Annotated in this window: 119 protein-coding genes and 9 pseudogenes (2 of these 128 cut by a window edge); 40 read left to right on the top strand and 88 right to left on the bottom strand. The window is 50.2% G+C overall.

The window, feature by feature from the left end; genetic code table 11:
* The 9 genes from N0B36_RS05215 to N0B36_RS05175 form a co-directional block, all read right to left on the bottom strand.
* On the bottom strand, positions 1-268 hold the 5' portion of the coding sequence (locus N0B36_RS05215; protein ID WP_101699975.1) for a hypothetical protein. The gene continues 260 nt to the left of window position 1, outside the view; only the first 268 of its 528 coding nucleotides appear in the window; its start codon is at positions 266-268; the stop codon falls past the left edge of the window.
* Positions 265-750, bottom strand: coding sequence for a DUF2878 domain-containing protein (locus N0B36_RS05210; protein WP_101699974.1), 486 nt, complete (start codon positions 748-750; stop codon positions 265-267). Before N0B36_RS05210 ends, N0B36_RS05215 begins: the two co-directional genes overlap by 4 nt.
* Positions 747-1,967 (bottom strand): cyclopropane-fatty-acyl-phospholipid synthase family protein, encoded by a 1,221-nt coding sequence (locus N0B36_RS05205; RefSeq protein ID WP_101699973.1) that lies wholly within the window; start codon positions 1,965-1,967, stop codon positions 747-749. Before N0B36_RS05205 ends, N0B36_RS05210 begins: the two co-directional genes overlap by 4 nt.
* Positions 1,964-2,686, bottom strand: coding sequence for a DUF1365 domain-containing protein (locus tag N0B36_RS05200; RefSeq protein WP_137351956.1), 723 nt, complete (start codon positions 2,684-2,686; stop codon positions 1,964-1,966). The genes N0B36_RS05205 and N0B36_RS05200 overlap by 4 nt, the downstream gene beginning before the upstream one ends.
* Before the next feature lies 1 nt (position 2,687).
* Positions 2,688-3,944, bottom strand: coding sequence for an NAD(P)/FAD-dependent oxidoreductase (locus N0B36_RS05195; protein WP_137351955.1), 1,257 nt, complete (start codon positions 3,942-3,944; stop codon positions 2,688-2,690).
* Positions 3,941-4,660, bottom strand: a complete 720-nt coding sequence (locus N0B36_RS05190; protein ID WP_080860103.1) for an SDR family NAD(P)-dependent oxidoreductase — start codon at positions 4,658-4,660, stop codon at positions 3,941-3,943. Before N0B36_RS05190 ends, N0B36_RS05195 begins: the two co-directional genes overlap by 4 nt.
* The gene (locus N0B36_RS05185) at positions 4,657-5,091 is read right to left on the bottom strand and encodes a nuclear transport factor 2 family protein (RefSeq protein WP_047417983.1); all 435 of its coding nucleotides are present in this window, start codon (positions 5,089-5,091) and stop codon (positions 4,657-4,659) included. Before N0B36_RS05185 ends, N0B36_RS05190 begins: the two co-directional genes overlap by 4 nt.
* Positions 5,092-5,296: 205 nt before the next feature.
* Positions 5,297-6,025 carry a MerR family transcriptional regulator gene (locus N0B36_RS05180; protein WP_047417986.1) on the bottom strand — a complete coding sequence of 243 codons (729 nt, stop codon included), beginning with the start codon at positions 6,023-6,025 and terminating at the stop codon, positions 5,297-5,299.
* Positions 6,026-6,256: 231 nt separating this feature from the next.
* Positions 6,257-6,718 carry a hypothetical protein gene (locus tag N0B36_RS05175; protein WP_047417989.1) on the bottom strand — a complete coding sequence of 154 codons (462 nt, stop codon included), beginning with the start codon at positions 6,716-6,718 and terminating at the stop codon, positions 6,257-6,259.
* A gap of 256 nt (positions 6,719-6,974) precedes the next feature.
* Here N0B36_RS05175 and N0B36_RS05170 point away from each other — a divergent pair, with 256 nt between their 5' ends.
* Both N0B36_RS05170 and N0B36_RS05165 read left to right on the top strand, forming a co-directional pair.
* Complete coding sequence (locus N0B36_RS05170; RefSeq protein ID WP_228522529.1) at positions 6,975-8,453, top strand: sensor domain-containing diguanylate cyclase; 1,479 nt, start codon at positions 6,975-6,977, stop codon at positions 8,451-8,453.
* An 81-nt stretch (positions 8,454-8,534) separates the two neighbouring features.
* Positions 8,535-8,801, top strand: coding sequence for a hypothetical protein (locus N0B36_RS05165; RefSeq protein ID WP_047417991.1), 267 nt, complete (start codon positions 8,535-8,537; stop codon positions 8,799-8,801).
* Between the two features lie 305 nt (positions 8,802-9,106).
* Here N0B36_RS05165 and N0B36_RS05160 read toward each other — a convergent pair whose 3' ends face one another.
* Together N0B36_RS05160 and N0B36_RS05155 are read right to left on the bottom strand one after the other, a co-directional pair.
* Complete coding sequence (locus N0B36_RS05160) at positions 9,107-11,104, bottom strand: choline BCCT transporter BetT (protein ID WP_259686155.1); 1,998 nt, start codon at positions 11,102-11,104, stop codon at positions 9,107-9,109.
* A 716-nt stretch (positions 11,105-11,820) separates the two neighbouring features.
* Positions 11,821-12,353: pseudogene (locus N0B36_RS05155) on the bottom strand (S24 family peptidase).
* On the opposite strand from N0B36_RS05155, the pseudogene N0B36_RS05150 reads away from it, so the two are divergent.
* From N0B36_RS05150 to N0B36_RS05135, 4 genes and pseudogenes are all read left to right on the top strand, one after another.
* Positions 12,333-12,434: pseudogene (locus N0B36_RS05150) on the top strand (hypothetical protein); the annotation flags it as partial. The pseudogenes N0B36_RS05155 and N0B36_RS05150 overlap by 21 nt on opposite strands.
* 95 nt (positions 12,435-12,529) lie before the next feature.
* Positions 12,530-12,772, top strand: a complete 243-nt coding sequence (locus tag N0B36_RS05145) for a DinI family protein (RefSeq protein WP_003840850.1) — start codon at positions 12,530-12,532, stop codon at positions 12,770-12,772.
* 283 nt (positions 12,773-13,055) lie between these two features.
* Positions 13,056-13,706: a hypothetical protein gene (locus tag N0B36_RS05140; protein ID WP_101699969.1), complete on the top strand. Its 651-nt coding sequence runs from the start codon at positions 13,056-13,058 to the stop codon at positions 13,704-13,706.
* Positions 13,707-13,902: 196 nt separating this feature from the next.
* Positions 13,903-14,412: an HNH endonuclease gene (locus N0B36_RS05135; protein ID WP_052134161.1), complete on the top strand. Its 510-nt coding sequence runs from the start codon at positions 13,903-13,905 to the stop codon at positions 14,410-14,412.
* 188 nt (positions 14,413-14,600) lie between these two features.
* Here the strand turns inward: N0B36_RS05135 and N0B36_RS05130 are convergent, their stop codons facing one another.
* The 27 genes and pseudogenes from N0B36_RS05130 to N0B36_RS05000 form a co-directional block, all read right to left on the bottom strand.
* Positions 14,601-14,903 (bottom strand): hypothetical protein, encoded by a 303-nt coding sequence (locus N0B36_RS05130; protein ID WP_052134162.1) that lies wholly within the window; start codon positions 14,901-14,903, stop codon positions 14,601-14,603.
* Between the two features lie 289 nt (positions 14,904-15,192).
* Positions 15,193-15,452: pseudogene (locus N0B36_RS05125) on the bottom strand (helix-turn-helix domain-containing protein); the annotation flags it as partial.
* A gap of 97 nt (positions 15,453-15,549) precedes the next feature.
* Positions 15,550-15,873 carry an antibiotic biosynthesis monooxygenase gene (locus tag N0B36_RS05120; protein ID WP_047418003.1) on the bottom strand — a complete coding sequence of 108 codons (324 nt, stop codon included), beginning with the start codon at positions 15,871-15,873 and terminating at the stop codon, positions 15,550-15,552.
* 270 nt (positions 15,874-16,143) lie between these two features.
* Positions 16,144-18,549, bottom strand: a complete 2,406-nt coding sequence (locus N0B36_RS05115; protein ID WP_072034388.1) for a sialate O-acetylesterase — start codon at positions 18,547-18,549, stop codon at positions 16,144-16,146.
* 56 nt (positions 18,550-18,605) lie between these two features.
* On the bottom strand, positions 18,606-21,329 hold the full coding sequence (locus N0B36_RS05110) for a host specificity factor TipJ family phage tail protein (protein ID WP_047418004.1): 2,724 nt from the start codon (positions 21,327-21,329) through the stop codon (positions 18,606-18,608).
* Positions 21,326-21,706 carry a hypothetical protein gene (locus N0B36_RS05105; RefSeq protein ID WP_047418006.1) on the bottom strand — a complete coding sequence of 127 codons (381 nt, stop codon included), beginning with the start codon at positions 21,704-21,706 and terminating at the stop codon, positions 21,326-21,328. The genes N0B36_RS05110 and N0B36_RS05105 overlap by 4 nt, the downstream gene beginning before the upstream one ends.
* Before the next feature lie 9 nt (positions 21,707-21,715).
* Positions 21,716-22,204 (bottom strand): DUF1833 family protein, encoded by a 489-nt coding sequence (locus tag N0B36_RS05100; RefSeq protein ID WP_047418008.1) that lies wholly within the window; start codon positions 22,202-22,204, stop codon positions 21,716-21,718.
* Entirely contained in the window at positions 22,201-22,665 is a 465-nt protein-coding gene (locus N0B36_RS05095) for a hypothetical protein (RefSeq protein WP_047418010.1), read from the bottom strand. The genes N0B36_RS05100 and N0B36_RS05095 overlap by 4 nt, the downstream gene beginning before the upstream one ends.
* Before the next feature lie 61 nt (positions 22,666-22,726).
* Positions 22,727-22,975, bottom strand: a pseudogene (locus tag N0B36_RS05090) (phage repressor protein); the annotation flags it as partial.
* Positions 22,976-23,097: 122 nt separating this feature from the next.
* Positions 23,098-23,619 (bottom strand): hypothetical protein, encoded by a 522-nt coding sequence (locus N0B36_RS05085; RefSeq protein WP_131382546.1) that lies wholly within the window; start codon positions 23,617-23,619, stop codon positions 23,098-23,100.
* Between the two features lie 80 nt (positions 23,620-23,699).
* Positions 23,700-26,867: a phage tail length tape measure family protein gene (locus N0B36_RS05080; protein WP_047418019.1), complete on the bottom strand. Its 3,168-nt coding sequence runs from the start codon at positions 26,865-26,867 to the stop codon at positions 23,700-23,702.
* 54 nt (positions 26,868-26,921) lie between these two features.
* Positions 26,922-27,173 (bottom strand): hypothetical protein, encoded by a 252-nt coding sequence (locus tag N0B36_RS05075; RefSeq protein WP_047418022.1) that lies wholly within the window; start codon positions 27,171-27,173, stop codon positions 26,922-26,924.
* 194 nt (positions 27,174-27,367) lie between these two features.
* Positions 27,368-27,535 carry a hypothetical protein gene (locus N0B36_RS05070; RefSeq protein WP_103766491.1) on the bottom strand — a complete coding sequence of 56 codons (168 nt, stop codon included), beginning with the start codon at positions 27,533-27,535 and terminating at the stop codon, positions 27,368-27,370.
* Positions 27,536-27,684: 149 nt separating this feature from the next.
* Positions 27,685-28,152 (bottom strand): hypothetical protein, encoded by a 468-nt coding sequence (locus N0B36_RS05065; protein WP_047418027.1) that lies wholly within the window; start codon positions 28,150-28,152, stop codon positions 27,685-27,687.
* 62 nt (positions 28,153-28,214) lie between these two features.
* A complete protein-coding gene (locus N0B36_RS05060) occupies positions 28,215-29,387 on the bottom strand; it encodes a phage tail tube protein (RefSeq protein WP_169330083.1) in 1,173 nt (390 codons plus the stop codon).
* 26 nt (positions 29,388-29,413) lie between these two features.
* On the bottom strand, positions 29,414-29,806 hold the full coding sequence (locus N0B36_RS05055; protein ID WP_103766172.1) for a phage tail terminator-like protein: 393 nt from the start codon (positions 29,804-29,806) through the stop codon (positions 29,414-29,416).
* Positions 29,803-30,354, bottom strand: a complete 552-nt coding sequence (locus tag N0B36_RS05050) for a hypothetical protein (protein WP_047418035.1) — start codon at positions 30,352-30,354, stop codon at positions 29,803-29,805. The genes N0B36_RS05055 and N0B36_RS05050 overlap by 4 nt, the downstream gene beginning before the upstream one ends.
* 1 nt (position 30,355) lies before the next feature.
* Complete coding sequence (locus tag N0B36_RS05045; RefSeq protein WP_149382826.1) at positions 30,356-30,739, bottom strand: glutamate 5-kinase; 384 nt, start codon at positions 30,737-30,739, stop codon at positions 30,356-30,358.
* A gap of 5 nt (positions 30,740-30,744) precedes the next feature.
* Positions 30,745-31,155, bottom strand: coding sequence for a DnaT-like ssDNA-binding protein (locus N0B36_RS05040; RefSeq protein ID WP_047418040.1), 411 nt, complete (start codon positions 31,153-31,155; stop codon positions 30,745-30,747).
* A 3-nt stretch (positions 31,156-31,158) separates the two neighbouring features.
* Entirely contained in the window at positions 31,159-31,422 is a 264-nt protein-coding gene (locus N0B36_RS05035; protein WP_181634817.1) for a hypothetical protein, read from the bottom strand.
* Between the two features lie 38 nt (positions 31,423-31,460).
* Complete coding sequence (locus N0B36_RS05030; RefSeq protein ID WP_259686154.1) at positions 31,461-32,597, bottom strand: P22 phage major capsid protein family protein; 1,137 nt, start codon at positions 32,595-32,597, stop codon at positions 31,461-31,463.
* 87 nt (positions 32,598-32,684) lie between these two features.
* Positions 32,685-33,449: a DUF6651 domain-containing protein gene (locus tag N0B36_RS05025; RefSeq protein WP_047418049.1), complete on the bottom strand. Its 765-nt coding sequence runs from the start codon at positions 33,447-33,449 to the stop codon at positions 32,685-32,687.
* Between the two features lie 106 nt (positions 33,450-33,555).
* Positions 33,556-33,744, bottom strand: a complete 189-nt coding sequence (locus N0B36_RS05020; RefSeq protein WP_047418052.1) for a hypothetical protein — start codon at positions 33,742-33,744, stop codon at positions 33,556-33,558.
* A gap of 656 nt (positions 33,745-34,400) precedes the next feature.
* Positions 34,401-35,477 (bottom strand): annotated as a pseudogene (locus N0B36_RS05015) (phage minor head protein); the annotation flags it as partial.
* A complete protein-coding gene (locus N0B36_RS05010) occupies positions 35,461-36,885 on the bottom strand; it encodes a DUF4055 domain-containing protein (RefSeq protein ID WP_259686153.1) in 1,425 nt (474 codons plus the stop codon). The gene N0B36_RS05010 and the pseudogene N0B36_RS05015, both read right to left, overlap by 17 nt.
* 4 nt (positions 36,886-36,889) lie before the next feature.
* Complete coding sequence (locus N0B36_RS05005) at positions 36,890-38,194, bottom strand: terminase large subunit domain-containing protein (protein WP_149382818.1); 1,305 nt, start codon at positions 38,192-38,194, stop codon at positions 36,890-36,892.
* A complete protein-coding gene (locus N0B36_RS05000) occupies positions 38,172-39,164 on the bottom strand; it encodes a terminase small subunit (protein ID WP_259686152.1) in 993 nt (330 codons plus the stop codon). Before N0B36_RS05000 ends, N0B36_RS05005 begins: the two co-directional genes overlap by 23 nt.
* 87 nt (positions 39,165-39,251) lie before the next feature.
* Here N0B36_RS05000 and N0B36_RS04995 point away from each other — a divergent pair, with 87 nt between their 5' ends.
* The gene (locus tag N0B36_RS04995) at positions 39,252-39,812 is read left to right on the top strand and encodes a YfbU family protein (RefSeq protein WP_001767237.1); all 561 of its coding nucleotides are present in this window, start codon (positions 39,252-39,254) and stop codon (positions 39,810-39,812) included.
* A gap of 25 nt (positions 39,813-39,837) precedes the next feature.
* On the opposite strand, the gene N0B36_RS04990 is transcribed toward N0B36_RS04995, so the two are convergent.
* From N0B36_RS04990 to N0B36_RS04925, 14 genes and pseudogenes are all read right to left on the bottom strand, one after another.
* Positions 39,838-40,365 (bottom strand): DUF2514 family protein, encoded by a 528-nt coding sequence (locus tag N0B36_RS04990; RefSeq protein ID WP_001767236.1) that lies wholly within the window; start codon positions 40,363-40,365, stop codon positions 39,838-39,840.
* Complete coding sequence (locus N0B36_RS04985) at positions 40,362-40,910, bottom strand: lysozyme (RefSeq protein WP_259686151.1); 549 nt, start codon at positions 40,908-40,910, stop codon at positions 40,362-40,364. Before N0B36_RS04985 ends, N0B36_RS04990 begins: the two co-directional genes overlap by 4 nt.
* The gene (locus tag N0B36_RS04980) at positions 40,882-41,160 is read right to left on the bottom strand and encodes a phage holin family protein (RefSeq protein WP_259686150.1); all 279 of its coding nucleotides are present in this window, start codon (positions 41,158-41,160) and stop codon (positions 40,882-40,884) included. The genes N0B36_RS04985 and N0B36_RS04980 overlap by 29 nt, the downstream gene beginning before the upstream one ends.
* Positions 41,161-41,315: 155 nt before the next feature.
* Positions 41,316-41,504, bottom strand: a complete 189-nt coding sequence (locus tag N0B36_RS04975) for a hypothetical protein (RefSeq protein WP_174588377.1) — start codon at positions 41,502-41,504, stop codon at positions 41,316-41,318.
* Positions 41,505-41,682: 178 nt separating this feature from the next.
* Positions 41,683-42,372, bottom strand: coding sequence for a bacteriophage antitermination protein Q (locus N0B36_RS04970; protein WP_259686149.1), 690 nt, complete (start codon positions 42,370-42,372; stop codon positions 41,683-41,685).
* Positions 42,369-42,506, bottom strand: a complete 138-nt coding sequence (locus tag N0B36_RS04965) for a YlcG family protein (protein ID WP_159137325.1) — start codon at positions 42,504-42,506, stop codon at positions 42,369-42,371. The genes N0B36_RS04970 and N0B36_RS04965 overlap by 4 nt, the downstream gene beginning before the upstream one ends.
* On the bottom strand, positions 42,503-43,090 hold the full coding sequence (locus N0B36_RS04960) for a recombination protein NinG (RefSeq protein ID WP_200012884.1): 588 nt from the start codon (positions 43,088-43,090) through the stop codon (positions 42,503-42,505). The genes N0B36_RS04965 and N0B36_RS04960 overlap by 4 nt, the downstream gene beginning before the upstream one ends.
* On the bottom strand, positions 43,087-43,506 hold the full coding sequence (locus tag N0B36_RS04955) for a hypothetical protein (protein ID WP_200012845.1): 420 nt from the start codon (positions 43,504-43,506) through the stop codon (positions 43,087-43,089). The genes N0B36_RS04960 and N0B36_RS04955 overlap by 4 nt, the downstream gene beginning before the upstream one ends.
* 2 nt (positions 43,507-43,508) lie before the next feature.
* Positions 43,509-43,715, bottom strand: a complete 207-nt coding sequence (locus tag N0B36_RS04950) for a hypothetical protein (protein ID WP_192468574.1) — start codon at positions 43,713-43,715, stop codon at positions 43,509-43,511.
* Positions 43,715-44,314, bottom strand: a complete 600-nt coding sequence (locus tag N0B36_RS04945) for a DUF1367 family protein (protein WP_259686148.1) — start codon at positions 44,312-44,314, stop codon at positions 43,715-43,717. The genes N0B36_RS04950 and N0B36_RS04945 overlap by 1 nt, the downstream gene beginning before the upstream one ends.
* Positions 44,315-44,394: 80 nt before the next feature.
* Positions 44,395-44,679, bottom strand: coding sequence for a hypothetical protein (locus N0B36_RS04940; protein WP_259686147.1), 285 nt, complete (start codon positions 44,677-44,679; stop codon positions 44,395-44,397).
* 30 nt (positions 44,680-44,709) lie between these two features.
* Positions 44,710-44,924, bottom strand: a pseudogene (locus N0B36_RS04935) (DNA polymerase III subunit theta).
* A 190-nt stretch (positions 44,925-45,114) separates the two neighbouring features.
* Positions 45,115-45,393, bottom strand: a complete 279-nt coding sequence (locus N0B36_RS04930; RefSeq protein WP_001240829.1) for a hypothetical protein — start codon at positions 45,391-45,393, stop codon at positions 45,115-45,117.
* An 814-nt stretch (positions 45,394-46,207) separates the two neighbouring features.
* A pseudogene (locus tag N0B36_RS04925) lies at positions 46,208-46,357 on the bottom strand (DNA methyltransferase); the annotation flags it as partial.
* A gap of 168 nt (positions 46,358-46,525) precedes the next feature.
* Here N0B36_RS04925 and N0B36_RS04920 point away from each other — a divergent pair.
* From N0B36_RS04920 to N0B36_RS04910, 3 genes are read left to right on the top strand one after another with little or no spacing between them, the layout of a single operon-like run.
* On the top strand, positions 46,526-46,891 hold the full coding sequence (locus tag N0B36_RS04920) for a hypothetical protein (protein ID WP_102190979.1): 366 nt from the start codon (positions 46,526-46,528) through the stop codon (positions 46,889-46,891).
* Positions 46,879-47,154 carry a hypothetical protein gene (locus tag N0B36_RS04915; protein ID WP_000089143.1) on the top strand — a complete coding sequence of 92 codons (276 nt, stop codon included), beginning with the start codon at positions 46,879-46,881 and terminating at the stop codon, positions 47,152-47,154. Before N0B36_RS04920 ends, N0B36_RS04915 begins: the two co-directional genes overlap by 13 nt.
* 8 nt (positions 47,155-47,162) lie before the next feature.
* Positions 47,163-47,564, top strand: coding sequence for a hypothetical protein (locus N0B36_RS04910; protein ID WP_102190980.1), 402 nt, complete (start codon positions 47,163-47,165; stop codon positions 47,562-47,564).
* Between the two features lie 142 nt (positions 47,565-47,706).
* On the opposite strand, the pseudogene N0B36_RS04905 reads toward N0B36_RS04910, so the two are convergent.
* The 6 genes and pseudogenes from N0B36_RS04905 to N0B36_RS04880 all read right to left on the bottom strand — a co-directional run bounded on the left by N0B36_RS04905 (position 47,707) and on the right by N0B36_RS04880 (position 51,163).
* Positions 47,707-48,192: pseudogene (locus N0B36_RS04905) on the bottom strand (class I SAM-dependent methyltransferase).
* Positions 48,189-48,500: a hypothetical protein gene (locus N0B36_RS04900; RefSeq protein ID WP_102191013.1), complete on the bottom strand. Its 312-nt coding sequence runs from the start codon at positions 48,498-48,500 to the stop codon at positions 48,189-48,191. Before N0B36_RS04900 ends, N0B36_RS04905 begins: the two are co-directional and overlap by 4 nt.
* A 14-nt stretch (positions 48,501-48,514) precedes the next feature.
* Positions 48,515-49,210 carry a replication protein P gene (locus N0B36_RS04895; protein ID WP_259686146.1) on the bottom strand — a complete coding sequence of 232 codons (696 nt, stop codon included), beginning with the start codon at positions 49,208-49,210 and terminating at the stop codon, positions 48,515-48,517.
* Positions 49,207-50,208 (bottom strand): replication protein, encoded by a 1,002-nt coding sequence (locus N0B36_RS04890; protein WP_259686145.1) that lies wholly within the window; start codon positions 50,206-50,208, stop codon positions 49,207-49,209. The genes N0B36_RS04895 and N0B36_RS04890 overlap by 4 nt, the downstream gene beginning before the upstream one ends.
* Before the next feature lie 129 nt (positions 50,209-50,337).
* A complete protein-coding gene (locus N0B36_RS04885) occupies positions 50,338-50,880 on the bottom strand; it encodes a toxin YdaT domain-containing protein (RefSeq protein ID WP_259686144.1) in 543 nt (180 codons plus the stop codon).
* Between the two features lie 31 nt (positions 50,881-50,911).
* Entirely contained in the window at positions 50,912-51,163 is a 252-nt protein-coding gene (locus N0B36_RS04880) for a helix-turn-helix domain-containing protein (protein WP_049281706.1), read from the bottom strand.
* 127 nt (positions 51,164-51,290) lie between these two features.
* Here N0B36_RS04880 and N0B36_RS04875 point away from each other — a divergent pair, with 127 nt between their 5' ends.
* The 9 genes from N0B36_RS04875 to N0B36_RS04835 all read left to right on the top strand — a co-directional run bounded on the left by N0B36_RS04875 (position 51,291) and on the right by N0B36_RS04835 (position 59,211).
* Positions 51,291-51,983, top strand: coding sequence for a helix-turn-helix transcriptional regulator (locus N0B36_RS04875; protein ID WP_049281707.1), 693 nt, complete (start codon positions 51,291-51,293; stop codon positions 51,981-51,983).
* A gap of 117 nt (positions 51,984-52,100) precedes the next feature.
* Positions 52,101-52,625: a hypothetical protein gene (locus tag N0B36_RS04870; protein ID WP_049281708.1), complete on the top strand. Its 525-nt coding sequence runs from the start codon at positions 52,101-52,103 to the stop codon at positions 52,623-52,625.
* 360 nt (positions 52,626-52,985) lie between these two features.
* Positions 52,986-53,192 (top strand): hypothetical protein, encoded by a 207-nt coding sequence (locus tag N0B36_RS04865; protein WP_001568763.1) that lies wholly within the window; start codon positions 52,986-52,988, stop codon positions 53,190-53,192.
* An 11-nt stretch (positions 53,193-53,203) separates the two neighbouring features.
* On the top strand, positions 53,204-53,365 hold the full coding sequence (locus tag N0B36_RS04860; protein ID WP_181012488.1) for a YdaE family protein: 162 nt from the start codon (positions 53,204-53,206) through the stop codon (positions 53,363-53,365).
* 141 nt (positions 53,366-53,506) lie between these two features.
* Positions 53,507-56,434, top strand: a complete 2,928-nt coding sequence (locus N0B36_RS04855) for a RecE family exodeoxyribonuclease (RefSeq protein WP_259686143.1) — start codon at positions 53,507-53,509, stop codon at positions 56,432-56,434.
* A 12-nt stretch (positions 56,435-56,446) separates the two neighbouring features.
* Positions 56,447-57,538: a RecT family recombinase gene (locus tag N0B36_RS04850; protein WP_103766156.1), complete on the top strand. Its 1,092-nt coding sequence runs from the start codon at positions 56,447-56,449 to the stop codon at positions 57,536-57,538.
* 39 nt (positions 57,539-57,577) lie between these two features.
* The gene (locus tag N0B36_RS04845; protein ID WP_047415379.1) at positions 57,578-57,820 is read left to right on the top strand and encodes a DUF4060 family protein; all 243 of its coding nucleotides are present in this window, start codon (positions 57,578-57,580) and stop codon (positions 57,818-57,820) included.
* A gap of 64 nt (positions 57,821-57,884) precedes the next feature.
* Positions 57,885-58,157, top strand: a complete 273-nt coding sequence (locus N0B36_RS04840) for an excisionase (protein WP_072034353.1) — start codon at positions 57,885-57,887, stop codon at positions 58,155-58,157.
* On the top strand, positions 58,126-59,211 hold the full coding sequence (locus N0B36_RS04835) for a tyrosine-type recombinase/integrase (RefSeq protein ID WP_259686142.1): 1,086 nt from the start codon (positions 58,126-58,128) through the stop codon (positions 59,209-59,211). Before N0B36_RS04840 ends, N0B36_RS04835 begins: the two co-directional genes overlap by 32 nt.
* A gap of 336 nt (positions 59,212-59,547) precedes the next feature.
* On the opposite strand, the gene N0B36_RS04830 is transcribed toward N0B36_RS04835, so the two are convergent.
* Genes N0B36_RS04830 through yobA form a run of 3 tightly spaced genes read right to left on the bottom strand, consistent with a single transcriptional unit; the run spans position 59,548 to position 61,157 of the window.
* Complete coding sequence (locus N0B36_RS04830) at positions 59,548-59,886, bottom strand: YebY family protein (protein ID WP_003833793.1); 339 nt, start codon at positions 59,884-59,886, stop codon at positions 59,548-59,550.
* 20 nt (positions 59,887-59,906) lie between these two features.
* On the bottom strand, positions 59,907-60,779 hold the full coding sequence (gene copD, locus N0B36_RS04825; RefSeq protein WP_191220116.1) for a copper homeostasis membrane protein CopD: 873 nt from the start codon (positions 60,777-60,779) through the stop codon (positions 59,907-59,909).
* A gap of 3 nt (positions 60,780-60,782) precedes the next feature.
* Positions 60,783-61,157 (bottom strand): CopC domain-containing protein YobA, encoded by a 375-nt coding sequence (gene yobA, locus N0B36_RS04820; RefSeq protein ID WP_047415373.1) that lies wholly within the window; start codon positions 61,155-61,157, stop codon positions 60,783-60,785.
* 143 nt (positions 61,158-61,300) lie between these two features.
* On the opposite strand from yobA, the gene N0B36_RS04815 reads away from it, so the two are divergent.
* The 3 genes from N0B36_RS04815 (at position 61,301) to exoX (ending at position 62,980) form a co-directional block, all read left to right on the top strand.
* Positions 61,301-61,531 (top strand): DNA polymerase III subunit theta, encoded by a 231-nt coding sequence (locus tag N0B36_RS04815; protein ID WP_003034925.1) that lies wholly within the window; start codon positions 61,301-61,303, stop codon positions 61,529-61,531.
* Positions 61,532-61,637: 106 nt separating this feature from the next.
* Complete coding sequence (locus N0B36_RS04810; protein ID WP_047415371.1) at positions 61,638-62,294, top strand: carbon-nitrogen hydrolase family protein; 657 nt, start codon at positions 61,638-61,640, stop codon at positions 62,292-62,294.
* Positions 62,295-62,317: 23 nt separating this feature from the next.
* Positions 62,318-62,980: an exodeoxyribonuclease X gene (exoX, locus tag N0B36_RS04805; protein ID WP_016152773.1), complete on the top strand. Its 663-nt coding sequence runs from the start codon at positions 62,318-62,320 to the stop codon at positions 62,978-62,980.
* Here exoX and ptrB read toward each other — a convergent pair.
* The 4 genes from ptrB to yebG form a co-directional block, all read right to left on the bottom strand.
* Positions 62,962-65,037, bottom strand: coding sequence for an oligopeptidase B (gene ptrB, locus N0B36_RS04800; protein WP_259686141.1), 2,076 nt, complete (start codon positions 65,035-65,037; stop codon positions 62,962-62,964). The two genes, exoX and ptrB, sit on opposite strands and share 19 nt — an antisense overlap.
* Before the next feature lie 86 nt (positions 65,038-65,123).
* Positions 65,124-65,783 (bottom strand): tellurite resistance TerB family protein, encoded by a 660-nt coding sequence (locus N0B36_RS04795; protein ID WP_016156220.1) that lies wholly within the window; start codon positions 65,781-65,783, stop codon positions 65,124-65,126.
* A 101-nt stretch (positions 65,784-65,884) separates the two neighbouring features.
* Entirely contained in the window at positions 65,885-66,238 is a 354-nt protein-coding gene (gene yebF, locus N0B36_RS04790; RefSeq protein ID WP_103766151.1) for a protein YebF, read from the bottom strand.
* A gap of 121 nt (positions 66,239-66,359) precedes the next feature.
* The gene (gene yebG / locus N0B36_RS04785) at positions 66,360-66,650 is read right to left on the bottom strand and encodes a DNA damage-inducible protein YebG (RefSeq protein ID WP_003833810.1); all 291 of its coding nucleotides are present in this window, start codon (positions 66,648-66,650) and stop codon (positions 66,360-66,362) included.
* 132 nt (positions 66,651-66,782) lie between these two features.
* Here yebG and purT point away from each other — a divergent pair, with 132 nt between their 5' ends.
* Positions 66,783-67,961 carry a formate-dependent phosphoribosylglycinamide formyltransferase gene (gene purT, locus N0B36_RS04780; RefSeq protein WP_047501996.1) on the top strand — a complete coding sequence of 393 codons (1,179 nt, stop codon included), beginning with the start codon at positions 66,783-66,785 and terminating at the stop codon, positions 67,959-67,961.
* A gap of 66 nt (positions 67,962-68,027) precedes the next feature.
* On the opposite strand, the gene kdgA is transcribed toward purT, so the two are convergent.
* From kdgA to zwf, 3 genes are all read right to left on the bottom strand, one after another.
* Positions 68,028-68,669 (bottom strand): bifunctional 4-hydroxy-2-oxoglutarate aldolase/2-dehydro-3-deoxy-phosphogluconate aldolase, encoded by a 642-nt coding sequence (gene kdgA / locus N0B36_RS04775; protein ID WP_016152768.1) that lies wholly within the window; start codon positions 68,667-68,669, stop codon positions 68,028-68,030.
* 34 nt (positions 68,670-68,703) lie between these two features.
* On the bottom strand, positions 68,704-70,515 hold the full coding sequence (gene edd / locus N0B36_RS04770; RefSeq protein WP_049271196.1) for a phosphogluconate dehydratase: 1,812 nt from the start codon (positions 70,513-70,515) through the stop codon (positions 68,704-68,706).
* A 232-nt stretch (positions 70,516-70,747) separates the two neighbouring features.
* Positions 70,748-72,223 (bottom strand): glucose-6-phosphate dehydrogenase, encoded by a 1,476-nt coding sequence (zwf, locus tag N0B36_RS04765; RefSeq protein WP_003034896.1) that lies wholly within the window; start codon positions 72,221-72,223, stop codon positions 70,748-70,750.
* 368 nt (positions 72,224-72,591) lie between these two features.
* On the opposite strand from zwf, the gene N0B36_RS04760 reads away from it, so the two are divergent.
* Together N0B36_RS04760 and pyk are read left to right on the top strand one after the other, a co-directional pair.
* A complete protein-coding gene (locus tag N0B36_RS04760) occupies positions 72,592-73,461 on the top strand; it encodes a MurR/RpiR family transcriptional regulator (RefSeq protein ID WP_019076523.1) in 870 nt (289 codons plus the stop codon).
* A gap of 118 nt (positions 73,462-73,579) precedes the next feature.
* The gene (gene pyk / locus N0B36_RS04755; RefSeq protein ID WP_046276423.1) at positions 73,580-75,022 is read left to right on the top strand and encodes a pyruvate kinase; all 1,443 of its coding nucleotides are present in this window, start codon (positions 73,580-73,582) and stop codon (positions 75,020-75,022) included.
* 45 nt (positions 75,023-75,067) lie between these two features.
* Here pyk and lpxM read toward each other — a convergent pair whose 3' ends face one another.
* The 3 genes from lpxM to znuA all read right to left on the bottom strand — a co-directional run bounded on the left by lpxM (position 75,068) and on the right by znuA (position 78,438).
* On the bottom strand, positions 75,068-76,039 hold the full coding sequence (gene lpxM, locus N0B36_RS04750; RefSeq protein ID WP_047501988.1) for a lauroyl-Kdo(2)-lipid IV(A) myristoyltransferase: 972 nt from the start codon (positions 76,037-76,039) through the stop codon (positions 75,068-75,070).
* Positions 76,040-76,158: 119 nt separating this feature from the next.
* Positions 76,159-77,478, bottom strand: a complete 1,320-nt coding sequence (gene mepM, locus N0B36_RS04745; RefSeq protein ID WP_016152763.1) for a murein DD-endopeptidase MepM — start codon at positions 77,476-77,478, stop codon at positions 76,159-76,161.
* 15 nt (positions 77,479-77,493) lie between these two features.
* Complete coding sequence (gene znuA, locus N0B36_RS04740; RefSeq protein ID WP_019076521.1) at positions 77,494-78,438, bottom strand: zinc ABC transporter substrate-binding protein ZnuA; 945 nt, start codon at positions 78,436-78,438, stop codon at positions 77,494-77,496.
* Positions 78,439-78,516: 78 nt separating this feature from the next.
* Between znuA and znuC the strand changes: the two genes are divergently transcribed.
* From znuC to roxA, 5 genes are all read left to right on the top strand, one after another.
* A complete protein-coding gene (gene znuC / locus N0B36_RS04735) occupies positions 78,517-79,272 on the top strand; it encodes a zinc ABC transporter ATP-binding protein ZnuC (RefSeq protein ID WP_016152761.1) in 756 nt (251 codons plus the stop codon).
* Entirely contained in the window at positions 79,269-80,054 is a 786-nt protein-coding gene (gene znuB, locus N0B36_RS04730) for a zinc ABC transporter permease subunit ZnuB (RefSeq protein WP_259686139.1), read from the top strand. The genes znuC and znuB overlap by 4 nt, the downstream gene beginning before the upstream one ends.
* Positions 80,055-80,207: 153 nt before the next feature.
* Positions 80,208-80,879, top strand: a complete 672-nt coding sequence (gene phoP, locus N0B36_RS04725) for a two-component system response regulator PhoP (RefSeq protein WP_046274776.1) — start codon at positions 80,208-80,210, stop codon at positions 80,877-80,879.
* A complete protein-coding gene (gene phoQ, locus N0B36_RS04720; RefSeq protein WP_153690508.1) occupies positions 80,879-82,342 on the top strand; it encodes a two-component system sensor histidine kinase PhoQ in 1,464 nt (487 codons plus the stop codon). The genes phoP and phoQ overlap by 1 nt, the downstream gene beginning before the upstream one ends.
* Before the next feature lie 92 nt (positions 82,343-82,434).
* Positions 82,435-83,556 (top strand): [50S ribosomal protein L16]-arginine 3-hydroxylase, encoded by a 1,122-nt coding sequence (gene roxA, locus N0B36_RS04715; RefSeq protein ID WP_016152697.1) that lies wholly within the window; start codon positions 82,435-82,437, stop codon positions 83,554-83,556.
* 104 nt (positions 83,557-83,660) lie between these two features.
* Here roxA and pepT read toward each other — a convergent pair whose 3' ends face one another.
* A complete protein-coding gene (gene pepT, locus N0B36_RS04710; RefSeq protein ID WP_016152696.1) occupies positions 83,661-84,887 on the bottom strand; it encodes a peptidase T in 1,227 nt (408 codons plus the stop codon).
* Between the two features lie 250 nt (positions 84,888-85,137).
* Here pepT and potA point away from each other — a divergent pair, with 250 nt between their 5' ends.
* Positions 85,138-86,274, top strand: coding sequence for a spermidine/putrescine ABC transporter ATP-binding protein PotA (gene potA, locus N0B36_RS04705; protein WP_016152695.1), 1,137 nt, complete (start codon positions 85,138-85,140; stop codon positions 86,272-86,274).
* Positions 86,258-87,121 carry a spermidine/putrescine ABC transporter permease PotB gene (gene potB, locus N0B36_RS04700; RefSeq protein ID WP_016150058.1) on the top strand — a complete coding sequence of 288 codons (864 nt, stop codon included), beginning with the start codon at positions 86,258-86,260 and terminating at the stop codon, positions 87,119-87,121. Before potA ends, potB begins: the two co-directional genes overlap by 17 nt.
* Before the next feature lie 502 nt (positions 87,122-87,623).
* Here the strand turns inward: potB and N0B36_RS24425 are convergent.
* Positions 87,624-87,800: a YnfU family zinc-binding protein gene (locus N0B36_RS24425; protein ID WP_213083733.1), complete on the bottom strand. Its 177-nt coding sequence runs from the start codon at positions 87,798-87,800 to the stop codon at positions 87,624-87,626.
* A 153-nt stretch (positions 87,801-87,953) separates the two neighbouring features.
* Between N0B36_RS24425 and N0B36_RS04690 the strand changes: the two genes are divergently transcribed.
* On the top strand, positions 87,954-88,187 hold the full coding sequence (locus N0B36_RS04690) for a hypothetical protein (RefSeq protein WP_029139493.1): 234 nt from the start codon (positions 87,954-87,956) through the stop codon (positions 88,185-88,187).
* A 19-nt stretch (positions 88,188-88,206) separates the two neighbouring features.
* Here N0B36_RS04690 and N0B36_RS04685 read toward each other — a convergent pair whose 3' ends face one another.
* Together N0B36_RS04685 and N0B36_RS04680 are read right to left on the bottom strand one after the other, a co-directional pair.
* A complete protein-coding gene (locus N0B36_RS04685; protein WP_259686138.1) occupies positions 88,207-96,789 on the bottom strand; it encodes a GH36-type glycosyl hydrolase domain-containing protein in 8,583 nt (2,860 codons plus the stop codon).
* 156 nt (positions 96,790-96,945) lie between these two features.
* Positions 96,946-97,110 (bottom strand): YnfU family zinc-binding protein, encoded by a 165-nt coding sequence (locus N0B36_RS04680; RefSeq protein ID WP_175299807.1) that lies wholly within the window; start codon positions 97,108-97,110, stop codon positions 96,946-96,948.
* A 317-nt stretch (positions 97,111-97,427) separates the two neighbouring features.
* On the opposite strand from N0B36_RS04680, the gene N0B36_RS24420 reads away from it, so the two are divergent.
* Complete coding sequence (locus tag N0B36_RS24420) at positions 97,428-97,544, top strand: YnaM/YnfT family protein (protein ID WP_350185928.1); 117 nt, start codon at positions 97,428-97,430, stop codon at positions 97,542-97,544.
* A 261-nt stretch (positions 97,545-97,805) separates the two neighbouring features.
* On the opposite strand, the gene N0B36_RS04675 is transcribed toward N0B36_RS24420, so the two are convergent.
* The 5 genes from N0B36_RS04675 to N0B36_RS04655 all read right to left on the bottom strand — a co-directional run bounded on the left by N0B36_RS04675 (position 97,806) and on the right by N0B36_RS04655 (position 99,392).
* Positions 97,806-97,979, bottom strand: coding sequence for a GnsA/GnsB family addiction module toxin (locus tag N0B36_RS04675; RefSeq protein ID WP_016152691.1), 174 nt, complete (start codon positions 97,977-97,979; stop codon positions 97,806-97,808).
* Between the two features lie 206 nt (positions 97,980-98,185).
* Positions 98,186-98,416 carry a hypothetical protein gene (locus N0B36_RS04670; protein WP_019076503.1) on the bottom strand — a complete coding sequence of 77 codons (231 nt, stop codon included), beginning with the start codon at positions 98,414-98,416 and terminating at the stop codon, positions 98,186-98,188.
* 73 nt (positions 98,417-98,489) lie between these two features.
* Positions 98,490-98,678 carry a cold-shock protein gene (locus N0B36_RS04665; RefSeq protein ID WP_094169075.1) on the bottom strand — a complete coding sequence of 63 codons (189 nt, stop codon included), beginning with the start codon at positions 98,676-98,678 and terminating at the stop codon, positions 98,490-98,492.
* Positions 98,679-98,688: 10 nt separating this feature from the next.
* The gene (gene cspG / locus N0B36_RS04660; protein WP_259686137.1) at positions 98,689-98,901 is read right to left on the bottom strand and encodes a cold shock protein CspG; all 213 of its coding nucleotides are present in this window, start codon (positions 98,899-98,901) and stop codon (positions 98,689-98,691) included.
* 284 nt (positions 98,902-99,185) lie between these two features.
* Entirely contained in the window at positions 99,186-99,392 is a 207-nt protein-coding gene (locus N0B36_RS04655) for a DUF2514 family protein (protein ID WP_258040541.1), read from the bottom strand.
* A gap of 849 nt (positions 99,393-100,241) precedes the next feature.
* Here N0B36_RS04655 and N0B36_RS04650 point away from each other — a divergent pair.
* Positions 100,242-101,333 carry an FUSC family protein gene (locus N0B36_RS04650; RefSeq protein WP_259686136.1) on the top strand — a complete coding sequence of 364 codons (1,092 nt, stop codon included), beginning with the start codon at positions 100,242-100,244 and terminating at the stop codon, positions 101,331-101,333.
* A 487-nt stretch (positions 101,334-101,820) separates the two neighbouring features.
* Here N0B36_RS04650 and N0B36_RS04645 read toward each other — a convergent pair whose 3' ends face one another.
* Together N0B36_RS04645 and cspA are read right to left on the bottom strand one after the other, a co-directional pair.
* A complete protein-coding gene (locus N0B36_RS04645) occupies positions 101,821-102,009 on the bottom strand; it encodes a cold-shock protein (RefSeq protein WP_071600303.1) in 189 nt (62 codons plus the stop codon).
* A 428-nt stretch (positions 102,010-102,437) separates the two neighbouring features.
* The gene (cspA, locus tag N0B36_RS04640) at positions 102,438-102,650 is read right to left on the bottom strand and encodes an RNA chaperone/antiterminator CspA (RefSeq protein WP_005127641.1); all 213 of its coding nucleotides are present in this window, start codon (positions 102,648-102,650) and stop codon (positions 102,438-102,440) included.
* 552 nt (positions 102,651-103,202) lie between these two features.
* Between cspA and N0B36_RS04635 the strand changes: the two genes are divergently transcribed.
* Positions 103,203-103,415 (top strand): KTSC domain-containing protein, encoded by a 213-nt coding sequence (locus N0B36_RS04635; protein ID WP_016152687.1) that lies wholly within the window; start codon positions 103,203-103,205, stop codon positions 103,413-103,415.
* 139 nt (positions 103,416-103,554) lie between these two features.
* Here N0B36_RS04635 and N0B36_RS04630 read toward each other — a convergent pair.
* Positions 103,555-103,662 (bottom strand): annotated as a pseudogene (locus N0B36_RS04630) (antitermination protein); the annotation flags it as partial.
* A 239-nt stretch (positions 103,663-103,901) separates the two neighbouring features.
* Here N0B36_RS04630 and potC point away from each other — a divergent pair.
* Together potC and potD are read left to right on the top strand one after the other, a co-directional pair.
* Positions 103,902-104,681, top strand: coding sequence for a spermidine/putrescine ABC transporter permease PotC (gene potC / locus N0B36_RS04625; protein WP_003030794.1), 780 nt, complete (start codon positions 103,902-103,904; stop codon positions 104,679-104,681).
* Positions 104,682-104,708: 27 nt separating this feature from the next.
* Complete coding sequence (gene potD / locus N0B36_RS04620; RefSeq protein ID WP_029139492.1) at positions 104,709-105,755, top strand: spermidine/putrescine ABC transporter substrate-binding protein PotD; 1,047 nt, start codon at positions 104,709-104,711, stop codon at positions 105,753-105,755.
* 51 nt (positions 105,756-105,806) lie between these two features.
* On the opposite strand, the gene cobB is transcribed toward potD, so the two are convergent.
* The 5 genes from cobB to lolC form a co-directional block, all read right to left on the bottom strand.
* The gene (gene cobB / locus N0B36_RS04615) at positions 105,807-106,628 is read right to left on the bottom strand and encodes a Sir2 family NAD+-dependent deacetylase (protein WP_016152685.1); all 822 of its coding nucleotides are present in this window, start codon (positions 106,626-106,628) and stop codon (positions 105,807-105,809) included.
* A 15-nt stretch (positions 106,629-106,643) separates the two neighbouring features.
* Complete coding sequence (gene nagK / locus N0B36_RS04610; RefSeq protein WP_016152684.1) at positions 106,644-107,555, bottom strand: N-acetylglucosamine kinase; 912 nt, start codon at positions 107,553-107,555, stop codon at positions 106,644-106,646.
* Between the two features lie 141 nt (positions 107,556-107,696).
* Entirely contained in the window at positions 107,697-108,941 is a 1,245-nt protein-coding gene (gene lolE / locus N0B36_RS04605; RefSeq protein ID WP_016152683.1) for a lipoprotein-releasing ABC transporter permease subunit LolE, read from the bottom strand.
* Entirely contained in the window at positions 108,941-109,642 is a 702-nt protein-coding gene (gene lolD, locus N0B36_RS04600; RefSeq protein ID WP_003832278.1) for a lipoprotein-releasing ABC transporter ATP-binding protein LolD, read from the bottom strand. The genes lolE and lolD overlap by 1 nt, the downstream gene beginning before the upstream one ends.
* Positions 109,635-110,834, bottom strand: coding sequence for a lipoprotein-releasing ABC transporter permease subunit LolC (lolC, locus tag N0B36_RS04595; RefSeq protein WP_003030806.1), 1,200 nt, complete (start codon positions 110,832-110,834; stop codon positions 109,635-109,637). The genes lolD and lolC overlap by 8 nt, the downstream gene beginning before the upstream one ends.
* Before the next feature lie 261 nt (positions 110,835-111,095).
* Here lolC and N0B36_RS04590 point away from each other — a divergent pair, with 261 nt between their 5' ends.
* The gene (locus N0B36_RS04590; protein WP_259686135.1) at positions 111,096-112,160 is read left to right on the top strand and encodes an acyltransferase family protein; all 1,065 of its coding nucleotides are present in this window, start codon (positions 111,096-111,098) and stop codon (positions 112,158-112,160) included.
* A gap of 118 nt (positions 112,161-112,278) precedes the next feature.
* A protein-coding gene (gene mfd / locus N0B36_RS04585) for a transcription-repair coupling factor (RefSeq protein ID WP_259686134.1) crosses the window boundary here: on the top strand, positions 112,279-114,111 show its 5' portion. 1,614 nt of this gene lie beyond the right edge of the window; 1,833 of the gene's 3,447 nt are visible here — the first part of the coding sequence; its start codon is at positions 112,279-112,281; the stop codon falls past the right edge of the window.

Raw genomic sequence — 114,111 nt, 5'->3', positions numbered from 1 at the left:
CCAGAATCCCCTGCGCTCGCCACTGATCGCGGGTGGCATCCACCAGTTCTTGCCGTTCAATTTTGCGCTGATAGGTGATAATCAGCGCCTGCTCCTCTTTCAGCCCGCGATAACGCCCATCCGGCGTGCGCAGTTGTGAGGTATAGATCGTGAATGGCCCCCAGGTGAGCGTTGCATCGCCGACTTTATGCCAGCTTAACCAGTCTGTAGCCCCTGCAAACGGCGCAATCGCCATGACGCCCAGCAGTATCAGTAAGGCAGGTTTCATTGGCGTTTCCCCATGAAAATATGAAAAAACAGCATCAACACCAGCCAGCCCGCCGCCATTAAACCGACAACGATAAATGCCGGTTCCAGAAAAGTAATAGACCCCAAACGCTCTCCTATCACATAGGCGACCGGGCCACCACCGGTGGCCATGATTGCCAGCAGCCATCCCGGCAAAGTGGTCGAGCAGGTAAGGTGCGTCCACAGGGCGGCGAACATGAGCCAGAGCGCGACCATCCATAACGGTAACAATGCTTCACCGTGAAAATCGATCAACCCCGTCAACGCCCACAGCGCATCCAGACTACTGCCCGCTGCTGCCAGCATTAACGCGTACAGACGTTGTGCAGGCGGCAGCAAGAAGCAGGCCAGAATAGCCAGCCCAAGCCATAACACCAGGCCGCGCTCACGTAATAACACCACCATGAGCCAGTACAAATCGAACCCGACAGCCAGGATAAAGACCTGTAAATGGCGGTTCATAGACGTTCCACCGTCAGTTGCACCACACTGATAGTGCGCGCATTAAAACCGGCTTCGCAGTAGCCGAAGTAATACAGCCACATGCGACGAAAACGCTCATCAAAGCCCAGCTTTTCAATATCATGCCAGGCGTGAACAAATCGTTGTCGCCAGTGCGCAAGCGTCCGGGCGTAGTCAGGCCCCATATCGAACAGATTGCGAACCACAAAGTCGGTGTGCTTTGTCATCAGACCGCTCATCGCGGTGATACTGGGTAAAAAGCCTCCCGGAAAGATATAACGCTGAATAAAATCCACGCCTTTGCTGTAATCGCGATAGCGCTGATCCTGAATGGTAATGGCCTGAATCGCCATTTTCCCTCCAGGGCGCAGGCGCGCCTGACAGGTGCGGAAAAACGTCGGCAGATAACGCTGACCCACCGCCTCGATCATTTCAACCGACACCAGTTTGTCGAATTCCCCGGTCAGGTCGCGGTAGTCGCACAGCAGTACATTGACTCTGTCCTGTAAACCTGCGCGGGCAATGCGCGCGTTCGCCCAGGCGAACTGTTCCTGCGACAGGGTCGTGGTGGTCACCCGGCAGCCGTAATGACGCGCGGCGTATTCCGCCATCGCTCCCCAGCCGGTACCGATTTCCAGCAGATGATCATTCGCGGTGAGCGCCAGCTGTTCGCAAAGCCGCGCCATTTTGGCCTGCTGAGCCTGCGCTAACGACTGCTCGGGGCAGGTGAACAAGGCACTGGAATAGAGTAAATCCTCATCAAGAAAGTGCGCGTAAAACGCATTGCCGAGGTCGTAATGCGCGGCGATGTTTTCTCTCGCCTGTTGCCGATGGTTGCGACGTGTCCAGTGACGCAAACGCTCGACGGGTCGTCCAAGCAGGCGAAATCCGCTTTCCAGCCGTCCCAGCAGGGTGGTGTTAAGCGCAAATATTTGCAATAACGGCGTGAGCTGTTGCGTTTCCCACTCTCCGTCCATCCAGGCTTCAGCCGCCGCAAGACTTCCGCCTTTCAGCACCCGCCAGTACACCGTGGGTGAGAGAATATGTACGTCGGCGCGTAACTCAGCTGAAACATCACCAAAATGAAAAGTCTGCTCCCCTTCCCGCACCGTGATTGCCCCCTGGCGAAGACCGCTCAGCACGCGGAAAAGAAGCCAACGCGCCACACGCAGGTTGCGCGGAATATCAGGTTCAAGCGCAAAGACGGGATCGGTCATGATCGTTCACTCCTGCTCACGGGATGGTTGTAGAGAGGGACTCGCTTGAGCCACAGTCGTAACGCCTGCCAGTAAATCGCTGACACCGTTTTCAGCGTCATCAACGGCAGTCGTCGCAGCAACGTACGTAAATTCGCCTGCGTCAACGGCTCGCGTTTGAGCATCAGGGTGGCATCAAAAATCTTCTCTTCCTGGTGGTTTTCGATATGCATATGCAGCGTTTTAACCGGCGAGTTAAATCGCCAGTGATAGACCATATCCATCGGGTTAAATGGCGATACATGGAACGCTTTTTCCAGCGGACGCTTTTCCTGTGCATCTACGGCGTAGTAATGTCGCTCATTCCATGGCGTATTGCGGACCTCCGCCAGTACCCAGCGCAGGATTTGCGCGTGGTCATAGCAGTAGTAAAAATTGACCGGGTTAAAATGAAAGCCGAAATAGCGCAATTGCGTCAGGAGCATCACGCGACCTTCGGGACGTTCGCCAGTCAGGAGGGCAAGCTGATTCAACACGTTCTCTTTTAACGGTGTCCCCAGCGGGTAATCCGCATCATGAAAAGCCGCCGCGGCAAAGCGATTACGTTTCACGCCGACGCCCGGAAGCTGCGCCAGTTCATCCAGATCGAGCCACGCCATAAACACCTGATAAGTAAACTGGTGCGTTGTAGGCTGAAGGCGGCGGTGACGCAATACGCCCTGATACAGGCAACTGTTCATCTTAGCGCCCCTCTCCTGCAGCAATGCCGTACACCACGTCCAGTGCACTGCGTACGCCATCTTCGTGAAAACCGTTGTACCAATAGGCACCGCAGAACCAGCTCCGATGCAGGCCGTTGATCTCAGCGCGGCGAGCCTGCGCCCGCCAGCTTTCAGGGTTAAACAATGGATGCTCGTAAACAAAGCGTCGCCAGACGAATCGATCGTCAATTGGAGTGTCTGGATTGAGGGTCACGCAAAATAGCGGGCTTCCTTCAGGTAAGCCCTGGAGTATATTCATGTTATAGGTGACGCAGGCGCTGGCACGATCTTGTCCACTCAGACGGTAATTCCAGCTTGCCCACGCGCGTTCGCGTACCGGTAACCAGCGGCGATCGCTATGCAACACCACCTTGTTACGCTGCCAGCCAATTGCGCCCAGCACGTCGCGTTCTGCGGGGGTCGCATCTTCAAGCAAAGCCAATGCCTGCGAGGAATGACAGGCGAAGATCACCTGATCAAACGTCTGTACCGATCCTGCCAACTGGATTTTGACGCCGCTGTCGTAGCGAATAACCTGCTGAACAGGGGCATTAAGGTGCAATGTCAGACGATCGCCCAGCTTCGCCAATATGACGCGGATGTATTCCCGCGATCCGCCCGGCACCACGTACCACTGCGGGCGATCCCGGATATCCAGCAGGCCATGGTGCTCAAAGAAGCGTAAGAACAGCGGCAGCGGAAAACGGCGCATCTCCTGAAGCGAAGATGACCAGATGGCTGCGCCCATCGGCAGAATGTAATGACGCGCAAAGAACGCGCTGAAGTGGTGCTGGTCGAGGAAGGTCTGTAGCGTCGCGTTCGCATCGACCTCATTTAATGCCTGTTTCGCCACACGATTAAAACGGACAATCTCTTGCAACATACCCCAAAATGCAGGGTTGAGTAGGTTCCGACGCTGGGCGAACAAAGAAGTCAGCGTATGACCGCTGTACTCCAGACCGCTTTGCGGATTATGCACCGAAAAACTCATCTGCGTTTTTTGCCCCTGGATACCGAGTTCGCTCAGCAAGCCCATAAAACGCGGATAGGTTCGGTCGTTATAGACAATAAAGCCGCTATCAATCGCGAAATTCCCCTGCGGGGTCGCCACATCCACCGTCGCAGTATGGCCGCCAGGGGTCGACGCCGCTTCAAACAGCGTCACCTGATGGTGTCCGGCCAGACGCCAGGCGCAGGTTAATCCGGCAATACCACTGCCAATGATAGCAATTTTCATGAACGCACCATCCTGCGCAGCAACGCGCGCTGGAGACTCTCAGGCAGCCCGGCCAACAGACGTAGCAGCACGCCAAAGCCTGTCGGGAAGGCAATATGATTTTTTCCTTTCGCCAGGCCACGGCGAATCGCCTTCACCGCAGAATCAACACTCACCTGACCCGGCATGGCAAAATCGTTTTTACGGGTAAGCGGGGTATCGACAAATCCTGGCGACACGACGGTCACGGAGACACCTTTCGGCTCCCAGTCCAGACGCAAGCTATTGGCAAACCAGGTTAGCGCCGCTTTAGACGCACCATAGGCTTCTGCCCGTGGGAACGGCAGCCAGTGCGCCATCGAACTGACCAGCACCACGCGGCTACCGGAGGTTAACTGCGATTGAAGCGCTTCCAGGCAGTTGATGGGACCCAGATAATTCGTCGCCATCACCCGTTCAACCTTCTCGGCGTCTATCCAGCCCTGGTCGAGATATTCGCAGGTCCCGGCACAGAGAATAACCAGTTCGGGGTTGCAGTCCGCCAACGCCTGACGACAGGCGTCCCTGTCTGTCATATCGAATAGGCGTACTGTGATGTTGGCGTTGGATTGGCGCAGCTGTTCCAGCCTTTCTGGATTGCGACCGCAGGCAATCACCTGACAGCCGTCATCGGCCCATGACTTTGCAAGCCCGGCACCAATCCCGGAGCTTGCACCGGTAATGAGGACAGTCATCATCCGCGCACCCTCCTTTTAACGCCGCGAACGGCCCAGCCCAACAGCGGCAGATGCTCATAAAGCATCTCACCCGCGTCGTAGTAATCTCGCTGGCGAAAAATCTTATCGCCATGCGTCTCTACCATTGAACATCCCGGCAAAGATCGTATTTCTCCGCCAGCAATGCGCGGATGCGACCAGTACATGGTCCACGTCACGGCAAACCGCCCGCTCTCACATAGCGGAGGATCTATGGCAAAACGGCAAGCGTTTACATTTGCCAGGAGGTGCGAAAAATAGCGCTGGATGGCAAACAGCCCGTTATGTTCCCCGAAGGGATCGACAAGTACTGCATGCACGTCGTACAACCCAGCAAGCGCGGGGACGGGCTGGCGATCCAAACTGGCGTAGTAATCCATAAACCTGTCGATAACGGATGGCTGTGCGCGCATAACTCTTACCCTTAAGTGAACCACATGACGTCGCGGCATAATTAAAACTTACACAAACACTTTAATTTGTCCAAGTTTTTGCTGGAGATTTTTTATAAACTCATTTAATTCAATAAATTAAAAATTTAATTTTTTGAGTTAAATTATCCAACAGCCACTAATACAGTGGCCAATCGACACACACAGGAAAGGTAATCACAGGGGATTAAAGCGGGATCACATCGAGGAAATTAACCTGCTGTTGCCAGAGGTCTATCTGTTTTTTACGCGCTGCGGTGAGCTTACCAGAGGTCACTAACAACCATTTGCGCTCGGGGAAAATCTCAGGAGCAAGCGTCGCGGGCGGTACGGGAAGCACATCAATGCGATGCCCCTGTCCCGTGCGGCAAAGCGCTTCAAGCCAGATCTCGCAGGGGTCCGTAAGATGCCAGCCGGTAATCAGGTAGTTATCGCCCGGCGCACGCTTATCCCCTTCCAGGCAAAACGAGGTGTAAGAAATAATAATACCATCGAGGATTTCACGCAGCGTCATTATAGCCGGCACATTAGCTGAGACTTGGCTTCGCAGAGGGCGCAAAACCTCACTCACCAATTCAGGGCGAGGATACTCGCGGCCTGCGTCATAAATAAGCTGGCGCAGGGTTTCAATTTTCCCTTCGTTCAGCCGCTGCAGCATACTCTCCTGCAGGGCGAGCCAGTTATTTGTTCGCTTGGCTCCAGGGCGGGCCAGCAGCGGTTTTACCTGGCTTATCGGTACGCCTTTTTTCACCCAATCGAGAATTTTAAGCGCCTGCTGAATATCGTCATCGTTATACAACCGGTGCCCACCATCCGTACGCTGTGGTTTGAGAAGTCCATAACGACGTTGCCAGGCGCGCAACGTCGTGGCGGTTATTCCACAAAGCCGCGCAAATTCACCGATGGAATAGGACATACAGAACACCTGATAACAAAGAATACCCTTAATATACTACGAACTACGTTGGATTAGATAAGTGAAAACTACTTACCTTACGATTGCTAAATACCATACAACCACCTTCAGGGAGACGTTAAGAAAAAATATCTGAGAATAGTAGGCAATTTGTTGATCAATTCTAACTAATTGATATGTTTTAACTATTAACCTTACGGTTTCTTGCAAGCTATTGTTCCGAACATATTTTTACTTTTTGAAGATTTTCCCCTGCGTTCCGGCATCCGTATCCCGCCAGACATCCTCACCTTTCACCCGACGATCTCCCTGGATAGTATAAATCACCATCCCCTGCTTGAACTGCAGCACACCGTCTGATTTTGTGGCATGTACGCTCTTTCCATTGACGATGACTTTGTCATTTTTATCAATACTGATGTTTGCAACCGTAACACCGCTATCACTCAAAGCTAACCACTTACCTGCATAAGGACTGGTTGCTGATGTTGTGGTATCGCTGCTTTCATTAACAAAACCAGCTTTTGCATTTTCATCTTTAGATTTGTTGATATCACAACCCTGCGCTTCAGAAACCTGAGTACAACCAGACTGCTCAAGTTTGTGCCGATAATCTTTATTGATAGCCCATGTAGTGGATGTGAACAGTACAGAAGCTACTGACAGGCAAATAATTACCCTTTTTGTACACATAGTGCGACCTTACGATGATAAGCCCAGATGAGAAGCAGCGCATAGCTGCCCTTCTAAAATCTTAGTCAAGATCGTAGATACCTGTTATAAAAAGAGTGTCACCATTCGATTTTTTGATAAATTTTTAAGCAGTAAGGGGCGATGAGCAAGATAGTTATTCAAATACCGGCTGCTGTCGCTACGGTACAATGTAGAAAACTAATCAAGGCCGAATAGCAACCCTCTTTTATGCGTAAAAAGACGAAAAGATAATGCGATGTTAAAAATGAAAGAAAACAACGTTAATATCAACCGAATTCACTTCCTTTATGAGGCGTTGGCCAAGAGACATGCTTCTCCTGAAGATAAATACCTGGCTATTCTGAATGAAGGATTAAAAGCCTTTGACCTGTCTCTTGGTATTATTAGTCAGATAGAGGGTGAGCGTTACTCTCTACTTGCGGTTTCACCAACAAGTGGAGACATTTCAGCTGGTATGGTGTTTGAACTGAAAAACACTTATTGTCAACAAGTGGTCAGAGAAAGAAGAATAATAAGCGTTGAACATGCAGGAACACATCCTGACTTTAATTCCCATCCGGTCTACATTGGTATGAGGCTGGAGAGTTATATCTCAGCGCCAATATGGGTGAGGGAAAAATTGTGGGGTACAATTAATTTCTCATCCACTCAGATAAGATCCATATCATTCTCTGAGGATGACTATGAATTCATTAGTTTAATGGCTGAGGGTATTGGTTCGTTAATCGAGATCAATTTATTAATCAGTGAAAATGAAATTGTTATTTCAGCACTACAAAAAAACAATGACATACTCGAATCTATTTTTAAAAATTCAACTATCGGGATGGCGTTGGTAGCCTCTTCTGGCCAATGGAAAAAAGTCAACAATTCACTGACCCGTATGCTGGGATATACTGAAGACCATCTGCTTTCTATCAATTTTCAAAATATAACCCACCCCGATGATTTAAGCACTGATTTAAAACAATTAGATGCTCTTTCTCGAGGAGAAATTCCCTTCTACCAACTAGAAAAGAGATATCTGACAGCAACAGGGAATTATATCTGGATACTTCTGAGTGTTTCTTTGGTACGCGAAGATAATGGTGAAGTCAAATATTATATTGCTCAGATACAAAGTATTAATGAGCGTAAAACGATGGAAATTGAGCTCAAAAAGCAAAAGGAAGAATTACACAAAATTAATACTATGCTTGAGCGAATGGCTACTGAAGACAGCCTGACAGAGATTGCGAATCGCCGAAAGTTTATGCGTTGGTTTGAGAATGAAATGACCAGAATTGCGCGAGATCCCGCACCTGTGTCAATTGCCATTGCCGATATCGATTTTTTTAAATCATATAATGATTCCTATGGCCACCAGGAAGGTGACTATGCACTTAAGAATATCGCCAAAGAACTTAGCCATAACCTACGAAGCCAAGATAAGGTCGCACGATTTGGCGGTGAGGAATTTATCATGCTTTTCCCTGAAACGGATGAAAAAGACTGTTTTTTGGCTTGTGAAAGATTAAGGAAAAGCATTGAGAAACTGAGTTCGCTCAGAAGATCGGTCACGATCAGTATTGGTGCAGTGACATACCATCCGAGAGAAGGGAAGCTTATTACCTTTGATGATTTATTGAAAGTGGCAGACACCAAACTCTATGATGCTAAAAGGTCTGGGCGAAATAAGGTAAAATTAGTCAATTTAGCAGACCATCAGGACTAATCTAGTGGTCTTTCTTGCTATCAGTAAGTGTGCTTACTAGGCATGGAGCAGCATTCACAAACTCGCTACAGGAGTATTTTGATGAAGGTAGAACTTAAGAACGTTAATGGAGAAAACCAGCCTATGGAAGTGGCATCTCTAATTATCACACTGAGTAATGGTGAAACAATAGAAATCAGTGAAGAGAAACAAGGCCGCCCCGCGCACCTGTCGGAAGGCATAACCATCTGGGGCGGCCGTATGCCCCAGGAGAACGCTAGCCTTGAAGAACTGAAGGAGTCAACCCGAATGCTGGGGATATACCCGTTGGCAGCTAATACCCTGCATCTTTTTCCATTGAAAAAATAATCTGGTGATGGCGTAAGAACCTGTGCTGCTGTTTCCAAAAGTATAATTAGCACTCAAGGTCCGCTTGGCACAAAGCAGACGCCCATCCTCACGCGAATGCTTTGCCCTTTCCTTATCAACAACCCAATAGCTTGCCCCACAACCATGGTTTTTTTATTAGAATTGTTGCCATATTATAAATCAAAATAAATTGACTTTATTAAATATCTATCAGATATCTATATGGTCACCGTGAATTCTTTCTGCATTTCCTCGGGTTGCGGTCGGAATAAATAAATGCTGCCTTCCATGACAGCATGTGGATATTAACGAACTAGGTGCAGGAAGTGCAGATGTTTTTCATACTGGTCGAGTATGTCATTAATAAGCTGTTCCTGATTCCAGCCCATCACATCATAATTTTGACCACCTTCTTTGAGATAGACCTCAGCGCGATAATATCGATGTTGTTCAGCATGATGCTCATCATTATCCATCGCAGCTAGGGCGAATGTCGGTGAGTTATACCCGCGAAGCCTCACTTCATAAATATAATTCAGCTCGTTGCCCAAATCGACTTCAAGTCGAATACGATCATCGGCAGCGTCACTGATATGGCTTATCGTCCCCTGCTTGTTCAGTTCTTCCTGAACGAGCGTCATGGCGGGTTGGATAACGTCGTCCATAAAGCGTTTCACAAGAGAACGCTTCGGCAGATAAGCTATATTGCGCAACCTTCTCTGCCACGGAATTGGGTTACGTGCAGCCGTCGGAGCAATAGTCGCCATGCTCAGGCTTTCACGCTTAGTCAAATCCCGACGCAGGGCTTTTAACAGTCCGTATATGGATATCAATAAGATAGCTGAGAAGGGTAATGCACTTGCTATTGTCACCGTTTGCAGCGCGCTTAGCCCTCCTGCAAGGAGAAGCGCAATAGCAACAATTCCCATGAGCGAGGCCCAGAAGATTCTCTGCCAGACGGGTGTGTTTGCCACCCCACCTGATGCCAGAGTATCTACAACCATTGCCCCCGAATCAGCAGATGTGACAAAGAAGACAATGACCATCGCCATTGCAATGAATGACAGTACGGAGGAGAACGGGAAATGCTCCAGGAAATTGAACAGGGCCAGAGCAACATCCTGCTGAACGGTATTGGCGAGGTCAGTCGCCCCCTGGTTCATAATAAGATAGATCGCGCTGTTACCAAATACCGTCATCCACATGAGCGTAAAGCCGGCAGGAACAAACAGCACACCGGTGACAAACTCGCGAATGGTTCGGCCGCGGGATACCCGTGCGATGAACATCCCCACAAACGGCGACCATGAAAGCCACCATCCCCAATACAATAATGTCCAGCCTCCCAGCCAGTTGCTCGACTTAGGTTCATACGCGTAAAGGTTGAACGTTTTACTCACCAGTTCTGAAAGATAACCGCCCGTATTTTCCACAAATGACTTCAGCAGAAGCACGGTTGGTCCCAGACACAGGACCAGCGCCAGCAACAACAACGCCAGGCCCAGATTGAGCTCAGACAGGATGCGTATTCCCTTGTCCAGGCCCGACACCACTGAAATCGTCGCTAACCCCGTGATGACCACGATCAGAATGACCTGCACAGTTTCATTAATGGGTATCCCGAAAAGATGGTTCAAACCGGCATTCACCTGCAAAACACCGTAACCCAACGATGTAGCAACGCCAAAGACCGTGCCTATAACAGCGAAAATATCAACCGCATGGCCTACAGGCCCGTATATGCGATCGCCAATAATGGGATAGAGTGCGGAGCGCAGCGTTAAAGGCAAACCGTGACGGTAACTGAAGAACGCCAGAATCAGCGCCACAATGGCATAGATTGCCCATGCGTGCAGGCCCCAGTGGAAGAAGGTCAGACGCATTGCTTCCTTCGCTGCCGCAACGGTCTCTGGAGTGCCGACGGGGGGCGAAAGATAATGCATCACAGGTTCGGCAACGCCAAAGAACATCAGGCCGATCCCCATCCCTGCCGAAAAAAGCATCGCAAACCAGGAGTGGTAGCTGAAATCAGGCTGCGCATGGTCCGGGCCCAGCTTGATATCGCCGTAGCGTGAGAGTCCCAGGAACGTGACACTCAGTAAAATCAGGGCCACAGTCAGGATGTAGAACCAGCTGGCATTCGTGAAGATTTGTTGTTGAAGTAGTTTAAAATTTTTGTCGGCAACATCCGGGAATACGGCGGCAAAGGCGACAAGAAGGAAAATTAACAAAGCAGATGTAAAGAATACTGCTTTGTTAATCTGGCTTTTAGACTTCTTTGGGATTATATCATTTTCACTCATAATCATTTATTCCATTAATTTAAATCCGCATTGGATAAAGGGTACTACCACTCATAGAGTAGCAAAGTTCAACTGACAATGCGGCATTAATCGGAACGCATGGTGCAACGAGGTTCGATACAAATCATCTTATATATTCATATTTTTAAAGGGCTCCTTAGCTAGTCAGCCTTCCACTTCTTGGGGCATTAAATTTGCATAATCTGCATCAGACTTGGGATATACGTTAATTGAAGCAATATTGATTACGAATGACCAGCGTCTGCTTCTGGGCACATAGCAGCCCTTAAGACGGCGGCTCGTCGTCATGGGGAGATCGGAGATTCAAATCCTCTCGTGCCGACCAAAAATCATCTAAGAACCAGCCTGTTACGGCTTTTTTATGTCTGTTTTCTGAGCGGGGGATACTCCGGGGAATAACTGGGGAGAAACACAACCATAACTTTTAAATTTGCCTGGCAGTACAGTGACTGTGTAGTTGATGATGAAAAACCGGGTGTCTGCTGACATCAACAGACCCCGTAATTACACAGCAGTGCATATTGGATACGCTATATCCTTAGCGAGTGGGTAAATTTATAGTCATTACAAAGATGGTTGTCATTAAATCTTTGTGATTGATATCTAATATTTTTAACTAAAATCTTACCAAGATCATAAATGGTCAAATAACCACCAATTGAGCATAATTATTCTTTCCCATGATGTGTTTCTATCTACATCACCGGGCAGTCATCAAACTCCGCATTGCTGGCATCATTAATGATGTAAGTAATCACCCCGAATATAGCGGGTGCAGAACCGTAACCGTCATCATCTACTGGTAGCGCCTCCCTTCTCCCGCTCTCCAGATTAATCAGATGGGGTTGAGGATGAGTCCGATATCGCTTGATCCTGAACTCCCCGTCGATTGCACATATCAGCAGTGAACCATCGCAGGCAGTAAGTGACGCATCTACCACAAGCAGCGCTCCCTGGAGTATCCCTTCCCTGAAATGTGAACGCGATGCCCGCATGAAGTAAGTCGCTGCTGGCTGGCTGATAAGCTGCTGATCGAGTGAGATCCTCGTTTCAACGTAATCGCTGGCCGGTGAAGGGAACCCCATGGCTATAGTCCTCCGTTTGGATTGAACAGCTGAAAGGTTCGGTTCTCGCCTTCCTGCGTGGAGACATCGCGGAATGTTGTCACATAACATTCTATCCAATCGTTGGCCTGCTTCGGCGTCCAGTGCCAGTTAACCTTACCCAGTTCCTGGACAAACCGCTGTGTGGTGACAGTCTTCCGACCATTCGGTTCTCGCTGTATCGAAGCATGCCAGGCTATTTCAATATCGCTACGTCGTGGCATCATTAACCCCTTCTTGAATACTGGATAAAAAAACAGTATAAATACTGTGTATCCATCCAGTAAAGAGGCAATAAGCAATGTTCGTGGAACTCGTTTATGACAAAAGGAATTTTGATGGTCTGCCCGGTGCAAAAGATATCATTCTGGGCGAGTTGACCAAGAGGGTTCACCGGATTTTCCCCGATGCTGATGTCCGGGTTAAACCGATGATGACGCTGCCGGCGATCAACACTGACGCCAGCAAGCATGAGAAGGAACAGATAAGCCGTACTGTTCAGGAAATGTTTGAAGAGGCTGATATGTGGCTGGTTTCAGATTAAACGCCTTGAACCATCATATCGCTTGAGTTGTATTAGCTCAGACCTGAGCTGGCAGTCTTATGGCACAGAGCCAAACCTAACCTGACAGTCCACTCTGTGCCAAAAGCGGAAGTTGCTCACACTTAGTTGCTTTAATAAGCGACGGGCAGGTCATTGCTGTCAACCTACCTATTATCAGTGACATTAACAAATTTTCATAGCATTTATCTGTGGTTAAGAGTTATATTATTGGGCGTCTCTTGTCGAATTTCATAACTTTCTAATTGAAAATTTAGGATTTCTGATGAAAATATCTCTTATTTTTGCCTTTCTCCCTATAGCTATCTCATTTTTTTCATTATGGGTGAGTTTTATTCATGGTAATAATAGGAATAAAACTGGCATTGTTGATACTCTTTCTAAAGAACTAAGTAATAAGAGAACAACTCCTTATATAATCCAAGTGTGTGTATCTAGAATACATAACAGCAGACCTATCCCATTCAATATTTTAAAAAAACTACTCCATTATAATAATGCATTGGAAATCATCCAGCTTTTTTCATTTGGTAGAAAATTACTTGATATTCTTAAATTCTCAGAGAGTAACAATCGTATTGTAGTGGGGTATTCAGACACATATAACACATTAACTAGTAGGTTAATTAGCATGCTCATTTGTTTTTCGTCTTTATCTATATGCTACTTTACATCTGTTTATCTTATGCTTGAAATGATGAAATCAATTGATAGGGCAAGTTCGATGGGAGGCGTAGGATTTATTGAATTCGGTGAGATAATTTTTAAAACAATAGGATTGATCTTTTTTATGTTTATGACATTTATATTTTCTTGGCAATTTATGATCATTTTTAGATCTGGAAAAAGAATAAGTAAAATCCAAAAATTAATTAATGACAACTATTCCATGCGCAATCATTGTAGAAACGGGTAGGCCGTAAATTATAAAATAGGCCAATATAGCTGTTAAGACCATTAAGTCCGCTTCCGCTCTACAGCTGACCTTTGGCCTAGTTAGCACGTCAGCTCTGTGCCAGGAGCGGACGTTGCTAACAGCGTAGTGTGTTAATCTATAGGGCGCAGGTCAGCTGATCTCTAATCAACTGTTTGAATTCTTGAGGAGCAGTAATATGGCAGTAGTTCCTAGACAAAACGCACCAAGTAAAAAAAAGATCTGGCAGTACTGGATTGACAATGGAATTCAAAGAGGTTTGGATGATACGCGCTATGATAATGCGTGTGATTTCAATGTATGTGTCTGCTGTGGCCGCGAATCCTCAAAATTGGAGAGGGCGCATATTATCCCTCACTCACTAGGCGGAAGTAATGATGTCTCAAATTATATTCTGCTATGCAATAAATGCCATAGAGAAAGCCCAGATATTGCTAATGAATCTGCGCTTATTGAATGGATGAATGAGCAACCTACTGAAATGGAAAGCATGTTAAGACTAATCCAACAGGAAATGGATAAATATAATAAAGAAACTCAAATGGCAGTTAATGAAATTCTTATCAAAGAAATTTTCAGTGAGTTGTTCAAAAAGGCAGGAGCACATGGTGGTAGAATTTCTGATGCAACCAAGGTGTATATTGTTAGGGAAGCTTTGAAAAAAATATTTAGTCAGGCCACTTTATAAATTAAAATAATTATAGTCATTCAGTTTGACCGGTCTATTTAATGTTAAGTTTTACTTTACATTAGATTTAAATTTTCTTTTAAGGAAATGCCCGATCTTCGCTCAAAACTGCCTTTCAGGAAAGCTTAATGCGAGATTTTACCTGGCCCTAAGAGCGCTACTTTACAAAATGAAGTAAAACAAAGCCTTCATCTTTTGTTAACATCTGTTTTCCTGCGGGTATCAATCATCCTGACATACATCTCCCTAAATTCCTTATTCTGCTTGATTACCATTTCCTTGGGCAAGGATGCACGCTCATTATTCCATTCATTAACGATATCCTCGCACTCCTTATAAGCATCATTAACAATATTCTCAGCAGGAATCGTCGTGTTGATATAGGGAATAGTATGTTTGTTCAAGCATCTAGAGATGGGAGGACCATAATCATGGTCTTCGGCATGGAGGGGAAGAGCGAAAAGTAATGTAAACAGTGTTATAAATCTCATTTTCAGTTTTTCCTTGTAGAGACAATGTGGCCAGAAACGCCTGTCCTCTACAGTAATATCGATTTTATGATGAATAGTTAGTCGCTGAAGAAAGTTATTATGCATATTCTATGACGGCATTACACAATGCCAGCCAAGTGAAAGCCATCCTATCTCAAAATCAGCTTGCGAAAGTTACAATGTCTGCTCCTCGCTCAAAGCGGACTGGCAATCATTCAATACTCGCACTATCGAACGTTCGCCAGTTCGCCGCCGCCCGTTCTTGCATACGACGACGCGTGGCGTCTTCTCAACACCGCGCAGGAAATTTTTTGTATAGCGTGGACACCCCGACATCATAAATTATAGCCACACGTTTTCTTGACTCACCTGCAGCAATCAACCTTCCAGCCTGAGCCTACTCTTCTGCGCTTAACTTTGGCCGTCTGCCGCCGATCCGACCATCTTCGCGCGCAGCAGCTAAGCCAACCCGTGTTCGCTCAACAATAAGCTCTCTCTCCATCTCCGCCAACGCCCCATGACATGAAAGAAGAATCTCCCCATGACTGTCCACGCGCGCCTATCCATCAGGGCGCACACCGTTTTTGCCCAGCACACTGCCAAGTGAGGCAGCGAACCCGGAGTATTGCTTAGAATGACGTGAATGTCATACATGCTGATGTGCCTCCTTATCAGAAGAGTAATCACGGAACACTCTGGCAACACGTATTCTGTAGAATAAAAAAATTGACTGTTTACCTTCTTTCTGTGCTGCCAAGTGCATAACATTTTGCTTCCATCCTGCTACAGATTCCTCATCTTCCCACCATGACAAAGAAAGAATTTTTCCGGGCGCGCTCAGGCTCTGGTAGCGCTCAATAGAAATAAAACCCGGCGTGTCTGACAGTAAAGGCTTCAGTTCGGCAGCAAGCTGAAGATATCTTTCCTGTGCCTCTGGCAGGGCGTCAGCTTCAAAAAGTACCGCAATCATGATTTAGCTCCGTCGTTAATTTCCGATCAGTTTATTACCGACGAAAGTATGACGCTTCGGCCAGCACCGAAGTATGTATGCTGCGTAAGAAGTGGAGGAAACGGATAAAAGCTAACTGAACGATGAACAGGAGATGAATCGCCACGGATTTAACAGACACCTCAGAGTCATTTTTGGACTGACCCCGCCCCGGTAGTGTCATAGACATCCAGCAGATTGGCCCTGATATGTTCGTCGGAAAAGTGGAATAGATACTGATCGGGTTGGATTTTAGCTATTACTGTTCCCGCACCTGGCTGCGTAACGTGCCGGAACAGTAAGCTCATCAAGGCGCGCCGCCAGTTTAGTGCTGACAGAGCGCTGATAAGCAGCTTCAAAAATAAGGCATTCTGTATAACGCAGCCCGAGGCGTATCCCTGCTGACTTTCGAACCGGAATCATCACTGTCTCTTCCACTTCTTCAATCTCTGGCACGAACTCATCATTAACAAGCTTGTACTGAAGCGCGTCTTCTACTCTACGCTCGACCGTAACTTCTACGCCGTCAACAATACCGGACTCCCTGATAACTCCCGGCCCACGCTTCTGACGTGAAACAGTCCTGATTTGAGGTTCGAATACTTCTTCGAATATTTCGTCTTCACAGAACAACGCGTAACGGCGCGGATCCAGCCCCTCAGATTCAAACGCCGTAGCAACATCCTGTGCAATCAGCCCTGCATGTAGCCGCGCGTCCTCACCTTTTTCATTCAGTGACTCCAGTATCTGATAAATTGTCGGCGGCACTTTAGCCCATGCCCGTAATTCAGCATCGGTTAACGCTCCACGTGATTTTTTCGTCGTTATATCAGAGGTGTTGATTGCAGCAGTACCCGCATAGATAACTGACGCGCGTGCGCTCGGCGTCCCTACAGAGGAATTATTATCCGTTTTAAAATCAATGTTACCCGCGAACAGTGACCTGCCTGACTCAAATACGGCAAAACCGGTTTTTGGCGAAGCCTCAGCCTTACCGATGCCAACCTGGAACCTTACAGGATCTGCCAGCGAGGTTTTGTATTCAGAGAATCCGCCAAGTGCCGCGCAGTAAGGATCTGCGATTGTATGTCCTCTCCCACCGGCAAAAGCGTAGGGAGTATTAATGGTATTGCCGTAACCGAAAGCTGCTGAGTTTTGCGCCTGAGCAGCAAACATATTCAGGCGGCCCCATGCTATAGAATAACTCGCACCGGACTCCATCGTTACCTGATACCCTCCAGCAAGCGCATTATTTGCAGCTGTACATTGATAACCCCAGTGAATCGCGTGCGACGCAGCAGGGCCGTTCGCCGGAAAATCACCCGTTGTGGAGCCTGCACTTACCAGGCTCGAAAATTTTGCCAGCGCGATGGCCTCGCCACTCCACGGACCCGCCCCCCGGGCAGAGAACGCTGCAAGAGTATGGCGGTGTGTGACCCCGCGTTCATGCAGTGCTTGCCAGATTCGATAATAGCCATGTTCCCAAAGGGATGTACCCAGCCAGTGCGTGTAATCTCCCGCACCATCAACGTCGTATTGTGTCTTTAGTCCTGCAGAGTTCACATAAATGCAGTTGCGGTTGTGGTTTTCACAATAATCCAGTTGCGCCTGCCAGACCTGGTAACGCATGTGTAATCCGCTCATACCCATGATAAACATCGGTGTGGTATCAGACATCCAGCTTTCAGCACGAAACTGCCTGTCCAGCGTGGCAAGCTTGCTGCGGTAATCCGTAATGGTATCTGTCAGTCCGTTAGCTTCCCCTTGCGCAAAGACAACCATATCGACTCTCGTCTTCCCTGTGGCGACAATTTCCGGTGAGGCCAGCGCCGCTTCAACCTTGCCTTTTATCGCTGCGTAGCGGACTGAGTTAACCCCCTCCCCTGTCCAGTCCTCAATGGAACGCCCACCTGCCGCATCATAGATGATGAACACCTTTTCTGCCTTAAACTCATCCACAAGGCGATGTGCAAATGCCAGCGCTATATTGTTGTTGCCGCCGTTCCCGTTCGGACTGGAGCGTGACAGCGGTGGACGGGTATAATCACTGCTTCCCCAGTCGCCCGTTGCACCATCCCAGATAACGATTTTATCGCTTGCCGGATTAGGCCCTCCACTATTTGCACCGACTGCATTCGACTGTCCGGTAATGACAATAATGAAGATTTTCTGAGCCAGTATCTCACCCAGCGTCAAATCACCCAGTCCTACCAGCCAGGCTCCATCCGGTAGTGCCAGTTCCTGACGCAGCATGTCAGCGTCCATCAGGACCAGATGATTAACATCCTCTGCCCAGCTTATGGCATCCGTTCCGCGTGTCGTGAATGGAACATCCGTTGCTGTATTCAGTCTCCAGAACTGCCCCTGATACCGGATTGTCTGATTTCGTGCAGTGAAAGTAAGAGGACCGTCCTCGTAATCGCCGAGAAAGTCATATCCGGACTTAACAAGAAATTCCTGAAAGGCAGCAGAAAAGCGGGCAAGTTGTTTCTCATGAGCTGACTCCATACCGTGCCAGGTTTTACGGGAATGTCCAAGACGATCATTGCGTCGATCATTCACCTGGTCATTCATCAGATAATCCATGTTTTGCGCGTTATCGTTAAGGTCTTTTGCAGCAGCAGATCCCAGCGAGTTGCCGGTGTTATAAGTCGTCATATGAGCCTCATAAACGAAAAAACCCGCCGAAGCGGGTGATAGTTAAGTAGGTGAAATCAGGCTGTATCGCCGGGATATGTTGCATTGTCGTGATCGTAGAAGCTGGGTTTATACTGTTTCGCCGTTATCTGACATGTGCCGTCAGATTGCGGGGCTATCTCTGAGACAAGAGCGTTATAGCCCACTCGTGAAGAGTCGCAGAAAATCAGGCGTGGCGGTTCAATGCCGGGATCATCAAGAATCATGTCATCGAACGTCGCCAGGTAAGGTACGGAAACCCGGTAATCACCTGCACTGGTCGCCACCATTAGTGAGGAAGCCGAACCATCCTGATAACGAATCAGCACGCGAGGATTTGGAAACGACCAGTCAAGCCGCTCTGTCACCGTGAATGTCGTTGTGCCATCCACAGACGCCATCGACTCAATCAGTGTGCTGACCGTCTGGCTACCGGGTATATCGTCAGTCAGCACGATACGGTCGCCGATGTTATAGCAAAGTGCGTCCAGCTCAGTAGATGTCGTATGGGTCAGCCGCTGCTGCTGATACTTCATCAACCGGCGCATGCCGATTTGGTACGCGCGATCACGATCAAGCACACCATCAAGAGTGTAGTCTTCGATTTTGACAGGGGTTGGATTATCCGGGGTCCGGCACTGTACCGTCTCCTCAGCCCAGGTCGTTCCGTTGATATACGTTACATCAACGCCGTCATAATCGTCACCGGAGGGAGCAACGAATGCAGTTTGCAGGTCTTCAGTCATCTCATGCGGACTGATAACCCCGGACCATGGCTTTACGCCTTCACGCGCAACCGAAGCAAGCCCGTCCGTCAGCAGAAAATAACTTTTCCCGGCGTTGGCTATCTTCTGCAAAACCTCCAGCGCAGATGTGCTGTCAGTCGTCTCGAAATCGAAAAACTCATTGCCAGGCGTCCAGTACGCACTTTCCAGCGCATCAATGGCGTCGGTGTCCATATCCAGCCCCAACGAGTTACCAACGTGGTACAGGGCGCCAGAGATGCTTCTTGGTGCGCCAGTGTCGTAAATCCTTGTCGCTACCACGTTCACCCGGCGATCGGACTGAGCGGCCAGCTTGCCGCCTGTTTCCACCGTGACACCCATCGTCGTTACGCCAGCGTACGATGACGGCGAGGTCAGAAGGCGGCCACGCAACGATTGCCAGTACATATTATCGCGGCTGTTATCCTGTCCCTGCTCGTTAGTGCGTCGACATCGCACTTCAACAAGGCCAGGAGAACTCAGCGTGATGCGCTCAGTAAAACCAAGACCATTTATATTTTTTGTATTATACGAGCCGGTTTTGCTCAACCATCCAGAACCAGAGCCATAGACGCGGTACTGAACTTCCCAGCGAACCGTTCTGTTTTGTTTTCTCCCTTTTTTGTCGTACCAGCAAATGCCATTCGGGAAGAAGAAATTCACTTCAAACATGTCGATGGTTTCATTATCCGGGCATGCCAGAAACGGCCCCATCCAGGAATCATTCTGGTTAACGCCAGATGCGTCAAAATCAAGCACGGTGCGCGCAACGAAACCCGGCCATGTGTTATTGACAACGCCGTCAATCAAGCGCTGAAGAGTCACACTTGTGCCGTCAACGTCGAAAATTTTGTACTGATATCCAGCGTGAGAAACGGAAAGCCTGATATCCCCCTCTGGAATACCCGTAAAAGGCGTACCGGTGTCACTCTCATAAGCCAGCGTTACCGAGGCGGTGACTTCCTCTTCTTCCTCTGTCGCGTCTGCATGCGGCGTATACGAAGCGATAAACAGGCTATAGTCGACGCTGTTGTACCAGAGCGTTACCGGCATGCCGACATAAGGGGCGAGTTCCGCCAGATTGTCACTGGTAATTCGGCTGTATGCGCCATCGTTGGTTACAACAAACTGATCGGGTACGATTAGCTCAACCGTTGCGCCAGCAATCCACGAATCAGGCAGCTCGTTTGTTGCAGTATCGTCGTCAGCGCTTAATCCGTTAAACGTGATTGTGTTTCCAGACACCGTCAGTGACTGCGCAACAACATCATCCTTGTCCGGCGCCGTCTGGGCCATATCCAGCCCGGCGCCAGAGCTGGTGCCTCCAACTTCAGTGGAGTTAAACCAGTTTTCGCTACGGCGGTCACCAGCCACATTCTGGCCGGGCTGAAAAACGGTGTACGCGAAACTATCACCCAGCGATGAAACAGGCGTGGCACCAACACGCATATCCCCTTTGCCGAATGAAAATTGTCCGAATCCCAGCGCGACGAACATTTCAACGGTCATCACTGTCGGATCATCCTGGCTGAAGCGGGTTACCGGCTGTACTACGTAATCGGGGTAAATTCGGCGGCGTCCGAACAGCTCACGAATCGGCTCCCCAAGCTTAGCCTGGTTGGCTTTAGCCGGGTTTACATCGAGTGAATTGCCTGTTCCTGATGAATATCCTCCCGGATCGACCGCGCCTGGTGCAAAAAATAGCGCATATGCAACGGATGCGGCAGAAATAGCAACAGCTATCCACGCAATTGTCCCGGCCTCCAGCCCGTAAGGGATCGGATAGATACGTACTTCACTGGATGGGGCTATGACATAATCGAACCATTCCGTTGCGGGAATATTTTCGCCATCAACTTCAACCGCAATCGGGTGTTTAATATCTGAACGATAATTATCAACGTTGCTCGACAACCACTGATGAAGAGTCAGTGCGCCATGTTCATGTATTTCCAGCGGCTCGCCGGGTAACCGGGATGGATAAATTCTGATAGTCACTGCCAGAACTCCACTTTAACAAACCGACGCATAAAGCGCGGCAATGGAAGGATGGTCACGTTGGTCTTTGGGTTGCATTCCACAACATAAAGTTGCTCGTTGATATCCACCACGACTGCAACATGCGTCACCGTTGAACCGGAATAGCAATAAACCCCTGCACCAGCGCATGGCTCGCATTGGGAAAGAGTCAGTGAGAAACTTTTTGCTTCTCGGTCAAGGCCACCATCGTCTTTAGTCACTCCGGCAAAATCAGGCCATTCATGAAGCCCCAGATCGCGACGCACTTCATTCACGATGCCGAAACAGTCAAGTTCAGGGTAAGCGCGTCCGCCCTTCAGCCATGTGACTGAAAGGTATTTATCTTGATTGAACATTGAAACTCCTTAGCTCATGTAACGAAGGCCAGGATAGAACGGGAGTGTGTAGCGATAGCGGGGCCAGCCTGTATCCAACACGTTCATGTACCCTGCGATAATCTGCGCCTGCGTCGCGGTCCAGTACCCGTTTTTAACCGTCAGGGTATAAGGACGTTCGGCGGGAGCGGTTAAATCGTCAGAGGTAAACTGGCGGTAAGTTACTGTGGCGCCACGCAAGTTTTCCAGCGCGCTACGCACGGATGTCGATGCCTCGCCATTAATGTTAGAGACTGCAAACTGCAGATCCTGTGTACCGTCGCTGTTTCGCGCAGGTAACGCAACGTCGATGGTGCTTGCGATAAATGTCACTTCTTCGCCGGTTTCCGTTGTCGCGGTTATGTCGTCATAGCCATCACAGAGATACAGAGCATCATCACCGATGTTGATTTGTAGGGTTTTGATAATGACCTCTTCACCGGAAGAGGCGTACAGTCGTTTTAAAGTCGGGCTGGTCATGCTTCGGGCCACTCCCTGTTAAGCGCAATATCAATGATGCTGCTGTTGATGATGTAATCCGGGAACTCAGCCCAGCCATCGCCAAGAACAGGACGTGTCCATAGCTCCAGCGTCGCGGAGAACTGCCAGTAAATCGGGGCGACCAGCGTCGGCCCCTGATAGATATCGGTGAACCGGCATTTATAGAACTCAACGCCCAGCGGGGTCTGTAGTCGCATAAAAAACCAGTCAGCACCGTCAGTGATCGTTTCGCGGTACCAGGCCTCAAATAGCTGGGCCTGAATGTCCGTTTCAAAAAGCCACTGCACATTTGCCTGTGTTGGCGTGGAAATGAATGCCCGGCGCTGGCGGGCACGGCCGGTTGTCATTTCGGTACGCATTAACGGACTGACTGGCTGAAATGCATAGCCATCCTGAAGCGGCATAGGGAGATAGTCGTGGGGGTAGTATTTTTCTGCCACTTTTCCTCCGGGCATAAAAAACCCACCGTTAAGCGGGTTCTTGACCTAAATTTGTTATCCGTCAGGCAACATCAGCACCATGGTTCAGATGGCGAAGAGATTCAATGCCGTTGGTGTTATTGCGGAATGCTTCAACCTGCTTAGTGGAGTGAGCCGACTTATCCAGAAAGAATTTGCCCTACTGCTCAGTTTTGAGGTTGTTCGCGTTAGCTATGCGCCCGATTTTATTGGCGCTGACGCCGATTTTCTGTCCAGCCTCTGCTGCCGTGTAATAATGCTCTTCAATCACCGGCAGCGGGATAGCGTCATGGACTCTTACCCGCAATTAGATACGATGAAGTATGAGTAGATATGGTGAGTTAGAGATATCTTGAGGGCATCAAGTAAATGGCACTAATTGTTAAAAAGCCCACCTGAGTGGGCTATGCGTCTTTAATATGGAATTTGCTTAAGAAATCTTTGCATGGCGTAAAACGCCTTGCTGTCACCTTGTGAATCAATGATTGCATCCGACATCACGCCACTACCAGTTTCAACAAAAATCCAAGCCTTTTTAGCTGTTGATAATTTCTTGATTAAGTCTAAGGGCACAAGGTAATCCTTGCGGGACTGTGCATATGCTGAGTAGTTAGCTAAAGGACGCTCATAACGAGTAAGATCGCCACCATCACGCAGTTGATACTTTTTGCCATCTATCTCGAAGTAGGCACTTCTAACAAAATCAGTAGTGTTCATCAGGGAAATATTGAGAAGGGCGGTATCTTTCTCACTTTCAGCCCAGAAAGCTCCAATTGCTATACACTGCATACTTTTGCAATCAGTTCCATGTGGCTGCATTAACACCGTCTTACTTCCGCTATGACGATCAACTCCGGTTATAGCTTCCTGCCCTTGATTATTAGCGCATCCAGTCAAAAATGAAGCGACAAAAGCCGCTAACAATAATTTTTTCATATCCCTATCCCCAACAGTAAACATAACCTGATGTTATCACAGGCCGGGTACATGGCAATGTGGGGCGTCCTTGCCTGCAATCAACCTATCTTCCTTCCCGCATTGTACTTGCCGGAGAGAGCCTTAAATACGTCACCTCTCCCATTAGCAAGATCATGAGCCACCTGCTGATATCCCTGCTTTGCCCCTTTCGCAGCTGCCTGCTGGACAAGCATAACGGTAGAATCAGATGGGTTGCCGTTAATAGTAATCGGAGGCACTATGACTGTAGGGCTGATGATGGTGGTATTGCTGTTGTTGTTGCTGACACTCTGAACGCCCGTTCCGTATCCCGGCCTACTGAGCGTTGCATCAAGCGGTTTACCATTCCGAAGCGCATCAAGCTGAGTCACCCCGATCCGGTTCGTTGATGCTTTATCGAAAACATACTCGCCCTTGTGAACAATGCCTGCCGGGTCGTATTTACCTCCGGGGCCGGTATAGCCGCCAGTTGCGAAGCCAACGCCAGAAATTGTCGATATATTGGAAACAATACTAGCTGTAGCTGCTGCAACAGACGCCATTGCCGCAATGTTGTAAGGAAATGGATTGGCTGCTGCCATAGCAATACCCTGCTGGATAGAAATCAGGGACTGAGCAATCGCAAATGCCTTGCTTGCAGCAAATGCAGCCTTATAAATCCCTGACTGCTTACCAAATCCTGTTTGCGCTATTGAAACCACACTATCAAACATAGACTGAGTGGCTGCGGTCTGAATCTGGAAGTTCTGATTGCTCAACGCCGCCGTCTGATCGGCATACAATCTCCGCGTCTCATACATCTTTTGCTCATATTCTTTCGTGGTCAGATCCATTTGCTGATATGCAGCGAGCTGATCAGCTTGCCACATATCTAAATCCATTTGCGCTCGCTGTATTTCCTGCAATTGTTGCTGAATGCCTCCCCACGAACCAGATAGCTCGCCCCCCACAGGCGAAAGACTGCCAGTCACTTTCTTTACCGAACTTGGTAGCTGTGCAGTTGTACTACCGAGAATATTTGAACGGGTTTGTTCATACTCTCCCAGCATCAATTGCCCGGTCGCTTTTGCCTTTTCCAGAAGCTCGAGGCGGTCTCTAAGAAGGTTATTTGTCTGCTCATCCTTTGTTAGAACCTGCTCCTGCATCTTCCGGTAGTCATCCAGCGTCTTAACCGAATTTTGCAACGCTTCCTGATTTTTGTACGCCTGAAGGATTTCCTCAGAACGCGCCAGAATTGACTTCTGATCGGCGGTGAGTTGCGTTTTAGACTTGAGGTCAGCAATCTGTTGTTCAAACTTTACTCGCGCCTGTGTAGCGCTGTTCAGCTTGTCGCCGGCGTTCAGTTGAGACTGCATCGCGGCTGTTTGCTGGTTTATCTGGTCGAGTAGCCGGGTTGCTGCGTCTTCGGAGTAAGATTTGCCTTTTCTGCCGCGATTTCCCTTCTGTAGCGACTTCTCATAACGAGCATTTTCACGCTGGATAGCCTGATCAATTGCCGCCTGACTTGCCCCTGAATTTCTGATTTCATTCAGTGTGCGCTGGTGACGCTCTTCCTCGTTTTCATATTGCTGGTTGAGTTTCTTTGTCGCATTAAATTCGCGCTTTTTCCTTTCCTCTTCGTTTTTATCTGCCTGCTCTCTGGCGTTGTCCAGGCTTTCGCGAAAATCAATTTCTTTCAGCTTCTTCAGTTCATTTCTCAGGTCATCAGCGGTAAGTCCGGTCTCATTAAAATACAGCCCCTTACTTACAGGATTCGTCTGGAACTCAACAAGTTTTCGCTCAATTTCATCTATTTGCTGCTTGGTCGTCTTCACGCGACCGATATCCAGCATTTTGTCCCATGCGCTTTTTGCTGCGTCACCAAGCCAGTTCCAGGCTGTTTCCAGTGAGCCTAAGCTAGCCTTAATTTCTTCTGAGCGGGTTCGCATTGCAGATGAATAGCTTTCCATGGCTATTCTCGCCGCTTCCTGGCTTCTGCCCTGCTCGGCAAGAGTGGTGATCTGCTCTAACTGCGTAGCGGTGAGGAAGTGGATCGATTTATCAAGCTCTTTTACAGCATTTACTGGGTCGTCTTGAATGCGCTGGAACTGTTTTATTGTGTCATCGACTGACACTCCTACCGAGTCCCGCATTTTTTCAGCAGTATCGGCTATCATCATAATGCTGGAGCCTGAAAAGCTGCCTGTACCAACGACCTTTGCAATACTTTCAGCAAATTGACTCTGGGATATTGAAAATGTCGAAAGCGACTTCGCCATTATCTGCAACTCACCGGCAGTTTTACCAGCATAGCCACCTGTAAGAATAATGGATTTATTATACGCATCCTGATCCTTAGAGCCTTTGTAATAGGCCAGACCAAGAACACCGACCGCCGCAGCCGCCAGAGTAAACGGGTTAATCAGCCCCGCCACATATCCGCCAACTCCTTTAATCGCTGGCCCGATACCGCCGAACATATCTTTAAGCTGACCGCCCTGCTGCAATAAGACCGTCATCGGAGCCTGACCGGAAGCGAGGCTCACGACAATATCGGTCATTTGCGCTGGGATCATGCGCATCTGGTACGCCATCGCGCGGGACGTGACCCCGGTCTTCTTCATTGCATCCTGGGTGATTTCCAGTTGCTTACGGGTAGTCGCAAGGCTGGAAGAAAGCACATCGTATCTTTCCGGCGACAACATACCAGAAGCCTTCGCGCTGTCGAGTTGCTTCTGCTGGTCTGCCAGCCTTTTAAATGCCGTACCTATCGGGTCAAGCTGAGCGGAAAGACGCTGAAGTGACGCGCTTTGCTTATCTCTGGCTTTTGCAGCAGCTCTTTCAGCCAGCGCCTCACCATTGATTGCTTTTTCTGTCTCGCGGAGCTTAGATGCCAGATAATCGAAATCGTCATCCGGCAGAATCCCAGCCTTCTGGTATTTCTTGAGTTCCTGATATCTGTCATCCAGCTTATCCAAGGCCGCACTAACCGGGTCAATCTGGTCCCTTAGCTTTGCAAGAGCTTTCTGTTGCTCACTCAGTTCTTGGCGATGGTTCCGCGTCTCTTTGGAAACAGATTTTTGCACTATGTTGTAATCAATGAACTCATGCTTCAGGCTGTCTGTTGACCTTTCCGCCTGCTCGCCAGCCTGGGTGATTCTAGCCAGCGCCGTCGCCAGATTATCGGCATTATTCTTTGCCCCGGAACTATCCAGAACAATAGCAAGGCGTGATGTTTGTTCGGTCATTTACCTTTCTCCGGGCGTAAAAAAACCCCGCCAGAGCGAGGTTGTGTTCAGTCTTCATTTTTCTGTCGCTCGTTTGCGTCGGCGATCTTCACGCTTTTCCTCACGCTGTACATCGTCGAACACCTTCATTATCGCCTTCAGCATCATGAACTTGATAAAGTGGTGATTAACGCAGCCGTAAATGCGTAACTGCTCTGTGAATTCTTCAGCAAACCGTAGCGCCTCCACCATGTTCTTCTCGCCTTTCATGAACTCCGAGAAGTCTCGCCCAGCTCTGGAGGCGCATTCAACAATTCGGTTATTCATGCTCATGCCGCCGCATACAGTAACTTCATTTGCCCTTTGACGGGGAACGCGGCCAGACATGGGCAGCCAAGAGCGGTACGATGAAATCCACCACCCTGTCTCAGACTCACACTACGGAAAGCTCTTGCTGGAAGATGCGCACGCGAATGCACGATTTGTTGCGGGTATAAAAAAGCCCCGGACTGTACCGAGGCTCATTTCTTCTTGCTGCTTCCTTTCTGTTCCTTCGCCCACTCATCCCGCCAGGCATCGTCGAGGGCAAGTATCGAAGCATCAAACTCTGTGCGGTCAATCAGGATAGAACGTGAGGCCAGATAGCGCTCGATATCGTGCAGGGACAACGGGAGCGGTACGCCAGCCATTCCGGTATACTGTCTGCCGCGAGAAATCATTGCGTAAGCGTTGAGTATCTCCCCCGTTACAGCATCAATCTCAGGCTCAGGAATTGGCGGGAGTTTTAATTTCTCCCTTCGCCACTTTGCCTTTTCACCCCGCTCCCCGCCGAATTCACTCAGCCACTTCTGCGCTTCGATGGCTTTTTTACGGTTTCCTGCTTTTGCTGCTCTTTGCCCTGGGCGATGCTGGCTGCCTCCGCCAGAATTTGCCAGTAAATCGCTGGCTCCTGTTTCAGAAGTGCAGCTCCGCGTTCCGGCGTGTATTCAATCGGAACTTCTTCGCCATCAACAAACTCACCAACGCCCTTCCAGTCTTTGAGCAGGTAATGCGCACAGTTGTCGATAAGCAGATCATCAGCAGAGTCTATTTCCCCGACCGCTGACAGGCTAAATTCGCTGGTTCCAACCTGGTAACTGGCGTCCATTTTTTCAATATGACGACGGATAAGAGCATTACGCGAGCGATACTGGTCGTTATCAATGCTGTTGACGAGCAGTTTCAGGCCTTCAATGGGTTTCAGACCTTTCAGTGGTGTGAACCAGCGCTCGCCACCAACATCAATTCGTGGGGCTAGGATAATCATTAAAAACTCCTGCATGAAAAAAGCCCGCGCCACCATGGAGAGCGGAACGGGCAAGGGAAATTTTATGGTTCAGTTACGATAATCTCGGCGGTGGCGGTGAAGCCTCGCACTTTACCGGTTATCGTTGCGGTGCCGGCGCCGGCTCTGACTACCTGGCAGGTTTTTGGGCCTGTCGATACCACCGTTGCGACAGTCGGATCTGATGACTCCCACTGCACAGCATCAGTCGCACCAGCCGGGGCAAGGTTCGCTGTCAGCGTGACGGAAGTACCGACATCACCTGATGAAGTTTCTGGCGTTACGCTGATTGCCGTGGCAGGGGCGGTAACAGCGCGGGTAATCGTCGGCGACTCGTCAGCTGCAGTGATATCCAGTTGAACCTGAATAATGTCGGTATTGCCGCCATCCGGCCAGTCGCCAGAGACCTGCACTTTCGGGAAGTTAAACGTGTATTGCCCTTCGTCGTTCGCCAGCGTGAAACTGAATGGCACGGTTGCGCCAGTAAGCGTTTTACTCCAGACCTCCCACGCTGCTTTTGACCACGACAAAGTGATCGAACCTGACGGCGTGAACGTAGTCGGGATATTGGCCCCGGCATACGGTGAGCCGGTACCGATACAACGCTGAGTCTGAACGTTGTTATCAAACTTGATGTTAAAGGTATCAATACAGAAACCATCACCACCATCGACGCCATTCAGGTTAATTGCAGTGACCTCTTTGAACGAATAACGCAACTCGCCAGCATTATCAGCAGGTGTGCCTGTGATGTAACTCATATCGTCTGCTTTTGAGTCCCAACCCAGCCCGGCGAATGTGACTGTCGCGGTAACGTCGCCATCATTCGGAACTTCCAACTGGAACACGCTCACCTGCGCGCCACGAACAATAGAGGCAATGCCAACGTCCGAAGCGTATGTCGCAAGAGAGAAGGAAATACGGTCATTCCCCATCGTCAGCACATTGCTTGCCCACTCTGCGCCAAAACACGAAGCAAGAAAGTCATCATGCTGGCCATAGCGGAATTTTGCCCCGACATCGCCGCCAACATCGACCGTCCCCAGCGTAGCGCCCTGCGCCATTCGGGTTCCACCAATCTCATCGTTATCGTTGGTGTTCTGGGACGGGCCAACGCCCCAATTGGTACGTTTGAGAAGATTCCAGACGCCAGCAGGCGTAATTCCTGGTGTCGTCTCCCGGATAAAGGCCGAGAGTACCTTAGCGCCGCTCGACATGCGGTCACCTCCATCGAAGTTAAGCGCTACAGAGCGCGGTAAGGAATATGTAGATTGAGCTGAGACCAGCCGTCGGCCTCGCCCGCCGGGATTGCCGATACAGCGAAGTAACTCAGTCGTCCGTCATTCTGGAATTCGAAATGCTCCGTTAGCTGGTCTGCTGTTCGAGTAAGCAGAATCGTGCCGGTGTAGACCGGTACAAATAGCTGAATGATAAGTACACCGGTTCGATGAACTACCGGCCCGTTCCCGGTTTCGTTGGCTCCCGCCTGCCCTGAAATATTGGTGAAGCGTGCCCAGATATCGCGGCCACTCGGATCAAATAGCGGTCCGTTGGGATAGTCCACCCCATCAGAAGCAATAGCGGTCTGCGCCGTCATTCGGGAAATGACAGCGTTTCTGATTTCTGTAAGGGTCATTTGTAGGCCTGAACGACACCGTTAAATGAAACTGCATAGACGCCCGCTGGAGCCTGCGTTGAATGCCCGTTCTCCAGAGGTACGGAGTAAGGAAGGTTTGACTGGATATAAATCACTGAGTAGGCCGGAGCCTGATCGATGATGTTTTTACCGTTGAGAAATGTCGTCGTTCCGCGCGGGTCCTCCTCTGTTGGAACCGAGTAATCCGGTGATCCGATACTTACGAAATGCGAAGCCCTGAACGTACCCGCACGATAATCTGCCGGGCGTTTGATATCCATGCTGTCGTTAACACGTACTTTCTTCCTGAGTCGCCCGGTTTTGGTCAGATTATCCGGGTTGTCGTAGAGCGATTCGTTCCATTCTCCAACCGCTTTGGAGTACTCGACGGCGGTAGCGTTAATCGCCCATAACTCTGGATTGCCGACAGGAGACCGTTTCACGATTTCATTCAGCAGCTGTGTAGCGATGGCTCGCTGCCGCAACCTCACGTCATCGGCCACCAGCCCGGCGAATGCTGCCGGGTCAATACTCCAGCCCTTAGCCATATCACGCCCTCCGTAACTGGATGGAATACGCAGCACCAGCGGAATCAACAGCAGCGGTTATGACCTCATAACGCTGAGGTACACCAGTTATCGGTTCCGGCGCCGTGACAAAGTGCCCGACTGCTGGCCTATCGGTCACCTCGTTAACCAGGGCGGTTAATTTCAGGTCACCGTGCAGGATATTAACGCCATCGATACGACGGAGTTTGTACCGCGCCAGAACACCGCGCCCTGAATACGTCACCTGCGTTTCACTGCCGGTTTCCGTTACCGGATCCCAGTCACCTCGAACGGTGTATGTTCCAGTGAAATCCTTAACAGCATCCTGCAGGTCGGTATCGAATGCTGCGGCGACTTCAGTTTGTAGCTCGTCACGTATGCCCATGCTACCTACCCCCTGACCAACCGCACCTGCGACTTACTAACGCCATATGGCATAAGCATGGCCAGCGCAAGCTGCAGGTCGGAATCGAGTAATGCCGTGCTATTGGTGGCGATCTCGGCATAGGACTTTGAAACAGAAACATCGTCAGCATCAACCGTCTTACTCAGCAGCACCCCAGAATCGGTTTTCTGCTGATACAGCCCGCCATTTGATGCAGCCAGTGCCGCATAGGCGCCAGCCTGCTTCACATCGTCAGGAATAATGGTTTCGTGAGTAGCCTTATTGCACGGAAGCTTCAGATTGAGACCATTCATCCAGGTGTTAGCCATCAATACAGACCTGACTTTTTTGCTTTCATCAGTCCAGGAATCTCCCAGAATGGAATTGACGTCTTCAACAGTTATGAAGGTGAGCATCTATTACTCCGTTTCTTTCCAGCCGAGCGCCTTCCAGTTTTCAACCTCATCAGGATGTACGTCAGCATTTGTTGGAGCGCCGGGAAATGCCGGAAAGTCAGTGACCATAGCAACCAGATAATCCTGCTCCTGCTGCTCCTGCTGCTGCTCCTGCTGCTCCTGCTGCTCCTGCTGCTCCTGCTGCTCAGAATTGCTTTTTGCAGCAAGTTCGGCAGCAAGTTTTTCCGCCGCTCGTTGAGCGCGCTGTTCTTTAGTTAATCCGGCCATTGGCCCTCCACTAAAAAAGGGGCCGAAGCCCCTGATTGTTAACCCAACAGCAGAACCGAATGTTCCGTTTTCACTGCCGCCACACCCCATGACAGGCCAACTTCGTAGCGCACCTGGCGGTACTGACGGTATAGCGCCACCTGGTAAGTGATGCCCGAGACCGGGTCGGTAACGTTCATTACATCATCCGCGGTATCGCCACCCTGCGGCATTGCTGGGGTTCGGGACGCCAGCAGGAATGCGTTGCGGTCAAACGCCATATTGGCAGTAAAGGGGCCGGTCGCAGTAATAGCGGTGTTGTCGGCCAGCGCCTGGCGTAAGCCCGGAGCTGCCAGGGTGATAGTTGCAGCAGTAGCCGCGGCCACCAGATACTGATTGCTGTCACCGTCGAACATCACGATATCACCGGCAGCAAAGGCCCCCGCGCCGCTATCAATGGGAATCAGAATGTCGCCTTCATCTTTCGCGCCATTGACCAGGTATCCGGCAGCAGCAGATGCTGCACGTTTCTTAACGTGTGCGGATTCGTGGATGTTAAAGCCCTCCAGGCGACCCACGATACCTTCACGCAGTAAGGCATCAGTACCCGATTCGTTCACTTTAAACAGCACCGACTGCTTACCGCGAAGGTTCGCAATCGCAGAGGAGCCCAGAACCATCTGCAAATCAGTCGTCGGTGAGCCGTTGTCTGAAAGAACCTGTCGCGCGTTTGCTGCATCGGATAAATCACCGGCAATACCAAACGGTGCTGTACCCGCAGTACCAATAGCACGGGATGAGGCGTAATACAGCGCCGCCAAATCGGCATCCATCTCGTTAGACAGCGCGCGAAACGCCTGCTTAAACTGATCCGCAAGAATAGTGTTGTAGGTACCTGCTGGACCCAGCGCCAGTTGCTCTTCACCGTTCCATTTGACCGGGGCCATTTTGGATTTGGTGATCTTAACTTCAACGTTTCCGATGTTCTGATTGCCATCATCTGGCGCCGTAGCCCCCGGTTCAATGTCAACGGTCGTTGCAGGCGGTGCGACTGGTGCAGTAACTGACTGCCCTTTCGCTGCTGCATCCGCTTTCGCATTACGTGAAACGGAAGGGATAAACCCAACCTGCTCACGTGACACAGTATCCAGAGCGGTATAGATAGTCGGGATCAACCCGGTAAGCGTGTTAGCCATGTGTATGGATTCCTTCGAAATTAAAATTTAGGGTTGTTTGAGCTATCCAGCTCTGGCACCAGCCGCTATCCGACGGCTGGCAATGAATTAATCGACGATGGTGATGCCGTCTTTGAGGGTCGATTGCTGATCTGTCGGGCTCAAACTGCTGAACGCATCGCGCTTCATCGTTTTCTGCCCGATTGAGTGTTGAGACTGACGAGAGCCTCCTCCCTGATTACCACTCGCCTTCAGAATGTGATCTTTCTGAGGGTACTGCTCCACCAGAAATTCCAGCGCCTCATCAAAGACCGCCAGTTCGCCCGGCTTGGAGCGGGAGTATATTTTGTTGCCGGAGCCGTCATAAGCAACGACTTTGCCATCCTCAACTTTGAAAGACTGACCAAAGCGGGCCTGTAGCATGTCCGCCGGGATCGCAACTTTATCAGCAATGAATTTCGAGCCTGAGAAGCGCCCGCCAATCATTTCCTGATAGAGCTGTCCTTCGAGCGTTGTCGCCCGCTGGGTGGCTTCATCAAGCTGAGCCTGGAATGATTTGGTGATATCCGCTTTCACCTGGTCAACTGCGCCTGCGTCGATCAGCTTTTTCTGGTCGATTTTTGTCATCATCTCCAACGCTTCGAGCGCCTTCGCCGGATCGCTAATTTTGGCGAATTTAGCCAGGCTAGCTTCGGCAGCTTCTTTCGCTTCACGATGAGATTTTGCCTCGCCATTCAGGGAGGAAATTTTTCCTACTGCCTGCACGGCATCAAAGCCGATCTCCTGGCCGTCATCGTGGACGTACACGGGCAAACCGTTAGCATCAACTTCCGCATAGTGCTTGCCATTTACTTCAACTGTCTTCAGTTTCATGTTGGTACCTTTTCGAGGTCATCCGACCGTTGCACCGCTCACCATCCGGTATTGCGGCAATAAAAAAGGCCGCCCGGAGGCAGCCTTGTGTTAGTCAAAATTATTGTCAGGAATGGCCGTTGGCCTCGTCCATCATAGCGGCACTAATCAGGCCGCCGATCATCCTTGCTTCAGGTGTCGTACTTCCTGCTTTCTCAGCCAATGCTTCCAACTGGTCCAGAAGATCCACAGGCCTGGGCGTGGAGTGGTACAACTCATTGGCCCGTTTTAGACACGGGAATTTTTCTTCAGCCATTCGAGTAGCTCCGGGTTAATACGCTGGTAATCATCCTTACTGCCCAGCATGAATATCGTAAGAATTTCTGCAAAGAGTTCACGTTCGTTTTCGGAAGCATAATAACTGACAGGTCGCCACCAGCCTTCATTATATGCTTTTGTAGTAAGTTGACTTAAATCGTCAATGTGCTGGTAATAGAGATGATGCCCCATTTCATGCGTAACCGTGCCGGCAACGCTTGAAATCGCTGCATAATTCAGTTGATTGTTCCCGGCTGCGAGTAAAGCGGCATCCGAAACCGTCAACATTCTTTCCAGCGACAATGAAGAAACGAAATCATAAGTAGCGCTATTTTCACAAATAGCATCCCACTCAGTGGACTGCATCGCCCAACGAGAAACATGGACAGCAGCATTTTCCTCAAAATACGCACCTGCTGCACTTTTCCTCGTACCACTTACCTCTCCAAAATACTTAACTGGCGGTAAGCGAAACCGCTCAATAACATTCTGCATGGCTCCGGCGGCAATACGTGCTGACTCCAGCGTAGTTTCTTCAGGGAAGCGAATTTCATCGGCAATAATTCCTCGCATACCCTGTTCAATCTCCGCTACTGACTGTGCATCACCCAAAGAAAAGCCGGGAGATTTCCCGGCTTGTCTCAACTCTGAGAGTTTATTTAGTTGGGCCAACGTCAACCATTCGCCCTTGTCACTATAGAAGTCGTCATATTTCATGACGCCATCACGCATCATCCTTGCTCGAGTCTCGCCTAAGATTTCTTTTTGCCGGGAAAATGGCTGACGCTGCAACCATTCGGAATATGTAGTATCGCCGGGGGCCTGTCCATCCATACTGGCGCGGGAACTGTTCTGAACCTCACCAATTTGAATACCCAACTCATTAGAGGATTTCAGGATGTAGGTTTCCACGCTGCGACAGCAAAAGTGGATTTTGCCTGGTCCCTGAAGATACGGTACTTTATGGCCGATTGGTTTATTATCCAGCGTGTATTTAAGGCAATCGCGAACCCGGCAATCTTTCGATGTCCGGTTATCCAAAGTGGATAACCACTGCTTACCCTTCAGAATGTCGTCATTCGCATCCGCAAAGCTTTTACGCGCCGTCGCCGCAAGATGCCCTACAGCTGTTTTAGCAATACTCCCCGCGTTCGTCCTGCTCATCTGTAGCGCGCCATCCTGATAGCCCCGGTTAGCGTGTCCGCGAACCTTTTTGGCTATCTGTTCATGCGTATCGCCCAACAGAAAGCCCTGCCGTACGGTATTGGATATCCGCGTCATCCTGTCGGCTTCAAGGTTGTCTGCCCACTCAGAAAGCAGGCGACCCTGAAACGGCCTGGCCATTGCAGCAGCATAGACGGCATCTGGCGATATACCCACCAGCGGATGAAGCGCAAGCACATCATCCGGGATAGCAAACTGGAACAGACTGAGCTGAAAACCAGCCTCATGCTGGGCCAGACCTTGCAGCTCGGTTGATAACCCGGCATACATAGTCTGAACTGCTTCCCGATTAGTCTCCCTGACGCTTGCAAGCAGCGATTCCAGGCGGGTTACAGTGAAGCTATCAGCGTCAAGGGTATCCATCGCCACCAGCAGCCTGGCGGTAAGATCTGCGTCGCTCTCATTGAGGATTTTTATCATCCTGTTTGCTACGCCGGTACTATATCGACTCACCCAGATTGCATGCGCCAGACTTTCATCTCGAAGTTTTTCATTTGACGTTGCCATTCACACCACCAGGAGTATTCAGGCTGCTTAGCAGAGTTACCTGCTGATTCCTGAGCTCATCGATAACCTCTTCTGAATTAGCGTCCGGGTCGATGAATTTCAGCGCCTGGAGTACGCGAATAGCGTCCACCTGACGAATATCGCCCCCCTGCCTCAGCGACTGAACAGCCGTTGCCGCGGTTGCGTCATAGGTCTGCACTGAAATATCAAGTTCTGTGCGCACATCAACGTTACCGCCTTCAGTTTCACCAAGCCATTCCGCCATGATTTGCAGGATGTTATCGAGGGCATCCTCCAGAGAACTCGCCATCGTATATAGCGGCGAATTCTCCTGCATGCGCTCTTCATTTGTCTGGTCAACAGATTTGGTCGAGGTGTTCTCGGCACGCAGCAGTTTGGCGCCCGCCTGCCGCATCTGATCTTCCAGTTTTTCCAGCGATGTTTCACCAGATTCAATGGCTGCTCCGGTATGTTCGACGTATTCAAGCCCCTGCCGTTCGCGGTTTTCGAAACGTGTTGCTGAAGACGCGCCGATCGTTAACGTTTCACCTTCTGCCAGCCCATAAGCCACCAGCAACGGTACGCGGGCAACATGCAGGATGTTGTCCTGCTCGCTCTGGCTCTGCCAGTGCTTGATATTCAGTAAAGCCAGGTTCAAGAGTGGCGGCGAACCGCGCATAAATCCGGTTCGCTTGGTGTACAGCGTTACCAGAGTGATATCGCTGCGGCTGGTTTTCCACTCTTCGTAGAGTGTCCATTGCGCTTCGCCATTTTCTCCCTTGTTGCGCCGATGGATTTCGACTTTACCAGGCATGATATGCCGGATCTGTTCGAGCTTTGTCTGCCCGTAATCATCCCCGTCCAAGATGATAGTTTCGCGAATGCGCAAATCAGTGAGGATGACCTTTCCGCCCTCAACTTTCGACTTCCAGCCGATTACCTGTCGAGGGTTTAGCATCGTGACGTATGGCCTGCTCCCGGCTGCTTTTTCATCTGCTTTTGTTTTTACAGATTCCGGATCTACACGCGGGTAATCCACCAGCGCATGAACCAGGCCGTACTGGAAACCGATACTGAAGAACTGTTGCGCCCAGACATCCAGGCGGTTTCCTTCCATATCAATATCAGTCGAAAGCTTTCTGATACTTTCCGGCGCGTTTTCGCTTAATACCGTGGGTTCAGCAAATACGCGCCCGATATTCTGTTTTATCGACTCTTCATAGGCCGGGAGTAACGTGGCTTTAGATAAACGCTCTTTATAACTTTCGGGATCTTCGTTAGGCCATTTGGGGAGATATGCCTTCCCCTGCCGACGCATTTCCAGCGTCCCGCCCATCAGAGCATCGTTAATATCCCATGCCTCAACCATGTCGTTATAGTCGAGATTGGGTGTTGAAATATCTGGCATGGTTTTACATCCGAAGTGGTGTGGATTTACCTGTCGGTTTGATGATTGGGAACTGCTTCACGATGAAGTAGCCGCCGGCATCGTTAGGGTGATCATTATCTGCCTTTTTATCTGGCTCTCCGTTCTCTCCCCAGATCTGCTGCTCAAGCGATTCGGTGTAAACCGGGCATCGTTTTACATTCACTTTATAGCGACGTTCACCATTGCCGTTGCAGAACATGGCGTTCATGGAGTTAATGCGGTCTTTTACTGGCGGGTTTGAATCGTTCACTATCACGTTAAAACCAGCTTGTTTAAGCTGTGCTATATCCGTAGTGCTGGCGTGGGCCGATTTACGCGAATCACCGGAAGCATCCGGGTAGATATAGATTTCCCTGACCTTCCGATAATCTTTACCGTCGAACAACCAGAATCGCTCTTTGATGATGCGTATCATGTCAGGGGTGTCGTAGGCTTTTACTATCTCGTTAACCGCGAACGGAAGTCCAAGACGCAACACATGAACGATCCCGGCCATCTTCCCGACGTTAAAATCCATACCGATGTAAAGTGGCTCGCCAGGCTGTTCTTCTTCAGTGCAACAATTCAGCTTACGATCGAACTGATGGTAAATAGTCCCGCTGGTCAGGTTGGTGAACTGGCCCCGCAAATACGCCTTAATCAGCTCAGGCGGATAAGACTCCATCAGGGACGGGATGTAATCCGCCGGCAGGTTCTTTTCGTTGTCGAATGTCGAGGCCTGCACCAGACCATACAACGTAGAGAGCGAGGGTTTATCGCGCACAGCCTTTGCGAACTGTTGATAAACAAATTTAAATCCTTCTGGCGTCGTGGTGACATCTATTCCGTTGCGAAGTCCTGGCACGTTGTAACGCATACGGGCAATGATTTTTCGCCAGGCTAACTGCGCCTTTTTGGCGGGCATTACGTCCAGTTCATCAATCAGCGCGTTACCGATTTTAAAACCCACGATGGTTTGTGGTTTCTCCATCGAGCGGCAAATCGTCGTTCCGCGGTACTGGCGCCCGGCGTAGAAGTGAACCTCTTTGTTTCCCTCGTTAATTTTGACATTCAGCCCCCAGTCAAAGGCCACCTCTTCGACCGTGGGGTAAAAGATGTCGCGGATCTGGGGGTAAGTAGGTGCAAAATAGCCCTGGTTGATTTTCGGATGCTCCCACATCCCTTTGCAGATACCACCGCAACCGACCCACGTCTTGCCAGAACCAAAGCCGGCCACGTAGGCTTTAAATTTGTGCTCCATTGCGAGGAATCGGGCCTGAGGGATGTTAAGCGTTGGTGCTATTGCCATCCTCTTCCCTCACTCGCGCATCAACTACGTTGATATTGATTGCAACTGGCGTTGGTTCGTCATCCTCCGGATCTGCGGCCTGTTCTTTACGGAGTTTTTCCACTTCCAGTTGCCGACGCTCGATTTCAATCTGTTGCAGACGCTGCGCAAACTCGCTATCAGCCAGGCCAAGCCGCTTCATCACGGCTTCATACATCCGTTCACGGCTTATCGCGGTAATTTCCACACCATGTTTGCCGAGCTTCACGCCGCAATAAGCCAAGGCCGCATCAGGGGGAAGTTTTCGGGTATCAGCGAAGTATGGCTGTCCGATCCCGTCACCATTGCAGCGCGGACAGGCAGGGTTTGGCTCCCGGTTGTGGTCGTAGCCATAACCTCCGACGTCTACCGGCTCTTTGCCCTTCCGCTCAAGGGCTTTAAGCCGTTGCTCCTCGAACTCCACCATGTCACGCCACTGATAGTGATGACCGAAACCCCAGCAATAGCGGCAGGCACCGCGGCGATACTGTGAGAGCTGGTTGGCATCGAAAGTGGCGAGTTGCCACATCTGCGAGAGGACTTCATCGGCGCTGCCAAGCGTGCGCGCAATAGAGGCCTTCTGCTGCTGCGCAATGGCCTGCGCAACGTTAGGATTTGTTATGAGCTGACGACCATAGTTTGGGTCACTATAGCCAGCTCGCTCAGCTGCTGCCGTGGCGTTCTGGTCCTTCAGGTATTCAGCAATGAAGCGCTTTACCTTCGGGCTGAGTTTGCTGTTAACCAGTTCCTCTACACTTTTTTCTTTCTGCGCAGTGCGCAATTTCTTCTGCGCAGGTTTTTGCGCAGTCTGGGCGGTTGGCTTTTTAATGTAGCGCCGCGCAGATGTATAATTCAGTCCCCGCGCTTCACACCAGTCTTTGGGGGAAATACCGGATTTAGCATGCTCGGCGAGGAACTGGTGTTGCAGTGATCCCCAGTCCGGTTTTGCCATTTTAACCCTCAGTTTCTTGAAAACTATTTAATCAGATGTATCTTTGATAACGCTGTATCAACGCTCTATTAATTCAAGGAATTTAGAATGAAATACTCACAGCAAGAAAAACTACAGATCATGATGCTCAGTGATATTCACCGAGCATTAGAAATTGAAAACTCATTTGATCCTGACCTCATTGACGAAGCAGTGAGCACGGATAACTACTGGGCTTTATCCTGGGAATACCCAGGCCTTCAAGATGAAGAAGAGGAGACCCCCTGGGAAGTCCAGCTTTTCGTTGATACCTATGATATGTATGACATTCTCCAATACACATACGAACGATTCAGTGCGGAAGACAAAGCAGAGGTTGCCAAATCTATTCGTAATTTCGATGAGAAATTATCACTCACATTCCCCGGATTTGACGGTAACAACGAATCAAAGTTTCTTTTGATTGGTAGTTTATTGAAACGAATGGGACGGTTTAGCGGCAAAGACGATCTCACCCGGAACTCTCACATGCCCTCTGTTGCAATTTACCAACGTATGCTTGAAGTTTTCCTTCCTGCCAGAGCTAAGAATTGGGTTCACAATGTGGGCATTACTAAACATGATTTTATCGATACACTCAACGCGAGAGTGCATCCAGAAAATCGTTAAACGTTAATGCCCGCAAATGCGGGCATTATTCATCATGGCGCCTTATTACTTTGTCGTAGGTGCGCTCACAGGTATTTCCGGCGACATAACGCTCATCAGCCTCTTTTGCGAATTTTCCCGCCAGATCGTCAGCTTCGCTGAGCAACTGGGCGAGCAATATTCCGGCCTCGGCTTTTGCCTGGCTTGTTGCTGCAATTGCGGAAATTCTGCCTGTTTCACTTGTTGCGAGCTGCCGTTGTATTTCGGCGAGCTGCTGTTGCAACCCACTGCGAGCACGCTTAGCAGCGTTAGCATCAGCCTGTACTTTTGCCAGTTCTTCATCGGCTTTCTCTCGTTCTTCATCTACGGCCCGCTGGCGGCGCTGCTCTTCTGCTCTTTCGGTTACTTCACGCTGCAATGTAGTGGTCGCATCAGTAAGGTCACGTTGTGCCCACTGCAATTTCCAGGATGAGTCCGCCTCCTGATACCCGCGTGAATAACACCAGTACGCGACCGCGCATAACAAAAAAGCCACCAGCAGTATTTCTGCCAGCGGCTTCCAGTAAGCCCTCACTGGTCTATCCCCCAGCACGTCAGCGCGCTTTCCTGGTCTCGTCGCTCTACCTGTCCATAGCAGCCGTTTTTCTGGCCTTTAGTCAGGCGACAATCACGGCCCCCATCTTTAATCCACCAGCGAATAGCTTCACAGGCTCCTTTACGGTCGCCAGCATTAATTCGCTTATAGAACGTAGACGGGAAACATTTACCGGGGCCGATGTTATATGGGCAGAAAGAAGCAATACCCGCTTTCTGTGGTTCGGTCAGTGGAACTTTTATATTTCGCTCAACCCACGCCAGCGCTTTATCGCGTTCAATGGCGTTTACCTGGGCGCATTTCTCAGCTGACAGCTTCATGCCCTGTACTACTGGCTTACCATCAACCATCGTGGCGCCACGGCAAATAGTCCAAAGCCCACCGCCGTCACGATACGCCTGATCGCTATTCCCCTCTTTCTCATCCAGAAACTGATCGAGAATCACGGGCGCGGAAGCCCCCGCAAGAATTAAACCAACGACCGCTGCACTCAGTTTATTCTTCAGCTTTGGTGGCACAGCCATTGCGCCGATCCTCCCGTTCTTTCCAGCGGAAATACCAGTTCACTGCACAGGTAATAACGGTGCATGCGATACCGACAATAATTGCCCAGTCGCTCAGGCTTAACCCTGCAATTCTGTCGGCCAACATCCAGGACACCTCTTTTGCTGTTTTAGCTGTTTCGGCATATGCCTTCGCTGATACACCGCAGCCGGTCAGCGTGGTTCCTGTTCCATATGAAAGTCTGCTGTAAATGGTGCTCATTCTGGTCATAGCCTCACCTCCGATTTTTCGGATGGCGCTGTGTGTGATGTAAGGGTCAGGCTGCACGGGCTGGATTTATCAACAAAGCACGTAGCGGATGATTCCCGTGAGCCTGAAATGAAAAATCCCCGGCGGGAAGCCAGGGATTGGATGTTTAGTGTTTTTTATTGCGGTGGCTGCAACGGCCCTTCTAGTACCTCAGCTTCACCGTTATGGCAGATGTCGTCACCTCTGGTTAGATGCCAGACTCCAGTGATCGTTTTACCTGTCTCCAGGTCTTCAAAAATCTCATTGGTAAAATATGCCACCTGAGTGGCCCCATTAAACTGGATCCAGTAAAACCCGTTATCCATATCCCCTCCTGTATGTATGGGGGAATTATACGGAACTAGTCTCAGAGTGGATTTAGAAATTCTTAAATCGCTATAAAGCAAAAAGCCCCACGGTGTTATCCGCAGGGCTTGAAAACTCACTTACTGCCAGTGCATACAACAATGGCACAATATCAGATTTACACGAAATATATGCTAATTAGTTCATTTCTGCAATACCTTTCTGATAATTTGCTGCCTTTTGTTGTGAACGTGATCGCGAAACATGAAGTAGCGCCTGGGAATCGAGTCCCTTATACAGGCTGATCATCGCATCGTAATGTTCCACGTAATTCTGAGACCAGTTTGTTTTATTAACGCCCACCAGCGCAGCCAGATCTCCATACTGATACGGATCCTTCCCGGATAATTCGCCTTTCACATCCTGCGCCGCCAGCCAGATGAGCTGCCGTAAACGGTCGGTGGTCTTCTTCGCCACCTTCTTTCCGGCCAGATATTCGCAGAATTTCGACCACGCCCACTGAGTAATCAGCACCTGATTATCCCAGCGCACATTCTCGCTATAGTTCCATAGCAGCCAGGCCTTTTGGTGTTCTTCGAGTGACATCAGCGCGCGGCGCCACGATGCGGTGGAGTATTCAACCGGCTGTACCAGGGGAATATGTGATCCCTTGGCATGCGACTGTTTGCCCGGTATCGGTGGGTTATCCAGCGTAATCATTTTCCCGGTCACTTCATCCAACACTCGAGGCTTTTTACGTTTAAACGTTCCAGTATCGAACTGTGCGTTCTCAAGCCACGCCATCAACTGCCCTTTCGTCGCACCACTTAAATCGGCGGTGGCCACCATCAACTGCTGGCGCACGTATTCAAGAAATTGAGTGTTCATACAGCACCGCCTATGGTTTTGATGTAGTTCTTCAGTATTCGGTAGTCCGTCAATACAGAGCCGGGAAAATGGTATAAGCGCAATCGCTGCCAGCGAACACGGAGGTGATCGGCAAGGTAGGTTTCGAATGTCACGCTGCCTCCTGCTTTTTCAGTTCTTTGAGTTTTGCGCGGTACTCGTCGCGGATCCGGATGTAATCGTCGCGTTTCCATTTTGGTAATTCATGTGGGCCCATCAGGGCATCAAAGCGGACCTGGCCGATTTTGCCGATTAGTGCTGGGCGATAAGAGAGCAGGTTTCCAGACAGATGGTTATTACAGGGGGCACACTGGCGGTGACAATTATCCTCATCAAAGCGCAGTTCTGGATTGGCACCAGTCGTGCGGAAGTGTCCTGCGTGATATTGTCCGTCGTGGTGGCGACCGCAGCTGATGCATGGCAAATGGCGATCCCGGTACCGGATAAACTCATTGAATGCCTGCTGTGCCTGTCGGATAAAATAACTAAGGGGCTTAACCGCCTGCCGACGCTCAGCCTGACGCTTACGTTCAACCTTCTTTACCCTCTTCTTTTCCCGCTGGGCTTCGGCCTTCGCGGTATCATTCGCTACTTTTCCGTAACGGCAGGCACAGTCAAACGAACATACGAACTGACCATCGCGAGTTGGATGGAACCATTTTTTACATACTGAACACTTGCGGCGAGGTAACTTTTTCAGAATGGCAGGCATTGTTGTCCACCTCCCTGAATGGCGTTTAACTCTCTACGATGCGCGTTTAGATAGCTATTCCAGTGTGCTTGCCGAATGATGGCGGCCTGCTCTTTCTGAAGGGCTAGCTCACGAATGGCTTTTCCTTTTCGGTTGTGATCCTCCCGGATAACTTCCCCCTTAACATGAAGGGCCTCGCATAAAGGGCAATAATCACGGGTCTCCATACCACCCGCTCTGCCTGAGAAAAAGATATTGCCGTGCCATGTTCCGCAGTCAGCGCACATCGGCGCGTCGCACGTGAAAATTCCCCGAGCATTGCTGAGGTGGTGGTTTTTGTCCTCATCAGCATCCCAGCCAATGATCCCATCGCATAGCAGGGTTGCAGGTTTACCGCAGAACAGGCATTTCGCTGATTTAGCCATGCTCACCCCCAGACCTTTTGCCGAAAGGTTCTTGGTGTACGCGCCGGATGCTCGCATTCAGGTAATTTTGCGCTGACAGTCCAGGTGATGTTGTCGCGATTCAGGCTGCGTTCTACCGTGGCGCCGCGGCGTCGGTAACAGGCAATTAGTTCGTCGGCCTGCTCGGTGGTGCATTCGTGATGGTGGAACCAGGAAAATTTCATCGCCATCACCCCGCAAAGCTCATAAGCTGCGCAGCAGCGTTTTCCGCTTCTCGCTGAGTCTTGAATGCCCGGGACAATACCCAGCGCCACAGAACATCGAGCGCGGCTTTGTAAAGTTGCTGGAACTCGGTTTCGTCCATGTTGGCGAAAGCTATGCTGCGGGGGTGTTTACGAAGAGTTCCGTCAGGTAGTTGAATTGCGTCGTAGTGGCCGGCCTCGACAATTACCCATGCACGGTACGCGTCAAAGGATTTACACAGGCTGATCCCATTGGTAATTCGGCGACTAGCTACCTGCTCCAGATACTGCTCGGCAGCATCGAAAAGAGCTGTTTCGCTTCCTCCGAATGAGGCAAGGTATTTGGCGTACCCGGTCACCAATTTACGCTCGTTGGAAGATATTGCCCCGCCGGTAGGTTCCCAGTATTCGAAACCGAGATTGAGTAATGCGAAGAAACGACGGTGAAAGGCAGGGTTGCGTACCTGCCGGAACTCGGCCACCAGCACAGCGCCGAGTTTGATTTTTGATTGCAGTAAATCGCTGGTCTCGGGCGTGGCCGGGATCAGGATTCCTGAGGACTGCTTGATTAGCTGTAACTGCGCCATGGTACTCTCCGTGGCGCATAAGGTTGTCAGTTGCTCATGCTGACACTGACATTATGTACAGTTGATATTGGAAAATCAATTTAAGGCATGCTGTATCTCATTAATTCCTGGTATTCTTGATTATCTTTTTTACATCGTTGCTTATCTTTAATAATTTTCGCTGTACATGCCGCTTCTGAATAACCAACAGAAACCGCATTTAGGAGCATGGATTTGACTATTTTTTCACACAAATCTTGTTTTGCTCTATCCGACGGTTCAAAACATACTGATTCTGTTGTTTTTTTATAATCAATTGAATCAATGTTTTCTGCTAATGAAGTTGAAATAGGCATAACTAATACCATGGTTAAAATCCATTTCATCTACTTGTTCTCCTCATTTAGATAGCGCGGTTAGGACGCTCTTGGTAGTTTCAGGCTCTGCTCGCGATAGTAGCGTACACGCTCCATGAAATACTTCGCAGTTACTCTGGCTGTTCCCTTGATACCTGCTCAGCGATAACAGGCATGTTCATGCGCTCTTTGTACGCTACGCCACTGGCAGCCAGGTCGACGTTAACCTTGTCCTGCTCTTCTTTCGATTTTGCTGTGAGGTTATGACCCGACATGACGAATCCCCCTCGATGCTTTGAGAGGGATTATAGGTCAGGCTGCTATTTGTTTCGACTGACAAAATTCCGGCAAATTAGCACGTACCAGTGCTTCAGCGAACGGCTGAGGAACTTCATTAGCTCAAGGTGGTGAAGAAGGAAACCGCCAAAGTGGAACTTCTGCTTAGGATAATTTATTGATAGAAGATCAGTGAATAAAATCAGTTGGGACAGGTGTGACGCCGGATGAAATAATTAACTCAGGAAGCTCGCTACCATTCAAAGTTCTACCCACGCCTACAGCGTATGTTTCACCGTTAACCTGTATTAGATGCACATCGTAAGAACGGTGGGACCCAGCTGAAGGTGGAGAGTTGTTACTACCAATCGACGCTTCGAAAAAATTCAACCGCTGCTTGAGTTCAGTATCCTCATAAATTTCACCATCACGTCCAAAGCCAACAAGTAAATATTTGATCATAGCCATGCTAACCTCAGTTCCAAGTCGTTTTTGACCTTCAATCGCTACCTAGTGGGTAACTCCCAATAACTCAGGAATAGATCAGTAGCTTTTGCCCTTAATCTCAAGAAATTTCCTTGCCTTAGATGAAGAAATCAGCACTCGATCAAAATTTCTATTTTTTTTCTCAATTATTGACATCCCTGCCAGGCCTTATAAGACGCGCACTTAGCGATTCTTACCCTTTTGCAAGCTCAATTTAACCTCAAAATCAACTATTGTGCTGAAAAGAATCCCTACTACAATGGGCATCAGGAAGCAAGATATAGCTAATGGAAGACTAAAAAACGCAATATGTTGCGTTTGGTTGGAAGGCTAAATGCGGATATGAAAAACCCGGCTGATTAGACCGGGTCTTCAATCGGTAACAGAGTTACAGCTCCGTTGCCGTGCCGTAAAACACTGGCGACTTGGAGTAGCTTAATCAAATGCAGCGCATTCTTCAAGTAACCAGGAACGCCCTGAAGCACTCTGGTACACCCAGTAACAACTTAGGGACTGATATAGCTGTGAATTTTTAGTCCGGGTTTCTGGTGATTCTTAAACCCCACCCCAACAATTAATCGTGCCGTAAAACACTGGCGACACAGTGAAAACTGCAAAGGCAAGCCCATGGGTGTTTGCAGCTAGGCGCGATAAAACTAAGAGAGTCCCATAATGGCTGACTTACTTATCAAAATCGTACCTCCGATTATCGTGATTGTTACTGCGATCATTGAGTACGTAAACCAGCGCCCGTAAGCATGGTATAGCCCAAAGGCCCAGAAATGGGCCTTTTCTTTTACGCAGCAATTCCCCTCAGGTTACACAGCTCAGGAAAATTAGCTCGCACCAACGCTTCAGCGAACGGTGGTGGCACTGCGTTACCGCAGCGCGCAACCTGTTTGTCTTTCGCGTACTTCTTAACGCTGTAGTCCTGAACAATGAGATACAACTAAGGAACATACAGCCTCATACCAAGATGTTCGGCACCCAGCATCAATTGACCTCAACACATAGCAAGAAGTTATTGCATTCGTTCTCAAAGTAAAACCACCTTGAAAAAGAGATATCATTTTGATATCTTCTTTGAAGGAACCTTTAGAGGTAAGGATTCATTATGACCTTAAGCACAGATGTTGATCGTGTGTTAACGTTCACCGAAAGACTTGAACAAATTTTAATAGAAATGGTCGAAAAACATGACCATTTCTTTGACTTCCTTCGAGTTCGGGGTGGACAAAATCTTCCCCAAACTGTTTCAGTAAAAAATGAAAAATTCAAAATTAGCATCCCATTGATTATGCTAATTTTGTTAATCACACGCTTAATAGTCTTCAAACTTGCGATTATGTATAAGCTCATAAGATCCAAAATGCTTGAAGTGAAAGCACTGTCTAAAGTAGGTCAAAACACGCATAACTATCTTTTTGATTTAGATACAGTTCGGAAATTGAACATTAAGGGGACCTTATGTCACGCATGAAAAAGCCTGACAGCTTCCTCCTTAGATTCAAAGAAGAAGATGGTATCAACGGTATCAGTTCTGAATCCTTTGAAAAACTAATGAAAGCTACTGGCATGAGTAAAACAGACCTCATGCATTTTGCACTCGTAAACTTAGTGGAAAAATACATCCCGGCTTATGAGCAAGATGATGGGCCCTTGACCGAAGCTCAATTCCGGACACTACATGAAAGATCGAAAACTAACCAAACGCCGGATGAGAGTTTCGAAATGCTATTGTAGGTATAAAAATGCATTCGAAAATAGAACCATTGCCAAAGACCGGCGATATTGTTTGGCTTCAACCATCTGAAGAATGGGGAGTTGATACTCCAAAAATGAGACCAGGCGTGGTATTAGGTGTATCGGAACTCAGGCATGAAATCATAGTTGCATTCGGTACGAGCCAAAAAACACACAAACTCTACCCATCAGAGTTTCTTATTCAAAAAGCTGATGGCGATGATGTTTTTGGTCTATCTGGGTTAAGCTACGATACTAAATTTGACTTAGCCAGAACATCTATCCTGCCTTTTACTACAGAGTTTTTCTCTAAGGCACCAAGAAAAAATAATGTCCCTTATCCAAAGCTTGGTAGCGTTCATATAACGTACTACAAAGCGATGTGCAAGGCGAAAAACAATAGTAAGTGACTTCTGAAGTGCTGTAGTATCCACTACAGCACAATTTACTAAGCAATCAATGAACTTACTATTTCAAATCATTCCCCCTGCCCCAATAGGATCTGATCGAGTTCGTCATCGGTTACTGGTGCTGACTCTGTTAAGTTGATTGTCATGCTGCGCCACCTTTAACGAAAATAATCCAATGGGTTTTGTCGTTCTTCCCAGTACGCTGGCCAATTGCAGGTTTCACATCTGTAAGCGTCAGAATCTGGCTAACTGGGATCTGCGTTTCATTCCATTTGAATATGAGAACGCCGTGTGGCCGCAGTACGCGGAAAGCCTCTTTGAACCCGGTTCTCAAATCAGAACGCCACGTTTTTTTATTCAGTCGCCCGTATTTTTTACCCATCTAGGCAGACTGGCCCACGCGCTCGAGGTGCGGCGGGTCAAACACCACAACCGGAAAAGAAGAATCAGCGAACGGCAGTGAACGAAAGTCGGCAATCAGGTCGGGGCTGATAACCAGGCGTCGACCGTCGCACAGTTCGTGCTCTTCGGCACGGATATCAGTGAACACGGCGCGGGTGTCCCGCTTGTTGAACCAGAACATGCGGGAACCGCAGCACATATCGAGAATCGCCGTGTTGTCGGTCATACTGATGTTCTCCCGTAAAACGCCAGTACACGCTGCATAGCCGGACTTGTGCGGCATACTGATGTGACCATGTTTTTGTTCATGTTCGATTTGAGCTGCTTGATATTCTGCTCCCCACCAGGCTGAAACATGTAGACAGGGCGATGCGGCTCGCCTGTGCGGATTACTACCGCTCTGCGTACCAGGTGAAGCAGCAGGTTGTGTGCCTTCTTGCAGTCACACCCCAGCAGGTTCTGAACCTGACGCGGGGTTATGGTCTGGTTAACCCGAAGGAAATCGACAATTGCCCACAGTGATTTGCTTGCCATAGTGATTTCCCCCATTAGACCAGACCGGCGTTTTTGCGTTGTTTGTACTGAGCCATCAGCATCTCTGCCGGTGTTGGGCCAGTAGCTGCTTTCGGTGCAGCAAGTGCGCAACGGATTGGCGGTACCGGCTTACCGGACAGTGCTCGCTTTTCCCAGTCATGCAGGATGTCACCAGCGGCTCGGATAAGTTCCTTCTCACTGAACTGTCCCTCTGTTCCACGACGGCGAAGCTCTAGGCAGACGTGGTAATACAGCGGGTTTTTATCCTTCCATGGGAACTGCTCACTGATTGGATAGCGAAAAACAAGTTTCCGCCAGCGCCAGTATTCGCTCATGATGTCGTCCACGCAGACCCCCAGCGCACCACTCCCCTCACGGCACCACGAAATAAACTGCCCCGGTGACGGCCAGAACGGTGACTGGCTGGATCGGGCTTTCTGCATCCCGGCGGAAAGTTGCTCACGGGAGGTGATGCCTGACTCAGCAAAAGCCGCGATCCATTGCTGCTTTGCAACGCGAATATCAGCGTCAGTACGTAGGTTCGTCTGAGTGGATGCTGGGAATACCTGCATGAGGTTTTCAAAAAGCATATCCACCAGCTTTTCAGCATCAGCGTTAACAACCTTGCGTCCGTCGTAAGAATCTCCAGCCATGCGCGATAGCATTTCGCTGTCGCGATTCTGAATTGCACGATAAAGATCCGGGGTCATAAAAATTTCTCCCATGCTTCAGGACTGTTCCAGTGCGGGTCAGTTTCGGATTTGTTTGCGCTGACATCTGTGCGTGGCTTACGGGTAGTGTCTTCGCTGTGAAGGGTTAACGTATCCCACTTGGCGCGGAGCTTTGCGGGGGAGAGAATATTTTTGTACCAGAACGAGTCTTTGCAGGCCCATCGGAACAACTCACAAATCTCTTTGTGGGTGCGTCCGTCCAGTTGGCGCATCAGGCGTATATCATTCGCCCAGCCAGTCATGTTCGGTTTTTTCAGGGATGGTTTGGTGATATCGCGCAGTGCCAGCATCCACTCTGCACAACGGAGATCGTCAGATGTCCCCCACTTGTCACCTTTCGGAGTCTGGACAACTGCATCAGGAACAATTTTTGAAATTCTCTGACGTACATTAAATACGTTAGTATTTAATATTACTTCTTGTTCATGATTCTCGGGCTTAAGCGCGCCCTTATGCTCGGGGTTATGCTCGGCATCAACTCCCAAAGCCTCGCCATTGCTGGGTTCGTTATGCGCGGGGCTATGCTCGCTGTTATGCGCGGCGTTATTCGCGGGTAAATCGTCCATTTTTTGAGCGTAATGCGCGAAATTTATGATGGTAATTACAGTGCCTTTTCTCTTCTCACCAGCGGTTGAAATCATCCCTTCTTTCACGAAAAGAGACAGCATTCGATCCACTGCATGACGGCTGGTTGGCTCCCCATTTCGGTCGCATAATTTCAGCCCGAGATCTGCCGACGTGGTCACCAGTTGTCCGGTTTGTAGTGGCCACTGCCGGCCTTTAAAGTTTGCCGTGTAGGGCTGGCGGGCGGCGCCCAACAGAAGGTTCTCCCACAGAGTGCGCAGGAAAACATCTTTAGCCCAGGGCTTCTTCAGTACACTCCGGTACAACGGGATGAATCCGGTCTTCTGGTTCTCCATCGGGTTGCTCCTGACGGCGGTACGCGCCGCAAAATCGGCGAAGGCGACATTCGACATAGCTATGCCTCCCTTGCCTGGTATTTTGAAAAACTCTTTGTCATAATGACCTCGCAATGAGTCCACAACGAATTGCACCTGAAAGCCGTTGGTGTTCGCGCACCACGGCTTTCGCCATTTTTGAACCGGTCATATAGCCCCCAGCATCATCTCCACCATCTCGATCAGTGGGCCGGTTAAGCCCGGGTCAACGCGATACATCTCCACGATCCCCTCACTCAGCTCTTTCAGCTTCTGATGCCGTGGCGCATTCATAGCGACGGCAATCTTCGCTTCGCTGGTTTCTTTCTCCAGCCGAGCCAGACGGGCCATAACGTTGTCTTCTGGTAGCAGGCGGTTACGGAACTCGAGCGGCATAACAGCAAGAATTGCCGGAGTTAGCTGGCGAACGTTTTCGCGGTACCGTTCGCTGTTGAAATGGTTGTCCAGGAAGCGGAAAAGCTTCTGGCGCGCCCGGCTGATATCCTCCGGGAAGCTGATATCGATCCCGCCCTGCTCCCGGTATTCGTTGATGATCAGCGCTGATACCACGTCCTGATTGTCCAGCGCCGACGACCAGGCGCGGACCGCATCACGGATCTTTTCGTGGTCTGGCGCCGCTTTTCTTTGAGCGCGGTTTATCATCGCTCCCGGGTGTATTCCGGTATTGTGTTGAGACGCAAGTGATTGCATTTGCTTTCCCTTTCGTGGTTATAGCCGCCGGTCAGACGGCATGGTTGTCAGGGTGTGGAAAGATGGACGGCAGATCCGGGCGGAATTCGTGAGCCTGGATTTCACCACCAACCGCTTTCACCAGTTCAGGAACGTGGACCGGGGAGATGCGTTTCTTTCCGTTAAGCCAGTCACAGATAGTGGACTGGGCTTTACCACAACGTTTTGCCAGTTCTTTCTGGCTGCCAGCGATGGCGATCGCTTTCTCTACTGCGGAGTTCTTCTCTACTGTTAGGGCCTTCATAATCACCTCAGCTATCAGCCTAAAGCGATTATGTTTATCACTTTAGCGAATGTCAATCGCATAAGCGATTTTTTGCCAAATAATCGCTTGAGCGATAGAGTTAAAGGAGTCATTAACAGAGGTGAATATGGGATTCTCGGAGCGCTTGGCGCAGGCAATGAAACATGCTGGATATACACAGGGCCGATTAGCCAAAGATGTCGGTATGGCTCAGTCCAGCGTTAATAAACTACTGAAGGACGCGAGTGGATCTCGTAAGACCGTTGAGATCGCCTCTGTTCTAGGTGTACGGCCGGAGTGGCTGTCTACTGGTGAGGGGGTAATGGCTTCAAGTGTTGCGAATGAATCTACAGCGCCATACCAAGTTAAACCGTCACTAAATGGGATTTACCGCGTGGATGTACTCGACGTTAAAGCCAGCGCTGGTCCCGGTGCTCTAGTCACCAGCGACTTCATTGAAACTATCCGGGCCATCGAATACACGACTGAACAGGCGCGCGCTTTGTTCGGTAACCGACCAGCTACACATGTTAAAGTTATAACCGTTAACGGCGATAGCATGGACGGAACCATTTCACCAGGCGATCAGATTTTCGTTGATATTGGCGTTACACATTTCGACGGAGACGGTGTTTATGTATTCGTCTTTGGTAAGACTCTCCACGTTAAACGCTTACAGATGCAACGTGATCGACTGGCAGTTATTTCTGATAACCCTATTTATGAGAAATGGTACGTTGAGCCAGAAGATGAAGGCATCTTTTACGTGATGGCAAAAGTGCTTTTAAGACAGTCGATCGACTACAAACGGTTCGCATAATCCGTACCTCTGGTTTATGTATCTTAGATTTAGATCAAGTTCTATGTATTTATCGTTACGTACTAACCATTTAGAATTAGGATATTTCCTACAATAATCAAGGTGGATAGCTCTATCATGAAATGGATAAAAGTTGTAATTGCTGGTTCTTTACTCGTATCTACCACAACTTTTTCAGCTGAGTGGTTAGCCTCTTACAACAACGATGAGATGCGCGGAACTGCAACAAAATTTCTGCAAACAGAATCTGACAACGCTGTAGATTTTGATTTCCCTTACAATGGCGGTTCGAAGATGACTTTAGTTCTTCGATCACCAAAAACAGAATTGAAGGGTGACCAAAAAGCTGAAGATCTAAAGCCTAATGAAGCAATGTTATTGATAAGCAAAGGGCAGTTCAGTTGTAACTCTTACGACGGTTGCGAAGTTTCAGTTAAGTTCGACAATGAAAAAATTCAGAAATATAAAATGAGTCCTGCCGAGAACGGTCGTTCAGATGTCATTTTCTTTGATAATTCCAACAGTTTTATTAAAAGCATCTCCAATCACAAGAAACTCATTATTGAGGCGGATTTCTACCAGGCAGGGCCAAAGCAATTCAAATTCAACCTAGAAGGTTACTCGACACCTAAACAAGGATAACAACAACCCGCTCCGGCGGGTTTTTTATTACCCGCAAACCTACCTTCCTCAATTCCGATTGTTTCACACCCAACTCCTATCGCTTTTTTCGTATTTCGTTAAAAAAATATCGCTTTAACATTCAATTAATTATCACTTTAGTGATGTCTAATATCGTTTTGGCGATTGATCCAAGCAATCGCTTTAGCTATTATTACTCCATCGAAACGAAACATCGACAACTGAGCGAAGTTAGCCAGCTACGAAGTGGGGATTCGGTGAGACGAACGCCGTCCACGGACTGTTCGTCCAACTTTAAGCAATGCGCATAAGGTTTAACGCTCAGCTGGCCGGCTATAAGGCAAACAAGAGGAAATCATCATGGTTCATCAGCACTACGGTACACAGACAGTAAACCGCGGCGCAGTTCAGCCGGGGATGCTCGTCAAACACAAAGACTCAACCTGGACAGCATCAGCTAACGCTCGCGGACGTTTGTATCTGCATCGCGGCGTGGAGATGACTTACACCAAGGATTTGCTGGTTGAAGTTTATCTGAACGGTCTGGGGCATGGACTCAGCCACTAGCGGAGGTCGTCATGGTAGACAAGAAATGCGGTTACTGCGGCAAGCCGGTTAAACCGGAAGAAGTAATCAAAAGCACACTTCTCTATCGCAACGGCTCACAGCTGGCGCGCAAAGAGAAAGAGTATTGTTCCAAACGTTGCGCTTCGCACGATCAGATGGCCCACGAGTCCTAACGTAAAAACCCGCGCAAGGCGGGCCTGTACGTCCGGTGCTTCCGACCAAAGTTACACCGGAATTTATACAAAACCAAAAACACACCCAATGGGCGCTATCAATGGTCCGGGGATTCTAACACCCAAAAAAGAGGATCTCACATGGAATTCTTTTATGTGGTTAAAGCCACTCAGAAATCCGGAAAGCAAGATGCAGTGGTCTGGTTCACTGCAAAAACTGAGGCTCGCGCCAACCTGATGCTGGATGTTGCTCTGGAAGACGCTGGCATCGAAACGGGCCGTGGTAAGGACTACACCAAACCAATTCGCACTGATTTCCCGGTTGTTGACGGTCTGCCAAAAGAAGGTGAAGTTGATTTCACCTGGTGTGATCGTTACGAACTGGCCGAAGACCAGCGCACCTGGAATGTGAAATTGAAAGCTGATGATGCGGCACAGGAAGAAAACCACCAGACAGATAACAATGTCGTTGATGGTGAAGTCGGTACTGAAGAGCAATCTCAGCAGACAGAGCAACCGAACCTAATCGTCGTTGCCACCCTGCCATTCCGCCAGCGCGTACTGGCTCAGTTCATCGGTGATGGTGAATATCTCTATCACGTAGATGCCGTGCAGAAAAACGAGATTGTCCGCCTTGAGATGGACACCGATGACGCGTACGTCCAGAACCTGCTGCTGGCTGCTGAAAACGTAGAACCATTTAAGAAAGCACAGGAAATCGATATACACAGAGTGGTGAATGACCTCAAAAAGGCATTTCCTAATAATGGTAAAACGCCGGAACTGGGGCTGGTCATCCGCTTTTTTAGAAAATGGTTCGACACCCCTCATATTGATCGTGGCCTGCTTGTAAAAGAATGGTCAACCGGAAACCGCATCAGCAAAGTAGTGTCACCGGAAACAAAAGAGAAAAAAGAAGAGTTGCCTCCAGTTCCGGCAGAACGCTACAAACGCGCCGTTGCTCAAACAGTTTATAACCTGAATGTTGAATCCTGTATTGCCCGTATGTATCCCGACGCGGAACCTGGTTCAGTCACGATCGAACAGTTAAAAGCGGCGAAAAATCTCATCGATTCTCGGGATGATGTGCAGGCAAAAGTCATCAAAGTCATTTCTCATATTAACGACATCCTTGAATACGATGCCCTCTCCATTTTCGGCGTCACTCGCGCTATTGACTGGACTGACTGCCTGAATATCGGTCCTGTAATACTTCGAGATCAGGCGCGTAAGTGGCTGGCAGAGAACGGCATCTATTCCAACGGTAAGAAGTCGAACGGCTATAGCGAATGGGAGGAAGATCCACGCGCGGCTCGCCACTCCGAAACCCAATCTAAGGAAGAAATTGGTAAGCAACTTGCTGCTCAGCGTGGAGAGTTCGTCGAAGGTATCAGCGACCCTGACGATCCGAAATGGGTAAAAACTGAGACAAGCCAGCACTCTACAGAAACAGAACTGGTTAAAAATGTCGGCAACGGAATATTCGACGTTACGGCTTTGCTTCAGAACTCAGCAACTCATGGCACGAAAAAGGCTACGGAGACCACCAGCGATGTGCAGGTTCAAGAAACTGTCAGTGATGAAAAACAGGCTGGTGATGAAGTGCAGTCAGGCGAAAGCAGTCTGGAAACTGGTGAAGAGTCACATACCAGCCAGCAGGCCGATGTAAACCAGAATACGGATTCTGTCGCCCAAAATAGCGATTCTGTAAACCAGACTGAACCAGTTTTGGCGCAAACCGAGCCAGAAGCGCAATCTGACGAACCAGCTGTTGTTTACCCTGCTTACTTCGAGCCAGGCCGCTATGAAGGTCTGCCGAACGAGGTTTATCACGCGGCCAACGGTATCAGCTCTACCCAGGTGAAAGACGCACGTGTTTCGCTGATGTACTTCAATGCGCGCCACGTAGATAAAACCATTATCAAAGAACGCTCTTCTGTACTGGATATGGGTAACCTGGTGCATGCACTGGCGTTGCAGCCAGAGCAGCTCGATGAAGAATTTAGCGTTGAACCCATAATTCCGGAAGGCGCATTTACCACCACGGCAACGATCCGCGCGTTTATTGATGAGTACAACGCCAGCCTGCCAGCGCAACTGAGTGCAGACGACATCAAAGCTTTGTTAGAGGAATACAACGCCACTTTGCCTGCACAGGTGCCGCTGGGTGGTTCAGCCGAGGAAACCGGCCAGAGCTATATGTCGCTGCCCGAAGAGTACCAGCGTATCGAAGCGGATCAGAAACAGACCGCTGCGGCGATGAAAGCCTGCATCAAGGAATACAACGCCACTCTGCCTGCACAGGTGAAAACCAGCGGTAGCCGCGATGCATTACTCGAGCAGTTGGCAATCATCAATCCTGACCTTGTTGCACAGGAAGTGCAGAAGCAGGCGCCGCTTAAAGTGTCCGGTACCAAAGCAGATCTGATTCAGGCCGTAAAGTCTGTTAACCCGAACGCCGTCTTCGCCGACGAGCTGTTGGATGCGTGGCGCGAGAATCCGCATGGGAAAGTGCTGGTCACCCGCCAGCAACTGAGCACTGCACTGAGCATTCAGAAAGCCCTGCTCGAGCACCCGACCGCGGGCAAATTGCTGACACATCCGAGCCGCGCCGTTGAGGTGAGCTACTTTGGATTTGACGACGAAACCGGACTCGAAGTTCGTGTGCGCCCGGATCTGGAAATCGACCTGGACGGCGTGCGCATCGGTGCCGACCTGAAAACCATCAGCATGTGGAACGTTAAGCAGGAAGGTCTTCGCGCCAAACTGCACCGCGAAATCATCGACCGTGACTACCACCTGAGCGCGGCAATGTATTGCGAGACAGCTGCGCTGGACCAGTTCTTCTGGATTTTCGTCAACAAAGACGAGAACTACCACTGGATCGCCATCATCGAGGCATCAGCCGAACTGCTGGAACTGGGCATGCTCGAGTACCGCAAGGCGATGCGCGCTATCGCTACCGGCTTCGACACTGGCGAATGGCCAGCGCCGATCACCGCTGATTACACCGACGAACTGAATGACTTCGACCTGCGCCGCCTTGAAGCGCTGCGTACTCAGGCATAAGGGGAAAAGAACATGTCTACTGCAATTACTACCAACGAAAACAAGACGCAAATGATCGATAACATCTCAATTTTGACTAATGGGGAACTTTTCGACCGCCTACGCACCTTGTCGACAGTGATGGCAAATAGTGGCGCTTTTGTACCTGACCACTTCCGCGGAAAACCAGATGCCTGCATGGCTGTGGTCATGCAGGCCGCACGATGGGGTATGGACCCGTTTGCCGTAGCTCAGAAGACCCACATCGTCGGTAATAGCGGAGTATTGGGTTACGAAGCTCAACTGGTTAATGCGGTTGTTACCAACATGTCGCCTACAAAAGATCGCCTTCATTACGATTGGTTTGGCCCATGGGAAAACATCATTGGTCGATTTGTAGAGAGAACCAGTTCTAAAGGCAATAAGTACATCGCGCCTGGTTGGGATTTAAAAGATGAGGCCGGTGTAGGAATTCGGGTGTGGGCAACTATGAAAGGCGAGGATGAACCACGCGAACTGGTACTCATGCTCTCTCAGGCTCAGGTTCGTAACTCGACACTATGGGCAAGTGATCCGCGTCAGCAGCTTGCTTATCTCGCGGTAAAGCGCTGGGCTCGCTTGTACTGCCCTGATGTGATTCTCGGTGTTTACAGCGCCGATGAAGTCGAAGAACGAGAAGAAAAAGTTATTAACCCTGGCTCAGCCCAACGAACGAGCGTTGCTGAAATCGCATGTGACACCGTCACAACCACGCAAAGCGCACAGGAATCATCGGTAAATATCGACTCACTGGCTGATGATTTCCGCGAACGCATCGATGCCGCTCAGGATGTTGATAGCGCAAAAGCACTGCGCGCTGATATCGAAAGCGCGAAGGCCACGCTCGGATCTGCCCTGTTCACCGAGCTGAAGAATAAGGCAGTGAAACGCTATTACTTGGTTGATTCACGTAACAAGGTTGAAGCCGCGATCAACTCCCTACCGTCTCCGGACGAACCGGATGCAGCTGAACGGTTTGGGGAAGTTGAGCGAGTTCTTGCAACGGCGAAACGTCATCTGGGCGACGAGCTGCACGATCAGTTCAGCATCATCCTGGCGGATATGAAACCGGAATACGTGGCCTAAGGGAGGCGGGAGGCTTCGCCCTCCCACTGAGGAGATGTAATGCGACTGATTAACCGAGCCAATCAGCAATCCCCGTTAGCGCGTCAGGCATGCGACATAGCACTGGCCACTCATGCAGAACGTTACGGCGACTATGGCCGCAGCAAGATGAAAGAGACGTACACGGTGAGAGTTGAAGGCGTAAAGGTCTGGGTTGAGGTAGTTAACCGTAAGGCGAGCTACGTGGCCACGGCAATGACAGGTATGCGCCGGTTGCGCGCTCTGCCAGGTCAGGTGAGTTGATAACGATATTTCATTAACAGTTTTCCGGCAGCTCTATAATAAGTTGCCGGAAGCCGGAGGTAGTATGGCCAAGCTTCTTAATCTGCTGGAATGGGCGAATTCAACTTATTCAACCCCTCCGTCTCTTTCAACACTTCGCCGCTGGGCGCGGGAGGGGCGCATTTTCCCTGCCCCGGAGCTTCACGGCAAAGAATATAAGGTTCAGCCTGACGCCATCTATGTGGATCCGAGCAAAAAGAACCTTCGTCACAAAGCAAAACACCTAGCGCTGCCAACTGGCGGCACTCTACTGGAGAGACTGACTCATGGCGAAAAGGCCAGTTCGTTACGACGCTAACCTGCCCCGTAACCTGACCTATCGTAAAAGAGACAGGCTTTATAGCTGGCGAAACCCGATTACCGGTCAAGAGTTATCTCTTGGCCGGATCGACAGAAAGGACGCCATTTCTCAAGCCATCGAAGCCAATAACTACATCGAACAGAATTACCTTCCATCAGCGCTGCTGGACCGCATAAAGGAAACACCCACATTTACGGTGAAAGCGTGGCTCGAGCGCTACGAAGTAATTCTTGAGCGAAGAGAATTGAAGCCCAACACGATGAAGGTCAGGCGCAATCAGATCGCCACTATCAGTGATGAATTCGGACGTATGCCGTTATCGGCGGTCAGCACGAAGGACGTATCTACTTTTCTGGAAAGTTACATACTCTGCGATAAGAAAAGCATGGCATCCGGGCTGCGTTCGGTGTTGTTGGATATTTTCAGGGAAGCGATTGTCGAGGGGCATATTGAAAGAAATCCGGCAGAGCCGACAAGAACGCCGACGCCCAAAGTGAAGCGTGAGCGTCTTTTGCTTGAACAGTTTGAGATAATAAGGGATGCCGCAACCGCCCATTCCGAATGGGCTGCAAATGCATGTGACCTGGCACTGGTCACCGGGCAAAGAAGAGAGGACGTATCGTTGTTCAGATTCAGCGATATCAGGGATGGAAGGTTGTTTGTCACGCAGGAAAAGACAGGTCACAAATTGGCGTTGCCACTTGATTTGCGACTGGACTCTGCTGATTTGGTACTGCAGGATGTTATCGACCGTTGTCGTAAAAACAACCCGTCAGACTTCATGATTTATTCTTCGGTAAGGCGTGGCGGTAGGAAGCCTGGTCCGTTAACTCCGGACGGAATCACTCAAGCGTTTTCCGATATCAGGGATTCTACAGAGTTAAAGTTTGGCCCCAACCCTCCTCCGTTCCATGAAATCAGGAGTTTGGCGAGTAGACTCTATGAAAGGGAGCGCGGAGAGGATTTCGCACAGAGGCTGCTGGGGCATAAAAATTTAACAATGACCAAAAAATACCTAGACGCACGTGGTGCAGAATATGTTATGGTTTAGACAGGATATGGAAATTTCGAGTAATTTTCGTGGGATTTCGTGAAAGCACCGGAAAAACCTAACGAAAACAAGAATATAAAAAGAGACCGAATACGATTCCTGTATTCGGTCCAGGGAAATGGCTCTTGGGAGAGAGCCGTGCGCTAAAAGTTGGCATTAATGCAGGCTAAGTTACCCTGCCATTTAAGAATAGATGACAGCGCCAGGTTTTCCAGTCCGCGACTAAAGTGGCCTGAAAAAAAGGACGATTGTCACACATCCAAACGTAAAAACCGCAAGTTCTCCTGAGAGAGACTTGCGGTTTTTTATTGGAAATCAGAACGCTACATCTGACAATTAGCAGAGCTTTTCTGCACGCTCCACAAACGGTGCGAGGCTCATTTTTTCGCCCGGTTTCGCCGGGTCGTCAATCTGGATAATCTCGATCGGCTTCGCCGTAGTTTTCCCACTCTCTACCTGCTGTCTGGCAACATCATTCAATGGGTATTGCACCAGCGTACTGGGATTGATGACATACAGCGCGTTACCAGGACGGCAGGTCAGCATCACCTCTTCCCGATTAAACGCCCACTTATCTTTGCCAACCTCAAAACGGCTGACGGTGATGACCTGTGGCGCAGCCAGCGCGGCCCCTGAACTTGCCAGTAGTAATAACGAGATAATGATTTTTTTCATGCGTTTCGCCAATCCATCAATCAGAAAGGTTCGAGGGTTGCAAACAGGCTGACAATCGCCAGCACAACGGCCCCAATTCCCCATTCCAGCTTAGTCATCCAAACAAAATAGAGTGTCATACTGCGGTTATCCTGCCGCATGCGTGGTACCAGAACATACCTATTCACCAGCGCAATCGCCACCATTAGCATCACCAGAGCACCTTTTAACAAAAGCAGTTGCCCGTAAGCCATGTGCCAGGGAACAGAAAAACCGACAATAAACAGCGCATTCATGATACCGGTAAGTAAAACTCCGATAACGAAAAGATGCCCGTAGCGGGAGAAACGCATCATAGTATTGATGGCCTGTTCCCGCCAGCGGCCTTGCGCCATTTGCATACAGTAAAGTACGGGCAGCAAACCGCCGAACCAGGCGGCAGCGCATACCAAATGCAAGGCGTGGTTAACCTGCTGGATTGCACCAGCGATACCGCTATGCAGCGTCGCGTGTCCGACGCCAGCCAGCAAAATAAACTGCGCAATCGTCAGCATTAACAGCAGTCGCGGCATGCTGCGCGGTACTATAATTACCACCACCAGCGTGACCAGCGCGAGGATAATCTGCCATAACCAGACGCCGCCAAACTGCGTTTGCAACACGGCGCCCCATACGTCACCAGAGATAACATCCCGCCAGCCTGAGCCCATTAAACCACCCTGGATCGCCAGCATCAGCGTCGCGCTAATAAAGCTCCACGCTGCGGCATGTCGTTGTAGACGCAAAAAACGACGCATCATTAAACGACGAACCGAAACGGGAGCCAGCCATGCGCCGTAGAGCGCACAGCCAAACACCAGCATCAACGTGGTAAAATGGATAAACCGTAGTGCAACCCAGGTAAATTCCAGCATCGGTTATTTCACGCTAAAGGTATATTGCCCCTTTGTCTTATGGCCATCCACGGAGACGACGTGCCAGTCGACAGTATATTTTCCGGCCTCAAGCGTTTGAGCAAGCGGAATAATCAGTTGTGTTTTGTCCTGTTCACTGCGTGATGCCTTGCCCGTTTTGATCTGTTCTTTGTTTGGGCCTGTTAGCGTTGCGCCGCTGAATCCCGGCTCGACACCTTCAGAGAAATTCAGCGTCAACGCCTGAGGAGATACCGCAACATCGGCATTAGCCGCCGGGCTTTGTTTCGTCAGGTGAGCATGAGCCAGGGCGGCGGGAGTTGCCAGAAGGCTGGCGAGTACGATGAGAGCGTTGCGAAGCATAGATGCAGATGAAGCCATTTCAACTATTCCTTTTTGTTATGTCTAATCTATAGAGAATAACCTTCTACAATGATCGAGTCGAGAATCATCATTTCGGTCTTGCCATTAATGCACACTCTTAGTAACTTTGCGCGCCGAAAGACAGAGAAAAGGAGAAGCCCATGAACATCAATCTGGCCAAACTTGAGCAAGCTGAAATGGATAAGGTCAATGTTGACCTGGCCGCGGCGGGTGTCGCATTTAAGGAGCGATACAACATGCCGGTTGTTGCCGAAGTCGTTGAGCGTGAACAGCCCGAACATTTACGCGACTGGTTTCGGGAAAGACTGATCGCGCACCGCCTGGCATCCGTTTCCCTTTCACGTTTACCCTACGAGCCTAAAGTTAAATAAAACTTATATTACGTTACGATTCCTTACATGATGCCTGCTACAGTATAAGTATATTCTTAATCTATACTTTAAAGATGGTTGTAGACACTATGAAAAGGAAATCATTATGTCGCACTGGAAAATCGCAGCAGCACAGTACGAACCTCTTCAAACCTCAGTTACCGAACATGTCGCGCATCACCTGCAATTCATTCAGGCAGCCGCTCAATGCCAATGTGAATTGCTGGTTTTCCCCTCCCTTTCCCTGTTGGGTTGTGTTGATGAGAATGACGCGCTCCCTGCCCCACCCGATGAAGCGTTGTTAGAACCTCTCGCGCATGCAGCCGTGACTTATCGCATGACGATTATTGCGGGGCTATCGGTAGAACATAACAATCGGTTCGTAAAAGGTATCGCGCTTTTCTCTCCCTGGATGACCTCCCCCTTAATGTTTCATCAGAGCCACGGGGCCTGTATCGCCAGACAGCAAAATGCCATCAGTGTTGTGGATAGCCAGCCGGAAGGTATCGATATCGACCCGGCGTACTCGCTATTCACCAGCAGTCAGTCTGTCAGTGAGCCCGAATTGCTCTCCTCCACATCTCGTCTACAGAGTTTCTCGCATAAATTTGCCATTGCGGTATTAATGGCCAATGCGCGTGGCAGCAGCGCGTTATGGGATGAGCAAGGTCGATTGATTGTTCGCGCAGACAGCGGTTCCTTACTCTTAACCGGTCAACGCACGCCACGGGGTTGGCAAGGTGATATCATTCCTTTACGCTAATCGTTTTGGGTCAGGAGCATGGCATGTTGCGCATAATAGATACGGAAACCTGTGGTCTGCAGGGAGGCATTGTTGAGATTGCTTCTGTCGATGTGGTTGACGGAAAAATAGTCAACCCCATGAGCCACCTGGTGCGTCCTGACCGCCCCATCAGCCCTCAGGCGATGGCAATTCATCGCATTACGGAAGCGATGGTGGCCGATAAGCCGTGGATTGAAGATGTCATCCCCCAATATTACGGCAGCGAATGGTACGTGGCGCACAATGCAAGTTTTGATCGCCGCGTATTACCCGACATGCCCGGGGAGTGGATTTGCACCATGAAACTCTCCCGTCGTTTGTGGCCAGGAATCAAATACAGCAACATGGCGCTGTATAAATCGCGCAAACTGAGCGTGCAGACTCCAGCTGGCCTGCATCATCACCGTGCCCTGTACGACTGCTACATCACCGCGGCACTGCTGATCGACATCATACAAACGTCAGGCTGGTCAGCAGAACAGATGGTCGATATTACCGGCCGTCCTGCGTTACTCACTACTTTCACTTTTGGTAAGTATCGCGGAAAACCTGTATCAGAAGTGGCTGAACGTGATCCGGGCTATCTGCGCTGGTTATTTAATAACCTCGACAGTATGAGCCCGGAGCTGCGCTTAACGCTGAAGCACTATCTGGATAACGCCTGAGCAGACGCCTGCCCAGGCAGTGTCCCCTGCGCCAGTCCGATCAAAAACGCGTATTCCAGGGCCACGCCTTCGTATGATTTAAAACGCCCGGATTTTCCGCCATGCCCGGAATCCATATCCGTGCAGAGTAACAGCAGACGATCGTCCGTTTTCAGCTCACGCAGTTTTGCCACCCATTTTGCCGGTTCCCAGTATTGCACCTGGGAGTCGTGTAATCCCGTCGTAACCAGCAGATGAGGATAAGCCTGCGCTGTAACATTGTCATACGGGCTGTAGCTTTTCATGTAGGTGTAATACTCTTCGTCCTGCGGATTCCCCCACTCTTCAAACTCACCGGTCGTCAGGGGAATGGACTCATCCAGCATCGTGGTCACCACATCGACAAAAGGCACTTGCGCAATGACGCCATGGAAGAGTTCCGGGCGCTCATTAATGGCAACACCCATTAACATTCCTCCGGCGCTCCCCCCCATGCCATAACACAGCGAAGGCGCGCCATAACCCATTTTTAGCAGCGCGTCGCAGACGTCGAGGTAGTCATTGAAGGTATTTTTCTTGAGCAGAAACTTACCGTCTTCGTACCACTGCTGTCCTAACTCGCCGCCGCCACGCACATGAGCAATGGCATAAACAAAGCCGCGATCCAGTAAGCTCAAGCGGCTGCTGCTGAAATCGGCGTCCATGCTGGCGCCATACGAGCCATAGCCGTAGACCAGTAACGGGTTTTTCCCTTTCAGGAAATACTTTTGATGGTAAACCAGCGAAACCGGAACCTCGGTGCCATCACGCGCGGTGATCCAGACGTGTTCGCTACGGTAGTTCGCCGCATCAAACCCTGGGACCTCCGTCTGTTTGAGTACGCGACGTTCTCCGGTGTCCATATCCAGTTCAAACAGCGTGTCCGGTGTGGTCATGGAGGAATAGCCATAACACAGACGCGATGTCTCAGGTTCTGGATTATAGGCAAGCCATGTCACATACGCCGGATCATCAAAAGCGATGCCGACCACTTCGCGCGTTTTACGATTAATCTGTCGCAGGCTGGTTAAGCCCCGCTGACGCTCTTCCACCACCAGCCAGTCTGTGAACAGCGTAAAGCCCTCCAACATGACGCTGTCGCGCGGCGGGATCAGCGTCTCCCAGGCTTGTTCATCACGCACACGGGTACGGTACAGGCCGAAGTTTTTACCCTGACGGTTGGAACGCAGATAAAACGTATGCTGATAGTGATCGAGGCTGTACTCGTGATCTTTGCGTCGCGCTAAAAAGACTAACGGCTCGGCATCCGCCAGTTCTGCGTCAAGCAGCAAAACCTCACTGGTGGTCGCGCTGGCGATATGAATAACCACATAATGTAACGAGGTCGTTTTATGTAGACTGACATAAAACATGTCATCGGCTTCTTCATACACCAGCTCATCCAGTGATGACGGCGAGCCGACGGTATGCCGCCACACTTGATACGGGAGCAGCGTCGTTGCGTGTTTGCGCACGTAATAGAAGGTTTGCGAGTCATTCGCCCAGACCAGATCCGCTTCAACGTTTTCCAGCACTTCCGGATACCAGTTGCCGCTTTGCAGATTGCGAAAACGCACGCCATATTGTCGACGAGAGAGATAATCTTCGGCCAACGCCATGATGGAGTTATCCGGAGATATCGCCAGTCCCCCCAGCGTATAAAACTCACTGTGGGCCGCGCGCTGGTTACCATCCAGCAAGGTGTCCCATTCATCCCACTCTTCACTGAAGGCAGACTGACGCTGATAAATGGCATATTCGCACCCCGGTTCATAAATATGCCGGTAGCGATAACCATTCTTCACATAGGGGGCGGAAGCATCCTGAGGCGGGATACGGTCGATAATCTCTTTCAGGACGCGATCCTGCAATGCCTGCTGCGAGGCCATGATCTGGCGGCCATACGCATTTTCTTGTTGCAGATAATCCAGCACTTCTGGCTGCGAGCGGGTGTCATCTCGCAGCCAGTAATAATTATCAACGCGGGTATCGCCATGATTTGTCATGGCGTGGGGAATACGAGAAGCTTTTGGTAGCATGTCATTGTTCTTTTGCTTAAACATCCTATAAGGGTGGCAAAAGACAGCAATGATGCAAGCGAAACATGCGCCTTAACGGTAAGTAATTAACCCGGTAAAGCCTGTTTTTGTTCCTTGAGATCCTGTTCAATGCCTTCACGAACATCCTGCGGGATCTTCAACGCATCGCCCAGCGCGTTCAGATAGCTACGCTCCATAAAGTGGTCGATATCAATCGCCGCACAGCTCAGGAAGTAAATTTCCAGCGCCTCTTCTTCGTTGCGGATCCCTTGTGCCAGGCGCTGAGGATCTAACGGTTGTTCAATGGCGCGTTCGATCAGAACGCGGCCCTGCTCTTCCACGCCTGCTTCACGGAGCTGCTGCTCAATGGCGGTACGTTCTTTGGCATCAATATGACCATCGCTTTTCGCCGCAAAAACCAGCGCCAGGATCAGTCGTTCGGTTCGCTCATCCAGCGGCGAGCTTTGTGCACCGAACTGCGGTTCACCCTGATGCGCCGCGCGAACCTTATCCTTGTATTTGTTCCATAACACGGTACCGGCAACCGCACCGCCGCCCACCAGAAGCGCGCTGGTGCCGTATTTACTCAGTAATTTACGTGAAGATTTGTTGGCAACCAGTAATCCTGCCAGACCGCCTAACGCGCCGGGAACCAGAAGTTTACTCAGCCCTTGCTCACCAGAAGATGACGCGGAAGATCCTTTTTGCCCAAGAAGAGATTGAAGTTGATTCAGCCAGTTAGCCATGTTGCCCCTCAAGTACAGACGAATAATCATCAAAGCGTACCCGAGGGGATGTCAGGAAGTGTTCAGGTCATCAAAAGAAGTGCAAATACCTTCTACCTTCGTTACTGCGACTGATACTCCGCCGTTCCGGCTTTGCAGTCGACTTTTACCTGGTAGTGAATATCCGCGCTTTTACCGCGAACCGTGAGGGGAACTGACCATTTCCCATCTTTGCCCGTAATATCGGGCGTGTTGACCCAGGCGACAGGATCGGCTTGCCCGACACGTTTTTGATCGTCAGCCCAGCGCGCGATGCGATTTTGCTGATAATCACGTTTCACGCTCGCCGCGATACCGTCAGCATTCAGTCCTTCGCACTTGGGGAACTGAACTTTCTTGCTTTCCATATTTGCCGCAAATACAGCTACGCTGGCAGACAACAACAGCAGGCTCAACAACGCTCTTTTTTTATACATTCTTTTCTCCTTAACCTCCCCTTCGTCCTTCAGGTTGCCTGTTGCAACGTGAAAAGACGTCAGGGAATGCACAATGATTCAGGGAAAAGCATGGTACAAAACGTCAGGAGCGCAAGTCGTTTCAGGCAGCCTGAGTATCATCCTCAGCGTGCGCATCGTTTTCGACCGCCTGCGGAGAGGGCAGCTTGCCGTTTTTCAGAATGGCGCTCAGCACATCTTTCTGCTCAGCCAGCCACAGGGAAAGCGCTTCGCGCTGCTCGTCTTCGAGCGCTACCGGCGATTGCTCCAGCCATGTGTCGAGCAAATCTGCTGTATCAAGCATTTTGTCATACGCATCGGCTTCCTTTTTGCTGGTAAACGACATTTTTTCCTCACCTTCCCGAATGACTACGTATTTAACTTCAACCGCCATTTTTGCAGCCTCTTAAATTACCTGTATTTATGTACAGTATATTCTTTTTGCGCCTTGAAATCAACCTGGTAATAAAGACAGACGCAAACGTTTTCGTATATACTGCGCCCAGATAAAACAGGGGATTAATTTATGACGTTATTAGGCACAGCGCTGCGTCCCGCAGCAACGCGAGTGATGTTATTAGGTTCAGGTGAACTGGGTAAAGAGGTGGCGATTGAATGCCAACGCCTGGGTGTGGAAGTCATTGCCGTGGATCGTTACCCCGACGCGCCAGCCATGCACGTTGCCCATCGCTCATACGTAATCAACATGCTGGATGGCGATGCTTTACGCCAGCTCGTCGAGCGTGAAAAACCACATTATATCGTGCCGGAAATAGAGGCGATTGCCACGGATATGCTGGTAAAACTGGAACAGGACGGTCAAAACATCGTGCCGTGCGCCCGGGCGACGCAGTTGACCATGAACCGCGAAGGAATCCGTCGTCTCGCCGCCGAAGAATTATCTCTACCGACCTCTTCTTACCGCTTTGCTGACAGCGAAGCCCGCTTTCGCGAGGCCGTCGCCGAAATCGGCTATCCCTGCATCGTGAAGCCGGTAATGAGTTCCTCCGGTAAGGGACAGAGCTTTATCCGTTCCGCCGATCGACTCACTGAAGCCTGGAATTATGCTCAACAAGGCGGCCGAGCAGGTGCCGGACGCGTTATCGTCGAAGGCGTAGTGAATTTTGATTTTGAAATCACCCTGCTTACCGTCAGCGCCGTTGATGGCGTACATTTCTGCGCACCGGTAGGACATCGTCAGGAAGATGGCGATTATCGCGAATCCTGGCAGCCGCAGCAGATGAGTGAACTGGCGCTGGCTCGAGCGCAGGAGATTGCCCGTAAGGTGGTGCTGGCGCTGGGCGGCCACGGTCTGTTTGGGGTAGAGCTATTTGTCTGCGGTGATGAGGTGATTTTCAGCGAAGTTTCCCCTCGCCCTCACGACACGGGTATGGTGACCTTGATTTCGCAGGATCTGTCTGAGTTTGCCCTGCATGTACGCGCATTTCTCGGTCTGCCGGTTGGCGCAATCCGTCAGTATGGGCCTTCTGCTTCCGCCGTTATTCTGCCGCAGCTTACCAGCCAGAATGTCACGTTTGATAACGTACAGGCCGCTGTGGGCACAGGTATGCAAGTCAGATTCTTCGGCAAGCCAGACATCGACGGGAGCCGTCGTATGGGCGTTGTGCTGGCAACAGCGCAGAGTATTGAAGACGCGGTGACACGCGCGAAAGACGCGGCGGCACAGGTGAAAGTCGCAGGATAAAAAACGGGCCAGATGGCCCGTTTCAGACTCGCAGGCCCGGTAATGATTACCGGGCATTTTGCGTTATTACAGCTTCGCGCCTTCGACTGCTTCACGAGCCAGCTTAGTAATGCGTGCGTAATCACCAGCTTCCAGCGCATCTGCCGGAACCAGCCAGGAACCACCGATGCACAGCACGCTTTTCAGTGCCAGGTAATCACGGTAGTTCGCTGGAGAGATACCACCGGTTGGGCAGAAACGGACCTGAGAGAACGGACCCGCAATTGCCTGCAGCGCTTTAGTACCGCCGTTTGCTTCTGCCGGGAAGAATTTGAACTCTTTCAAACCGTAGTCCATACCCAGCATCAGTTCAGAAACGGTGCTGATGCCTGGGATCAGCGGAATAGTGCCTTCAGTTGCAGCTTTCAACAGCGGCTCGGTCAGGCCCGGGCTGATAGCAAACTGCGCACCCGCTTCAGTGACTTCAGCCAGCTGTTGTGGATTCAGTACGGTACCCGCACCAACGATAGCGTCGGGAACTTCTTTTGCGATCGCGCGAATGGCATCCATCGCACATGCGGTACGTAAGGTCACTTCCAGAACGCGCACGCCCCCTGCAACCAGCGCTTTTGCCATTGGCACCGCGTGTTCCAGTTTATTAACCACGATAACCGGTACAACCGGGCCAGTGGTCAGGATTGCTTCTGCACTTGTCTTCCAGTTTTTCATCAGAGTTTTCTCTCGCCTGATTACAAAATAAGTCTTAAAAAGTGATACAGGTTGCGCCCTGCTCCGCACCGGACAGCTTTTCACGCAACGCGCTGAACATTTCACGTCCCGTACCCACGCGCGATGCGCTGAGATCGGGAATGTGTGGCTGACGGGAGGCAAGTTCCTCTTCATCCACCAGCAGCGTCAATTCACCTGTCTGTCCATTCACACGAATGATGTCGCCATCGCGTACTTTTGCCAGCAGCCCGCCATCATAGGCTTCCGGGGTTACATGGATTGCTGAAGGCACTTTACCTGAAGCACCTGAAAGTCGTCCATCGGTAACTAACGCAATTTTGAAACAACGGTCCAATAATACACCAAGTGGCGGCATGAGTTTATGTAATTCTGGCATTCCGTTCGCTTTTGGTCCCTGATGGCGCACAACCACCACGCAATCCCGGTCAAGCAGACCCGCATCGAACGCGGGTAACACATCATGCTGACTTTCAAAGACAACTGCCGGCGCTTCAATAATCTGGTTTTCTACCGGTACCGCCGACGTTTTCATCACCGCACGCCCGAGGTTACCGCTCAGCACTTTGGTGCCGCCGTGGTGGGAGAATGGTTGGTCAAAGGTGGCGATCACGTTGCTGTCCAGAGACTTCGCCGCCCCTTCGCGCCAGTCCAGTTCACCCTCGTTAAGCCACGGTTCCATGGTGTAGCGGGATAAACCGAATCCGGCAACGGTGTTTACATCTTCATGTAGCAGACCCGCATTAAGCAGTTCACGCATTAACACCGGTACGCCACCCGCCGCCTGGAAGTGGTTAATATCTGCCGGACCATTCGGGTACAGACGCGCCATCAGCGGCACGATATCGGACAGATCGGAGAAATCATCCCAGTTAATCAGAATCCCGGCCGCACGCGCCATAGCCACCAGGTGCATCGTATGGTTGGTAGAGCCCCCGGTCGCCAGCAGCGCCACAATACCGTTCACTACCACTTTTTCATCGATCATTTTACCGATCGGCATCCATTCATTACCGTTGCCGGTCAGGCGTGTTACCTGACGGGCTGCAGCCGCGGTCAGCGCTTCACGCAGTGGCGCATCAGGATGTACAAATGAGGAGCCAGGCAGTTGCATACCCATAAACTCCACCACCATCTGGTTAGTGTTCGCCGTGCCGTAGAACGTACAGGTACCCGGAGCGTGATAAGACGCCGCTTCGGATTCAAGAAGCGCCATGCGATCGACTTTACCTTCAGCATACAGCTGACGGATACGCACTTTTTCTTTGTTCGCCAGACCGCTCGCCATCGGACCGGAAGGAATAAAGATTGACGGCAGATGACCAAATGACAGCGCAGCCATTACCAGGCCCGGGACAATTTTGTCGCACACGCCGAGGAACAACGCGCCGTCGAACATGTTGTGGGAAAGGCCCACTGCAGCAGACATCGCAATCACTTCACGACTCAGCAGCGAAAGCTCCATCCCATCCTGTCCCTGGGTCACACCGTCGCACATTGCAGGTACACCGCCAGCAACCTGGCCTACTGCATTGGCTTCATGCAGTGCTTTACGAATGATGGCCGGATAGTGTTCATACGGCTGATGCGCGGAAAGCATGTCGTTATAGGAGGTAATGATCGCGATATTGTTACGCAGCATGCTTTTCAGCGAGGCCTTATCGTCCGGCTGACACGCAGCAAAACCATGCGCCAGGTTACCGCATGCCAGTTGCGAGCGATGAACGGTAGTTGATTTCGCTTGTTCAATACGGGCGAGGTAGGCGGAACGTGTGTCACGAGAACGTTCGACGATACGTTGTGTTACGCGTAACAAATTCGGATTCATAGAGGCTCCTAAAATTTATCTGTCAGAGCGTTGGATCAACAATGTGTTTCAGTTGGGTAAAAATAGCTGAATCGCTTGTTGGCCGTAGCTCAGGGGCGAAATCGTTTCAGGCAGTGTAATAAAAAAAGCCCCGCGGGTGAATCCACGCGGAGCTTAAAAGTGCAAAAATTATTCTACAATCTGTGTTAGATCATGTTACCGGTAAAATAACACCTATGGGCTAGATGATATTTTACTCGAATTCGTTCCAGGAACGACCATCTCGGGTAATCATCGCCACAGAAGCAACCGGGCCCCAGGTCCCTGCCTGATACGGCTTCGGCGCGTCGTTGTCCATCGCCCAGGCTTCGGTAATTGAGTCGACCCACTTCCATGCTTCTTCAACTTCATCACGACGCACAAACAGCGCCTGAATTCCGCGCATTGTTTCGAGCAGCAGGCGCTCATAGGCGTCGGCAAGGTGCGTCTGGTTGAAGGTTTCGGAATAGCTCAGATCAAGCTTGGTAATTTGCAGATTATGCTTGTGATCCAGACCCGGCACTTTGTTCAGTACCTGGATATCGACACCTTCATCAGGCTGCAAACGGATGGTCAACTTGTTCTGCGGCAGATCCTGCCAGGATTCTCTGAACAGATTCAGCTCAGGCGTTTTGAAGTAAACCACCACTTCAGAGCACTTCGTCGGTAAACGTTTACCGGTACGCAGGTAGAACGGAACTCCCGCCCAGCGCCAGTTATCGATATCCACACGGATCGCCACAAACGTTTCCGTGTTGCTGCTCTTGTTCGCGCCTTCTTCTTCCAGATACCCCGGCACTTTTTTGCCCTGGGCAAAACCCGCGGTGTACTGACCGCGAACCGTTTTTTCACGTACGTTCGAACGATCGATACGACGCAGCGATTTCAGTACCTTCACTTTTTCATCACGAATGCTGTCGGCGCTCAGATCGGACGGCGGAGACATCGCAATCATGCACAGGATCTGCAGCAGGTGGTTCTGAATCATGTCGCGCATTTGACCTGCCTGGTCAAAATAGCCCCAACGGCCTTCAATACCCACTTCTTCCGCCACGGTAATTTCTACGTGATCGATAGTGCGGTTATCCCAGTTGTTCACAAACAGGGAGTTGGCAAAACGCAGTGCCAGCAGGTTCAGGACCGTCTCTTTGCCAAGATAGTGGTCGATACGATAAACCTGACACTCTTCGAAATACTCGCCGACCTGATCGTTGATTTCACGGGATGTTGCCAGCGACGTACCCAGCGGTTTTTCCATCACAACACGGGCTGGTTTAGCATTCAGCTTTGCTTCACCCAGGCCTTTGCAGATCGCGCCAAAGGTGCTCGGCGGCATCGCGAAATAGTTAATGGTGGTACGTGATTTTTGATCCAGCATTTCGCCCAGACGGCTAAACGCGGCGGTGTCATTGACGTCCAGATTACAAAACTCCAGACGACCGCTGAGAGTCTCCCACAAACCTTCGTCGATTTTTTCTTTCATGAAGGTTTCGAGCGCTTCACGCACAACCTTGGTATAGGCTGCTTTGTCCCAGTCGGCACGCCCTACCCCAATGATACGGGTTTCCGGGTTAATCTGGCCGGCCTTTTCCAGTTGATACAGGGAAGGCAGCAATTTCCGCCGCGCCAGGTCGCCCTTCGCGCCGAAAATGACCAGATCACATGCCTGGGCTGTTTGCGTTACCGCCATGTCATTCTCCTCAATTAAGTGCCTGGTGCTTTTGCCAGACACTGGTTGTAATTTTATTACAGTGCACTGTACTGCTTTTACGTGAATCCGGAAACCGTAAACGCTTATCCAGCCGTGCTGTTACCGCGAACAGTCGCTTTATGGGCGTTTGCCGTCGCAAATTGGACAAAAAAGTCGTCTTTTTTCGTACCCCTGAAGACGTAAGAAAACCCGACTCCGATCATGTAATGAAAAAAAACAACAACTATTCTGTCCATTTTGCCCCGTTGCTGCATTAGCAGGGGTAATATCTATACACGAAATTATGCCCCGATTTCTCCGTATCATTGAAATCGTTTTTGCCCATGACCCATGAGTCTACCTACATCATGAATATGCTGGAAAAAATCCAGTTAAAACTGGAACAGTTGAGCAAGTCAGAGCGTAAAGTCGCCGACATTATTCTTGCCTCTCCCGAGCGGGCAATCCATTCAAGCATCGCCACACTTGCTGTGGAAGCCAATGTCAGCGAACCGACGGTGAACCGTTTCTGTCGCAGCATGGATACCCGCGGCTTCCCTGATTTTAAACTGCATCTGGCGCAAAGTCTGGCAAATGGCACCCCATATGTTAATCGCAATGTGGATGAGGATGACAGCGTAGAATCTTACACGGGGAAAATCTTCGAGTCAGCGATGGCAAGCCTCGACCACGTCCGCCAGTCTCTGGATAACGCAGCGGTAAACCGGGCAGTAGATTTATTAACTCAGGCGAAAAAAATTGCCTTCTTTGGCCTCGGTTCTTCTGCCGCAGTGGCGCATGACGCAATGAATAAATTTTTCCGGTTTAACGTACCGGTAATCTATTCCGACGATATTGTTCTGCAACGCATGAGTTGCATGAATTGTAGTGACGACGACGTCATTGTGCTTATTTCTCATACCGGAAGAACCAAAAGTCTGGTGGAACTGGCGCAGTTGGCGCGGGAAAATGACGCCATGGTTATCGCCCTCACCTCTCCCGGCACGCCACTGGCGCGTGAAGCAACGCTGGCAATTACCCTCGATGTACCGGAAGATACTGACATTTATATGCCCATGGTCTCTCGACTTGCTCAACTGACCGTGATAGATGTGCTGGCTACAGGATTTACTTTGCGCCGTGGGGCAAAATTTAGAGATAACTTGAAGCGTGTCAAGGAAGCGCTCAAGGAATCGCGTTTTGATAAAGAATTACTCATCAAGAGTGATGACCGCTAAAAGCAATAACAATGTTCTACCCTTTTATCATCCGGGTCGTTCATTTACCGTTAATATTTGAGAACGACCGGATTAATGTTCACGCAACACCAAGTTGTTTCAGTCAACGGAGTATTACATGTCCAGAAGGCTTCGCAGAACCAAAATCGTTACCACGTTAGGCCCGGCAACTGACCGCGATAATAACCTTGAAAAAATTATCGCCGCGGGTGCGAACGTCGTACGTATGAACTTTTCTCACGGCTCTCCAGAAGATCACAAACTGCGGGCGGATAAGGTCCGTGAAATTGCCGCAAAACTGGGACGTCATGTAGCTATTTTGGGTGACCTGCAGGGACCTAAAATCCGCGTATCAACCTTTAAAGAAGGTAAAGTATTTCTTAACGTTGGCGACAAGTTCCTGTTAGACGCCAACCTCGGCAAAGGCGAAGGCGACAAAGAAAAAGTCGGTATTGATTATAAAGGACTGCCTGCTGACGTCGTCCCGGGCGATATCCTGCTGCTCGACGACGGTCGCGTACAGCTTAAAGTGCTGGAAGTTCAGGGCATGAAAGTCTTCACCGAAGTTACCGTCGGTGGCCCGCTGTCCAACAATAAGGGCATTAACAAACTGGGCGGCGGTCTCTCTGCTGAAGCCCTGACCGAAAAAGACAAAGCCGACATCGTCACCGCTGCGCAAATCAGCGTTGACTATCTGGCCGTCTCCTTCCCGCGCTGCGGCGAAGATCTGAACTATGCCCGCCGTCTGGCGCGCGACGCTGGCTGCGATGCGAAAATTGTCGCCAAGGTAGAACGTGCAGAAGCCGTCTGCGACCAGAATGCGATGGATGACATCATCCTTGCCTCCGACGTGGTGATGGTGGCGCGTGGCGACCTGGGCGTTGAAATTGGCGATCCTGAGCTGGTAGGTATTCAGAAAGCGTTGATTCGCCGCGCACGTCAGCTGAACCGTGCGGTCATTACCGCCACGCAGATGATGGAGTCGATGATCACCAACCCAATGCCGACCCGTGCGGAAGTGATGGACGTGGCTAACGCCGTCCTCGACGGTACCGATGCCGTTATGCTCTCTGCAGAAACTGCAGCAGGTCAGTACCCGGCTGAAACCGTCGCGGCTATGGCACGCGTCTGTTTGGGTGCTGAGAAGATCCCGAGCATCAACGTCTCTAAACACCGCCTTGACGTGCAGTTTGATAACGTTGAAGAAGCGATTGCCATGTCAGCGATGTATGCCGCTAACCACCTGAAAGGGGTCACCGCTATCATCACAATGACGGAATCCGGTCGTACTGCGCTGATGACTTCACGTATCAGTTCTGGTCTGCCGATTTTCGCGATGTCTCGTCATGAGCGTACGCTAAATCTGACTTCCCTGTATCGCGGCGTCACCCCAGTTCACTTTGACAGCGAAACTGACGGCGTCGTTGCCGCCAATGAAGCAGTGAATCTGCTGCGCGATAAAGGCTATCTGGTTTCCGGCGACCTGGTCATTGTGACGCAAGGCGATGTCATGAGCACCATTGGCTCAACGAATACCACGCGTATTCTGACCGTCGAGTAACGCCCCGTTTGATGTAAAAAAGCCTCTCGTTTGAGAGGCTTTTTTTTATTTCTTCGGATAAAGATCTTTACGCTTATAAGGCTCAATTTCACCCGGTTTACGCGTCTTAAGCAGTTTTAAAATCCAGGTGTATTGCTCGAGATGCGGCGTCACAAAGATTTCCACTTCTTCGTTCATTCGTCTGGCAATGGTGTGGTCATCCGCCGTCAGGATGTCATCCATCGGAGGACGAACCTGAATCGTTAAGCGATGCGTTTTCCCATTGTATACCGGGAACAGCGGCACCACACGGGCATGACACACCTTCATCAGGCGGCCAATCGCCGGTAACGTGGCTTTATAGGTAGCAAAAAAATCCACAAACTCGCTGTGCTCAGGGCCATGGTCCTGATCCGGCAGGTAGTATCCCCAATATCCCTGACGTACAGACTGAATAAACGGTTTGATGCCATCATTACGCGCATGCAAACGACCACCGAAACGACGGCGTACCGTGTTCCACACATAATCGAATACCGGATTTCCCTGATTGTGGAACATCGCAGCCATTTTCTGTCCCTGGGAAGCCATCAGCATCGCTGGGATATCTACGCCCCAACCATGAGGAACCAGAAAAATCACTTTTTCATCGTTGCGACGCATCTCTTCGATGATTTCCAGCCCCTGCCAGTCAACCCGATGCTGAATTTTTTCCGGGCCGCGTATGGCGAGTTCCGACATCATAACCATCGCCTGAGGCGCAGTCGCAAACATCTCATCGACAATAGCTTCACGCTCAGCTTCGCTGCGCTCAGGAAAGCAGAGGGATAAATTGATCAGTGCTCTGCGACGCGAGCTTTTTCCCAGCCGCCCGGCCATTCTTCCGAGCTTTGCCAGAATTGGATCGCGAAATGATGCTGGCGTTAACGAAATGCCTGCTATCGCCGCCACACCAAGCCATGCACCCCAGTAGCGCGGATGGCGAAATGATTTGTGAAACTCGGGGATATATTCAATATTCTTTTTTTTCGTTTCCATGCTCTTCCAGTGTCTGGTGCGGCGAAAAGTAGATCTGCTGATAGTGTAGCGGCGCGCGATGCGCCGTACAAAATAAAAAAGCCGGCACGCATAGCGTACCGGCTCTGTCAGCGTGTTAATTAATCGAAACGCAACTGAGGAACAACCTCTTTCACCTGTGCCAGGTAATCGGTACGATCCGACCCGGTCAGACCTTCTGTGCGCGGCAGTTTCGCCGTCAGAGGATTCACTGCCTGCTGGTTGATCCAGACTTCGTAGTGCAGATGCGGACCCGTTGAACGCCCGGTATTGCCAGACAGCGCGATACGATCGCCACGTTTCACTTTTTGTCCTGGTTTGACCAACAACTTACGCAGGTGCATATAACGTGTGGTATAGGTGCGACCATGACGAACCGCAACATAGTATCCGGCTGCGCCGCTGCGCTTCGCTACAACCACTTCGCCATCACCCACCGACAGCACCGGCGTCCCCTGCGGCATCGCAAAGTCGACACCTTTGTGCGGCGCAACGCGTCCGGTCACCGGGTTCAGACGACGCGGGTTAAAGTTGGAAGAGATGCGGAACTGCTTAGCCGTCGGGAAACGCATAAAGCCTTTCGCCAGTCCGGTACCGTTGCGGTCATAGAACTTACCGTCTTCAGCACGGATTGCGTAATAATCTTTACCTTCAGAACGCAAGCGTACGCCCAACAGTTGGCTTTGCTCACGCTTACCGTCCAGCATTTCGCGAGACATCAGTACCGAGAACTCATCGCCTTTTTTCAGTTTGCGGAAATCCATCTGCCACTGCATGGCCTTAATCACTGCGCTGATTTCAGAGCTGGTCAGTCCGGCATCTTTGGCACTGGCGACAAAACTTCCGCCCACGGTGCCTTTGATTCGGCTGTTAACCCAATCGCCCTGCTGCATTTCGCTGCTCATTTTGAAACCCGTCGCGGTGCGATCGTAAGTACGGGTTTCACGTCGGGAGACTTCCCAGGTCAGGCGCTGCAAATCACCTTCCGCGCCTAACGTCCAGGAAAGTTGCTGACCAATTTTCAGGTTACGCAGTTGTTTGTCGGAAGCCGCGAGTTGGCTGATGTCACCCATATCGATGCCGTACTGATTCAGAATACTGCTCAGCGTATCGCCCGTGGAGACGACATACTCATGCACGCCGGCTTCACCAGACGTTTTGTCATCCAGCTCGTCCTGTGGGATAGCTTCGTCTTCCTGAGCGGCCTGATCGATAGGTTCGCTGGCCTCAGGCAATAGTGAGCGAATCTCGCTTTTTTCCAGCTCGATAGTTTTGACGATGGGTGCAGAATCAGGATGGTAAACATAGGGCCGCCAGACAGCGACGGCCAATGTCAGTACGGTAAGCGACCCCAGCATAACGCGATGGGGCCGCGGCAGATTATTAAATGCCAGAGCGACAGAGCGGGCTATCTGTTGCACGTAATCACTTCCTCATTAATCTCCTTTCAGGCAGCTCGCATACTGGTTGGCTAATTGGTTCAAAAACGCTGAATAGCTTGTTTTACCCAGTTTGATATTCGTTCCGAGCGGATCCAACGTTCCCATTCGAACGGATGTCCCTCTCGCGACGGCTTCAACGACCGCTGGCCTGAACTGTGGCTCAGCAAAAACGCAGGTTGCTTTTTGCTCAACCAACTGTGTTCTTATTTCATGTAAACGCTGCGCACCAGGTTGAATCTCAGGGTTCACGGTAAAGTGACCAAGCGGTGTTAGTCCGTAGTGTTTTTCGTAGTAGCCATAGGCGTCATGAAAAACGAAGTAACCTTTTCCCTTGAGCGGCGCGAGCTCGTTACCTACCTGCTTATCGGTTGCGGCTAATTGTGCCTCAAAATCCTTCAGGTTGGCGTCAAGTTTGGCTCGACTTTGCGGCATAAGTTCCACTAATTTTTCATGGATTGCAACCGCTGAGGCCCGTGCTATCTCTGGGGAAAGCCAAAGATGCATGTTGTAATCGCCGTGATGGTGATGCTCGTCACTTTTTTCACTGCCGGCATCATTATGTCCATGATCGTCATCATCGTCATCAGCACCTTTCATGAGTAACGGCTTCACGTCATTGAGCTGCGCAATCGTTACCTGTTTTGCGTTAGGAATATTCTTGACTGATTTTTCCATAAACGCTTCCATCTCAGGTCCAATCCAAACGACTAAGTCCGCGCCCTGTAAGCGTTTTACGTCTGAAGGACGCAATGAGTAATCGTGTTCGGAAGCCCCGTCAGGCAGCAGAACCTGGGTGTCAGTAACCCCGTCAGCAATGGCTGAAGCGATAAACCCCAGCGGCTTAAGAGAAGCCACGACAGCGGCATTTGCCGACTGTGTTGCACTACCCCAAAGAGCAGCGGATAATGCTGCGAAAAGAAGCGTATTTTTATGTAACATAATGCGACCAATCATCGTAATGAATGTGAGAATTGTGATATTATAACATTCTATAACTTCTGCAAGACTAAAATTGATATGACGACTTTGGTTTCACTGGAAAATGTCTCGGTCTCTTATGGTCAACGCCGCGTCCTCTCTGACGTATCGCTTGAACTTCGACCCGGTAAAATATTGACGCTTCTCGGCCCAAATGGTGCCGGGAAATCTACGCTGGTGCGCGTTGTATTAGGGCTGGTAGAGGCTGATGAGGGGGTTATCAAGCGTAATGGTCGATTGCGGATTGGCTATGTGCCGCAAAAACTGTACCTCGATACGACGCTTCCGCTGACGGTAAGTCGGTTTATGCGCCTACGTCCCGGCACCAAAAAAGAAGATATCCTTCCGGCACTGAAGCGTGTTCAGGCCGGACATCTGATGAATGCGCCGATGCAAAAACTCTCTGGCGGGGAGACACAACGCGTCCTGTTGGCCCGTGCTTTATTGAATAAACCTCAGCTACTGGTGCTTGATGAGCCAACCCAGGGCGTGGATGTCAATGGGCAAGTCGCACTGTACGATCTTATCGACCAGTTGCGACGTGAACTGGATTGCGCCGTACTGATGGTTTCTCATGACCTGCATCTGGTGATGGCAAAAACCGATGAGGTACTGTGCCTGAACCATCATATTTGTTGTTCTGGTGCGCCGGAAGTGGTTTCCATGCACCCGGAATTCATCTCAATGTTCGGACAACGCGGTGCCGAACAACTCGGAATTTACCGTCATAATCATAATCACCGCCACGATTTACAGGGTCGTATCGTCTTACGCCGGGGAAATGGTCACTCATGATTGAATTGTTATTACCCGGTTGGTTAGCCGGGATCATGCTGGCCTGTGCCGCTGGCCCGCTCGGCTCGTTTGTGGTCTGGCGTCGAATGTCTTATTTCGGTGATACGCTGGCCCACGCTTCGCTACTGGGGGTCGCCTTTGGCCTGCTGCTGGATGTAAACCCTTTCTATGCGGTCATCGTCGTCACCTTGATGCTGGCAGGCGGTCTGGTATGGCTGGAAAAACGCCCCCACCTCGCGATCGATACTTTATTGGGCATTATGGCCCACAGTGCGCTGTCATTAGGGCTGGTTGTCGTCAGCCTGATGTCCAACATCCGAGTGGATCTGATGGCCTACCTGTTTGGTGATTTGCTCGCCGTGACGCCAGAAGATCTTATTTCCATCGCCATTGGGGTGGTTATCGTTCTGGCGATTTTGTTCTGGCAGTGGCGCAACCTGCTGTCGATGACCATCAGTCCGGATCTGGCATTTGTGGATGGCGTGAAGCTGCAACGCGTTAAGCTACTGCTGATGCTGGTCACAGCATTAACTATTGGCGTGGCGATGAAATTTGTCGGGGCGTTAATTATCACCTCGCTGCTTATTATCCCTGCGGCAACCGCCCGTCGCTTTGCCCGTACGCCAGAACAGATGGCAGGGGTTGCCGTTGGTGTGGGAATGATATCGGTTACAGGCGGGCTGACCTTCTCGGCCTTCTATGACACCCCGGCAGGTCCTTCCGTGGTGCTGTGTGCTGCGCTGCTGTTTATCTTCAGCATGATGAAAAAACAGGCGAGCTAATGCGTATTTTAGCCGGATGGAGGCTATTGCCTTATCCGGCTTTTTATTTCATGAGCGAAATGCTTCCCTTCCCGCGGTTTATTAAATGTTTATCCCCACAGCCACATAATCAGCGTTAAACTATTTATACCGTTATTTTAGGGAGAAACGATGATGCGCGTACTGGTTGTCGAGGATAATGCTTTATTACGCCACCACCTCAAGGTTCAGTTACAGGATTTAGGGCATCAGGTGGATGATGCAGAAGATGCGAAGGAAGCGGACTATTATCTGAATGAACATCTGCCGGATATCGCGATCGTTGATTTAGGACTCCCCGATGAAGACGGTTTGTCATTGATCCGCCGTTGGCGCAGCAATGAGGTTTCGTTGCCGATTCTGGTGTTAACCGCGCGTGAAGGCTGGCAAGACAAGGTGGAAGTACTCAGCGCCGGAGCCGACGATTACGTCACAAAACCGTTTCATATCGAAGAGGTGGCTGCACGCATGCAGGCACTGATGCGTCGCAACAGCGGTCTGGCATCGCAGATTATCTCTCTTCCTCCTTTCCAGGTGGACCTCTCTCGGCGCGAGTTATCCGTCAATGATGAAGTTATCAAGCTCACGGCGTTCGAATACACCATTATGGAAACACTTATCCGTAATAACGGCAAAGTGGTCAGTAAAGATTCGCTCATGTTACAGCTTTACCCGGATGCCGAGCTGCGTGAAAGCCACACCATTGATGTTCTGATGGGGCGTCTGCGTAAAAAAATACAGGCGCAATACCCGAATGATGTCATCACCACCGTGCGTGGCCAGGGATATCTTTTTGAACTGCGCTAATGAATAAATTATTGCGTCATTTTTTCCCGTTATCACTGCGGTTGCGCTTTTTACTGGCAACCGCGGGCGTGGTATTGGTGCTTTCGCTGGCCTACGGCATGGTTGCCCTGGTGGGTTACAGCGTCAGCTTTGATAAAACAACGTTCCGCCTGCTGCGGGGTGAAAGTAACCTTTTCTATACCCTGGCAAAATGGGAGAACGGCAAGATAAACGTCGAGCTGCCTGAGAATCTCGATATGCAAAGCCCAACAATGTCGCTAATCTATAACGAAGACGGTGAGTTGTTGTGGGCGCAGCGCAATGTTCCCTGGCTGACGCACAGTATCCAACCGGAATGGCTAAAAGCGAACGGTTTTCATGAGATTGAAGCCAATGTAGATGCCACCAGCACCTTACTGGGCGAAGATCATTCCGCTCAGCAGCAGCTAAAAGAAGTCAGGGAAGACGACGACGATGCCGAAATGACCCACTCGGTCGCCGTGAACGTCTACCCCGCCACTGCCAGAATGCCACAGTTGACCATTGTGGTTGTCGATACCATTCCTGTTGAGCTAAAGCGCTCGTATATGGTATGGAGTTGGTTTATTTATGTGCTGGTCGCCAATCTGTTGCTGGTCATTCCGCTGTTATGGGTAGCCGCCTGGTGGAGTCTGCGGCCTATTGAATCGCTGGCGCGTGAAGTCCGTGAGCTTGAGGAACATCATCGAGAGATGCTAAACCCCGCCACCACGCGCGAACTGACCAGCCTGGTCCGCAATCTTAATCGACTTTTAAAAAGCGAACGCGAGCGCTACGACAAATACCGTACGACGTTAACAGACCTCACCCACAGCCTGAAAACACCGCTGGCGGTATTACAGAGTACGCTCCGCTCGATGCGTAATGAAAAAATGAACGTGAGCGACGCGGAACCCATTATGCTGGAACAAATCAGCCGTATTTCCCAGCAGATTGGCTATTACCTGCATCGCGCCAGCATGCGTGGCAGCAGCGTGCTGCTTAGCCGCGAACTGCATCCGGTCGCGCCGTTGCTGGATAAACTCACCTCGGCGCTAAATAAGGTGTATCAGCGTAAAGGCGTCAACATAAATCTCGATATCTCACCCGAAATCAGTTTTGTGGGCGAACAGAACGATTTTGTCGAAGTGATGGGCAACGTGCTGGATAACGCATGTAAATATTGTCTGGAGTTTGTCGAGATTTCAGCGCATCTGTCCGAGGATCAGCTACACATTCTGGTTGAAGATGATGGTCCTGGTATTCCGCAAAGCAAACGGGAAGTGGTGTTTGACCGTGGACAGCGTGTCGATACGCTACGACCAGGGCAAGGCGTTGGACTGGCGGTGGCACGAGAAATCACCGAACAGTATGACGGGCAGATTATTGCAGGCGATAGCCTGCTGGGTGGCGCGCGCATGGAAGTTATTTTTGGCCGCCAGCAGCCGGGGCAGATAGACGAGTAATCGCCGCATGTAATAAATATGTACTGATTTCCCGCTTGCGGTTAAGTATCCGTTATAATCGGTTGCAGATACCAGCCTGCGGGATGCTCATTATGGAATACCAACTCACACTTAACTGGCCCGATTTTCTTGAACGCCACTGGCAGAAACGCCCGGTGGTCTTAAAACGCGGGTTTAACAACTTTATTGATCCACTCTCTCCTGACGAACTGGCTGGACTGGCAATGGAAAGCGAAGTCGACAGCCGACTCGTCAGCCACCAGGACGGTAAATGGCAGGTTAGCCACGGTCCGTTCGAAAGCTATGATCATCTCGGCGAGAACAACTGGTCGCTGCTGGTACAGGCGGTCAATCACTGGCATGAACCCACCGCCGCGCTGATGCGTCCGTTTCGCGAACTGCCGGACTGGCGGATTGACGATCTGATGATCTCCTTCTCCGTACCCGGTGGCGGCGTTGGCCCACATCTTGATCAGTACGATGTGTTTATCATTCAGGGAACCGGGCGACGTCGCTGGCGCGTGGGCGAAAAACTGCAGTTGAAGCAGCACTGCCCTCACCCGGACCTGCTGCAGGTCGCCCCGTTTGAAGCCATCATCGATGAAGAGCTGGAACCCGGCGATATCCTGTACATTCCACCAGGATTCCCGCACGAAGGCTATGCGCTGGAAAACGCCATGAACTATTCGGTCGGTTTCCGCGCGCCGAATACTCGCGAACTGATCAGCGGCTTCGCCGATTACGTTTTGCAACGTGAGCTGGGCAGCACGTATTACAGCGATCCTGACCTGCCGCCGCGCGATCATCCGGCTGACGTTCTGCCGCAGGAAATGGACAAGCTGCGTGAAATGATGCTTGGACTGATTAATCAGCCGGAACATTTCCAGCAGTGGTTTGGCGAGTTTATTTCTCAGTCTCGTCATGAGCTGGATATTGCTCCACCGGAGCCGCCGTATCAGCCAGACGAAATTTACGATGCCCTGAAGCAAGGGGATGTGTTAGTGCGTCTGGGCGGATTGCGCGTATTGCGCATCGGCGATGACGTCTACGCCAACGGTGAGAAAATTGATTCACCGCATCGCCCTGCCCTGGAAGCGCTTGCCAGCCATATTGTTCTGACGGCCGAGAACTTTGAGGATGCGCTGGAAGATCCGTCTTTCCTTGCCATGCTTGCCGCACTGGTAAACAGCGGATACTGGTTCTTCGAAGGATAATACGAACGGTGCCTGATGCGACGCTAGCGCGCCCTATCAGGCCTTCTGGAGTGAAATACTGTAGGCCGGATAAGCGAAGCGCTATCCGGCATCTATCGATAAATTTACTGCTGCTTTGCGGTTAACTCCGCAATACGTACAATCACCCGCACCGCTTTTTCCATTCCTTCCAGAGTTACAAACTCATGTTTACCATGATAGTTGTAGCCTCCGGTAAACAGATTCGGACACGGTAACCCCATAAACGACAGCTGCGCGCCGTCGGTACCGCCACGAATAGGTTTCAGCACCGGCTCAATATCGCAATCGCGCATCGCCTTCTGGGCGATATCCAGCACATGCGGATGCTCAATCACTTTTTCGCGCATATTGTAGTAGCTGTCTTCAATCACCAGTTCGATATAGCAATCCGGGTGTAACCCTTTACCGACCTTTTTGGCGATCTCCATGATCTTGCGTTTGCGCGCTTCAAACTGCTTGCGGTCAAAATCACGGATGATGTAGTGCATATCCGCCCGATCAACCGTCCCTTTCATGCTCGCCAGATGATAAAAGCCTTCGTAGCCTTCCGTCGTTTCCGGGCTTTCGTCTGCCGGAACCTCAGCATGAATACGAGCCGCCAGCGACAGCGCATTCACCATCACCCCTTTTGCGGTACCGGGATGGACATTGTTGCCGACAATTTTGATATTAACCGACGCGGCGTTGAAGTTTTCAAATTCCAGCTCTCCCACGCCACCGCCGTCAACGGTATAGGCCCACTGCGCATCAAATGCCGCAACGTCAAAATGCTTCGCCCCTTTACCAACCTCTTCGTCCGGCGTAAAGGCCACGCGGATATCACCGTGCGGAATATCTTTTTGGATGAGCACCGCCAGCGCGGTCATGATTTCCGCTACGCCTGCTTTATCATCCGCACCCAGCAGCGTTTTACCGTCTGTGGTGATCAGCGTCTGACCCAGAAGTTGATGCAGCACCGGGAACATCACCGGCGACAGAACTTCATCACCAATGCCTAACGCAATATCGCCGCCGCGATAGTTTTCAACGATTTGCGGATTAACGTTTTTACCGCTGAAATCCGGTGAGGTATCCACATGGGAAATAAAGCCGATCGCGGGAATATTGCCAGCAACGTTAGCGGGCAACGTGGCCATCAGCGTCCCCTTTTCGCTCAGTGAAATGTTAACCAGCCCCATCTCTTCGAGCTGTTGTTTGAGCAGTTGTAATAATTTCCACTGTCCTTCGGTGCTGGGTACCTGCCGCACGCCCGATTTTGATTGGGTGTCCAACGACACGTAGTGTAAAAAACGCTCAAGTAGTTTATCCATGCAGTCACCCTCACTTTTTGTGACAACATTATCAATAAGCAACAAAAGACAAATATTGCGTCAGGTCACTTTTATCCCCGCAAGTGAGAATATTTCGCCCTGACATCCCCTCTGACTATAGGGCTAAGTCAGTAATTCGCAACAAGGATTGGCGATTACCATGGTTTGCCGTAGAATAACGGCCCTCATTAAGAGTCATCAAGGTGGTTAACCACGAACCCCGCAGCGGTCAGCCATCCGTTGCGTTTACATGGGACAGAGTAAAAAATTGAATAAACAACCGCGTTCGCTTTCTCCACTGGTGCAATTAGCGGGAATTCGCAAAAGTTTCGATGGCAAAGAGGTGATTTCCAGCCTGGATTTGACCATCAATAATGGCGAGTTTCTCACGCTGCTTGGCCCCTCTGGCTGCGGTAAAACAACCGTTCTTCGCCTGATTGCCGGTCTGGAAACGGTTGATTCCGGTCATATCATGTTGGACAACCAGGACATCACTCACGTTCCTGCGGAAAACCGCTACGTGAACACCGTCTTCCAAAGCTATGCGTTATTTCCCCACATGACCGTTTTTGAGAATGTGGCCTTTGGCTTACGCATGCAAAAAACGCCCGCAGCCGACATTCCTCCCCGCGTTACCGAAGCTCTGCGCATGGTGCAGCTGGAAGAGTTCGCCCAGCGAAAACCGCATCAACTCTCCGGTGGACAGCAGCAGCGCGTGGCGATTGCCCGAGCGGTGGTCAATAAACCCCGTTTACTCCTGTTAGACGAATCTCTCTCTGCGCTGGACTACAAACTACGCAAGCAGATGCAGAACGAACTGAAAGCGCTGCAACGTAAGCTTGGTATCACCTTTGTCTTTGTCACTCACGATCAGGAAGAGGCGCTGACCATGTCAGACCGTATCGTGGTGATGCGCGATGGCAAGATTGAGCAGGACGGTACGCCGCGCGAAATCTACGAAGAGCCGAAAAATCTGTTCGTCGCTGGGTTTATCGGTGAGATCAATATGTTTAACGCGACGGTGATAGAACGTCTGGACGAACAGCGCGTTCGTGCTAACGTTGAAGGTCGTGAGTGCAATATTTATGTCAACTTCGCGGTGATTCCCGGACAGAAGCTGCACGTCCTGTTACGCCCTGAAGATCTGCGCGTTGATGAAATCAACGACGACAATCATATCGAAGGCCTGATCGGCTACGTGCGTGAACGCAACTACAAGGGCATGACGCTGGAGTCGGTTGTGGAACTGGAGAATGGCAAGATGGTGATGGTCAGTGAATTCTTCAACGAAGACGATCCTGACTTTGACCACTCTCTCGACCAGAAAATGGCGATTAACTGGGTAGAAAGCTGGGAGGTCGTACTGGCTGATGAAGAACACAAGTAAATTCCAGAGTGTGGTGATCGTCACCATTGTCGGTTGGCTTGTGTTATTTGTCTTTCTGCCCAACCTGATGATCATCGGCACCAGCTTTTTGACCCGCGACGACGCCAATTTCGTCAAAATGGTCTTTACGCTGGAAAACTATACACGCCTGCTCGATCCGCTCTATTTTGAGGTACTGGTTCACTCCCTCAATATGGCGCTGATTGCCACGCTCGCCTGTCTGGTGCTCGGCTATCCGTTTGCCTGGTTTTTGGTGAAACTGCCGGAAAAAGTGCGTCCATTGCTGCTGTTCCTGCTGATTGTTCCGTTCTGGACCAACTCGCTTATTCGCATCTACGGACTCAAAATATTCCTCAGTACCAAGGGCTACCTCAACGAATTTCTGTTGTGGCTCGGCGTTATCGATACCCCCATTCGCATCATGTTTACCCCCAGCGCGGTGATTATCGGCCTGGTGTACATCCTGCTGCCGTTTATGGTGATGCCGCTCTATTCCAGCATTGAAAAGCTCGATAAACCGCTGCTGGAAGCCGCGCGCGATTTGGGCGCCAGTAAACTTCAGACCTTCACCCGCATCATTATTCCGTTAACGATGCCGGGAATTATCGCCGGATGCCTGCTGGTTATGCTGCCCGCAATGGGGCTGTTTTACGTTTCCGACTTAATGGGCGGGGCGAAAAACCTGCTGATTGGCAACGTGATTAAAGTTCAGTTCCTGAACATCCGCGATTGGCCGTTCGGTGCTGCCACCAGCATTACGCTGACCATCGTCATGGGTCTGATGCTGCTGATCTACTGGCGCGCCTCCCGCTTGCTGAACAAGAAGGTTAGCGACATTGATAGTTAACCGATATTACTCAAAAAGTTAAAATGATCATGGCATGCTTTTTACCCTCAAGTAAACTGCATGCCAGGTCACGAACGGGGATAAGATTTGTAAAATCAGAAAGGAATTGTAAACCCGCAATATTATGCCGTCATGATACTCATGAATTTATTATCGATATTCAAGAAATTGTCTTCTGGATTCATCATCTTCAAGGTACTCAAATGAGAGAAGGCGAATTTTGGTAAGGTTATAAAACCACTCGCAATCGTTTCGTTGAATAATTTCGCCAGGCTTGAAACATATTCCGGATGCTTCCCGGATAATCGCATATTTACCATTATTAAACCTGGCCCTGTGGATACAGAAAGATTGGCCAACCTGCCCATGACAGCTGTTCGAAAGGATATGTCCTTCAATAAAAATAGATTTTTTAGATTTCATCATCATATCCTCTCAAACTACAGTACAGGAGCAATATTGTCATTTCCCAACATCACTCACGTTAGGTGGCAGAAGCCGATCAGCCGCCGATACACCAGCATTCTGATGGTCTGAACAACAGCCCGCAGGCAGGGCACTCCAGAACCGCATCTTTTCTTAGTTTACCTGCTTTCTGATCGGCTCTGTATGCGCATACCGGGCAGGCAACATGCACCGGTCTTTCTTTAAAGTGCCTGAGTCCTTTTGTATAAGACATAAATAATTCTCTGAGGAACACAGTAATTATTATACGCCTTAATATAAAAATAACTGGCTTAAGTTATGTTAATTTATGATTAAATCAGGATATCAGATATTGAAAATTAAACGTCTGATTTATGATATAATACCCTTCCGTGAGAAATTTATCATGAAATCAGAAGACACCCTTGACTGGTACCCGGCCCAGTTGCCACCAGTGAAAATTATTCTTGGCGAAGCCGTGCTGGCAGTGGGCAAACAGGGCCGACCTATTAATACCCGAACTTTGCTGGAATACCTTCAGGTCATGCAGGACAAGCAAAAAAAACGAGATGACAAAATCGCCATGCAGACAGCGATTGAGGTTCTCAGGGATAATCAGCGCATTAACGGCAGACGTTAATGCGCGTCCGGACTCAGTGTCAGTTCTGAATAATCTCAACCGTATGGTTTTGTCCATCATCCCGCAGCGGTATTCTGTCATCAGGGAGGAGAACACCATCCAGTGTAACGCGATATTCTCCATCGCCGCGTGAGACACTAATCTGATAATGTCTTTCACCATATTGATAAGTCATAGAAAAAGACGGCCAGCCATCCGGCAACCGGGCATGAACCGTAAGGTCAGCACCGGAACGTTTTATCCCCAGTAATTCCTCGGTAAGTAAACGCCAGGCCCAGCCTGATGAACCGGTATACCAGCTCCATCCGGCACGTCCGATATGGGGAGCAACGCTGTAGACATCAGCGCTCATGACATAAGGCTCGGCTTTATAGATCCCGACGGAGTTCACATTCAGAGTATGATTTATCGGGCTGAGCATGGACCAGAGTTGCCAGGCACGTTCGGCATTCCCCATTCGGGCAAATGCCATCACAGCCCAGATAGCGCCATGTGTATACTGCCCTCCGTTTTCCCGCACACCAGGCAGGTAGCCCTGTATGTAACCCGGATTTGGACCGTGCCCATCGAAAGGCGGCGTCAATAGTTTTATCAGTCCCCCCTCGCTATCCACAAGGTGCTTATCCAGCGCCTGCATGGCCTTTGCGCACCGTCCCGGGCTAGCGGCCCCGGACAATACTGACCAGCTCTGGGCAATCGCATCAATCCGGCAGTCCTGTGAGGCTTTCGACCCCAAGGGAGTACCATCGTCAAAATATCCACGCCGGTACCATTCACCATCCCAGGCGTGGGCTTCGAGATTGCTTTGCAGGCGTACAGCCTGTGAACGGCACATTGAGGCGACGCTTTCATCCAGCCTGCGATCAGCCAGCGCCGCAAACCGCTGCAAAATGTCGAACAGGAAGAAGCCCAGCCAGACGCTTTCACCCTTGCCGTCGATCCCCACCCGGTTCATGCCGTCATTCCAGTCACCCGCCCCCATCAGCGGCAGACCATGCTCCCCGAACTGTTGTCCATACTTAATGGCTTTGACGCAGTGTAACCAGAGTGTCTCTTCGGTACCGCTGATGACCGGCGTATCATAGGCAGACTCTTCACCAGGCTGAAGCGGACGTCCCTCCAGATAAGGAATACGTGTTTCCAGTACATCCATATCCCCCGTCGTTTCAACATAGTGGCAAACGGCAAGCGGAAGCCACAGATAGTCATCGGAACAGCGCGTGCGCACCCCGTTGCCGTGTGGCGGGTGCCACCAGTGCTGTACATCACCCTCAATAAATTGCCGTGATGCACACAGGATTATCTGTTCTCGCATCCGGTTCGGATCAGCATGGCTCAGCGCCAGCGTATCCTGCAGTTGATCGCGAAAACCAAATGCGCCGCCGGACTGGTAGTAACCGCTGCGAGCCATCAGGCGGCAGGCTACCGTCTGGTACAATAGCCAGCCATTCACCAGTAAATTTACCGATGTGTCGGGGGTGTTAACCACAATTTTATCGAGCACATTGTGCCAGTGGTTGTGAACCCGGTTCAGCTCCTGGCGGACCGTCTCCTCATTCATATAACGGGCAAGCGTCTCCTGAGCTCGAATATGATTCTCCTCTGCGCCGAGGATAAAAATAAACGTCCTCTGATCCCCATCAATTAATGTTACCGCCGATTGTACTGCCCCGCAGGGATCCAGACCGGCGCCCGTTTTACCAGAAAGCCTGCGTAGCTTCATGACCGACGGGGCGTGCAGAGAACCATTACGACCGATAAATTCCCGGCGGTCCCCGGTCAACGAACAGTCATTACCGCTGACGGCAAAAAAGGCAGTACGACCGCTACCGTTATCACCATAAAAATTGTTCGCCAGCACTCCGCAGCCGCCAGGCGGTCTGGCCGCATGTGTCACAATGTGAGGGGCTGAGCGAGTTCGTGTTCCTCCGAGCGTCCACTCCACATAGCCGGTGACGGAAAGTTTGCGTGTCCGACCCGAAGAGTTACTGAGCGTCAGGAGCGCTAGCTTAACCGGTGCCTCTTCGGCAACCAGGACCGTCAGCTCGCTGTCTATACCACTCTCTCGATGGGCAAACACGCTGTAACCGAAACCATGGCGGGTCAGGTAATCACCATGTCCGCGAACAGGTAAAGCCGTCGGTGACCAACACTCACCGCTCTCTTCATCGCGCAGATAAAACGCCTCGCCGCTGCGATCGCTCACCGGGTCGTTCTCCCACGGTGTCAACCGGTATTCATGTGCATTCTCATACCAGGAGTAGGCCTGTCCCGCCTCTGAAATCACAGTGCCAAAACGGGCATTTGCCAGTACGTTTGACCAGGGTGCCGGTGTCTGCGCATCTTCCCGCAGGACAATCTGATATTCCCGACCATCCTGAGAAAATCCACCGTACCCATTGAAATGGCATAACTGACTGATATCGGGACTCCAGTCCGTATGTTGATTACGCTCGCGTACAGCCCGTGGAATGAGTGCTCTGGCCTGAGGTTTAAGGGTGTGAGTACGCTGATTAAGCTGCTCATTAATACTGCCTGTGCGGTCATCAAGATAAAGACAGGCCACGCTCATCAAAAGCAACTTATCCTCAGCAGAGAGATGCTCGCCATTACGAACAAAAATACCGCCCGTTTTGTCCAGCAGGCTGGCTTCAGACCCGGCATAAATTAAGTCCATAATCTGATTTTGTAAGCCCTGCTGGTAGCCGCCGGGACTGTTATTCAGGATAACCAAATCAACATCCAGTCCTTTCTGTCTCCAGTAACGGTGCGCCTGAATCAGTGTGGTCACTGAAGCAATACTTTCCTCGCTGGTAATACTGAGAAGCACTATCGGCAGATCGCCAGAAATTGCCCAGCCCCACAGACCGGACTGACCACGCCGGTTGCGGCTGATCGCCTGGCCTTCGGCGCGCAGCTCCTGGACAGGGTAAAGCACCGCGCTGGCAAGACGATTAAACAAAGTGGCATCATCTTCACTGGCGTTCATCTGGCGTAACACCACCAGACTGTGAGACCAGGCCAGTTCAAAGACGCGATCAGCGATAGGGTAATCGCGGTATTTTTCCAGCAACGCCAGGCTCTGCTGGCGGGTCTCGCTGATGCCATAAATGATATCAATCGTGACCGGCTGCCCCGGCTGCAGAGTGATGGTGTGGCGTATTGCCAGGATCGGATCCAGCACTGACCCCGACGTGTTGCTGAGCGCCCCGCCTGCCTTTATTGCCTGGGCATCCGCAGGGTTTCTGCCACGACCAAGAAATTTTGCCCTGTCTGTTTCAAACGAAACGTTATGAAGGTTATCGCCATGCACCACCATCATGTGAAACAGGCAGGGACTCGCTTCACCCGGGGAACGCGGGCGCCGGTGGCAAAGAATAGCGTCACGCTCAGGATCCAGTTCCGTCTGAATAAACAGATTGCTAAATGCCGGGTGTGCCAGATCGCTGGCTTCAGGCGCCAGTACTACTTCGGCATAGGTTGTCAGTTCCAGAGAGCGGGGCTGGCGACCACGATGAATCAGTGTGAGCCGTCGCAACTCAATATCATCCTCCGGGGAGATCACAACCTGAGTTTTGACGCTGAGCCCATCGAAAGTGCGTCTGAATTCAGCACTCGCATCGGTGAATATCACTTCCTCGTCATGCCCGCTGGTGTGGGCTGTTGGTTGCCAGGTATTGCTCGACACATTCCCCGTCTGTATATCGCGGATATAGCAGAATGCTCCCCAGTTATCGCGGGTGGTATCACTGCGCCAGCGCGTAAGCGCAATATTATTCCAGCGACTGTAGCCGCCGCCGCCCGTGGTCAACATCAGATGATAATGGTTGTTGGACAGCAGTTGAATATCCGGGGCCGGCGTGTCCACGCCATAGAAAATACGGGGTTCATAGCGAACGGGTTTGACCCTGCCCTCATGAGATTCAAAATGACGGCGCGGACTGTACAGATCGACTGCATCCGGCACGCGTTCCTGTAACAGCAGGCTCGCAGACCGGAAGACCGTACTGGACATGAAGCGTTCAGTCATCGGGGCGTCAAGTAGCACATGAGCCAGCGCCTGAAACGCCATGCCCTGGTGATGCGCCATCCAGGACTGAACCACCGCATAGAGCTGACCGGTTGCGAGGCGTGAGGGAGTATAGTCCAGCGCTTCATAAAAACCGTATTCACCATGTGCGCCATTTTTTTGCAGCCTGATCAGGTTCTCACAGGCTTTCTGTGGCGAGACCATCAACGCCAGCAGTGTGGCGTAAGGGGCGACAACCATGTCATCAGCAAGCCCCCTGCGCAGGCCGAGACCCGGCACACCAAATGCCTGATATTGATAATTATGCTGAACATCAAAAGCATGATAACCAGACTCTGAAACGCCCCACGGTACTCCGCGTTCTTTCCCCCAATGAATCTGGCGCATAACCGCCGACTGACTCATTTCATCGAGCAGGCTGCCAGGCCAGGTGGGCATTACCAGATTCGGCATCAGGTATTCAAACATTGACCCGCTCCATGACATCAGGGCGGTTTCATTGTCAATGGTAGTGAACAGTCGTCCCAACGCGTACCAGCTTTTAAGAGGTAGCTGATTAGTGGCAATGGCAAGAAAGCTGGTCAGGCGGATTTCAGACGGCAGAAGATCGTAGTGGCTCTTGTCAGGCATATTCGTGTCACAGTTATAGCCAACACTGAGCAGACTGGTTGCTTCGCTGTACAGAAAGGCGAAATCCATCCGGGCATGCTCATCCAGCCGTTGTTCAAGTTCAGTGATAATATTGAGTCGCATCCGGGCCTGCTCCGTCGCTGACGCCGGGGGGGTTCCTACACCAGTAAATGTTGCGCGGGCAAGCTCGCACAAAGTCGGCAGCGTCTGTTCGTTCCAGGATGCAGGTAACCAGCCAAGCAGCAGCGACCACTCATGGCAAAGCTGAACCAGTTGATGCTCCAGATGTCCTGCCCAACGCATCTGAAGAGGAGATCCCTGATGGCATAGCGTGTTCAGGTGGTTGCACTGGGTGCGCATATTTATCAGCTCGCTGAAAAATGTCTGCGGAGAGAGCGACACCGCGCTCAGGCAGTGTTTTCGCAGCAACCGCAAGCTGTCAGGCGGGTTCTGACCCCACTGTTTTTCCAGAATATCCAGCGTATCGTTCAGTCCTGCCAGTATCTGTTGGCGGTTTAAAACTGGCTGATGACGCATGGCGGACAGCCCTGCACGCAGGGTCAACAAATGCCCTGCCATGTTGCCGCTGTCGACGCTTGAGATATAGCGTGGGCTGAGGGGGGCCAGCGTACGAGTGTCATACCAGTTGTAGAGATGGCCCCGGTAGTGCTCCATTTTATCCATTGTGTCGAGCGTGAGCGACACGCGCCGGAGCACTTCCCCGCCGGGCAGGTAGCCAAAGTCCCATGCCGTCAGGTTAGCCATGAGGGAAAGGCCAATATTGGTAGGAGAAGTTCGATGGGCCACCGTCGGCTGCGGTATTTCCTGGTAGTTATCAGGCGGAAGCCAGTTCTCTTTTTCTGTGGCAAAGGTTTCAAAAAACGCCCAGATTTCACGGCTTGTCTGGCGCAACAGCTGTTTTTGTTCCGGATTGGGCGAAAACACCTTACGCGCAGGCTGGCGACTCAGCCAGCTCATCAGCAGCGGAGCCACACACCATAACAAACCGGTCGGCAACGCAATCCCCAGCAGTTGTGGAGCAAATTGTCCGGTCAGTATTATCAGCATCACACCACATGCAACATTCAGCCACATCGCCTGATAAAAACGCGCGACAGTGGGTCCGGCCTGATTGCTGTCCTGGCTGTGGCTGACCCACTGGCTGAGGTGACGCCTGCTGATCCCCAATCGCCATAGCGTCACGGCGATCGCTTTTAGCGAATATCCGGCTTCGTGCGGCAGTATCGCAAAATTAAGGCCGATACCTGACAAACGCTTCAGCGCGCCCGCCCCTACCAGTAACAGATGCGGCTTCAGGCGGCGACGCAGAGGTTTATGCAGCAGGTCATGGGTGATGCAGAGGATGGTTGGCAACAGCCATATCAGCGACAGTACGCCCAGCCAGTAAACCGGATTAGGTACCCCGAGCAGGGTGAAGAACAGCAATACCAGTAATGAGGGGGCGACCAGACTGCGACGCAGATTATCGAGTAATTTCCAGTAAGAAAGCGCAGTCAGCGGATTCCTGGTCCGGGTTCCATCGGCTCTTCTGACACGTGGTTTCAGCCAGTTAAGCAGTTGCCAGTCACCCCGGATCCAGCGTGAACGGCGTGCAACATCCGACAGATAATTATTCGGGTACTGTTCATAGAGTAACACCTCACTGAGCAGACCCGAACGTGCATAGCATCCTTCGAGTAGATCATGGCTGAGAACCAGGTTTTCCGGGCAGGTGTTGGCCGTGGCCTGCATAAAAATGTCAACATCGTAAATCCCTTTGCCCACGAACGATCCTTCCCCAAAAAGATCCTGATAGATATCCGAAGACATCATCGAATAGGGATTATTGCCCGGTATGCTGCTGCGCATGGCGGCGTAACGTCCCTGGCCGTTGCGTGGTATCTCCTCCGCAAGACCGGGTTGTAAAATGCCAAATCCTTTGACAACCCTCTGGCGTACCGGATCATACTCTGGCGTATTCAGCGGATGCGCCATCGTCGCGACCAGTTTGTGCGCCGTATCGCGCGGCAGCACCGTATCACTGTCCAAGGTAATGACGTATTTAATGTGGCCCGGTAAAAGGTTAGCAGGCATGTCTGCAACGCTGACGAATTGTGTCCCCGGATGGCGCAACCAGCTGTTCAGTAACGCCAGCTTTCCCCGCTTGCGTTCATAGCCCATCCACGTTCCTTCAGCGGGGTTCCATTCAGGCTGGCGGTGTAGCAGGTAAAAACGCGGGCGGCTGGAGGGATAGCGGCGATTCAGCACCTGCGTATCGGCGATCGCCTGTCTGAGCAGCATCTGGCTTTCCGGCGAGGGTTCATTTACAGAATCAGCGAAATCAGTGAGCAGCGCAAACCTGAGATTTTCGTTTTCATTCCCCAGCCAGCAGACTTCAAGACTGGTGAGGAGTTGGCTGAAACTTGCGTGGCTGGTCAGCATGCAGGGGATGACTAACAGGGTGGCGCTGTCAGGGGGAATGCCGGTTGAGAAATCCATCCGCGGCAAGGGGCGAGGAACGCGAAAACGGGTGGTGGCGTCACTGAGTAGATCGCTCATCAACTGAGTTACAGCGATAATCAGAGGGAATATCACCGCGATCAACAGCCAGTCTGCGCCCTGCATGGCTGTTTCGTGCAAAATTGCCGCGGTCGTTGCGGTTGTCAACAACGCCAGGCTTCCAAGCCATGACAGCAGGGTTATTCTGTTGAAACTGTGCCGCAAGCGCATGAGCCTTGAGGTGTCTGCTAACAGATGAATTTCCAGCGCCTGCCGACCTTCGCCTGCGAGATAATAACCAACATGATGTTCCAGTGTATCGGGAGCACTGTTTCCTGAAAGCGTCAGCACCCTGTCAGCCACTTCAGGCTCGCTGAGACCACTGTCTCTGGCCAGGACCTCAACAACGTGCCGGTAATGATCCCGGGTATTGAAGTGCATCCGAGGATAGATACCGGCAGGATCATTGCGTAATGCCTGTTCGACGACACTTATCGTTTCGGCGAAATCAGCCCAATCCGTTTCACTCAGTAATCGCAGACCCGCGATACTGTTACTGACAGATAGCTGGCTGGCGGCAAGCTGTTGATTGAAATTATGTATGAGAACGTCGGTGGTGATCCCCTGTTCCCGAAGGCACTGATCAACCCAGGTCAGAGGTAACGACAGCGCATTGCCATGCCCCTGCAGGCGCCGCACCAGCTCTGCGACAAACGCACTGGTTAACGTAGGTCGGGAGCGTGCCATATCGGCAACCACCATGATTAAATCGCCAGGGGCATTCTCTGCACATCCGAAAATCTTTGTTATCCACATATCAGCCAGCGTTCTGTCCTGCTGCGCTTTGATCACTTCGATACTGATACGACGAAGATTTTCAATCAGCGCCAGGCGCAGCATTCCCGGTAACGCCCAGACTTCACCTAATGTCAGCGGGGTCACCTGTTGATAGGCGGTGAGATAGCTGGTCAGGCTGGCAGCATCCCAGCGCCCGTCACCGTGAGCAATGGCCTCTGATGCAATATTGTAAATTCGTGGGCAATTCAGCGGCGACATCAGCGACGGGAGACCTTTACCAAAGCTTTTCGGCAAGTGCTGACGGACAGTGCGGATTTGTTCCTCAATCAGATAATAATTGTCCAGCAACCACTCCCCGGCAGGCATGATGCTGGTCTTTTTACCCGCGTTAAGCTCATAACAACTTTGGGTAATGATGGTCTCATTCTCGCCGAGTCTTTTTAGAAGATAATAAGGATGTTTATCCGGCGATAATTTATGGGTCCGTGCGAGCTTCTGACCGTAGCGTTCCATCTGAGCGGTCGAAAAGAGTTCTGACTGCAGCGTGCTTTCACCGGCAGGATCGTTCGCCGAAAACGTTACGCTTTCGGTAGCATTCATCGGAATATGGGAGCGGTTAAACCACGCCCTGGGGTTCATTTTCATAGCATTGCTCTGATGCAGAGTTAGCATGCAGGAGCAGTTGCGAAATCAGTTCAGAAACGTTCTCTCAGGATGGGCGTAAGGCATCAGGGATTTAACAGCTGCCGGGATTTGACTTAAGTATAGAACACCGGGTTTAGGTGCAACTAAGTGTCAGGGTTATCGTGGTGAAACAAACAGTGTTTTACAGCCAGGGCACAGCATTGTCTGCTTAAGGCGAATTTTAGAAATAGATTGGGATGAACGTAAGCCGCAGGCCGGGCAGATGACAGTAGTCGTCGATACGCCGCCGAGGTACTTCATTGCGTAATCGATGAGAGACATGGTGATTACCCTTTCGATGAATGAGATTCACTGTACCACGTTTGGATAAAATTTAACCATTTAATTTATCGTCCTATTCTTTATCCAAAAGGGGGATATCACAGGGTAGATGACGACGTTTGCCAAGATAGATATTTGCAGCCACAGGGGCCGTTGAGACCGTTAATCAGCCACTCTTCGACACGGCTCCCTGCAGTCCGCTCTGGTATACAATGACCCGCTTCGATATTTTTCCGGGAAATACTATGATATTTACCCTGAACTTTTCCTTTATGTCTTAGTCTAATAATCAAATCCATCTGAAATGAAGAAAATTTATGATTACCAGCCTTTCATTGGTATTTACCGTCATTACCGCTCTGTGCATTATGTTGTTTGCTGCGGTAAAAGTAGGAGTTGGGTTATCTAACAATCCCGACCGAAATGATAATTAACCCATTCGCAGGCTACTACGTCACCCACTCCCCTCAATGTGATACCCACTGACCACGAAATATTCGACAAGTGCATTCCCTGCCCTGAGCCAGCAGTAGCCCGATAGCGCGGGCTGGCATCGGAAAGGCCCCATTAAAAAGTCAGGCCTTGTCTCTATGATTAAAAATGAAGGTTTTGACAACATCCAAATTTTTTGACAGCAATAAAAAAGCATTACCTTTTAAGATAATGCTTTTCATTCAAGCTGGGTATTTTAACAATTAGATCAATGTAATTTTAATATCATAGCTTTCAAGCCCAGTCATTTTTTCACGAGCAGTAAACTGGATGTCGGAAACTTCTTTGCCTGTCTTTTTTTTGAGTTCAACAATTTTTTTTGTAATGAATTCAGAAATATCCGCTTCAGTTTTTGTTTTTAACTCTTCGACGTTCATTATTTACCTCTCTTGATCTCTAACGTATCAACGCCAAGTATGTAACATTCCCCGTGGAGCACTTATAACAGCGCTGACATGTTTAAAAGATAGAATGGAAAGACTCAATAATCAAGAGGTTGCAGTACAATCTTCATACAAGAAAAGCGCAAAACATCTGCAAACCACTGGACTACTATCTTGGTCGGTAAAGAAACAATCAGATGTCACTTCAAAAGCTTCGATGCTGCCTCGAGAATCTCTTCGGAACTGACATCGCGATCAGAGGCAACATAAACTATTTTATGGTCTCCTGTCAGAGATGGAAATCCTGCTGACATCACGGACAGGTGTGCTTTTTCCCCATTGGGAAACTCACGCATTATCGAAGTAATTCCCTTCATTACGGATACAACAACTGCCGGTTCTGAGTTAAAAAAAACGATTACTTTTTTCATAATGATACCGTGATGGTTCGTACAGAGATGAACGGTTTAGCATACAAAAAAGGCTCCATAAGGAACCTGAACTTTATTTTCTAAAATCTAACGAAGTCTGACCAGAACGAATGTATAGCGCAACATTGTCAAATGTAATCATTCCCGATTTGCAAAAAATACATTTTGCTCCGAAAGGATTTTTTTCAGTAACATCAAAGCTCGACGTTCTGTACTGAGATCCGTGGCAACACGGGCATCTGAAGTGAATATGATGTGTAATAACAGTTACCTTATACAACCACGACATTAACTGCTGAGGGGCCTTTAGGTCCCTGTTCAACACTAAACTCAACTTCCTGATTCTCATTCAGTGTCTTGAAATCGTTACTCTGGATAGCATAAAAGTGGACAAACACATCTTTACTGCCATCTTTAGGGGTGATAAAACCAAAACCTTTTTCAGGATTGAACCATTTAACTAAGCCAGTCATTTTATTAGACATAATTATTACCTTTCTTGAGTAAGCACTTGGGCAGAATGGTCCGAAAAAAATCATCAGAGAGAAAAGCCAGCAAGGAAATCTCAACAGGAACAATAAATAAAATTAATACAGCACTTGCTTTAGATAAATTCGTTACAAACCAAGAATTCATTAACGCATGATTAACCAAACATAGCAAGATTTAGTTTTATAGGGAAATCGCACATGATTCTTATCATAAAAATGAATTTAAATAGCTTAAATCGAAAATTATGTCATGCTGCTTAAGACCTTTATCTATCACCCTAAGTTTTCAGGGATTTTGACTCACGGAAGAGTCGTATTTCCTCCATCTCAGCATAATATTTAGCTTCTACCACGAAATTTCCGAGCATATCAGAGAGGATTACAACGTCAGCTCCTGCTGTTTTGCTTTTGGCAGGAACGGCAAGATTTCCGGTGTGCTTTGCGGCATTCAGGCGGCGGGCAAGCTTTGTTGCATCGGTGCGCAGCCGGTAAAGAGTGACAGAAAGGATAGAAAAAGCCGCATATGGCTGCCTGGGTTATATTTATCAGTAGATTGATCGCGTCTTAATGCCCGGCTGACACTAAGCTCACCATAACAATGCAAGAATCCTATTGTTGGTGCAAACGCACCGTCATAGCGCATCACTGAAACAATATGAAACAATCAAACAATCAATGCCCATGCTTTTTTGTTTGTTGTTGACATTTAAATCTGCCATTAATTAGGAACTGAATCTGTGGAGGATATTTATGCTCAAACTTTTCCATTACCATTCTCAATACTGGATATTTCTCGCACTTGCACTTTCTGTTTACGTAGTTGCTTTTCGATAACACATGAATAGGTTGTGTACTGCTTCCATCTAATGTAGCCAGAACTTATATTTCATGAGCTTTGGTCCGGGCCTTAGCTCATCAAAGTGCATTGTTATTAATATAATGATACCGTTGCTGATATAAAGCCGTGCACAGACACCATCTGACCTGTTTTGCTTAGCCTTATAACAACCTGTAAAAGAAAACGTTTTATACATGCTAACCAGTATTTTGGAAGTCCACAACTTTTTAATATCTGTCAAAGTCAACATGTTGAATTTAAGTCAGGGGCCACTCAAGATGTGTAGAACCGCATACCACCATAATGGCAAATCCAAAGATAATGTGGGTATTAAAAATTACGTCTTCTTTCGCTACTGCATTAGCAATTGATTAACAATAACCTATATCAGGCATCGCCCTCCTTTTTTATAAGTTAAAAAAGTAAGACGAGATTATTTTTTCAGTGTATATCTGAACATTCTTTATAATTCTGTCTATGTTAAAGATTTTAACTAATGAAAAACAATATTTTTTCCATTGAACGGAATAAACCGATAAGTCCTTTAGAACTTAAGATTTACCGCAACTATCGCGTAGTTCATGGGATCCGTATTGCTTTAGCATTTGTTATAACTTTCTTACTAATAAGAATGTTGAATTTACCAGACCACTCCTGGCCCCTGATTACACTGATTGTGGTCATGGGACCAATTAGTTACATGGGCAATGTGATACCTAGGGCACTTGAACGTATGGCGGGAACTGTAGGAGGTGCGATTTTGGGGATCATCGCATTACACATTGAAATGTACTCTCTCACTATGATGATGCTGTGGTGTGGATGCGCAGCTTTCCTTTGTGGTTTTCTGGCCATGAGTAAACGTCCCTATGCCGCATTATTGATTGGTATCACGCTGGCGGTTGTCAGCAGCGCTCCTGCAGGAGACTTACAAACAGCATTGTGGCGAAGCACCAACATTATTATAGGATGCATTCTGGCGATGTTGTTTACCAGCATTTTTCCCCAAAGAGCATTCATTAACTGGCGTATACAACTTGCTGACTTTCTTTCTGATTATCTAAAAATAACAACTGCGGGAGTATCCCGAAACGTTCTTGCGCCCCCGAGAATGACCAAACTTCAAACGCGTGCGTTGAATAATGTAGTAAAAATGCGCAGTCTTATTACACCAGTAAATAAAGAAACAAAGATTGCGAAGAGTCTACTTGAAGATATTCAATCGATAACCCGCGATATGATAGCGGCACAAAAATTTCAGATAAATGCCCACTGGGCATCCCGTGGCAGTCGATTTCTCATTTTGAATACTCACACGCTGTCAGATATGGAACAAATGACCCGTAGCACCCTCAACACCCTCGCACATGCCTTGCATGAAGGAAACCCAACGCCGATAGCATCAAATAGCGAGCATCTTCTCGAAATTACTAAAGAGTTGCATTGTCTTTTGCTCGCCAATGAGGGTGAGGAAATCATTGAAAGCGCCGTTCACGGATATGTTTGGTTGAGCATTCAGCTTGCTATCCAACTTGAAGCACTATCAACCTTAATCACAAAAGCGCTTACAGAACAGATTTTTTCCTGATAAATATCAATATTTCTCTTATCTCATCGGCCTTTTGACCGTGCAAGGCATGACTTTTCCGTTCGAGCAAATCAATGATATTCCCTGTCGTAACCCTTTTGCCATTTTCAAGTAGCTGGATAACTGTTTCACCAATTTCCTGGGCCATAATATGGTTTTGTATGATTCTCAATGCGTTGCCCTTTATATGGTTATTAGTAATACCGTTACACATCAGACATGATGTTAATAGCAAAACAAAAAATACAATTCTTTGCCCAACTTACTTGTATGTTGCACGGATAACCCTGAAATGACAAAACCCCGTTAGAACGAGGTTTTTATTCATGGTGTAACCATAGAGGATCAAACCCTCGTCTCCTGCAAGTTCAAAAGTCGCCCGCTCAATTCGATGAGGTAGTAGCTGACTGGTGGCCCTTGTTGGACTTAAACCAGTGCCCGGCCATAATGAATCTTGCCGCCTTAACTGGAAGGTCAGAGCCAAATGTTACTTTCGCAACACCTGTTCATTTGATTTACTGGAAGTATATGGCGCATAGTTATCAGGTGTGATCATTGATGATTTACAAAAAATACACTTTGCACCAAAGGGATTTTTCTCAGTCACATCAAAATGGGAAGTTCTGTACTGTGACCCATGACAACAAGGGCACTTAAAATAAATATGGTCGGTCATGATGTTAGCCTTTATTTGCTACAACACTCACTACCGCAGTGATATCCAAAAGATCTATTTAACTAATAATTTCTCTTGGTTTTCAGTATCAGGTTACAACTCACTATTAAAAGCAATAAAAAATAAATATTTCTTATCAGTTCACATGAGGAATCTAAAATAATATAATTTTCTTTATATTATAGCACCAGCGATTTTTGGGATGTTGTTAGCTTTTACGAATGCACTTAAGCGTGCAAGAAAAACTACAGAGGTAAAACAACAAATGACATTTATAAAATAATCATTTCAACTATTCTACCCAATGATTAGACTCAGACATCTGTTCAGCTTTATGTTGACAGATGTTGAGTTTCTGAAAAACCAATATATCTACTCAGGCATTCACCGTCTTCGCTATCGTATATTAGTTTACATCAGGAAAAATATCAGGCAGCTACAACGTTTTCAGCTGACGGCCCTTTTGCACCAGCAGTAATGCTGAACTCAACTTTTTGGCCTTCATTCAGCGTTTTAAAGCCACCACTCTGAATAGCAGAGAAGTGTACAAACACATCTTTACTACCATTGTCAGGGGTAATAAAACCAAAACCTTTAGACTCGTTAAACCATTTTACTAAACCAGTCATTTTATTAGACACAGGTAATTCCTTAAATTCTATGTAGCCTTACGGCGAAAAGGGCTTCGCACACAATCTAATTAGTAACGATAAGAAGGCTCAAAAGAAAGGATTATCTGTGGATAACGCTTGAGATGAGAACTGCTTTACTAAACCGCTTTAATGGGTCTGTGTACCTAACCAACCCCTCATTAATCACACACCCCACAAACAATAGCAAGTTATTTTTTCATTTAATTTTTCGCAAAATCTTAGAAATGGAAACTGAGACAGCATAATCAATGAGTTCTGTTCACCAGCAATAACATACAGCCGGTCGTCCCCTGGATAACGAAAAATAAAATAGAATATATTTATCAGTTACTTAAAGGAAATCCCGTGTCAATCCGTAAAAATCCAGCAACGAATTTTCGTGCTATTTTTCGCAGTTCAGGAAATTAAAGCAACAAAGAAAATCATTTCATCCAACCAGTAAACTCTGAAACAACCATAACATTTACAAAACTATGCTCCTTTTGTTTCATATCAGTGTATTATCAGAGAAGGAAAATTAAAAAAATTGAAGGAGAAAAAATGCAACGACAGGCAATGATTTCATCAAAAATAAAATTTATTGGTTACTACCCATTAGAAAAGATTCTGGAGATAGGGTTCGTAAATTCTTCAACTTTCCAGTATGTGGGCGTTCCAGAAAGCATCTATAACTCTTTTCTCACGGTGCAATCTAAAGGCCGTTTCTTTGACGGTGTCATTAAAGGTAAATTCTTGTGTCGTAAAACAGGGTGATTCAAGAAATTTACGCTGTAGATAGCGTAAAACGCCGTTCTGGTGTTTTCTGTTTTTTGTTACCATCGGGCCAGGAAATTGATATCCAAAAAACCACTATTCCCGTCAATTTCGTTACCCTTCGTTAAGCATGCTCCCTGCAGCGTTCACAGGTTTCAAACACTGGGACGCCATGCCCTTTCGTGGCTTTGCAGTCAAGTACCTCCCCTTTTCCACCACAGTAGAAGTGCGCGCTAATTGCTCCCTGAACCAATTGCTATACCGACACTCGCAGTCAGGAATGGGTAAAGCGGGTCATTTAAATGGCCTTTTTTTCCCGATCATCCTAAAAATTGTTGTAAAATTCGCGGCCTTAGTGATAGCTGCTTCTTTTTTGGCTATCTGTTTTGGCGGGAAGTTTTGGAGAGATTTTGGAGAAGAGAAAAAGTTGATTATTTTCAATACTCTGAAAACATCGCGCCTTCTGAACAAGAAGGTGAAACGCGAATGATCGGTCGGCTGCTCAGAGGCGGTTTTATGACCGCCATCTACGCGTATCTGTATATTCCAATCATTATTTTGATTGTGAACTCCTTTAACAGCTCGCGCTTTGGCATCAACTGGCAGGGTTTTACCACCAAATGGTACGGCCTGCTGATGAACAACGACAGCCTGCTACAGGCAGCGCAACACTCGCTGACGATGGCGGTGCTATCCGCCACGTTTGCCACGCTGATCGGCTCACTCACAGCGGTTGCACTGTACCGCTACCGTTTTCGCGGTAAACCGTTTGTCAGCGGCATGCTGTTCGTGGTGATGATGTCGCCGGATATCGTAATGGCGATTTCTTTGCTGGTGCTGTTTATGCTGATCGGCATTCAACTGGGTTTCTGGTCACTGCTGTTCTCGCATATCACTTTTTGTCTACCTTTTGTGGTGGTGACAGTTTACTCACGTCTGAAAGGTTTTGATGTACGAATGCTTGAAGCCGCCAAAGATCTCGGCGCCAGTGAAGTGACTATTCTGCGCAAGATTATACTGCCTCTGGCAATGCCTGCAGTGGCTGCCGGCTGGTTGCTGAGCTTTACGTTGTCGATGGATGATGTCGTCGTGTCGTCCTTCGTTACCGGGCCTGGTTATGAAATTTTGCCGTTAAAAATCTACTCAATGGTAAAAGTCGGCGTATCACCAGAGGTGAACGCGCTGGCGACCATTTTGTTGGTTCTGTCGCTGGTTATGGTGATTGCCAGCCAACTTATTGCACGTGATAAAACCAAGGGCCGCTAAGGCCCTTAATTCAGGGGACGTTAAATGATGAAAAAATGGTCACGCCACCTGCTCGCGGCGGGTGCTCTGGCACTGGGCATGAGCGCCGCTCACGCTAATGACAACAACACGCTCTATTTCTATAACTGGACCGAGTATGTCCCGCCTGGACTGCTGGAGCAGTTCACCAAAGAGACCGGCATTAAGGTTATCTATTCGACCTACGAGTCGAACGAAACCATGTACGCCAAGCTCAAAACCTATAAAGACGGCGCATACGATCTGGTGGTTCCGTCCACCTATTACGTCGATAAAATGCGCAAAGAAGGCATGATCCAGAAGATCGACAAGTCGACGTTGACCAACTTCCACAACCTCGATCCGGAAATGCTCAACAAGCCATTCGACCCCAACAATGACTACTCTATCCCGTATATCTGGGGTGCGACGGCCATTGGCATCAATAGCGATGCCATCGACCCGAAAACAGTAACCAGCTGGGCCGATCTGTGGAAACCGGAGTACAAAGGTAGCCTGCTGTTAACGGATGATGCGCGTGAAGTGTTCCAGATGGCGCTGCGCAAGCTGGGATACTCCGGCAATACCACCGATCCTAAAGAGATTGAAGCCGCCTATAACGAGTTGAAGAAGCTGATGCCTAACGTCGCGGCATTTAACTCTGACAACCCGGCCAACCCGTATATGGAAGGCGAAGTCAATCTGGGGATGGTGTGGAACGGCTCCGCGTATGTGGCGCGTCAGGCAGGTACACCGCTTGAAGTGGTATGGCCGAAAGAAGGTGGGATTTTCTGGATGGACAGCCTGTCTATTCCAGCAAACGCAAAAAATAAAGAAGGTGCGCTGAAGCTGATTAACTTCCTGCTACGCCCGGACGTGGCGAAAGAAGTCGCGGAAACCATCGGTTATCCGACGCCAAACCTGGCAGCACGTAAGCTGTTAAGCCCTGAAGTCGCGAACGATAAAACCCTCTACCCTGATGCAGAAACCATCAACAAAGGGGAATGGCAGAACGATGTCGGTTCCGCCAGCGCTATCTATGAAGAGTATTATCAGAAGCTGAAAGCAGGACGTTAATTCAGCGTTGTAAGGAATGCCCGATGGCGCTGCGCGTATCGGGCAAAAAAATCACAGTCCTTTCAATAATTTCTCAACAAACTCAGGCACCACCTGGCTTGCCGGACCGTAATACTTCTCTTCAAACTCGCTTCCTACCTGGCTCGGTTCGAGATTTAGCTCTACCGTATGCGCCCCATGTAGTCGAGCTTCATGCACAAACCCCGCTGCCGGGTATACATGGCCCGATGTACCAATCGCAATGAACACATCGGCCATTGCCAGTGCCATATAAATTTCATCCATGCCCAGCGGCATTTCACCAAACCACACCACGTGCGGGCGCAGCGGCGCCGGAAACTGGCAACAATGGCATTTATCTTCCGCAGTCACATCGCCAGTCCACTCCAGAATCTGCCCGCTTTGCGAACAGCGAACCTTGAGCAGTTCGCCGTGCATATGGATTACGTTCTGGCTGCCCGCACGTTCATGCAGGTTATCAATGTTCTGCGTCACCAGTAAAAAACGGTCGCCCAGCTCGGCTTCGAGTTTTGCCAGCGCGATATGCGCCGCGTTAGGCTGGATTTCTGACTGCTGCAACTGATGACGACGGGCGTTATAAAACGACTGGACCAGTTGCGGATTACGACTAAATCCTTCCGGAGTCGCAACGTCCTCTACCCGATGTTCTTCCCAGAGACCATCCGCCGCGCGAAAGGTTCGAATTCCTGACTCAGCGGAGATTCCCGCTCCCGTCAGTACCAGCACTCTTGGTTTTTCCATCAATTCAGGCACCACTCTGTCTCTGAAAAAGATTCGTTGACGCAGGCGATCGCGCATATGGCGTTTATTTTTACGAAAGCGGCTTAACCGATGACCCCGGCGCGACAGCATAACAACCTCTTTGTATTAATCGGTAAGATGTAGGAAAGCGGCTCCGCGCATCCCGCCCGCATCACCGTGTCGCGCCTGCTCAATACGCGGCACCCGGGCAACCGGCAGCAGATGACGTGGCAGTCGGTCCGCCAGTTGCGTCGTAATAGCGGTAAAATTCGACAAGCCTCCGCCAATCACCACCAAATCAGGATCGACGATAGTCAAGATATTCCCAAGGCACACCGCCAGCAAATCCAGATAGCGTTCAACATGGGCACGTGCTTGTTCATCACCCTGCTCCCACAGGGCGATAATTTCCCGGGCATCCAGCGATTGATGGTAGTAATGCTGATACAACCACGCAAATCCACCGCCGGAAAGATAGCTTTCGATGCATCCCAGTTGACCGCACCCGCAGCGGCGCAATGGGAAATCAAAGCCCATCAACGTCAGCGCATCGACTGGCAAACGGATATGACCAAACTCGCCGGTGATATAACTGCGCCCGGTGATGGATTTCCCGTTAAGCACCAGACCGCCGCCAACACCGGTGCCGAGGATCAACCCCATCACGAGCGGATATTGGGTGAACTCGTCATCCCAGGCTTCGGAAAGAGCAAAACAGTTAGCATCGTTATCCAGACGCACATCGCGGTCAAGGCGAGCGCTGAGATCGGCTCGGAGCGGCTTACCACTGGCAGCAGGAACGTTGGCCGCATACAGCGTGCCGTCTTCCGTTTCTGGCATACCAGGAATGCCGATGCCTACCGAACCTTTAACGCCGAACCGCTGGTCCGCTTCCGTCACCAGATTGCAGACCGCATCAAGGAAAGCGTCATAGCTGTCGCGAGGCGTAGGGACGCGTGTTTCCCATTGCAAACGACGTTGCTTATCAAACACGCCCAGCGCAATTTTGGTCCCGCCGATGTCAAATCCGTAATACATCACCGCTCCTTGATACACGTCATCCTTCAAGATGCCTTGGGGTTGGCTGCGCACTCACCCTCCAGTCACATCGTTATCTATGCTCATGGAGATTTCGATTTGCCGCCTTACCGCCGCATGAATGCTTTCGTGTATATATTGTTATTGGCCGCTAAGTACTCTCGCAGGATCAATATTGCTGGCGCGACGCGCCGGATACCAACTTGCCAAAAGACTCAGCACGAGTGCTGTCACCAGCACGTAAATCACATCCAGCCAGTGTAATTCCGATGGCAGGAAGTCAATGAAATAGATATCGCCGGACAGGAACTGATGGCCGATAAGCGCCTCAATACCGTTAATGATCGGCGTCAGTTGCAGCGAGACAACCACCCCAATGACGACGCCTATCAGGCTACCGAACAGACCCGCCAGCAGGCCGTACCAGACAAAAATGGCACGGATAAGGCCATCTTTAGCCCCCAGGGTTCTTAATACCGCAATATCGCCGCTCTTGTCTTTTACCGCCATCACTAACGTGGAAACGATATTAAAACAGGCCACGCCAATCACCAGCACCATCGCCAGATACATAATGGCGCGGATCATCTGGATATCGCGATACATATAGCCGTATGTACCGATCCAGCTCTTAATGTACACATAGTTATTGGTGACTTCACCCGCGTCTCGCACCAGCTTATTGGCGTTAAACACGTCGTTCACTTTCAGCGCGATCCCGGAAACGCTGGATCCCATATCCAGGTATTGCTGCGCATCTTCCATTGGGATCATGGCAAAGCTGTGATCGAGCTGACCGCTCAGTTGCAGGATCCCCGTGACGTGCAAACGCACGCGTTTAGGCTGCTGTAACTTATGATCCGCACTGGCGTTAGGGATCATAATCGATACCCAGTCGCCCTGCTTCACCTTCAGCGCATCGGCAATTCCCTTACCAATAATGATTTGTTGCTCACCCGCTTTGAAATTATCCCATGCGTGGTTTTGCACAAACGAGGGTAGCGCGCTTAAACGCTGCTCCTGCTGCGGATCAACGCCCTTCACCTGCACTGCGCGTAGGTTCGCCCCACTCTCCACCAGCCCGGTAAAGTTAATATAAGGCGCCGCAGCAGCAATGCCTGGTACCTTCTGTACCTTGTCGAGCGCTTCCTGCCAGTTGTTCCACGGCTGATTCACGGCTTCAATCTCACCGTGCGGCACCACGGCCAGAATACGGTTGTTAAGCTCACGCTCAAATCCGTTCATGGCGCTTAAGCCGACGATCAACACCGCGACGCCCAACGCAATGCCAACGGTGGAAATCACGGAAATCAGCGAGACCATGCCACCGCGCCGCCGACCACGGCTAAAACGCAAACCAATCAATAACGATAAAGGCGAAGCCATTACTCAGCTCCCATCAGGCTCAGTTCAGCCGTCAGGCGACCATCGCGCATTTCAAGCTGGCGGCTCATGCGCTTCGCCAGTTGCAGATCGTGTGTCACCACCAAAAATGCCGTGCCCTGAGAGCGGTTCAGCTCACCCAGAAGCTCGAAAATGCTGTCCGCGTTACGCGCATCAAGGTTACCCGTTGGCTCATCCGCCAGTACCAGGCGCGGGTTATTCACCAGCGCACGAGCGATGGCCACGCGCTGGCGTTCACCGCCTGAAAGTTCAGACGGACGATGGCTGGCACGATGGTCCAGCCCTACTGCTTTCAGCATATCCCGTGCGCGCTCGGTGATTTCAGCCGGTTTTTTCTTGCCGATCAGCAACGGCATCGCCACGTTTTCCAGCGCGGTAAAGTCCGGCAGCAGATGGTGGAACTGATAAATGAAGCCCAGCTTCTGATTGCGCAGTTCCGCTTTCGCCGCCGACGAGAGTTTGCTCATCGGCTGACCGCTAAAAATGACATCGCCGGAAGTTGGCGTATCCAGCCCGCCTAACAGATGCAGCAACGTACTCTTACCGGAACCGGAGCTGCCGACAATCGCCATCATCTCACCTTCACCGACGCAAAAACTGACATCGTGCAGTACATCGGTCTGCACTGTGCCTTCCTGATAGCGTTTGCACAGGTTGTCGCATTGCAACAGGATCTTATTCATAACGTAAAGCCTCAGCGGGTTGAGTGGCGGCAGCGCGCCAGGAAGGATAAAGCGTAGACAGCAGCGCGATGGCCATCGCCACCAGCGCAATGACGATAACCTGCAGCGGCTCAATGGCGACCGGCAGCGCAGCCCCATCCAGAAGTACACCGATAATTGGCATCAGGTTGTTCAGTTGACTGGCGAGTAATGCGCCCAGCACCGCGCCCAGCAGCGCGCCGATAATCCCGGCACTGGCCCCCTGAACCATAAACACCATCATTATCTGCCGCGGCGTCAGCCCCTGCGTTTGTAGAATCGCCACTTCCCCTTGCTTCTCCATTACCATCAGACCCAGCGAGGTAATAATATTAAATGCCGCCACCGCCACGATCAGGCTAAGCAGCAGCCCCATCATGTTTTTCTCCATACGCACGGCCTGGAACAATTCCCCTTTGCGCTCGCGCCAGTCCTGCCATTTGGTACCTTGCGGCAGCGTTTGCTGGCTCAGCGTATCAACCTTTAACGGTTCGTTGAGCCACAGACGCCAGCCGGTAATATTGCCCACCGGGTAACGCATCAAACGTGACGCATCCTGGATGTTGGTCAGCATCTGGTAGCCGTCGACTTCGCTGTTGGCGGCGAAGGTGCCAATTACCGTAAACAGACGCTGGCTCGGCAGACGCCCCATCGGGGTAAACTGGCTGGCTGAGGGCACCATCACGCGAATTTGATCGCCACGATTAACACCCAGTTGCCCGGCAAGTTGCTCTCCGAGGATGACATTATACTTACCCGGCTGCAGATCTGTTTGCTTCACATTGACCAGATATGGCGTTAATGGATCTTTTTGCGCCGGGTCAATACCCAGCATCACGCCGACTGCCACGCTACGCGCACTTTGCAGTACCACATCCCCCGTGGTTATCGGTGCGACGCGGTTGACGCCGTTCAACACCACCGCTTTTTCCGGTAGCTGTTGCGGGTTTAGGGAACCCTGTTCAGACGAGAGGACGGCCTGAGGCATCAGGCCAAGAATATTGTTTTGCAGCTCGCGCTCGAAACCGTTCATCACCGACAACACCGTAACCAGCGCCATTACCCCGAGAGTAATGCCAATGGTGGAGAGCCAGGAAACGAAGCGACCGAAGCGATCTGCTGCACGCCCACGCATATAACGCAGGCCGATGAATAGAGCGACAGGTTGGTACATGAAATCCGTCTGGTTGCTGTTAGCAAAGTCACGAGTATATAAGCGAAAGCGGAATGGGTAAATGACTGAACCGTAAGTGTTCGTCAGCACTATTCTTAAAAGTATAAATAAATCAAACCGCTAAAGTTGTCCCTCTCCCCTGCAACCCTGAGCCCTGACCTTTATCCTAAAAAAACAAAATGCAGACAGTTACGCATTACAGCGCACAGCGGGTTGCGCAGGATGGCAGGCTATTGCAATCAATATGGATGCGCCGTCTCAATGAATAAAAAAGAACTATGGATTAATCAAATCAAGGGGTTATGCATTTGCCTGGTGGTGATTTACCACTCAGTGATCACATTTTACCCGCACCTCACCACCTTTCAGCATCCACTGTCAGAGGTGTTGAGCAAATGCTGGATTTACCTCAATTTGTACCTCGCACCGTTTCGCATGCCGGTGTTTTTCTTTATTTCGGGGTATCTGATCCGCCGCTACATCGATAACGTCCCGTGGACAACCTGCGTGGATAAACGGATCTGGAGTATCGCCTGGGTGCTGGTGCTTTGGGGAGTGGTGCAATGGCTGGCGTTGGTGGTGCTCAATAACTGGCTCGCCCCGCAGCGCGATCTGACCCATGCCGCCAACGCCGCTTATGCGGATTCGATTGCGGGTTTTACCCACGGGATGCTGACCGCCAGCACCAGCCTGTGGTATCTGTACGCGCTGATTGTCTATTTTGTTCTGTGTAAAATTTTCAGCCGTTGGGCGATGCCGCTGTTAGCGTTATTTGTGGCGCTGAGCGTGGCGATCAATTTTTTCCCGACCCCATGGTGGGGAATGAACAGCGTGATTCGCAATTTGCCCTGGTATAGCCTCGGCGCATGGTTTGGCACAATGTTGATGGCGTGGATCAAGGAGGTGCCCCTGCGCCGTCATGCGGTCATTGTTCTGGGTAGCACAATCGTCGCCATCATCGCGTGGCTGGCAAATGTCTCGCTATTGCTTTCTCTCCTTTCCATTGTGCTGATCATGAAGCTGTTTTATCAGTTCGAGCTCCACTTTGGCATGCGCGCGTCCAGTCCGTTAAGCGTGATTGGCGCCAATACCATCGCCATCTACACCACTCACCGTATTCTGGTTGAGCTGTTCAGCTTAACGCTTATCCCCAAAATCAATCATGCCGCCTGGCCTGCATACGCGGAGCTGGCCCTGCTACTGGTGTATCCGTTCGCCTGTCTGCTGCTGTGCACCCTGTTTGGCCTGCTGGTGCGTAAGATTTCACAAAAAACCGTGGCCGATCTGCTCTTTTCCCCGCCCTCTTTATCGCTCGCCTCGCGCTAACCCCTACGCGCTTTTTGCCCCCATTCGGGGGCGAATCAATTTGCTTATGAGAAACGATCACGGATAATAAAGAACATTGCTTATCAGATGTATATCTAAACGAGATCCTGACAACCGAATGCCTGAACAACATCGTTACACGCTCCCAACGGGCGCTTCCGATCAGCGCCAGTTGGGTGAGCTTACGGGTGCCGCCTGCGCAACGCTGGTCGCCGAAATCGCCGAACGTCACGCGGGTCCAGTGGTGCTGATCGCGCCGGACATGCAAAATGCTTTGCGTCTGCATGATGAAATTCGTCAGTTTACTGACCAGATGGTGATGAACCTGCCCGACTGGGAAACGCTTCCCTATGACAGCTTTTCTCCCCATCAGGAGATTATCTCCTCACGGCTCTCCACGCTGTATCAACTGCCCGCCATGCAGCGCGGCGTGCTGATCGTTCCGGTAAATACGCTGATGCAGCGTGTCTGTCCGCACAGCTATCTGCACGGTCATGCGCTGGTCATGAAAAAAGGCCAGCGGCTTTCGCGCGACGCCTTGCGCGAACAACTGGACAGTGCTGGCTATCGCCATGTTGATCAGGTCATGGAACACGGCGAATACGCCACGCGTGGCGCATTGTTAGATCTGTTCCCGATGGGCAGCGAATTGCCTTATCGTCTGGATTTCTTTGATGACGAAATCGACAGCCTGCGTCTGTTTGATACTGACACTCAGCGCACGCTGGAAGAAGTCGATGCCATTAATTTGCTGCCCGCACACGAATTCCCGACTGACAAAACGGCCATTGAGCTGTTCCGTAGTCAGTGGCGTGATACGTTTGAGGTAAAACGCGACGCCGAGCATATTTATCAACAGGTCAGCAAAGGCACGTTACCTACGGGGATTGAATACTGGCAACCGCTGTTTTTCAGCGAGCCGCTGCCGCCGCTGTTCAGCTACTTCCCCGCCAATACGTTATTAGTAAATACCGGCGATATCGAGACCAGCGCAGCACGCTTCCAGGCCGATACCCTGTCACGCTTTGAGAATCGCGGCGTTGATCCGATGCGCCCGCTTCTGCCACCGGAATCGCTGTGGCTGCGGGTTGATGAGCTGTTTTCTGAACTTAAACGCTGGCCGCGTGTTCAGCTGAAAACCGAGAGTCTGCCGAAGAAAGCGGCGAATACCAACCTCGGGTTCCAGAAGCTGCCAGATATCGCCGTTCAGGCACAGCAAAAAGCACCGTTAGATGCATTACGTAAATTCCTGGAGGGCTTTACCGGTCCGGTAATTTTCTCGGTGGAAAGTGAAGGACGCCGGGAAGCGCTAGGCGAACTGCTCGCCCGCATCAAAGTCGCGCCGAAGCGGATATTGCGACTCGACGAAGCCGTAGACAACGGTTGTTATCTGATGATTGGCTCAGCCGAGCACGGCTTCATCGATAGCAAACGCAATCTGGCGTTGATTTGTGAAAGCGATCTGCTCGGTGAACGCGTGGCGCGTCGCCGCCAGGATTCTCGTCGCACCATCAACCCGGACACGTTAATTCGTAACCTCGCGGAGCTGCATCCCGGTCAGCCAGTGGTTCATCTGGAGCACGGCGTGGGTCGCTATGCCGGTATGACCACGCTGGAAGCGGGCGGCATCACCGGTGAATACCTGATGCTCACCTATGCCAACGACGCCAAACTGTATGTGCCGGTGTCGTCGCTGCATCTGATAAGCCGCTACGCCGGCGGCGCGGAAGAGAATGCGCCGCTGCATAAACTGGGCGGTGATGCCTGGTCACGCGCCCGACAGAAAGCCGCTGAGAAAGTCCGCGATGTCGCGGCAGAGCTGCTGGATATTTATGCCCAGCGCGCAGCGAAAGAAGGCTTTGCCTTTAAGCATGACCGTGAACAGTATCAGCTGTTTTGCGACAGCTTCCCGTTTGAAACCACGCCGGACCAGGCGCAGGCGATCAACGCG

Source organism: Citrobacter sp. XY323, from assembly GCF_025106035.1.
Lineage (GTDB): Bacteria > Pseudomonadota > Gammaproteobacteria > Enterobacterales > Enterobacteriaceae > Citrobacter > Citrobacter braakii.
The sequence above is the reverse complement of the archived record's forward strand: the minus strand, read 5'-3'. Positions and strand labels throughout refer to the sequence as shown.

Coding starts and splice junctions, on each gene's coding strand:
- N0B36_RS05210 (WP_101699974.1), bottom strand. CDS start 750: ATGAACCGCCATTTACAGGTCTTTATCCTGGCTGTCGGGTTCGATTTG.
- N0B36_RS05205 (WP_101699973.1), bottom strand. CDS start 1,967: ATGACCGATCCCGTCTTTGCGCTTGAACCTGATATTCCGCGCAACCTG.
- N0B36_RS05200 (WP_137351956.1), bottom strand. CDS start 2,686: ATGAACAGTTGCCTGTATCAGGGCGTATTGCGTCACCGCCGCCTTCAG.
- N0B36_RS05195 (WP_137351955.1), bottom strand. CDS start 3,944: ATGAAAATTGCTATCATTGGCAGTGGTATTGCCGGATTAACCTGCGCC.
- N0B36_RS05190 (WP_080860103.1), bottom strand. CDS start 4,660: ATGATGACTGTCCTCATTACCGGTGCAAGCTCCGGGATTGGTGCCGGG.
- N0B36_RS05185 (WP_047417983.1), bottom strand. CDS start 5,091: ATGCGCGCACAGCCATCCGTTATCGACAGGTTTATGGATTACTACGCC.
- N0B36_RS05180 (WP_047417986.1), bottom strand. CDS start 6,025: ATGTCCTATTCCATCGGTGAATTTGCGCGGCTTTGTGGAATAACCGCC.
- N0B36_RS05175 (WP_047417989.1), bottom strand. CDS start 6,718: ATGTGTACAAAAAGGGTAATTATTTGCCTGTCAGTAGCTTCTGTACTG.
- N0B36_RS05170 (WP_228522529.1), top strand. CDS start 6,975: ATGTTAAAAATGAAAGAAAACAACGTTAATATCAACCGAATTCACTTC.
- N0B36_RS05165 (WP_047417991.1), top strand. CDS start 8,535: ATGAAGGTAGAACTTAAGAACGTTAATGGAGAAAACCAGCCTATGGAA.
- N0B36_RS05160 (WP_259686155.1), bottom strand. CDS start 11,104: ATGAGTGAAAATGATATAATCCCAAAGAAGTCTAAAAGCCAGATTAAC.
- N0B36_RS05145 (WP_003840850.1), top strand. CDS start 12,530: ATGTTCGTGGAACTCGTTTATGACAAAAGGAATTTTGATGGTCTGCCC.
- N0B36_RS05140 (WP_101699969.1), top strand. CDS start 13,056: ATGAAAATATCTCTTATTTTTGCCTTTCTCCCTATAGCTATCTCATTT.
- N0B36_RS05135 (WP_052134161.1), top strand. CDS start 13,903: ATGGCAGTAGTTCCTAGACAAAACGCACCAAGTAAAAAAAAGATCTGG.
- N0B36_RS05130 (WP_052134162.1), bottom strand. CDS start 14,903: ATGAGATTTATAACACTGTTTACATTACTTTTCGCTCTTCCCCTCCAT.
- N0B36_RS05120 (WP_047418003.1), bottom strand. CDS start 15,873: ATGATTGCGGTACTTTTTGAAGCTGACGCCCTGCCAGAGGCACAGGAA.
- N0B36_RS05115 (WP_072034388.1), bottom strand. CDS start 18,549: ATGACGACTTATAACACCGGCAACTCGCTGGGATCTGCTGCTGCAAAA.
- N0B36_RS05105 (WP_047418006.1), bottom strand. CDS start 21,706: ATGTTCAATCAAGATAAATACCTTTCAGTCACATGGCTGAAGGGCGGA.
- N0B36_RS05100 (WP_047418008.1), bottom strand. CDS start 22,204: ATGACCAGCCCGACTTTAAAACGACTGTACGCCTCTTCCGGTGAAGAG.
- N0B36_RS05085 (WP_131382546.1), bottom strand. CDS start 23,619: ATGAAAAAATTATTGTTAGCGGCTTTTGTCGCTTCATTTTTGACTGGA.
- N0B36_RS05080 (WP_047418019.1), bottom strand. CDS start 26,867: ATGACCGAACAAACATCACGCCTTGCTATTGTTCTGGATAGTTCCGGG.
- N0B36_RS05075 (WP_047418022.1), bottom strand. CDS start 27,173: ATGAATAACCGAATTGTTGAATGCGCCTCCAGAGCTGGGCGAGACTTC.
- N0B36_RS05070 (WP_103766491.1), bottom strand. CDS start 27,535: ATGGCTGGCGTACCGCTCCCGTTGTCCCTGCACGATATCGAGCGCTAT.
- N0B36_RS05065 (WP_047418027.1), bottom strand. CDS start 28,152: ATGATTATCCTAGCCCCACGAATTGATGTTGGTGGCGAGCGCTGGTTC.
- N0B36_RS05060 (WP_169330083.1), bottom strand. CDS start 29,387: ATGTCGAGCGGCGCTAAGGTACTCTCGGCCTTTATCCGGGAGACGACA.
- N0B36_RS05055 (WP_103766172.1), bottom strand. CDS start 29,806: ATGACCCTTACAGAAATCAGAAACGCTGTCATTTCCCGAATGACGGCG.
- N0B36_RS05050 (WP_047418035.1), bottom strand. CDS start 30,354: ATGGCTAAGGGCTGGAGTATTGACCCGGCAGCATTCGCCGGGCTGGTG.
- N0B36_RS05045 (WP_149382826.1), bottom strand. CDS start 30,739: ATGGGCATACGTGACGAGCTACAAACTGAAGTCGCCGCAGCATTCGAT.
- N0B36_RS05040 (WP_047418040.1), bottom strand. CDS start 31,155: ATGCTCACCTTCATAACTGTTGAAGACGTCAATTCCATTCTGGGAGAT.
- N0B36_RS05035 (WP_181634817.1), bottom strand. CDS start 31,422: ATGGCCGGATTAACTAAAGAACAGCGCGCTCAACGAGCGGCGGAAAAA.
- N0B36_RS05030 (WP_259686154.1), bottom strand. CDS start 32,597: ATGGCTAACACGCTTACCGGGTTGATCCCGACTATCTATACCGCTCTG.
- N0B36_RS05025 (WP_047418049.1), bottom strand. CDS start 33,449: ATGAAACTGAAGACAGTTGAAGTAAATGGCAAGCACTATGCGGAAGTT.
- N0B36_RS05020 (WP_047418052.1), bottom strand. CDS start 33,744: ATGGCTGAAGAAAAATTCCCGTGTCTAAAACGGGCCAATGAGTTGTAC.
- N0B36_RS05010 (WP_259686153.1), bottom strand. CDS start 36,885: ATGCCAGATATTTCAACACCCAATCTCGACTATAACGACATGGTTGAG.
- N0B36_RS05005 (WP_149382818.1), bottom strand. CDS start 38,194: ATGGCAATAGCACCAACGCTTAACATCCCTCAGGCCCGATTCCTCGCA.
- N0B36_RS05000 (WP_259686152.1), bottom strand. CDS start 39,164: ATGGCAAAACCGGACTGGGGATCACTGCAACACCAGTTCCTCGCCGAG.
- N0B36_RS04995 (WP_001767237.1), top strand. CDS start 39,252: ATGAAATACTCACAGCAAGAAAAACTACAGATCATGATGCTCAGTGAT.
- N0B36_RS04985 (WP_259686151.1), bottom strand. CDS start 40,910: ATGGCTGTGCCACCAAAGCTGAAGAATAAACTGAGTGCAGCGGTCGTT.
- N0B36_RS04980 (WP_259686150.1), bottom strand. CDS start 41,160: ATGACCAGAATGAGCACCATTTACAGCAGACTTTCATATGGAACAGGA.
- N0B36_RS04975 (WP_174588377.1), bottom strand. CDS start 41,504: ATGGATAACGGGTTTTACTGGATCCAGTTTAATGGGGCCACTCAGGTG.
- N0B36_RS04970 (WP_259686149.1), bottom strand. CDS start 42,372: ATGAACACTCAATTTCTTGAATACGTGCGCCAGCAGTTGATGGTGGCC.
- N0B36_RS04955 (WP_200012845.1), bottom strand. CDS start 43,506: ATGGCTAAATCAGCGAAATGCCTGTTCTGCGGTAAACCTGCAACCCTG.
- N0B36_RS04950 (WP_192468574.1), bottom strand. CDS start 43,715: ATGGCGATGAAATTTTCCTGGTTCCACCATCACGAATGCACCACCGAG.
- N0B36_RS04945 (WP_259686148.1), bottom strand. CDS start 44,314: ATGGCGCAGTTACAGCTAATCAAGCAGTCCTCAGGAATCCTGATCCCG.
- N0B36_RS04940 (WP_259686147.1), bottom strand. CDS start 44,679: ATGAAATGGATTTTAACCATGGTATTAGTTATGCCTATTTCAACTTCA.
- N0B36_RS04930 (WP_001240829.1), bottom strand. CDS start 45,393: ATGGCTATGATCAAATATTTACTTGTTGGCTTTGGACGTGATGGTGAA.
- N0B36_RS04920 (WP_102190979.1), top strand. CDS start 46,526: ATGACCTTAAGCACAGATGTTGATCGTGTGTTAACGTTCACCGAAAGA.
- N0B36_RS04915 (WP_000089143.1), top strand. CDS start 46,879: ATGTCACGCATGAAAAAGCCTGACAGCTTCCTCCTTAGATTCAAAGAA.
- N0B36_RS04910 (WP_102190980.1), top strand. CDS start 47,163: ATGCATTCGAAAATAGAACCATTGCCAAAGACCGGCGATATTGTTTGG.
- N0B36_RS04900 (WP_102191013.1), bottom strand. CDS start 48,500: ATGGCAAGCAAATCACTGTGGGCAATTGTCGATTTCCTTCGGGTTAAC.
- N0B36_RS04895 (WP_259686146.1), bottom strand. CDS start 49,210: ATGACCCCGGATCTTTATCGTGCAATTCAGAATCGCGACAGCGAAATG.
- N0B36_RS04890 (WP_259686145.1), bottom strand. CDS start 50,208: ATGTCGAATGTCGCCTTCGCCGATTTTGCGGCGCGTACCGCCGTCAGG.
- N0B36_RS04885 (WP_259686144.1), bottom strand. CDS start 50,880: ATGCAATCACTTGCGTCTCAACACAATACCGGAATACACCCGGGAGCG.
- N0B36_RS04880 (WP_049281706.1), bottom strand. CDS start 51,163: ATGAAGGCCCTAACAGTAGAGAAGAACTCCGCAGTAGAGAAAGCGATC.
- N0B36_RS04875 (WP_049281707.1), top strand. CDS start 51,291: ATGGGATTCTCGGAGCGCTTGGCGCAGGCAATGAAACATGCTGGATAT.
- N0B36_RS04870 (WP_049281708.1), top strand. CDS start 52,101: ATGAAATGGATAAAAGTTGTAATTGCTGGTTCTTTACTCGTATCTACC.
- N0B36_RS04865 (WP_001568763.1), top strand. CDS start 52,986: ATGGTTCATCAGCACTACGGTACACAGACAGTAAACCGCGGCGCAGTT.
- N0B36_RS04860 (WP_181012488.1), top strand. CDS start 53,204: ATGGTAGACAAGAAATGCGGTTACTGCGGCAAGCCGGTTAAACCGGAA.
- N0B36_RS04855 (WP_259686143.1), top strand. CDS start 53,507: ATGGAATTCTTTTATGTGGTTAAAGCCACTCAGAAATCCGGAAAGCAA.
- N0B36_RS04850 (WP_103766156.1), top strand. CDS start 56,447: ATGTCTACTGCAATTACTACCAACGAAAACAAGACGCAAATGATCGAT.
- N0B36_RS04845 (WP_047415379.1), top strand. CDS start 57,578: ATGCGACTGATTAACCGAGCCAATCAGCAATCCCCGTTAGCGCGTCAG.
- N0B36_RS04840 (WP_072034353.1), top strand. CDS start 57,885: ATGGCCAAGCTTCTTAATCTGCTGGAATGGGCGAATTCAACTTATTCA.
- N0B36_RS04835 (WP_259686142.1), top strand. CDS start 58,126: ATGGCGAAAAGGCCAGTTCGTTACGACGCTAACCTGCCCCGTAACCTG.
- N0B36_RS04830 (WP_003833793.1), bottom strand. CDS start 59,886: ATGAAAAAAATCATTATCTCGTTATTACTACTGGCAAGTTCAGGGGCC.
- copD (WP_191220116.1), bottom strand. CDS start 60,779: ATGCTGGAATTTACCTGGGTTGCACTACGGTTTATCCATTTTACCACG.
- yobA (WP_047415373.1), bottom strand. CDS start 61,157: ATGGCTTCATCTGCATCTATGCTTCGCAACGCTCTCATCGTACTCGCC.
- N0B36_RS04815 (WP_003034925.1), top strand. CDS start 61,301: ATGAACATCAATCTGGCCAAACTTGAGCAAGCTGAAATGGATAAGGTC.
- N0B36_RS04810 (WP_047415371.1), top strand. CDS start 61,638: ATGTCGCACTGGAAAATCGCAGCAGCACAGTACGAACCTCTTCAAACC.
- exoX (WP_016152773.1), top strand. CDS start 62,318: ATGTTGCGCATAATAGATACGGAAACCTGTGGTCTGCAGGGAGGCATT.
- ptrB (WP_259686141.1), bottom strand. CDS start 65,037: ATGCTACCAAAAGCTTCTCGTATTCCCCACGCCATGACAAATCATGGC.
- N0B36_RS04795 (WP_016156220.1), bottom strand. CDS start 65,783: ATGGCTAACTGGCTGAATCAACTTCAATCTCTTCTTGGGCAAAAAGGA.
- yebF (WP_103766151.1), bottom strand. CDS start 66,238: ATGTATAAAAAAAGAGCGTTGTTGAGCCTGCTGTTGTTGTCTGCCAGC.
- yebG (WP_003833810.1), bottom strand. CDS start 66,650: ATGGCGGTTGAAGTTAAATACGTAGTCATTCGGGAAGGTGAGGAAAAA.
- purT (WP_047501996.1), top strand. CDS start 66,783: ATGACGTTATTAGGCACAGCGCTGCGTCCCGCAGCAACGCGAGTGATG.
- kdgA (WP_016152768.1), bottom strand. CDS start 68,669: ATGAAAAACTGGAAGACAAGTGCAGAAGCAATCCTGACCACTGGCCCG.
- edd (WP_049271196.1), bottom strand. CDS start 70,515: ATGAATCCGAATTTGTTACGCGTAACACAACGTATCGTCGAACGTTCT.
- zwf (WP_003034896.1), bottom strand. CDS start 72,223: ATGGCGGTAACGCAAACAGCCCAGGCATGTGATCTGGTCATTTTCGGC.
- N0B36_RS04760 (WP_019076523.1), top strand. CDS start 72,592: ATGAATATGCTGGAAAAAATCCAGTTAAAACTGGAACAGTTGAGCAAG.
- pyk (WP_046276423.1), top strand. CDS start 73,580: ATGTCCAGAAGGCTTCGCAGAACCAAAATCGTTACCACGTTAGGCCCG.
- lpxM (WP_047501988.1), bottom strand. CDS start 76,039: ATGGAAACGAAAAAAAAGAATATTGAATATATCCCCGAGTTTCACAAA.
- znuA (WP_019076521.1), bottom strand. CDS start 78,438: ATGTTACATAAAAATACGCTTCTTTTCGCAGCATTATCCGCTGCTCTT.
- znuC (WP_016152761.1), top strand. CDS start 78,517: ATGACGACTTTGGTTTCACTGGAAAATGTCTCGGTCTCTTATGGTCAA.
- znuB (WP_259686139.1), top strand. CDS start 79,269: ATGATTGAATTGTTATTACCCGGTTGGTTAGCCGGGATCATGCTGGCC.
- phoP (WP_046274776.1), top strand. CDS start 80,208: ATGCGCGTACTGGTTGTCGAGGATAATGCTTTATTACGCCACCACCTC.
- phoQ (WP_153690508.1), top strand. CDS start 80,879: ATGAATAAATTATTGCGTCATTTTTTCCCGTTATCACTGCGGTTGCGC.
- roxA (WP_016152697.1), top strand. CDS start 82,435: ATGGAATACCAACTCACACTTAACTGGCCCGATTTTCTTGAACGCCAC.
- pepT (WP_016152696.1), bottom strand. CDS start 84,887: ATGGATAAACTACTTGAGCGTTTTTTACACTACGTGTCGTTGGACACC.
- potA (WP_016152695.1), top strand. CDS start 85,138: ATGGGACAGAGTAAAAAATTGAATAAACAACCGCGTTCGCTTTCTCCA.
- potB (WP_016150058.1), top strand. CDS start 86,258: ATGAAGAACACAAGTAAATTCCAGAGTGTGGTGATCGTCACCATTGTC.
- N0B36_RS24425 (WP_213083733.1), bottom strand. CDS start 87,800: ATGTCTTATACAAAAGGACTCAGGCACTTTAAAGAAAGACCGGTGCAT.
- N0B36_RS04690 (WP_029139493.1), top strand. CDS start 87,954: ATGAAATCAGAAGACACCCTTGACTGGTACCCGGCCCAGTTGCCACCA.
- N0B36_RS04685 (WP_259686138.1), bottom strand. CDS start 96,789: ATGAAAATGAACCCCAGGGCGTGGTTTAACCGCTCCCATATTCCGATG.
- N0B36_RS04680 (WP_175299807.1), bottom strand. CDS start 97,110: ATGTCTCTCATCGATTACGCAATGAAGTACCTCGGCGGCGTATCGACG.
- N0B36_RS24420 (WP_350185928.1), top strand. CDS start 97,428: ATGATTACCAGCCTTTCATTGGTATTTACCGTCATTACCGCTCTGTGC.
- N0B36_RS04675 (WP_016152691.1), bottom strand. CDS start 97,979: ATGAACGTCGAAGAGTTAAAAACAAAAACTGAAGCGGATATTTCTGAA.
- N0B36_RS04670 (WP_019076503.1), bottom strand. CDS start 98,416: ATGAAAAAAGTAATCGTTTTTTTTAACTCAGAACCGGCAGTTGTTGTA.
- cspG (WP_259686137.1), bottom strand. CDS start 98,901: ATGTCTAATAAAATGACTGGCTTAGTTAAATGGTTCAATCCTGAAAAA.
- N0B36_RS04650 (WP_259686136.1), top strand. CDS start 100,242: ATGAAAAACAATATTTTTTCCATTGAACGGAATAAACCGATAAGTCCT.
- N0B36_RS04645 (WP_071600303.1), bottom strand. CDS start 102,009: ATGACCGACCATATTTATTTTAAGTGCCCTTGTTGTCATGGGTCACAG.
- N0B36_RS04635 (WP_016152687.1), top strand. CDS start 103,203: ATGCAACGACAGGCAATGATTTCATCAAAAATAAAATTTATTGGTTAC.
- potC (WP_003030794.1), top strand. CDS start 103,902: ATGATCGGTCGGCTGCTCAGAGGCGGTTTTATGACCGCCATCTACGCG.
- potD (WP_029139492.1), top strand. CDS start 104,709: ATGAAAAAATGGTCACGCCACCTGCTCGCGGCGGGTGCTCTGGCACTG.
- cobB (WP_016152685.1), bottom strand. CDS start 106,628: ATGCTGTCGCGCCGGGGTCATCGGTTAAGCCGCTTTCGTAAAAATAAA.
- nagK (WP_016152684.1), bottom strand. CDS start 107,555: ATGTATTACGGATTTGACATCGGCGGGACCAAAATTGCGCTGGGCGTG.
- lolE (WP_016152683.1), bottom strand. CDS start 108,941: ATGGCTTCGCCTTTATCGTTATTGATTGGTTTGCGTTTTAGCCGTGGT.
- lolD (WP_003832278.1), bottom strand. CDS start 109,642: ATGAATAAGATCCTGTTGCAATGCGACAACCTGTGCAAACGCTATCAG.
- lolC (WP_003030806.1), bottom strand. CDS start 110,834: ATGTACCAACCTGTCGCTCTATTCATCGGCCTGCGTTATATGCGTGGG.
- N0B36_RS04590 (WP_259686135.1), top strand. CDS start 111,096: ATGAATAAAAAAGAACTATGGATTAATCAAATCAAGGGGTTATGCATT.